The following is a 111,222-nucleotide window of genomic DNA, read 5'->3' as shown; positions in this document are numbered from 1 at the left end:
ACGCGTTCGAAGGGACTCTACCCGCCTCGCCTCCGGATAAAAGCGATGGCGCCCCTCCGCGAGGCATTTCCGCCGGGGGCGCTGCATTCCTGCACCGCGACAGCCTGTCGCGCGCGCATCGTCATCCCGCTCACCACCGCCGCGGTCCACAAGGGGGCCGGGCCCGGGCGGTCAGATCCACTTTGCCAGCGGCGGCAGCGACATCAGCACCGCGTTGGCATCATGGCCGGTTTGCAGCCCGAATTTCGTGCCCCGGTCATAGACCAGGTTGTATTCCGCATAGAGGCCCCGGTGCACCAGCTGCGCCTCCTTGTCGGCCTCGCTCCACACCGTCTCCCGCCGCTTGTCGACCAGCGGCTGATAGGCCGGCAGGAAGGCCTGGCCCACGTCGCGGATGAAGGCGAAATCCGCGTGCCAGTCGCCCGAGCAGTGATCGTCGAGGAAGATCCCGCCGACACCGCGCGCGCGCTTGCGGTGGGGAATATAGAAATACTCGTCCGCCCAGGCCTTGAACCGCGGATAGAAAGCCGGGTCGTGGCGGTCGCAATGTGCCTTCTGCACGGCGTGGAAATGGGCGGTATCCTCGGCATATTCGATGCAGGGGTTCAGGTCGGACCCGCCACCGAACCACCAGCCATGCGGGGTCCAGAACATCCGCGTGTTCATGTGCACCGCCGGCGCATGGGGGTTCTGCATATGCGCCACCAGGGAAATGCCGCTGGCCCAGAAGCGCGGATCATCCTTCATCCCCGGCAGGCCCTTGCGCGCGGCCATGCTGGCCTGCGCGGCCTCGCCCAGCACCCCATGCACGGTCGAGACGTTCACGCCCACCTTCTCGAAGACGCGGCCACCGCGCATCACGCTCATCAGCCCGCCGCCGGCATCGCTGCCGTCCTCGCTGCCGTCCTCGCTGGCGCGCTTCGTCTCTGTCACCTCGAAACGGCCGGGCGCCATGTCGGAGAGGGGCCCCTCGGATTGGGCATCTTCCAGCCCTTCGAAGGCCGCCACGATCCGATCCCGCAACTCCCGGAACCAGGCGCTTGCCTGCGCCTTCTCCGCTTCCATCGTCGTGGCCGTATCCGCCATGGCGGGCTCCTTCATTCATCTTTCCACAAATACGTCCGGGGGAATCGCGCCGCGCGCGATGGGGGCAGCGCCCCCTGCCCGGCCCGCCACGGGCGCCGTCAGAACGCCCTCAGTGCGCAGGTGCCGCAACCGGGTCCAACAGGGTGCGCCCGCCGTCCACCGTCATGATCTGTCCGGTCATGAAGCTCGAGGCCTCGCAGACCAGGTATTGCACCGCCTCGGCCAGCTCGCCCGGAGGGGCAATGCGGTTCAGCGGCGTGTGATCCTCGATGTCCTCGCGGAAATCGCGGTTGTCCTTCAGCGTCGCCTTCAGGCTCGAGGACATCACCGAGCCGAAGGCCACGGCGTTCACCCGGATGCGATAGGGCGCAAGCGCCACCGCCAGGCTGCGGGTCATCTGGTCAAGCGCCGCGGTCGAGACGGAGAAGGCCATCAGGTCCGGGTGGGTCCGCCGGGCGGCGATCGACGACAGGTTCACGATCGCGCCGGCCTGGCCCTCGGTCTCGCCCTCGCTCTGCTTGATCATCCGCTTGGCAATGGTCTGGCTGACCCGCAGCGCGGTGATCAGGTTCTGCTGCAGCATCGCCTCCACCGCGTCGTCGTCGGGGTTCAGCGGATCCGAGACCACCACCTGCCGCGAGGCGTTCACCAGGATATCCACCTGGTCGAAGGCATCGATCGTGGCCGAGAGCAGGTTGGCGATGGTCAGCTTCTCGCGCAGGTCGCCGGAAAAATAGCGGATGTTGCCATCCTCCACCGCATCGCCCAGCTCTTCCTTCAGCCGTTCCTCGTCCATGTCGGCGAACATCACGTTGGCGCCCTTGTCGGCAAACAGCTTGCCAATGGCCAGACCGATGCCATGAGCGGCACCGGTCACGATGGCCGTCTTGCCCGCGATTGAAAAACTCATGCAAATCTCCCTGGCCGTCCCCTGGCCATCAGATGTTTCTAGCGGCCCGGTTTCCGGCCCGTCTGACGCAGCGGTCCCTCGCCGGTCAGCACCTTGAAACTGCCGTTGCCGGCGATCTCGCGCACGTGGCGAAACAGCTCGGTCATCGTCGTTTCGTAGCCCAGATGCCGGTTCGCCACCAGAAAAAGCCGCCCCGAGGGCTTCACTGCGCCGGCCGCCGCCCGGATGAAGGCGCGACCCAGGTCCGGATCGGCACTGCGGGCGGTATGGAACGGCGGGTTCATCACCACTGCGTCCAGGGCCTCGGCCGGGCGCCAGCCGCGGGCATCGGCCCAGGTGAAGGAAGCACGTGCATCGCTCACGTTGCGCCGCGCACAGTCCAGCGCAGCGTGATCGGCCTCGACCAGCTCCAGCGCGCGCACAGCCTCGTGCGCCTTCAGCAGCTCCGCCGAGAGATAGCCCCAGCCGGCGCCAAGATCCGCCACGCGGCCCTTCAGCTTGGCACCCTGCAACGCCTCGACCAGCATGGCCGAAGCCGGATCGATCCCGTCGGCCGAGAAGACCCCCGGCGCGGTGACATAACCGCCGGCAACCTCTCCGGGCCGACCGGCCCAGTCGGCAAAGGCGCAGCCGTCATCATGGGCGCTGAACCAGAAGAGCTTGCCATGCGCCTTGTTCACCGGGCCGGTGACCGTGGCGCGCTTGCGGCATTCCTTCAGCATGCTGTCGATGCCGTCGTCCTTCTGGCCGTCCAGGATCACCGGGCCGTCCGTCAGGGTCACCGCCTGGGCCACCAGGGCACGCGCCTCGGCCTTGGCCCGGGTCATGCAGACGAGCACGGCCGCGAAATCGCCCTCGGGCGTCACGGCGCAATCGTATCCAAGCGTTTTGAAATGATCGAAGTCGGGGCGGAAACCGGTGATCACCTGCACGCGCGGCATGGGCAGCGCCGACAGGTCGGCCCCCTCGCGCGGTGCAAGAACGGCAATCCGGCCCTCTTCGGGCAGGGTCAGGCCGCCCCCGTCGAGGGCGAGCGGCAAACGCGCAGCTGTCATGCGGCGCCTATTCCTTTTCCATGGTGCATTGCAGCGGATGCTGGTGCTTGCGGGCGAAATCCATCACCTGCGCCACCTTGGTCTCCGCAATCTCGTGGCTGAACACGCCAACCACCGCGACGCCCTTCTTGTGAACCGTCAACATGATCTCGAAGGCCTGTGCGTGGTTCATGTGGAAGAATTGTTCCAGAACCATCACCACGAATTCCATCGGAGTGTAATCGTCGTTCAGCAGAAGGACCTTGTAGAGCGGCGGCCGTTTCGTTTTCGGCCGCGTCTCGACGACGATGGATGCATCGCCGTCGTCGTCATCCTTGTTCGTCATGAGTATTGGCCGCAGGTTCGTCATCGCGCTCATCTGCCCATCGGGGCAATCTGGTGTTTCGGGGTCGGAGCGTTCTATATAACGTTCCCAGCTTGCCATGGAAGGCCCCGACGGAAAAGGCTTCGCGGAAATGACGCAAAAAATCACGACAATCGCCTTCGATGCGGATGACACATTGTGGCACAACGAGCGTTTCTTCGAGCTTACCCAGGAGCGATTCGTCGAACTTCTGCGTGATTTTTCCGAACGCGATCACCTCGAGGGGCGCCTGCTGGCGGCCGAGCGGCGCAACCTCGGGCACTACGGATTCGGGGTAAAGGGCTTCACCCTCTCAATGATCGAGACCGCGATCGAGGTCACCGAGGAGCGCGTGCCCGCCGCCGTCATCCGCCAGATTGTCGAAGCCGGCCAGGAGATGCTCTCGCATCCGATCGAGCTGCTGCCCCATGCGCGCGAGGCCGTCGAATCGGTCGCCGGCAGCCACCGCGTGCTGCTGATCACCAAGGGCGACCTGCTCGATCAGGAGCGCAAGCTGGCGCAATCGGGCCTCGGGGATCTCTTCGACGGGGTCGAGATCGTCTCGGACAAGACCACCCCCGTCTACGAACGGATCTTTGCCCGTCACGGCGAGGGCGCCGCGCAGGCGCTGATGGTGGGAAATTCGATGAAGTCCGACGTGCTGCCCGTGATCGGGGCCGGCGGCTGGGGAATCTTCGTGCCCCATGGCCGTGTCTGGGCCCTGGAGCACGCCGACGCCCCCGCCGAGGGCAGCGCCGATGCCCTCCGCTTCCGCGAGATTCCCGATCTTGGGCAGTTTTCCGCCCTGCTGGAGGAGATCGGCGGCTGAGCGGCTCCACCCCTGGCCCGCAAAACAAGGGCATCGCGGCAAGGAAACGACGCGAATTTCGCCGCCAGGCGTTGCGCGCGCGCCACGGCTGCCGCGGAAATTGTACCGGACCATTGGCCGGTCTTGTATGTGGCCGCCCGGACATCACCACATGTGCCAAGCGTTAAGAAGTCCTTACAAAGCCCTGTGATACAAGGGGTTTCAGGGGCTTTGCGGAAAACGCCCCCTGTGCTATCGTGCCGTCAACAAAATTGTCAGTCGGATAACCGGCGGCACAGAGGCAGATCCGTCGAACTCCCTCGGCGGGACGAGGCAAAGGTGAGAGACGTGGTTGAGCGGCAGATTTTCCTGCCCTCGCAGAAGCGCATGCTTCTTCGTGGGCTGATCCCGGCAGTACTGATCCTTGTGTTCATCGCCCTGGCAGCGGTGCCGGGACGCGCGGCCCCCTATGCAGAGCTGGTGATGGATGCCCGGACCGGAGAGATCCTCCGATCCCGCAATGCCGACGCCCGGCTGCACCCGGCCTCACTGACCAAGATGATGACGCTCTACATCGCCTTCGAGGCGGTCGAAAACGGCGAAATCTCCCTGGATTCGATGGTGACGGTCTCGGCCAACGCCGCTTCGGAACCGCCCTCCAAGCTGGGCCTGCGCCAGGGACAGCGCATCAAGCTGCGCTACCTGATCCGTGCCGCCGCGGTGAAATCGGCCAATGACGCCGCCACTGCCATCGGCGAGGCAATCGAGGGCTCCGAGAGCGCCTTTGCCGCCCGTATGAACCGCACCGCAAAGGCCCTGGGCATGACGAAGTCGCATTTCGTCAACGCCAACGGCCTGACTGCGGACGGGCACCTGTCGTCGGCCCGCGACATGGGCACCATGGGCCGTCACCTCTTCTTCGACTACCCGCAGTACTACAACATCTTCTCGCGGCGCTCGACCGATGCCGGCGGCACCACCGTCTACAACACCAACCGCAAGTTCCTGGCCGCCTATCGCGGCGCCGACGGGATCAAGACCGGCTATACCCGCGCCTCCGGGTTCAACCTGGTGGCCTCGGCCGAACGCGGCAACGTGCGGATCATCGGTGTCGTCTTCGGCGGTCAGTCCACGCCCTGGCGGAACAAGCGCATGGCCGAGCTGCTGGACATCGGTTTCCAGCGTGCGCCGGCCAATGCCCGCACCATCAAGCCGCCGAAACCGAACTATGCGCCCTCCGATCCGCTGCTGATGGCCGGCAAGTCCAACAACATGGTGCGTGCGCCGAGAACCTCACTGCGCCCGGCCGCGCGCCCCGGCACCGAGCCCTTCGTGGTGGCCGAGGCCGAGCCCATCCCCGGTATCGCCGAAGGTGACCAGGATGTGCCCCCCAGCCCGCAGGAGCAGGCCGAGGCCGGCTCGCCCATTTCGGACGAGGTGCTGATGGCCGCGCTGCAGACCGCGCCGGCGCCCAAGCCCCCGGTCTCGTCCTATACCCGGATCAAGCCGGTGGCGCGGCCCAGCGACCTGCTGGCGCAATTCCCCAAGGCGGCGCCCGCCAACACCAATGCCGCCCCCGCCGCGGCCACGGCCAGCGCCGCCCCCGCGGTGGCAGAGGCCGCAGCGCCCGCTGATCCCGATCTCGTCACCCGGATGAGCGCCACGACGGACACGCTCTGGGGCGTCAACGTCGGCCGCTACGGTTCCCAGGGCGCGGCAGAGCGCGTGCTGCTCACCACCGCCCTCTCCGAGATCGAGACGCTGGAGGGCGCCGACCGCTCGGTGGTGCGTGGCAAGACCGGCTTCGACGCCAATTTCACCGGCCTCACGCATGATGCCGCCGATCGCACCTGCCAGCGCATGAACGCGCGCAACATGACCTGCTTCATGATCGGCCCCGACACCTGATCGCGGCCGGATATCCCGAACAAGAAAGGGCGCCCTCGACGGGGCGCCCTTTTCCTTTGCATCATCACCACCTTGGCGATCAGTCCGCCTTCGGGTGGTTGTCCCATTGATCCGAGAGGATCCGCTGGCTGTTGCCTTCGGGGTCATCGTACTGGTTCGTGCGAACCGTGATGACGAAGAACACCAGCCCCAGTCCCCCGAGGAACAGCGAGATCGGAATGAGCCAGGCCAGTACTTCCATTTTGCTACCTCAGCCGTAGTGCGTTCAGCGACACCGTGATCGAGCTGGCCGACATGGCCAGGGCCGCGATCAGCGGGGAACAGAGCCCCGCAACCGCCAGCGGCACGGCGATCACGTTGTAGAAGGTCGCTATGCGGAAGTTTTCACGGATGCGCCGGGTCGCGCGAGAGGCCGTCGTCAGGGCCTCGGGAATGGGCGACAGGTCGCCGCCCAGCAATACGATATCGGAGGCAACCCGCGCAGCGTCCAGTGCCGAAGCGGGCGAAATGCTGACGTCGGCGGAAGTCAGCGCAGCCGTGTCGTTCAGCCCGTCGCCCACCATCAGCACCTTTGCCCCGGCCTCCTGCAACGCGCCGATTCGCGCTGCCTTGTCGCCGGGCAGTGCCCCCGCGGTCCAATCCTCGATGCCCAGCCGCGCGGCCAGCGTCCGCACCGCGCCCTCGGTATCGCCCGAGATCAGCACCACCCGGCGGCCGGCCTTCAGCAGGGCGGCAACGGCCTCTTCAGCGCCTGGCCGCAGGCTGTCGGCGAATGTCAGGGCGCGGCCCGGAGCCTCTCCGACCTGCAGCCAGGCCGCGGTGGCCTCTCCCGCAATTCCGCCGGTCCATTCCGCCCGCCCCAGGCGCACCCGCGTTGCGTCCAGCTGCCCCTCGGTGCCGTATCCCGGCACCTCGCGCAGCTCCATCACCGCCGCCGGGGCGATGCCCCGCGCGCGCAGTGCCCGTGTCAGCGCGGCGCTCAGCGGATGTGCCGATCCCTCGGCCAGCGCCAGAGCGAGCGCCAGCGTCGGCGCGTCGAAGTCGTCGAGGTTCACCGGCTCGGGCGTGCCCGCCGTCAGCGTGCCGGTCTTGTCGAAGACGACGGTATCCACCAGCGCCAGCCGCTCCAGAGCCGTCTCGTGCTTGATCAGCATGCCGCGCCGGAACAGCCGGCCAGAGGCCGCGGTGGTCACCGCCGGCACCGCAAGGCCCAGCGCGCACGGGCAGGTTATGATCAGCACCGCAGCGGCGATGTTCAGCGCCACGCGCACGTCACCGGTATAGAGGAACCAGCCGACAAAGCTCAGCCCAGCCAGGATATGCACCCCCGGCGCATAGAGTTTCGCGGCGCGGTCTGCCAGCGAGGTATAGCGCGAGCGCCCGCTCTCGGCGATGGCGACAAGGTCGGCCATCCGCGCCAGCGAGCTGTCGCGCCCCACGGCGCTGGCCCGCACGGTCAGCGGCCCGGTCAGGTTCACTTCGCCCGCGCTCACCCGCTGCCCGGGATGCGCCGCCACCGGCAGCGTCTCGCCGGTCAGCAGGCTGCGATCCAGCTCCGAGGCCCCCTCGATGATCTCGCCGTCCACCGGCATCCGCCCGCCCGGCCGCACCAGGACCAGGTCGCCCACGGCAACTTCCGCGATGGGCAGCTGCACCTCGGCGCCGTCCCGCAGCACGATGGCCCGCGGCACCTCGAGCGCGGCCAGCTCCTCGGCCGCGGATCGCGCCACGGCCCGGGTGCGGTGGTCGAGGTAACGGCCCGCCAGCAGGAAGAAGGTCAGCGTCAGCGCCGCGTCGAAATAGGCCTCCTCGCCCGAGAGGGCGGTTTCCCAGAGCGATGTCACCAGCGCCAGAAGGATCGCGAGCGAGATCGGCACGTCCATGTTCAGGTGCCCCGCCCGCAGCGCCTTCCAGGCATTGCGGAAGAAGGGCTGCGCACAAAAGGCAATGGCCGGCAGGGTGATCGCCGCGCTGATCCAGTGGAACATGTCGCGCGTCGCCGCATCCGCCCCGGACCAGACCGAGACCGACAGCAGCATGACGTTCATCGCGGCGAATCCCGCCACCGCCAGCCGCATCAGCAGGTCGCGGCCCGCCTTGTCGGTCGCGGTGGCGGCAATGGTGCCGGCATCAAGCTCATGCGCCTCGTAGCCCGCCGCCTCGACCGCCTGCACGAGATCGCCGGCCTCGACACCGGGCGCGGCCTTCACCTGTGCGCGTTTCAGCGTCAGGTTGACCCGGGCATCCCTGACGCCGGGCTGCCGTTTCAGGGCACGTTCCACCGTGTCGATGCAGGCCGCGCAATGGATGCCGGGCACCGAGAGCACCAGCGTCGCGTCCTTCAGGTTGCGCGCGGCGATCTCCTCGGCCGAGGGGGCCGCGATACAGGCCGGACAGGCAGCGATCGGTACGGTTTCAGCCATCTGCCTCGCTCCGGTTCAATGTTCCACGTGCAGGTTGATGCGCTGGATGAACTCCGTGCCGTCCTCGGCAATCGCGGTCACCCGCACGATCCACTTGCCCCCCCCCAGGGTCAGCGGCGCCTCGTAATGATCGACGTTCCAGGCAAAGACCGGAGAGGTATCGTCGGCGGCGCGGGTGGTGCGCCCGATGATGGCCGACAGCTCCTTGGCACGCACCGGGTTGCCCTCGGGATCGGTGATCGTCAGGTGCACCATGCTGTCCACGTCATCGGCATAGATCGTCCAGCCCAGGCGCTGCTGATCGGCCAGCCGCCGGTCGAACTCCTGGCTGGCGACATAGGAATTCTTGACCTCCAGACCCGGGAAGGTGGTGATCGCCTTGGTGGCCATGATCACGTTGACCGTGATGATCACCGCGAAGGCGCCCACGAAAATGCCCAGCACATGCCAGCCGTTCAGGCGAAAGCCGCCCCGCCCCGGTGGTGTTTCCTGTGTATCGACCATCAATGGGCCCTCCCGTTGAACACGGTTTCCTTGCTCGCGGTCTCGCCGCTCAGCGTATCCTCCACCGTCAGGAGGAAATCGGTCGCCTCGGCCTCGGCCGGGGCGCTGTCTGCCGGCGCCACCACGTAGACGCGGGCCAGCCATGCGGTATCGGCCGGCACCGGCACCACGTTGTCCGGGCTGCCCTCGACCTCGACGGTCAGCCCTGTCGCCGGGTCCACACTAAGCTGAAATGGCCGTTCTTCGCCATGCTTGTTGCGCAGGCGCACGTCGTAGACGTTGCGGATCGAGCCGTCGGACATGGTGATGTAGGTCGGATTGCGCACCGGCGCGACGGTCATGTCGATGTCGCCGCGGATCAGCAGGGCCACCACCAGGCCCACGCCCACCAGCGACCACATCGTGGTATAGACGAGGGTCCGAGGACGGAAGACGTGACGCCAGATGTTGCGCGGTTCCTTTCCGGCGCGCTCGGCCTGCTCGTCGGTCAGCGCCATGTAGTCGATCAACCCGCGCGGCTTACCGATCTTGGCCATCACGTCGTCGCAGGCATCGATGCAGAGCGCGCAGGTGATGCAGGCAAGTTGCTGACCGTCGCGGATGTCGATTCCCATCGGGCAGACGTTGACGCAGGCGTTGCAGTCGATGCAGTCGCCCAGCGTCTCCTTCTCGGGGATCGCCCCGCCCACGCCCTTGGGCATGCCCGGCATCGGCACGAAGGGCACCTGCGGCGCCTCGACCTTTGGTCCGGCTGCGCGCTGCGTGGCGGTGGCGGCATCGGCCTTTTCCTGCATTTCCTTGCGGCGACGATGCTTGCCCCGCGGCTCGCCACGCCATTCGCGATAGGCCACGGTGATCGTGTCCTCGTCCATCATCGCCGCCTGGATCCGCGGCCAGGGGCAGGCATAGATGCAGATCTGCTCGCGGGCAAAACCGCCAAAGGTAAAGGTGGTCAGCGTCAGCACCAGCACGGTGATATAGGCCACGGCGGCGGCCTGCCCCGTCAGCAGGTCGACCAGCAGCGTCGGCGCATCGGCAAAGTAGAAGACCCAGGCGCCCCCGGTGGCCAGCCCGATCAGGAACCAGGCGGTCCATTTGGTCAGCCGCAGGCGCACCTTGCGCGCATCCCATTTCTTCTGCCGGTGCAGGCGCAGGCGGGCATTGCGGTCGCCCTCGATCCAGCGCTCCACCAGGATGAAGAGATCGGTCCAGACGGTCTGCGGGCAGGTATACCCGCACCAGACCCGCCCCAGGGCCGAGGTGAACAGGAACAGCCCCAGCCCCGCCATCACCAGCAGCCCCGCGATGAAGTAGAATTCATGCGGCCAGATCTCGATCCAGAAGAAGAAGAACCGGCGGTTCGCCAGGTCCACCAGCACCGCCTGATCCGGCAGCTCCGGCCCGCGGTCCCAGCGGATCCAGGGCATCAGGTAGTAGATCCCCAGGGTCACCGCCATGATGACCCATTTCAGGTTGCGGAATTTGCCCGAGACACGGCGCGGAAAGATCGGTTCGCGCGCCTCGTAGAGCGGTTCTGGTTCGGTAACTGACACGGGCTTGACTCGCTTATGCTTGGCTGGGGTCAAAAGTCGTTCTGGCAGCACCACCCTAGCGAAACCTTGACCTGTATCAATTGCGACATTCGTTACCTATCTATTCTGCCGCATATGTTGCCGCAACGCGGCGTCACCCTCCTGAAATGGAATGAAATCCCCTGTTCCCCGGCGGTTAGCCAAACAGGGCCGTCGCGCAACCGCGCATTGTCTCACGCGTCGGTGACTGCGGCACCCTGTCGCCCCTGTCCGCGCACCCAGGCGCGGAAGTCGCGCGCCACCGGGCGCAGGTGCGTCGGGTTCCAGACCAGGTAGTAGCCCTTCTTGCGACTGTCCTCGTAGAGCAGCCGCAGCCGCCCCGCGGCCAGGTCCGCCTCGACGAAGGCCCGCGCGATCACGGCCACCCCGCGGCCATCGCGCGCCGCATCCAGCATCAGGTTGCCCGGCAGCGAGGTCACGCCCTTCGAACGGTCGAGTTCCCGCCCGTGCCATTCCAGGAACTCACTGGCCTCGTTGGTGCCCAGCTCCTGTAGCCAGTGATAGCCGGTCAGGTCACCGGGCGCGATCTCGCCGCAATCGCCCACCAGGTCCGGCGCCGCCACGATGGCAATCGGCGTATCCAGGAGCAATTCCGCCTCGAGCCCCGGCCACTGGCCCGCGCCATAGCGCAGCCCAAAGTCGGCCCCGTTCGGCCCGATCTCCTGCAGCACCGGCGTCGGGTCGAGCATCAGCGACAACCCCGGGTGACGCCGCTGGAAATCCGCCAGCCGCGGCATCAGCCAGGAAGAGGCGAAGGCCGGCGTGGCAGTCACGGTCAGGGGCCTGTCATCGCGCAGCCCGGTCAGCCGTTCAATCACAGCTTCAATGGCCGACATACCGCCCAGCACGGCATCGGCCAGCTGCCGCCCCTCCTCGGTCAGAGAGAGCTGCCGTCCGCCCCGCGCCACAAGGGGCACCCCCAGATGCGCCTCCAGCGCCTTCAATTGCTGGCTTATGGCAGCATGGCTGACGTTCAGGCGCGCGCCTGCTTCGACGGTAGTGCCCGTTTCACCGAGAGCGGCCAGGGCGCGCAATGCGCTCAGCGGGGGGAGGGATGTCCAGTTAACCATGTAAGCCAGGCTAACATGGGTTGAATCTTCCTGAATAGGGGAATTTGCCGCGCTGGCGTAAACCTCTTGTCAATCAGAACGCGATATGCGGCGCCAAACACACCACTGGGTTCAGCGCCTCGCATCGCCCCAAGCCAAGGAGAACGGACATGATCAACATTTTCGCAGAGCTCTTCCGCACCGCCAGCATGACCGACATGGCGCATGGCCCGCGCCGCAACCCGCAGCACGATGCCGAGCCGCGCCCGCGCCTGCAGGCACCCGAGCGGCGCATCGCCAACCCTGCCCCCAGGGACTGATACGATGGACCCGATCCTCTATCGTCCCCGGGACATGCTCCGGGACCGGGCGCAGGATCTGGCACCGACGGATCTGGACGCCCGGGGCCGCCACCCCGATGGCCGCCCCTACAACGACCGGGTGCCAATGCGCCTGCGGGCCGCACGCCCGCGCCGCGCCCCCCGCAGCCTCTGGCAAGACATGGTGGACTGGTTCACCCCGTGACCTGACACCATGAACCCCCGCCCATGGCCCGGGCGGGGGTTTTTGTCGTGTCGGTCCAGTCGTGGCTGCGGCCCATGCCCGGGCCGCGCCCGATCAGCCGTCCGATCAGCTTGTCTGGCAGAGGGCCGCGGCCGGCATCAGCTCGATCATCTCGCCCGAGGCATCGAAACGTGCAGCCACGGTCAGGTGATCCTCGGCGCGGGCATTGCTGCCCAGGCGCGCCGCCATCGACTCTTCGGGATAATCCGGGCTGACATAGAGCGCCACATTGGCGTCCTGGCCAGAGCAGCTCGCGGTCTGCGGCACCAGGCCCGCGGCGGCCATGGTCTCTTCCACTTCGGCCTTGTCGGCCTCGGCGCCCAGAACGTCTCGCACGGCGGCGATCAGCGTCGGATCGCTGTTGTAACGACGCCAGTTCAGCACTTCGCCGCGGGCGGTGAAATCGCTGTCGTCATAGCTGATCTCCACGGCGGCATTGGTGATCTTGTCGTTCTCGGCTTCGAAGACCACGAAGAACTGGGTGCTGTTGCCACCGCTCACGCAGTCCTGGAAGGCGGCCAGGTGGGTCAGCACGCCGTTGTTCTGATGCGGGTTGCCGGCAGCATCGTAATAGGTCTCGAAGGTGGTCGGGCCCATGACCGTCCAATCGGCTCCGAATGCCTCCGTCACCTCCGACAGCGGGCCCCCGACAAAGAAGGCCTTGGCGCTCCGGGTCAGCTCGGCGCGGTCGGAGCCGGAAGCCTGGCAGATCGAGTCGAAACCGGTATCGGCATGGGCGGCACCTGCGGCGCCCATGACCATGAGTGCAATCGCGGAGAGGGAAGGGACTGTGCGTTTCAAGGGGACATCTCCGAAAAGTTAACTGTTGGTTAACATTCAGATGGAGGTTGTGAAGAGTCGTCAACCGGATTGCATACATTTCGGTGCGGAAAAGTTGCACAGCCGGTGTTGCACGCGCCATTTGAGAGTTTTTCCGGGCAGTAAATTGTACGCACAGACACGAAAAGGGTCGCGCCGTCAGACGGTTGGCCCTTGAAAAGATGTACCGAAAATGTGGATTATTGGTGCACCGGCCAGCTCAGGAAACGCGCGAACAGGACGAGCCGGCCGGTGCGAACCCCGCCTGCGGCAACAGGCGGGGATCTCTTTTGACGGGAACTTACTCGCCCCCGCCCAATTGGTGCACATAGGTGGCGACGGCGCGGATCTGGGCCTCGCTCAGGCGCGGCGCCCAGGTCGGCATCACGCCAAAGCGCGCACCGCTGACGGTTTCGTGCAGCGTGTCGAAGTCACCGCCATAGAGCCAGATCGCGTCGGTCAGGTTCGGCGCGCCCTGATCGCGGTCGCCGGTCCCGGCCTCGCCGTGGCAGCTTGCGCAGTTCTCGGAGAAGACCACCGATCCCTCTTCCACCAGGCTCGCATCCTGCGGCTCGCCCGACAGCGACATCACGTAGTTGACCACGGCGTCGATCTGCTCGTCGTCCAGCAGCTCATCGGTGCCGAAGGCGGGCATCTGGCTGTAGCGGGCATCCATGTCATCCTCGTTCCGGATGCCGTGGGTGACGGTATAGTGGATGTCCTCGATCGTGCCGCCCCAGAGCCAGTCGTCGTCCAGCAGGTTGGGATAGCCCACCGCACCGGCCGCGCCGGACCCGTGGCACTGCGCGCACCAGGTCTTGAAGACCGCAGCCCCCGCGGACACCGCGTACTGGTTCAGCTCCGGATCCGAGGCGATCTCGTCCAGCGGCACCGAGGCCAGCTGCTCGTTGATCTGGGCATTGGCCGCGTTTGCCCGGTCGATGTCCTGCTGCACCTCGGCGCGGGTCGAAAAGCCCAGCACCCCCGGCGTCGCCTTGGAGACCAGAGGCCAGGCCGGGTAGAGGATCGTGTAGATGACACCGAAGATGATCGTGGCGTAGAACACCCATAGCCACCACCGCGGCATGGGGGTGTTCAGCTCTTCGATGCCGTCCCAGGAATGGCCCGTCGTGCCATATTTTTCTTTAAGATCTTCACTCATATCCCTTACGCCTCCTTCTCGGAGCGTTTCGCCTCGGCGGGCTTGGTTTCATGGCGGAACGGAATGCTGGCCGTGTCGCGATAGGTCTTGCTCGCGCCCGGGCGGAACACCCAGAGGACCACGCCGGCGAAGAACATGAACATCGCCAGCAGCATCCAGCTGTCTGCAAAGAGCCGTGTCAGCGAGTAGGTATCCATGGCGGGCCTCCCTTACCGGCTGGCGTCGGGAATGAAGGTCGAGAAATCGACCAGCGTCCCGAGCATCTGCAGATAGGCGATCAGGGCGTCCATCTCGGAAATGCCCGGTTCGCCGTCGAAATTGCGGACCTGCGCCTTGGGATAGCGCACCAGCAGCCCGTCGATGTCGCCGTAGGGATCGACCTGGGCGTAGAAGTCGTTCTGCGCCTCGTCCAGCATCTCCTGCGTATAGGGCACGCCGACCACCGCATTGGCCTTCATCACGTCCTCGACGTATTCGCCGTCGATCATCCGGTCCTTCAGGAAGGCATATTTCGGCATCACCGATTCCGGCACCACGCTCTCGGGATCGCTCAGGTGATCCACGTGCCATTCGTCGGAGTAGCGCCCGCCGACCCGGGCCAGATCCGGCCCGGTCCGTTTCGACCCCCACTGGAACGGGTGGTCGTACATCGACTCTGCTGCCAGAGAGTAGTGCCCGTAGCGTTCCACCTCGTCACGCATCGGCCGGATCATCTGGCTGTGGCAGAGATAGCAGCCCTCACGCACGTAGATGTTGCGCCCCGTCAGCTCCAGCGGGGAATAGGGGCGCATGCCCTGAACATCCTCGATGGTGTTTTCCAGGTAGAACAGCGGCGCGATCTCGACGATGCCGCCGATCGTCACCACGAAGAAGGAACCGGCCAGAAGCAGGGTGGCGTTCTTCTCGATGAACTTGTGTTTGTCCAGGATACCCATGATTTCGGTTCCTTATTCTGCCGGGACCAGGCCGTCGGACGTCTCGATGGCCGGCGACCGTTTGACGGTCAGGTAGAGGTTGATGACCATGATGATCCCGCCGACGAGGTACATCGTCCCGCCGAGGCCACGCACGATGTACATCGGGTGGGCGGCAGCAACGCTGTCGGCAAAGGAGTTCACCAGGAAGCCGTTGGCATCGGTTTCACGCCACATCAGGCCCTGCATGATCCCCGACACCCACATGGAGGCGGCGTAGAGAACGATCCCGATGGTGGCGAGCCAGAAGTGCCAGGACACCATCGAGAGGCTGTAGAGCCTTTCCCGCGCCCAGAGCTTGGGCACCAGGAAGTAGAGGGCGCCGAAGGTGATCATGCCGTTCCAGCCGAGGGCACCGGAGTGCACGTGGCCGATGGTCCAGTCGGTGTAGTGCGACAGGGAGTTCACGGCGCGGATCGACATCATCGGGCCTTCGAAGGTCGACATGCCGTAGAAGCCGATGGCGATCACCATCATCCGGATCACCGGGTCGGTGCGCAGCTTGTCCCAGGCCCCAGAGAGGGTCATCAGGCCGTTGATCATGCCGCCCCAGGAGGGCATCCACAGGATGATCGAGAACACCATGCCCAGCGTCGAGGCCCAGTCGGGCAGCGCGGTGTAGTGCAGGTGGTGCGGACCGGCCCAGATGTAGAGGAAGATCAGCGCCCAGAAGTGGATGATCGACAGCTTGTAGGAATAGACCGGGCGGCCGGCCTGCTTGGGCACGAAGTAGTACATCATGCCCAGGAAGCCTGCGGTCAGGAAGAAGCCCACGGCGTTGTGGCCGTACCACCACTGGGTCATGGCGTCCTGCACGCCGGCAAAGGCCGACACCGACTTGCTGCCCCAGATGCTCACCGGCACCGCAAGGTTGTTGACGATATGCAGCATTGCAATCGTGACGATAAAAGCCAGGTAGAACCAGTTCGCCACATAGATGTGCGGCTCCTTGCGCTTGATGATCGTGCCCAAGAACACCGCCAGGTAGGCCACCCAGACGATCGTCAGCCAGATGTCGATGTACCACTCCGGCTCGGCATATTCTTTCGACTGAGAGGCGCCCAGAACATAGCTCAGCGCCGCCATGACGATGAAAAGATTGTACCCCCAGAACACGAACCAGGCGAGATTTCCGCCCCAGAGGCGTGCAGCCGAGGTGCGCTGGACCACATAGAACGAGGTCGCGATCAGCGCGTTTCCGCCGAATGCAAAGATCACCGCCGACGTGTGCAACGGGCGCAGGCGACCAAAGTTCATGTACCCTTCGGCCCAGCCGAAGTTGAGCTCGGGAAAAGCCAGCTGGAAGGCGATGAAAACCCCGGCAAGGAAGCCGACAATGGCCCAGAAGGCGGTGGCGACCACGCCAAAGCGAATCACACCATCCATGTATTCGCCTGAGTAATCAATTGGTTGCACATCATCGTCGGTGCCCCGCAGCACCCAGATGAAAAGACCGGCAGAGATGACCATCACTAGAAAGAAGTTCACCATATAGGCCGTATCGCGTGCATAGTTGACGGCAATGGCCGCCAGCAGCGTAATCAACCCAAGTACGATCAGCTTGGTTGCGTTTATCATTTCGCGTCCCTTTGTCCGTCCCGCCCGGAGGGGTATCCCCCTCTCCGCATCAAGAAATTGTGACAGGCTTGCTTATTGCTGCCACGGGTAGCCAATGCCTTGATCTGTATCAACAGCGGTTCATGCGTTGATTGACCAAGATCAATGTCGTGCCATTACACACACGGTAAAGTCATCTTATCACAAGACAGCGCAGGAGGCTTCCCAATGGCCTACAAATCCATCCTTACGATCCTGACGAACAAAGAGAATGCAAAATCTCTGGTTGAGCAGGCCGCCACCATCGCATCGCTTCACGACGCGCATCTCGACGTCCTCTGCCTCGGCGTCGATCGGACGCAAATCGGCTACTACTATGCGGGGGCGAATGCCGTCGTGCTGCAGGAAGCCATCGACAAGGCCGGCGAAGATGCCAAGGCACTGGAAGCCATCGCCACCCAGGCTCTGACCGGCGCGACGATTCGCTGGGCCACCGACACCGACGTCGCCCAGCTTGGGGATATCGGCCGTCACCTCTCCTGGCGCGCCCGGTTTGCCGACGTGGTCGTGCTGCCCAAGCCCTACGGCGACGACAAGGGGGCCGAGCTGGAGCCCGTGATCGAGGCCGCGCTCTTCGAAGGTCAGGCCCCCGTGGTCGTCCTGCCGATGGACAAGCCCTTCGAGAAGGAGCCGGGCACTGTGCTGATCGCCTGGAATGAAACCCCGGAGGCACTCTCGGCCGTCCGCGCCGCAATGCCCGCGCTGCAGCGCGCCGCCTCGGTTCATATCGTGGTGATCGATCCGCCGGCACACGGCCCCGACCGTTCCGATCCCGGCGGCATGCTGGCCACCTGGCTGGCCCGTCACGGCGTCTCGGCCGAGATCGAGGTCATTGCCAAGTCGATGCCCCGGATCTCCGACCAGATCTGCCGCCATGCCGAGGACGTCCAGGCCGACATCGTGGTGATGGGCGCCTATGGCCACTCGCGCTTCCGCGAAGCCATCCTGGGAGGCGCCACCCGCCACATGCTGGAAGGCAGCAACCTGCCGATCTTCATGGCGCATTGATCCGGTCGGAGCACCGACCGTTCAGCACCGCGTCAGGGGCGGGTCTCTTCGGAGGCCCGCCTTTTTCATGGCCCCGACCTGGCGCTTGCGACCACTGCCCCTCTCCGGCTGCGCCTGTCGCCTGCGGCGGGCGGGTCAGGAGGGGCGCTGCCCCTCCCGGGCCTGCGGCCCTCCCTCCCCGGGATATTTCCGGCCAGATGACAGGAGAGCTCCGCCGCTCCTTCATCTGGCCGGAAATATCCCCGCCGGAGGCATCGGGCCGCGCCCGCGCGGCCCGATTTCGCACCGTCGTGTTACCGACGCGATACCGACGTAATACCGACGTTGGAATCGGGCGTTTTCAATGGGTTCGAAACATTCCCGATCCCGAATGTCTGTAAGTGAAAAGGCCCCTCTCGGGGCCTGGTTTTCCTGCACATCTCCACGTAGAATGGCCGGTCAGGCCAGCATGCCACCGTCGTTGTCGTCCCCGGCCTCTTCCAGCAGGCGACCGAAATCCGGCACGGTGATATGGCGCTTGCCCTGAAGTTCGATCACGCCGTCCTTCTTCAGCGCGCTGATCTGCCGGCTGACGGTTTCAAGCGTCAGCCCCAGGTAATCCGCCATGGCCTCTCGGGTCAGGGGAAGGTCGAAGGTCAAGGGCCCCTCGGGACTGTCCAGGTGCAACGTCGCGTCGCGGCGGGCGATGATGGCCAGAAGCGAGGCAATCTTCTCTCGAGCGGTCTTGCGCCCCAGCACCAGCATCCATTCCCGCGCGGCATCGAGCTCGTCCAGGGTCATCTGCAGCAGTCGCTGGGCGATATGCGGCGTCTTTTCCATCATCTGCTCGAAGGGCTTCTTGCGGAAGCAGCACATCACCAGGTCGGTCGTTGCCACCACGTCATAAGCGGCCCCGTCACGTCCGGGGCGGCCGACGAAATCACTCGGCAGCAAAAGGCCGACCATCTGGGTGCGGCCATCCTCCATTGTCTGGGTCAGCGTGGCGATGCCCGACACGACCGAGCCCACGAAATCCATCCGATCGCCGGACCAGACGACGGACTGCCCCGCCTCGAAGCTTCTGTAATACTTGATTTCTTCCAGTGCGGCCAGTTCATCGGCGTCGCAACGGGCACAGACGGCACGGTGCCGGATCGGGCAACCGCTGCAATCATGCAGATCGATGGTCAGGTCAGAATGCAGCATGTCCACTCGCGCGGTTGATCTGGGTCAATGACGTTTTTCGGAGTTCCGGTAAACACTAATCCCATGGTCATGAAAACGCAACTTGCCCGCCTGGGTCTCTTTGACGCCAAAGTGCCGCGTTATACGAGCTATCCCACGGCCCCTCATTTCTCCGATGCCATCGGCCCGGCCAACCATGCTCAATGGATCTCGGCCATCCCCGAAGGCAGCGAGATTTCCCTTTATGTTCACGTGCCCTTCTGTCGGTCGCTCTGCTGGTTCTGCGCCTGCCGCACCCAGGGCACCAAGAGCGAGGATCCGGTGCGCGCCTACCTGAAGGTGTTGCTGTCGGAACTCGATCTGCTGAAGGCGCAGCTGGCGCCCGGCGTCACCTTGTCGCGGCTGCACTGGGGCGGCGGCACGCCAACCTTGCTGACGCCTGCCATGATGGAGACGCTGGCCGGTGCCATTGCAGAGGTCGCGCCCTTTGCGCCCGATGCGGAATTCTCGGTGGAAATTGACCCGAACGAGGTCGATGACGCGCGGCTCGCCGTGCTCTCGGCCGCAGGGATGAACCGGGCCTCCATCGGCGTGCAGGATTTCGATCCCGCGATCCAGGAGTGTATCGGCCGCCGACAGAGTTATGAGCTGACCCGCGACGTGATCGCGGCGATCCGGGGCCATGGCGTGCACAGCCTGAACGCCGACATCCTCTATGGGCTGCCCTACCAGACCCCTGAAAAGATTACCGAAAGCGTGCAGAAACTGCTCTCGCTCTCGCCGGATCGCGTGGCGCTCTACGGCTATGCGCATGTGCCCTGGATGGCGCGGCGGCAATCGATGCTGCCGTCCGAGGCCCTGCCCACGCCCACCGAGCGGCTGGATCTCTTCGACGCAGCGCGGCGGCTGTTCCTCTGGGACAATTACGCCGAAATCGGGATCGATCACTTTGCCCTGCCGACCGACGGCCTGGCCACCGCCCAGAAGGCCGGCACGCTCAGGCGCAACTTCCAAGGCTATACCGATGATCAGTCCGACGTGCTGATCGGGGTCGGGGCCTCTTCGATCTCGCGGTTCCCGCAGGGATACAGCCAGAACAACGCTGCAACTTCGGCCCATACCGCCGCCATCCGCAAGGGTATGTTCTCCACCGCACGCGGCCATGCCTATTCCGGTGATGATGCCATGCGGGCCCGAATCATCGAGGCGCTGATGTGCGATTTTCAGGTCTCGACGGCCGAAATCACGGAGAACTTCGATATAACGGCTCCAGCTCTGACCACCCTCTTCCGCGAGGTTGCCGGCCAGTTTGAAAACCTTATGCGCGTGACCGAAGCAGGCTTTTACATTCCGGAGGAAGCCCGCCCCCTGACCCGCATGGTCGCCCGTGGGTTCGACACCTACGACGGTGCGCGGGCCAGGCATTCCTCGGCGATCTGAGCCGGAAAGACCTGCGGCGCCGCGCGTTTACACGCCGGCGCCGTTTCTCATGTTCCCTGTCCGTCAGTGATCGAGCGCCGCGGCAAAGAGCTGCTGCGTATAGGCCTCGCCCGGATTGTCAAAGACCTGATCCGCGGGCCCCTCCTCCATCACGTCGCCGTGGCGCATGACCATCACGCGGTGCGACATCGCCCGAACGACCTTCAGGTCGTGGCTGATGAAGAGATAGGCCAGCCCATATTTCTGCTGAAGCCGGCGCAGCAGATCGACGATCTGCACCTGCACCGTCATGTCCAGCGCCGATGTCGGCTCGTCCAGCACCACCAGTTTCGGGCGCAGGATCATCGCCCGCGCGATCGCGATCCGCTGCCGCTGCCCGCCCGAAAACTCATGCGGGTAGCGATGCATGGCCGCGGGATCGAGCCCCACCTCGACCATGACCTCGGCCACCAGCTCCTTGACCGGGCGCATGTCGTCGATCTTGTGGATGCCGAGCCCCTCGGAGATGATCTGTTCACAGGTCATCCGGGGGCTGAGCGACCCGTATGGATCCTGGAAGACGATCTGCATGTCCTTGCGCAGGTGTCGCAGCTGGGCTGTCGACATCTTTCGGATGTCCTGCCCGGCGAAACTGATCCGTCCCTCCGAGCCGATCAACCGCATCAGCGCCAGGGCCAGGGTCGTCTTGCCAGATCCACTCTCGCCGATGATACCCAGGGTCTCGCCCGCATGGACGCTCAACGTGGCATCATTCACGGCCTTCACGTGGCCCACGACCTTTTTCATGAGCCCGGCCTTGATCGGGAACCAGACCCGCAGATGTTCGGCCTCTAGCACCACGGGCGCCTCTCCCTTGACCGGATCCGGCACGCCGGTCGCCGCGGCCGAGAGGAGCTTTCGGGTGTACGCATGTTGCGGATCGGCGAAGATCCGTTCCGTCGGCCCGGTCTCGACGATCTCGCCGTCCTTCATCACATAAACCCGGTCGGCAATGCGGCGCACGATCCCAAGATCATGGGTGATGAAGAGCAGCCCCATGTTCTCGCGCGCCTTCAGATCGGCCAGCAGTTCCAGGATCTGCGCCTGGATCGTCACGTCGAGTGCCGTCGTGGGCTCGTCCGCGATCAGCAGTCCGGGTCGGTTCGCCAGGGCCATGGCGATCATCACCCGCTGCCTCTGACCGCCGGAGAGCTCGTGCGGATAGGCCGTAAGCCGGCTCTCCGCATCGCGGATTCCCACCTGCTCCAGCAACTCGATCGAGCGTTGCCGGGTCTCGCTGGTGATGATCCAGTCGCGCCACTTGCTGGCCAGGAAGACCTTGCCCAGCCAGATAACGAAGGTCAGCGCCGCAGCCAGCAGGATTGCCACGATCACCTGCGGCACCGCCACCTGGAAGAACTCCGGCAGGAAGTCCCAGCTGGGCTCGTTCGGCGCGGTCTCGACATAGGCCGCATAGGCTCCGATGAAGGCAAAGAAGACCGCCACGCCCACGAAGAAGGGCCGCGCGGCAAACCCCATCCAGCTTTCCAGAAAACGCTTGGTCCGCCCACGGCCCTTAAGGCCCTGGTGCAACGCCATGGTTTCGGCCAGCTGCTTCTCGATCGTATGCAGCGGGTTGAGCGAAGTCATCGGCTCTTGGAAAATGAAGCTGATCTCGTTGCCGCGGACCTTGCGCAGGCGCTCCTTGTCCGCACCGACCATCTGCTGGCCGTCATAGGTGACACTGCCCGACACCTCGGCGTTGTCGCCCAGAAGCGATACCGTCGAGAGCGCCGAGACGGATTTGCCCGAGCCGCTCTCCCCCACCAGCGCGACGGTCTCGCCCTTGTCGACATCGAAGCTGACGCCCTTCACCGCTTCATGGCGCTTGCCATCCTGCCGGAAGGCGACACGAAGACCCCTGACCTCGAGAATACTCATTTGAACGTTTTCCTCGGGTCGAAGGCATCGCGAACGCCTTCAAAGATGAAGACCAGCAGCGAGAGCATAACGGCGAAGACGACGAAGGCCGTGAAGCCCAGCCAGGGCGCCTGCAGGTTCTGCTTGGCCTGCAGGGTCAACTCGCCCAGCGACGGCGCCGAGGACGGCAGGCCGTAGCCGAGGAAATCGAGCCCCGCGAGAGTGGAGATTGCGCCGGTGACGATGAAGGGCGCCATGGTCAGCGTGGCAACCATCGCATTGGGCAACATGTGGCGGAACATGATCGTGCGGTTCGACACGCCGAGCGCCTTTGCAGCCCGGACATACTCCAGGTTCCGCGCACGCAGGAATTCCGCACGCACGACCCCCACAAGTGCCATCCAGCCAAAGAGCACGGTCAGGAAGACCAGAAGCCAGAAACTTCGCCCGACGATCGAGAACATGATGATGATCACGTAGAGCGACGGCGTGGCAGACCAGATTTCGATGATCCGCTGGAACAGCAGGTCGACCCAACCGCCGAAATAGCCCTGCACGGCGCCAGCCACGATGCCGATCAGCGAGGAAAGCACCGTCACGATCAGCGTGAAGAGAATGGACAACCGGAACCCGTAGATCACGCGGGCCATGACATCGCGCTTGGTGTCATCGGTGCCCAGCCAGTTCTGGCGGCTGGGTGGTAGCGGCGCTGCCCCGGGACGATCCACCGGACTGTCGTAGGAATAGGGAATGATCGGCCAGATGGTCCAACCCTTCTCGATCTCCTCGCCGTCGACAACACCGTCCTGTGCATCTTCCAAGATGCCCTCGGGATCATCGAAGCAGGCATCAAGCCCGCCGCTCTCGATCAGGCATTCCACTTCCGGATCGCGATAGATCGCCTCGGTCTGGAAATCGCCACCGAACTGCGTCTCGGGATAGAACTTGAAGATCGGCATGTAGTAGTCGCCGCGATAGTTCACCAGGATCGGCTTGTCGTTGGCGATGAACTCGGCAACCAGCGACAATCCGAAGAGCACCGTGAAGATGATCAGCGACCAGAAGGCCCGCCGGTTGCGACGGAAATTGCGCCAGCGCCGCTGGTTCAGCGGCGAGAGTCTGCGGGCGGATTGCGCCAGTTCCTCGGAAACCGCCTCGCTTTCATGACCGGGCTGGATGGGCGCCTGTGGATCCTTCATCGCTCAGCCCTCCCGTTTCTCGAAGTCGATCCGCGGATCGACGAAGACGTACATCAGGTCGGACAGGATACCGACGATCAGGCTGAGCAGCCCGAAGATGAAGAGCGTGCCGAAGATCACCGGGTAGTCGCGCGAAACCGCTGCCTCGAAGCCCAGCCGGCCGAGACCATCGAGCGAGAAGATCGTCTCGATGATCAGCGACCCGGTGAAGAAGATCGAGATGAAGACCCCCGGGAAACCGGCGATCACGATCAGCATCGCGTTGCGGAAGACATGGCCATAGAGCACCTTTTGCTCAGACTGGCCCTTGGCGCGGGCGGTGATCACGTATTGCTTCTTGATCTCGTCGAGGAAGGAATTCTTGGTCAGCAGGGTCAGCGTGGCAAAGGCCGAGATGGTCGAGGCCAGCACCGGCAGCGTGATGTGCCAGAGGTAGTCTCCGATCTTCTGCAGCCAGTTGAGCTGGCTGAAGTTGTCGGAAGTGAGACCGCGCAGCGGGAAGACCTGCCAGTAGGAGCCGCCGGCAAAGAGCACCAGCAGCAGGATCGCAAAGAGGAACCCCGGGATCGAATACCCCACGATGATCACGCCGCTGGTCCAGTTGTCAAAGGAGGAGCCCTCCTTCACCGCCTTGCGGATACCAAGCGGGATCGAGATCAGATAGGCGATCAGCGTCGACCAGAGGCCGAGGGAAATCGACACCGGCAGCTTCTCCATCACCAGGTCGATCACGCTGATAGAACGAAAGTAGCTCTCGCCGAAATCTAGCCGCGAGTAATTGTAGAGCATCAGCATGAAACGCTGGAGCGGCGGCTTGTCGAAACCGAACTCCTTTTCCAGCTTTTCGATGAACTCCGGGGGAAGGCCGCGCGCGCCCGCGTAGGCCTCGTTGCCGGCGCTGCTCTGCATGGCGGCATCGGATCCGGCCCCGGTAAAGCCCGCGGTGACGTCCCCCTCGCCCTGGACCTGGGCGATGATCTGTTCGATCGGGCCGCCGGGCACGAATTGCACCAGCGCAAAGTTGATGACGACGATGCCCAGCAGGGTCGGAATGACCAGCAGCAGGCGGCGAAGAATATAGGCGCCCATAGTGGCCGGTTACCTCAACGCGCCAGCGGCCTTGAGCTCATCCGCACGCTCCTGATTGTACCACCAGAAGTCGAGATAGCCGAGATCGTAGGGCGGGATCTCCTTGTGCTCGAACATGTCGTAATAGGCCACCCAATAGCCCGCCTTGTACCAGGTGGGGACCATAAGGAACTCGTAGCGCAGCGCCCGGTCCAGCGCCATGAGAGAGGCGTCCTGCATCTCCTGGCTCTCGGTATCGAGGGAAGCGAGGATGATCGTATCCACGAGCTCGCTGTTCAGCCCTGCCGGGTTGAATACGGAATAGGCGGACTCGGGCGAGCCGTACATCTGCATCAGACCGGTCCCGGTCCCGAGGAAGGCCGAGTAGCCCCCGTAGAGCATGTCATAGGCGCGATCCCGGCGGCGGTTGGTGTACTGGCTCGGGTCGACCTTCTCGAAGTCGGGACGAATACCCAGCGTCTTGAGGTTAAGCGCAAAATTGTCGAGCACCGGTTCCAGCGCGCTGGAGCTGGCCGAGTTGATCGGAAAGTCGATCGACAGCACTTCGCCCGCGGCATTGCGGCGCATACCATCGTCACCCACGGTCCAGCCTGCCTCGTCCAGCAGCCCCATGGCCTTTCGCAGGTTGCGGCGGTCGTTCAGGCGTTCCGGAGAGCTGACGGGCACCGGTTGCGGCGGCTCGGTCAGCAGTTCCGGCGGGACCACATCGCCCAGGGATTTCAGAAATTCGAGTTCGGCGCCGACCGGCAGATCCTTGGCCTGAAGCGGCGTATCCTGGAAGTAGCTCTCGCGGTGCTTGAACAGGCCATATTGCAGGCTCTCGTTCGTCCATTCAAAGTTGTAGGCCAGTGCAATCGCCTCGCGGACGCGCTTGTCGCGGAACTTGTCCTTGGCGAGGTTGAAGACGAACCCGGAGTTGTTGGGCGGTGTGCCGTCGGGAATTTCCTCGACCTTCACGTAGCCCTTTTGCACGGCCGGAAAATCGTACTGCGTGGCCCACTGTCGCGAGTCGCTCTCGATCCGGAAGGTGTATTCTCCGGCCTTGAAGGCCTCGAAGGCCGCGGATTCATCGGCAAAGTACTCCACCCGGATCGTATCGAAGTTGTGCCTGCCGACGTTGAGCGGCAGGTCATTGCCCCAGTAATCGGGGTTGCGCTTGTAGACGATCCGGCGGTTCACGTCGTAGCTGTCGAGCATGTAGGGCCCGGAACCGGGGGAGGTCTCGAACCGGGATTCATCAAGCCGGGCGCCGGTTTCCTCGTACCACTTCTGCGAAAAGACCGGCGTACTGCCCACCTGATCGATCAGAGAGCGGCGCGAGATGCCCGTAGCAAAGGTGAATTTGACCGTGTAGTCATCCAGCGCCTCGGCGCTCAGCACCCGCTTGCTGACGCCTGCTGAGTAGGACGGAAGTCCCTGCTCGAGAAAGAGATTGTGAGAGAAGACCACATCGTGCGCGGTCAGCGGGGTACCATTGGAGAATGTCACGTCATCCCGCATGTGGAAGATGACCCAGGTCTTGTCCTCGTCGTATTCGAGGCTCTTGCACAACAGGCAGTAGGACCCGTTGTAGTCATCGGCCACCTCTGTGAGCAGGCTCTCGTACATCGAGGAGGACAGCGCGCCGGCGCGCCCCTTGACCGTGTAGGGGTTAAGCGAATCGAAGGTGCCAGATGCCTGAATTGCGATCTCGCCGCCCTTCGGAGCATCGGGATTGACGTAGTCGAGGTTCACGAAATTCTCTGGATACTTCAGGTCACCGAAGTAGGAGTAGCCGTAGCTCTCGATGACATCGTCCTCGCCGGCCGCGGTCTCGGTTTCCTCGACCGGAGCGGAGGTGTCCTCCTGAGCGCGGGCCTGCGGTACGGCAAAGGCCATCAGAGTGGCTGTCATGGCCCCCATGGCCAGGAAAGACCGTCGTGACAGGCCCCTTTGCAGCAGTTCGGTCGCGGCACTCAAGCGGAACGCGGGACGGTGCATGTATAGCTCCTCGACTATCCTTCTGGACATATTGGGCCTTCTGGCACTTGGACACAGTGCCACCCAAGCCTGAACGATAGGCTAATGGTGGCGAAAGGCCATGTTCAAGTTGAGATTACGTGAAGCACGTGTGATCCCGACACACAAGAAAGGGCCGCCTCTTGCGAGACGGCCCGGAAAGCGTGCCGAAAGCCCGGAATGACAGCTGAAAGCCTCCGGGATGATCCCGGACTACTGCCCGAGAGACTCGAGATAGGCGATCACGTTGGCGCGATCATCGACATCCTTCAGACCGGCAAAGGTCATCTTGGTGCCGGGCGCTGCCGATTTCGGGTTCTCGAGGAAAACATTCAAGTTCTCGGGCGTCCAAGTGTCGAAGTGCTCTTCGAGCGCACCGGAATAGCTGAATCCGTCAACCGAATCGACCGCACGGCCCACAACGCCATCCAGGTGGGGACCTGTGGCGTTGGTCCCGTCGACCTTGTGGCAGGCCTTGCACTTGTTGAAGACCCGTTCGCCGGCACCGGCATCCGCGGCGGCATAGATTTCATCGAAAGGCTGTTCGACCTCTTCGGTGGCGCTCGGCGCCTCGTCGTTGGTCTCGATCAGGTAACCCTGCACGGCCTGCTCGCCATGCGATCCTGTGTCGGTTTCATAGATCACCTCGCCTGCCCAGTTTGCCAGCAGAAAGACCAGAAGTGCTCCGCACAAGCCCCCGACGACCTTCGTGATAGTCATTGTGTCAAACATGAAATGCCGCGCCCCTGATGAATCCGTCGACTAGGTGTTTCGGCGGGTATCTATCCGCTTCCACTCTCTCAACGCAAGGTGTAGTTACCGCGACCATCCACCTAATCGTGGAAATTGTTCGCAAAACCACGGAATTGAATGCCATGAGCCGTCGTATCGCCTTTCAGGGAGAGCTGGGAGCCTATTCACATCAAGCTTGCGTGGAAGCCCGTCCGGACTTTGAGCCGCTGCCCTGCAACAGCTTCGAGGATGCCATTGCCGCTGTCCGCGATGGTGAGGCCGAACTGGCGATGCTGCCGGTCGACAACTCTACCTTTGGGCGTGTTGCCGACATCCATTACCTGATGCCGAGCAGTGGGCTGCGCATCATCGGCGAGGCATTCGTGCGGGTCCATATCAACCTTCTGGCTCTGCCGGGTACCAAGTTGGAAGAGGTGAAATCCGCTACCTCGCACCAGATGCTTCTCGGCCAGTGCCGCGAATTCCTGACGGAGCATGGCATCAAGCGCATCACCGGTGCCGATACCGCCGGCTCTGCCATGCTGATCTCCCAACAGGAGGATCGCAGCCGCGCGGCCCTGGCCAGCGAACTGGCCGGCGAAGTCTATGGGCTCGAAGTTCTCGCACGGCATATCGAGGACCAGTCCAACAACACCACCCGCTTCCTGATCATGTCCCGCGAGGCCGACCACAGCCGCCGGGGCGACCAGGGCATGATCACCACGCTGATCTTCCAGGTCCGCAACATCCCGGCCGCGCTCTACAAGGCCATGGGCGGCTTTGCCACCAACGGCGTGAACATGACCAAGCTGGAGAGCTACATGGTGGGTGGCAGCTTTACCGCGACGCAATTCTACGCCGACATCGAGGGGCACCCCGACGACGCCAACGTGCGTCTTGCCCTCGACGAGCTGAAATACTTCTCGTCGCAGATGCAGATCCTCGGGGTCTATCCGGCAGGTTCGCGCCGAAATTGAACAGCTCTGCCGCTCCGGGCCCTGCGCCCGGGCGGCCGCTCAGCGCTTGTTGCGTGTCTTCTTCTGCGGCGGGGCCTTGCCCTCGATCGCAGCACCCAGCTCCGCCAGGCGGTGCTGGATACGCTGCTGGATGTTGCCACGCGCAAGGCGCAACGACTGGATCAGCAGGCGCGCGGACAGGGTCTGAGGCTTCAGCTCGGTCACCAGGCGCAGACGCGTCCGGGTGCGCGACAGCGCCACCAGTTCGACCAGTACCTGCCCCTTCATTCCATCAGAGGACAGATCCAGGCCAATCTTGTCGGGCGCATCAAAGGATTCGACTTCCAGGTGAAGGGCCCGTTTCTTGCCCCGGGTAAAGAAACTGGCATCCCAGGCCATTCCCGTCCCCGGTTCCTCCAGCATGTCGAGGCGCTTGATCTTGGCCCCGCGGCGAATGGCCGAACGCTCGAAACGGCGAAAGTCGGAAACGTTGGCAAAGACCGTCTCGATCGGTGCCTCGATATCCTCTTTCGCAACAATTTTCATATGTACAACCGATTGTTAGCCTGATTCAGTCTGGTCTGCAGAACCATCGCCTCAATCCAGATTGTCCGCAAGCCAATTGCGTAGCAGATACGCTGCAATTGCCCCTTTGCGCGGCGGTCTGATCACCGGATGCACGCCGGCAAAGACATCGGCAACCTCTTCGCGAGGCACCCACATTGCATGCTCGATCTCCACCGGATCGACCGTCAGATCGCGGCTCAGCGCCTCGCCCCGGCAACCGAACATCAGCGAGTTCGGAAAGGGCCAGGGCTGGCAGCAAAGGTACTCGACTGGACCGACGGCAACGGCAGTTTCCTCCGCCACCTCGCGGCGCACCGCGGCCTCGATCGTCTCGCCCGGCTCGACGAACCCCGCCAGCAGGGAATACATCCCCTCCGGCCAGCCCGGCGACCGACCGAGCAGCACGTCGTTGCCCATGGTGATCAGCATGATCACCACGGGATCCGTCCGCGGGAAATGCTGCGTGCCGCAGCTCTCACAACTGCGTTGCCAACCTCCCTGCACCACATGCGACACCTCCCCGCAGCGCGCGCAGAACCGGTGAGATCCGTGCCAGGCGTAGAGCGCCTTTGCCGAGGCCGCCAGCTCCGCCTCGAGCGGCGAGAGCTCGGCCATGACGCGACGCAGGTCGACGAAGCCTTCCAGCCCCGCCAGATCGGGATGCTCAGGCAGAATGTCGGCGGCCCATCCGGCCGGCGGCTCCTGCGTGGTGCCGGCATCCGGCACCCAGCCGGAGATGTCATGCGCGAAGACCGGCGCGCCGTTGTCCCGGCCGAGATAGAGCGGCGTTTCCGACGCGCCCCTCAGGACGGGATGATCCATCGGCAGCCGGGCCAACGTCCCCGGAGCCGCCTTCAACGGGAAGCCACGCCAGAACAGCAAAGTCGTCGCCCCGGGCAGGCGCGCGGCAATTTTCAGCGCCTCCGGTGACCCTCTCAGCCCGGCATCCCGATCCAGCACGCCCCCGGAAAAAGTTACCTGTTCCAGCATCATGTCTGCCATGCGCTCTTGCTCCTGCCTGGTTGCGTGGCGCCAACCTGCCCTCTCGGACCGGCCTGCGCAACGGCCATCGCTTGCGGCACATTTCCCCGACACCGGCGCCGGGAGATCCGGATGAATGCTACAGATCCGGGCCACCCGGGATCTGCCGCAGCGGCATCAGGGAAAATCGCTATGAGATTGTCATCAACATCGGTCAGGATGGGCGCATGAAATACAGGAGGCTCTCATGTCCGGTTCCAAGTCGATCAATATGTCACGCCGCGGGTTTCTCGCCAGCGGCATCGCAGGTGCATCCTTGCTGACCCTGCACCCGTTTTCCGCCAATGCCGCCGGGCAGCAGGCCCATCTGCGCATCATGGAGACCACGGACCTCCACGTGAACGTCTTCCCCTACAACTACTACGCCGATCGGCCCGACGACACCGTCGGCCTAGCGCGCACGGCGGCGCATATCAACGACATCCGCGCCGAGGCGACGAACTCCATGTTGGTGGACAACGGCGACTTCCTCCAGGGCACGCCGATGGGCGACTACATGGCCTATGAAAAGGGCATGTCGCAGGGGGATATCCACCCGGTCATCGCCGCCATGAACACGCTGGGCTACGAAGCCTCGACCCTGGGAAACCACGAGTTCAACTACGGCCTGGACTTCCTCGACGCCTCGCTGGCCGGTGCCAACTTCCCGGTGGTATCCGCCAACGTGGTCAAGGAGATGGGCGCCAACCCGCGGGCCGACAAGACCCTGATCAAGCCCTATGTCATCATCGAGAAGACCATCACCGACGGCGACGGCACCAGCCACCCGATCAAGATCGGCCTGATCGGCTTTGTCCCGCCGCAGATCATGACGTGGGACCGAAAGAACCTGGAGGGCAACGTCCAGGCCCGCGACATCGTCGAGACGGCCAGGGCCTGGGTCCCGCAGATGAAGGAAGAGGGCTGCGACATCATCATCGCGCTCAGCCACTCCGGCATCGGCGGCGCCCAGCACGAGGACGGCATGGAGAATGCATCGGTGCCCCTGGCCGAGGTCGACGGCATCGATGCCCTGCTGACCGGCCACTCGCACCTGGTCTTCCCCTCGCCCACCTTCGACGGCATGGACGCGGTGGACAGCACCAAGGGCACCATCCACGGCAAGCCAGCGGTCATGGGGGGCTTCTGGGGCTCGCACCTGGGCACCATCGACCTGCTGCTGGAACGTGACGGTAGCGACTGGCGCGTGCTGGCCTTCGAAACCGGTACCCGCCCGATCTACCAGCGCAACGAAGACCGTTCCATCACCCCGCTGGTCGAGACCGTCGCCATGGTCGAAGAAGCCGCCCAGACCGAGCATGACGCGACGTTGGAATACGTCCGCCGCCCTGTCGGCAAGACGGCCGCACCGCTGCATTCCTACTTCGCGCTGGTGGCAGACGACCCCTCCGTCCAGATCGTGTCCAACGCCCAGAAGTGGTATCTGACCGACATGCTGAAAGAGACGGAGCATGCGGCTCTGCCGATGCTTTCGGCGGCAGCCCCCTTCAAGGCCGGTGGCCGTGGTGGTGCAGAATACTACACCGAGGTGCCTGTGGGTGACATTGCCATCAAGAACGTGGCCGACCTCTACCTCTACCCCAACACGATCCGCGCAGTGAAGATCGACGGGGCACAGCTGCGTGGCTGGCTCGACCGCTCGGCCGGCATGTTCAATCAGATCGAACCGGGCAGCAAGGATGCCATCCTTCTGAACCCGTCCTTCCCGTCCTACAATTTCGACGTGATCGACGGGGTCACCTACAACATCGACCTGTCGAAACCCTCGCGGTATGACGGCGACGGCAACGAGGTCTCCTCGGAGAGCCGGATCACCGATCTGATGTACGACGGCAAGCCGGTGACAGACGACATGGAATTCGTCGTGGCCACCAACAACTACCGTGCTTCGGGGGGCGGCCATTTCCCCGGTGCCGGCGGCGATACGATCATCTTCGAAGGGCCCGACACCAACCGCGACATCATCGTGCGCTACATTGTCGACAAGGGCACAGTGGATCCCAAGGCCGATGCCAACTGGCACTTTGCCCCGATGGACGGCACCACCGTCCTGTTCGAGACCGGCCCGGGTGCCGCGAAATATGCCGACAGCGTGCAGGGTGTGACGATCGAGGCTGCGGGCGACGGCGAGAACGGTTTCAAGCTCTTCCGTATCGACCTCTGATCGCGTCATTCTTCGGGAACGGGCGCCGCAGGCGTAATCCCCACGTGCATGGCGCGTCCCGAAAGGGGCGCGCCATTTCGCTTTCACGCACGGGTTGCGAATCCGCGCCATGCCCCCTATATCGGCCCTCGAGAGGTTGGCGCGGGCAGGCGCCTCGCCAACCCGGTCAGGTCCGGAAGGAAGCAGCCGTAACGAGCCCCGCTTGGGTCGTTGTCCAGCCTCTCACCTGTTTCAGCCGGGGCCTAGTCAGGCCTCGACCAGCAGAAACGCCTCGATTTGCTCATCAATCGTCGTCGCGCTCGCCATGGACTGGACCAGAAGCACGATCAGCCAGTCGATGATCTCCTTCTTCACCACCGTTGGCAGGAAAGGCACGGCAAGCAGATCACAGAGCATGAGCGTCAGGTTGTCCTGAAGCGCCTCGGCGATCATGGTCTCCAGCTGCAGGTTCCTGTCGTTGAGCGTGTCCAGGATCTCGTCCGGCACACGGTCGGCCATGACGCGGTCGACCGCTTGGACCATCTTCAGCCAGACGGCAAACTCCAGCGTGTCCCTGATGACGGGAATGTTGAATTTCGCGTCGATGGCCCTGGCCAGCGCCTCCTGCTGGCGCACGCGTAAAAAGTAACTTGCGGGCATGATGTACCCCCTTCTGATGAACTCGTGAAAATTGCTTCGACAGTGGTCGCAGTCTTGCGCCTGCCCCGCCCGGGGAACAGTCCGGAAAACCTTACCGAGCACTGCCTCTGGACCCTGCGCCGCGCGGGCATTACCTTGGGCCGGCAAGAAACACCGGGGGCGACATGAGCGAGACGGAAAAGGGCGGCTATCAGGTACTGGCCCGGAAATACCGGCCGGAAACCTTCGCCGATCTCGTCGGCCAGGATGCCATGGTGCGGACGCTGAAAAATGCCTTCGCCGCCGATCGCATCGCCCAAGCCTTCATCATGACCGGCATCCGCGGCACCGGCAAGACGACGACCGCACGGATCATCGCCAAGGGCATGAACTGCATCGGGCCGGACGGCAACGGCGGCCCCACGACAGAGCCTTGTGGACAATGCGAACATTGTCGGGCCATCATGGAGGGCCGCCACGTCGACGTCATGGAAATGGACGCGGCCTCTAACACTTCTGTCAATGATATCAGAGAGATCATCGACAGCGTGAACTATCGCGCGGCCTCCGCCCGCTACAAGATCTACATCATCGACGAGGTTCACATGCTCTCGACCAGCGCCTTCAACGCGCTGCTCAAGACGCTGGAAGAACCGCCCGCCCACGTGAAGTTCATCTTTGCCACCACTGAAATCCGCAAGGTGCCGGTGACGGTGCTGTCGCGGTGTCAGCGTTTCGATCTGCGGCGGATCGAACCCGAGGTCATGATCGCCCTGCTGGAGAAGATCGCCGGCAAGGAAGGCGCCCAGATCACCGAGGATGCACTGGCGCTGATCACCCGCGCGGCCGAAGGCTCGGCCCGGGATGCCACCTCGCTGCTCGACCAGGCCATCAGCCATGGCGCCGGCGAGACCACCGCGGAACAGGTGCGCGCGATGCTTGGCCTGGCCGACCGCGGCCGGGTGATGGATCTCTACGAGATGATCATGCGCGGCGATGCGGCCGGCGCCCTGACCGAGCTTTCGGCGCAATATGCCGATGGGGCGGACCCCATGGCGGTGCTGCGCGACCTGGCCGAGATCACCCACTGGATCTCGGTGGTCAAGATCACGCCCGACGCCGCCGAAGACCCCACGATCAGCCCCGACGAACGCGCCCGCGGCGTCTCCCTGGCCCAGCGGCTGCCGATGCGCGCGATGACGCGGATGTGGCAGATGCTGTTGAAATCTCTGGAAGAAGTCTCGGTTGCGCCGAATGCTATGATGGCCGCCGAAATGGCCGTGATCCGCCTGACACACGTTGCCGAACTGCCCTCGCCGGAGGAACTGGTAAAGCGCCTCAAGGATACCCCCCGTCCGCCCGACGGTGGTGGCGGCGGAGGCATGCCGGCCCGGGGCGCGCCCGCGGGCGGTGGTGGCGTCACGGCCTATGCCTCGGCCCCGTCGGGCGGCGGTGGCGGCGGCGCCCGTGGTCAGACCATGCTGGCCGAAGAGCTGGAACAGGCACTGGCGCGCTATCCCACCTTCGAGCACGTGGTCGAACTGATCCGCACCAACCGTGACGTCAAGCTGTTGGTCGAGGTCGAGACCGGCGTGCGGCTGATCAGCTATCGCCCTGGCCGCATTGAGTTTTCCCCCTCCGAGAGCGCCCCCAAGGACCTGGCGCAGCGCCTCGGCGCGCGGCTTCAGGGCTGGACCGGCAACCGCTGGGCGATCATCCTGGGCAACGAGCAGGGCGAGGAAACCATCGCCGAGAAGCGCGACGCCAAGGACCGCGCCCTGAAGGCCGAGGCCGCCGAACACCCGATGGTCAGGGCGATCCTCGAGGCCTTTCCCAAGGCCGAGATCACCGAGGTGCGCACCCAGGAGGATATTGCCGCCGTGGCCCAGGCCGAAGCCCTGCCCGAGGTCGACGACGAATGGGACCCCTTCGAGGACGAATAGCGCGACGCCCCCGGCCCGGGCCTTCAAAACAAGGGTTTCCCGGCGGATTTCCACCTGCCCCCTTGCGGTTTCGCCCTGCGGCCGCGATATGCAGGACAGAGCGACAGACGCCCGGCGACCGGGCAGGACACAGCCGCGCCGCAAGGCCGCGCCAGACACGGTTAGACAAGGAGAAAGACGATGTTCAAGGGCCTCGGCCAGATGGGCGACATGGCGAAAATGATGAAGGCCGCCAAGGAGATGCAGTCCAGGATGGAGCAACTCCAGGAAGACCTGCACGAGATCACCGTGACCGGCGAGAGCGGCGCGGGCCTGGTCAAGGCTGTCGCCAGCGCCAAGGGCGAGCTGAAGAGCCTCGACATCGATCCCTCGATCTTCAACGGCGACGAGAAGGAAGTGGTCGAGGACCTGATCCTGGCGGCCATCAAGGATGCCCAGACCCGGGCCGCCGAACGCAGCCAGGAAGAGATGGCCAAGATCACCGAAGGCCTTGGTCTGCCTGCAGATTTCAAGATGCCCTTCTGATCGGCATGGCGGCCGGCGGGGATATCGATGCGCTGATCGACATGATGGCGCGGCTGCCGGGGCTGGGGCCCCGGAGCGCCCGCCGTGCCGTGTTGCAGATGATCCGCAAGCGCGAGCTGACGATGATCCCGCTGGCCGACCTGATGCACCACGTCGCGGTCACGGTGCGCGAATGCGAGCGCTGCGGCAACCTCTCCTCGGCCCCCGTCTGCGACATCTGCCAGAATGAAAAACGTGCGAATTCAGAGCTTTGCGTGGTCGAAGACGTCTCCGACCTCTGGGCGATGGAACGCGGCGGCGCCTTCCGCGGCCGCTATCACGTGCTGGGCGGCACCCTGAGCGCCCTCGACCAGGTCGGCCCCGAGGAACTGCGCATCCCGAAACTGGTGCAACGTGTTGAAGACGAAGGCATTTCCGAGGTCATCCTGGCCCTGAACGCCACCGTCGACGGCCAGACCACGGCGCATTACATCGCCGACCAGCTGGAGGGGAAGGTCCGCCTCACCTCGCTGGCCCAGGGGGTGCCCATCGGCGGCGAGCTCGACTATCTCGACGACGGCACGATCACCGCCGCGCTCCGGGCCCGCAAGACCCTCTGATCCCAAGGCTCACCCCCAAAACATAACGGGAACAAACCAGCGTCGGTACCGGCGCGGGGGCAAAAAGTTAAGCCCCTGTTTTTGCACGATTCCAACGTCGGTATTACGTCGGTATTGCGTCGGTAACGCGTCGGTGCCGAAACGCCCGCCCCAATGGCGCCCCAAATGGTTAACAGCGCCGCTTGGCCAGCCCTGGCCGAGGCCTTTCGCAGGCCTGTCTCCGGCCGGAGGCGAGAGGCCTGCACGCGCCCTCCCCCCTCCTTCATCTTTCCCGAAATACGGCCGGGGGTGAATGGCGCGCAGCGCCAGAGGGGGCAGCGCCCCCTTCCCCGCCCGCCGCAGGCGAAAGCGGCCGTCAGGCCGCGTCCACCGCCGGCTCGAAGGCCCAGTCGGGCAGGTCCTCTCCCAGCGCCAGCAGCGCGCCCAGCCGGCCCAGTTCGTCGGAGTTCTTGGCGCCGCGCCCGCAGCCCGCGAAGGCGGTGAAGACGTTTTCCGAGAGCGCCCTGTAGTGGGGAATGTTCTCGGGCGTGAAGGTGGTGACACAGGCCAGCGTCGAGGTGGCCTCGATCTTCAGGTCCGGCATACGGGCGCGCAGCAGCGCCTCAATGGCGCGGCCCACCTCGGGCGAGCCGCCGGATCGGTACCACTCGGTGAAATCCTGCGGCGTGATCAGCGGCACGTCCACCGTGTCGCCGCCCATCTTCAGGTACCACTTGCCGTCGGGATAGCGGATCGGCGGCAGCAGGTAGGGATCCTCGCCATTGGGCAGCAGCGCGATCAGCGTCGGCATCGCGGCCAGCCGCCTGGCCTCAGCCTCGGACACCTCGAAGAGCACCGCCGTGCGGGCATAGGCGCGAAACTCCAGCGCCTCGCCGGTGAGGGTGCGGGAGAAGCCCCCCGTGGCCAGCAGCGCGCGGTCGGCCGAGAGGCGCTCTCCCGAGGCCAGGCGCAGGGTCACGCCGCCGCCGGTGTCGTCCACCCCCTCGACCACGTCGCGGACAAGGCGCGCGCCCCCGGCCCTGGCCAGCACGATCTGGGCGCGGACCATCTCGCGCGGGTCGATGGTGCCGGCGTGGTCACGCTCGTGAAAGCCGATGGTGCCTTCGGGGAAGGTGAAATAGGGAAAGCGCGCCGCAAGCTCCGCGTCGCGGATCACGTCGCAGGGCACGTTGTCGCGCTGGCGGGTGCGCTCCATGCGGTTCATCTGCGCCGTGCCCTCGGGCCCCGCCATGAGCGAGCCGACCTCGTTGAAGAAGGCCACGCCGCTCTCGGACTCGAGGGCCCGATAACGCGCGATCGAGGCGCGCGAGACCCGGCTCCAGAACAGCCAGGGATCCATCTGCCGGGTGATGCGGCCCGAATCGTAATGGCTGGCAAAGGGGCCCGCATGGGTGGCGGCGTCCTGCGGCTCGGCCGGGCCGATCAGGGTCACCTGGTGTCCCATGAGGGTGAGGTGCCGGGCGGCGGCGGCGCCGACCATGCCGGCCCCGATGACGGCGATATGCATGGAGGATCCTTTCCTGTGGCCCGGTTGCGCCCCGGGCGCTGTTGCCTCTGCCCGATTGGTTGCGCGCGGCGCGGCAAATGGCAAGGGGATGCGGGCCCCTATGCGCCGGGGGAGGCGCAAGCCGGGTCATTGTGCCTGCCGGGCGCCTGTTGTTTGATGGCCGCCAAAGGGAGAGCGCGCATGGCGAGCCTTGGCATGAACATGGTGAAACTGTTGCTGCGGGCGGGCGGCAAGCCGATGGCGAAGACCGACCGCTATCTCGACGAGCGCCGCCACCGTGCCCCGCCCACGCCCCCGGCCCCGCCCGCCGCGCTGAAGGCGGAGAGGGTCGAGGTGGGCGGGCATCCCGTCTACCTGGTGCTGCCCGAGGCGGCGGTGCCGCGGCGGCGGATCATCTATTTCCACGGCGGCGCCTATGTGAACCCGATGCGGGCGATCCACTGGACGCTGATCGCCGCGATCGGCCGCGCGGCCCAGGCCGAGATGATCGTGCCGATCTATCCGCTGGCGCCCGAGCATGATCACCGGGCGGGCTTTGCCTTTGCCGAGGCGGTGCTGCAGCGCTATGGCGGCGCGCCCTTCCTGATGGCGGGCGATTCCGCCGGCGGCAACATGGCGCTGGCCATGGCGCTGCGCGGCCGGGCGGGCGCCGTGCCGGTGGCCGAGCGGGTGATCTGCCTCGCGCCCTGGCTGGACCTGAGCTGTGCCAACCCGATCGGGCCGCAGATCGAGCCGCGCGACCCGATGATCGCGTTGCAGACGGTGAAGGAGCTGGGCCGCTGGTGGGCCGGGCCACTCGATCCGGCCGATCCGGCGCTGAGCCCGCTGCATGCGGGTGCCCATGGCCTGCCGCCGGTGGACATCCACCAGGGCACTGCCGATCTCTGCTGGCCCGATGCGGTGGACTATGCCGCGGCCCTGAAGAAGGCCGGCAACCGGGGCCGGTACCACGAGTACCCCGGCGCCTTTCACGTCTTTCCGGCGGTCACCTTCCTGCGCGAATCGCGGCTGGTCCTTTCTCGGATCGCCGAGGCCGTCCAGGAGGGCCAAGACTCGCCCCACGCCGCCCATGCGCCCCATGACGGCAATGTCTACGATCTCTTCGAGTGAGGCGGGCCTCTGCCCTATCCGTCGGGCGGCGTGGCGGGGGGCGTGGCGGGCGGATCGGCGGGCGACGCGGGCGGGGGGGCGCCCTTGCCGCGCGAGGAGCGCCAGCTGCCGAAGGCACTGCCCAGCACGGTGCAGAGCGTGACGATGCCCACGTAGACCTCTCGGTTGCCGTCGATCAGCAGTTCGGCCAGCACGAAGCCCAGGACGATGCCCGCGATCCCCCAGATGCCGATGAGTTTCATCTCAGTCCCCCTCCTCCTCGCCGCCGGGCAGGATCAGGCTGAGCACCAGCGACAGGTTCTGATCGAGCCAGCGCTGCGAGGTGCGGCGCACCAGCTCGACATCCCAGCCATTGCGCCAGAGATCCGGCGTCAGCTCGACATCCTGTTTCCAGTGGCGAAAATCGGTGCCGGCCTGTTCGGCGCTGCTGGTGCGGCTGAGGTCGGCGACCAGCACCACCGCATCGCGGCTGCCCTTGCGCAGCCCGGGGTTCCAGGCCAGCAGGAAGGGCCCGCGCCCGTCGAGGCCGGTCAGGTCGTCGGTCAGGTCACTGGCCTGCCGCGCCTGGGAGAGCGCGATACCGGCGGTGGCGATGTCATAGCGCTCGGCGGCAATGAGGCAGGCCTTGTCGGGGGCGCTGCGACTGAGGCTCTCGGCCCGGTCCACGGCAGCGGCATCGGTGAGCGGCAGGATGGTGACCATCTGCCGGGTCACGTCGATCCCGGCATTCGACAGCTCCTGCACGGTGGGAAAGCCGCCGATATAGGCGCGGCAGAACATGATGAAGCGGGTCCGCTCCGGCCCGGTGGTGGGCAGCCGGGGAAAGACGAGGAGCCCGTAGCCCTGGAAGTTCTCGGGCGGGAAATCGGACGGGGCGGCAAAGGCGCGCGAGGCCATCGGCGCCTGCTGCATCATGGCGGTGTTACCGTTGCCCGTCAGCCCGCCGATGAGGCCGGCGAGGGAATTGCCGCCGCCCGAAATGATGCTGTTGAAGGTGGGCGGGTTGCCCGGCAGGGGGACGGGTTCGGGCAGGGGGACGGGCTCCAGCACCGGCGCGTCCTCGACGGCGAACTGGTCGCCCCCCGGGGGCAGGGTGCAATCGACCGACCCGGCGAGGAGCATGCGGCGGTAGAGCTCGCGCGCGGTGATCTCGCCGTCGGAGAGCTTGCGCCCGAGGTGCTCGTAATAGCGCTGGAGCGCGGCAGAGGAGCCACGGCCCCAGATCCCGTCGACGGCAGAGGTATAGCAGCCCATGCGGGCCAGTTCGGCCTGAACCGAGGCCACGAGCCGCTCGCGCGGCGGATCGAAGGCGCCGGAGGTGACGAGGTCGCGGAAGGTGCCGGGATCCGACAGGCGCAGGGCCTCTCGGCCGGCCGGATCCTGTGGCAAGGGGACCTGCTGGGCCATGGCCGGCGGCGCCGCCAGCAGCTGTGCGGAGAGGACCGCCGCGCCAAAGAGTGCCGTCACTGCCCGTCGCATCTCGCATACCCTCCGAGAACTCACATGACGCAAGGTTAACAAAATCGGAGGATTTCTAAAAGAACGGGTATTCCATACTTGCCCGCACGCAAGGGAAGAGTCCCGTCCGTGCCCTTTTCGGGGCAGAGGCAGCCCGACGCGGGGCGTTCGGATCACCTTGCCCGCGGCGGCGGGGCCGGAACGCAAAAGGCCCGGTCACGGGGACCGGGCCTTTCGAAATCTGCCGTGATGCGCGATCAGGGCTGACGGTCGTCGTCGTCCTCGTCGTCGTCCCCGCCCTTGGGCAGGTTGAAGAAGCTGTCGGCGTCGTAGAGGTTGCTGTTCTTGTCGTCGTCATCATCGTCATCGGAGAGCGAGAAGGTCTCGAGGCCCTCGATGGCGGTGGGCATGCGGGGCTCTGCCTCGCCGGCCAGGCTCTGCTCGGTCGAGAGCAGCTTGCGGCGCTCCTCGTCGGTCATGGCGGCGCCTTCGGCGGCGCGCTTGGCCGCGGCCTTCTGCACGGCGGCATCGAGCTCGGTCTGCTTGCAGAGGCCGAGGGCGACGGGGTCGATCGGCTGCATGTTGGCGATGTTCCAGTGGGTCCGCTCGCGGATCGACTGGATCGTCGGCTTGGTGGTGCCCACCAGCTTGGCAATCTGGCCGTCGGTCAGCTCGGGATGGAACTTCACCAGCCAGAGGATCGAGTTCGGACGGTCCTGACGCTTGGACAGGGGGGTGTAGCGCGGGCCGCGGCGCTTTTCCTCGCCGGCGGCGGCGGGGTTGTGCTTGAGCTTCAGCTTGTAGAACGCGTCGGCCTCGGCCTTGTCGATCTCTTCCTGGGTCAGCTGGTTGTTGGCGATCGGGTCGAAACCCTTGACGCCCGCGGCAACGTCACCGTCGGCGATGCCCTGGACCTCAAGCTCGTGCATGCCGGTGAAATCGGCGATCTGCTTGAAGGTCATGGTGGTGTTGTCGACCAGCCAGACCGCGGTGGCCTTTGCCATAAGTGGTTTGCCAGACATGTCGTCACTCCTGAACGTATCTAGACCCCGACGCATATCTTCTCTGATGCCTGGCGGGACCAGGCGCATCACCGGGGCGATGCAGGTTACCGTTGTCGGGGAACTTGGCCGGTATATAGTCGGGCCGAGCCGAAAATGGAAGAGTTGAATGCGCAAGCGCCTTTTCTGCCTGACCCTGGGCCTTTTCACCGGGGGGCTGCCCCTCGCAGCCCCCTCGGCGGCCGTGGCAGGGGATGTTGCGGGGGAATTCGATTACTACGTGATGTCGCTGAGCTGGTCGCCGACCTTCTGCAGCCTGCAGGGCGAGGCGCAGGGATCGGAGCAATGCGCGGAAGAGGCGGATTTCGGCTGGATCCTGCACGGGCTCTGGCCGCAGTACGAGGTGGGCTATCCGGAATATTGCGACACCGGCGCCCGCGATCCCTCGCGCGCGGAAACCGGCGCCATGGCCGACATCATGGGCACCGGCAGCCTGGCCTGGCACGAATGGAAGAAGCACGGGCGCTGTTCCGGACTGAGTGCGGAGGCCTATTTCGACCTGTCGCGGCAGGCCTACGAGAGCGTCGCCCTGCCCGCCGTGCTGAACGATCTGACACGGGACGTGACCCTGCCGGCGCGCGTCATCGAGGAGGCATTCCTTGAGGAAAATCAGGAGCTTGCAGCCGACGGCGTGACGGTGACCTGCGAGGAAGGGCACATCGACGAGGTGCGGATCTGCCTGACCCGCGACCTGGCACCGCGCGATTGTGCGCCCGACGTGAGGCGCGATTGCAGCCTGGGCGACGCGCTCTTCGAGGCGCGCGACTAGAGGCGGATCAGGGCGCCCCGATGCCCGCGGCCCGCCCGCCTCGCGACAGGATCAGGGCGCCCAGCGCCACCAGCAGCCCCGAGGTTGCGGTGACCGCGCCAAATCCGCCGGCGCCATAGATCCAGCCCATCACCAGGGGCCCGGCAAAGACCGCCGAATAGGTTACCGCGCTGTTCATCCCCATCACCGCACCACGCGCCGAGGCGCCCTGACGGGTGAGGGTGACGACCATGGCGTTCTGCCCGAGCTGGCCGGCAAAGCCCCAGATCACCGCCATCATCACGCCCAGGCGCTGATCGCCGAGGGCGAAGGGCCAGAGCACGTAGACCGCGGCCGTGGCCAGCAGCACGAGCACCACGTAGCGCCGGCCCATCCCAGGCGAGAGAACGCCAAGGGCGATTCCCGCGAGGCCGAAACCCACGCCGTAGAGCAGCACGAAGAGGCCGCTGCCGCTGGCCGTGGTGTTGAAGGCCGCGCGAATACCCTCTCCGTAATAGGCGAAGGTGCCGTAGAAGGCCGTCATGAAGAAGAAGACCACCCCGAGCAGCAGCCCCACGCCGGGGATCCGCAGCACCGCGCGCGGCGAAACGCGCCCCCCCGCCGAGACCGCCCGCGCGGGCAGCACCAGCAGCAGCACCAGCGCCACCAGGGCCGAGAGCGCGGTGAGCAGCGCATAGACCGCGCGCCAGCCGAAATGGGTGCCCAGGAAGGCCGCCGCCGGCACCGCCAGCACCAGCGAGAGCGCCCAGCCGGTGAGCACGATACCGAGGCGCGCGCCCTCGCGGCCCGCGGGCGCGGTGGCCGCCGCCGTGGCATAGGTGCCGGGCAGCAGGATGCCGACGCCGACGCCCGCCAGCGCCTGGGCCCCGCAGAGCCAGAGCCAGCTCTGGGACAGGCCCGAGAGCGCCTGGGCCAGGGCCAGGATGCCGGCGGCCAGCGCCAGCATGCGGCTGGCCGGTACCCGGTCGATCGCCGGGGCGAGGAAGAACGACGACAGCGCCGTGGCCGCCCCGAAGCAGGAGATCGCCCAGGCGATGCGCGTCGGCGCAGCCGAGAGGCCCCGGCCGACCTCGGTCAGGATGGGCGAGAGCACGAAGGCGTTCGAGCCCACCAGCACCACCGCCCCGAAGAGCGCGCAGATCTGCAGGATCGACCGAAGGCGCCCGGCAGGCGCCGCCTCGTCAGGAGAGAGCGGTTGGCTGGTCATGACAGAGATGTTTCAGGAAAAACGCGGGGCTGCAATGGCGCCTGCCGCCGGGCCGGTGCATTGCAACCCCGTGTTGTGCCGGGCCCATGGCCACCGGGGCCGCCGGGGCCCCCGGGACCGGCCACAGGGACCGGCCACGGGGAAGGGCCGCAGCGATGGGCGCCGCCCCGGGGACGGCGCCCGGGCGACGGTACTCAGGGGGCGATGGAATCAACCACGCCGCCATCCACCCGGAGCGCACCGCCCGTGGTGGCAGAACTGAGCGGCGAGGCGATGTAGAGCGCCATGTTGGCCACCTCCTCGACATCCGCGGCACGGCCGATGATCGAGCTGGGGCGTTTCGCCTTGACGAAATCGCGGGCGGCATCGGCATAGCTCTGCCCCTCCTTCGGCGAGAGCCCCTCCTTCATCCCGTCCGAGAGCGTCGGCCCCGGCAGGATCGAGTTGACCGTGACGCCGGTGCCCGCCAGCCGCTTGGCCAACCCGCGTGCCAGCGCCACGTCAGCGGCCTTGGTCACGCCGTAGTGCACCATGTCGGCGGGGATGTTGAACGAGGATTCCGAGCCCAGGAAGATGATCCGCCCCCAGCCCTTCTCGATCATCGAAGGGGCCAGCGCCCGCGACAGGCGCATGCCCGACATCACATTGACATCCCAGTACTTCTGCCAGAGCGCGTCATCGGCCTCGAAGAAATCGGTGCTGCCGAAGATACCGGTGTTGTTGACGAGGATGTCGCAGGATCCGAGCTGTTCGACGAGGCTGTCGCAGCCCTCGGCGGTGGAGAGATCGGCGGCGATTCCGCCGACCTTTGCACCGGGAAATTCCTGCTTCAGCCGGTCGGCGGCCTGTTTCACCCGGGCGATCTCGCGCCCGTTCAGCACCACCTCGGCGCCGGCCTCGGCGAGGCGCTTGGCGATGCCGTATCCGATGCCCCCGGTCGAGCCGGTGACGAGGGCGCGCATGTCCGTGAGATCGATCTGCATGGAGAGATCCTTTCCGTTGGTCTTGGTGACAGACCAACGGAACTACGGGCACGGATGTTCCATGCCCCTGCCGAACACCCGGGTCCGACAGGGCTGCAAAGCTGCGCCCTCAGGAGACCTTCAGGACGATCTTGCCGATATGAGCGCTGCTCTCCATCCGGGCATGAGCGGCGGCGGCCTCTCCGAAGGGAAATTCGCTGTCCATCACCGGGGCGACACGGCCCGCCTCGAGCAGCGGCCAGACATGGGCGCGCAGGTCCTCGGCGATCTCGGCCTTGGCCTGGTCGCCCTGGGCGCGCAGGGTCGAGCCGGTGATCGTCAGCCGTTTCATCATGACCTGGGCAAAGTTCACCTCGGCCTTGGCCCCGCCGAGAAAGGCGATCATGCAGAGCCGCCCGCCGATCTTCAGCGCCTTGATGTTGCGGGGAATGTAATCGCCACCCACCATGTCGAGGATCACGTCGGCGCCGCCGACCTCCTTCATCACCGCGGTGAAATCCTCCTCGCGGTAATTGATGGCGCGCTCGGCGCCCAGCGCCTCGCAGGTGGCGCATTTCTCGGCCGTGCCGGCGGTGGCGAAGACACGCGCGCCAAAGGCCCTGGCCAGCTGGATCGCCGTGGTGCCGATGCCCGAGCTGCCGCCATGGACGAGGAAGACCTCGCCGCCCTTCAGCCCCGAGCGCATGAAGACATTGGTCCAGACGGTAAAGAAGGTCTCGGGCAGGCAGGCGGCCTCCTTCAGGCCCATGCCCGCGGGCACCGGCAGGCAATGGGCCCAGGGCGTCACCACCTCCTCGGCATAGCCGCCGCCGGGCAGCAGGGCACAGACCTGCGCGCCCAGCGCCGCCGGATCGACGCCCTCGCCCAGCGCCACGACCTCGCCCGAGGCCTCCAGCCCCGGCAGGTCGCTGGCCCCCGGCGGCGGGGCATAGTTGCCCGCCCGCTGCAGCGCATCGGGGCGGTTCACCCCGGCATAGGCCACGCGGATCCGCACCTCGCCCGGACCGGGCGCAGGGACCTCGCGCTCGGCCAGCTTCAATACCTCGGGCCCGCCCGGTTTCGAAATCTCGATCACCCGCATCGGGGCACCCCCTTCTTCGTCATTTTCTTGTTGTAAACATCCCCGCCGGAGGCGTCGGTCCGCCTCCGGTCGCACCACGCCTCAGCCGGGGGCGCCAAGGCTCTCGGCCCCGGCTCACCCCACCAGCCTCGGCCCACCGGCCTCAACCGGTCTGGCTCAGCCGGTCTGCCCGGGCAGGTCCTGGCGCGCCGGTGCCTTGATCCGGCCCAGCATGGCGCCGGGCCCCTTGGCCCAGGCCTTGCCGAAGGGGGTGGCGTTCACCTTTGCCTTCATCTTCTCGAAGCGCATCACCTCTTCGATGCGGCGGTCGAGGAAATCCCAGGTCGCCTGGTGTTCAAGGCTGTCATCGCCGAGCCAGTAGAGCACGGTCGAGGAATAGACGCCCGAGAGCGTCGCGCGCTTGGTGTACCAGTTCACATCGTCCGAGGTGTCGCCCAGCGCGGTCCAGACCGCATCGGCCGAGCCCCAGACGGCCTTGGCGCCATCGGCGGAATACTGCGGCAGGGCAAAGAGCGCGGCGCCGCGGCGCACCAGCTCCTTGTCCGCCAGTTCGAGGCGGATGCGGATGGCGCGGGCCACCCGCTCGGAATAGCGCATGCCGCTGTGATCCTCGGCGGCGAAGCGGGCCTTCATCTCGGCATCGCCCTGGCGGTGATAGGCCAGCGCAAGGTCCACGGCACCGCGCGGAAAGAGCGCGCGCACCAGGCCCGGCGGAATGTCGGCATCCTCGGCGGCGGCGCGCAGGGTCGTCTCGCTCCAGCCGTCGAAGGGCACGTGGATCAGCGCCGCCTCGAGCAGGCGATCGGCGGGCGTCGGGCCCCCTGCGGGCCCATCAGACGTTGCCCCGGCGTTTTCGGTTGCGGTCTCGCTGGCGTCGGTCATGATGCTCTCCTGTATCCTGTCCACTCCCCGGCATATCGCGGCGGGGGATACTGGACATTTAGGCCGGTCATTGCTATACGGCCACCTCCTGCAATCATATGCAACTCAAACTTAGGAAGGTGGTGACAACCACATGCAGGTTAGTGTTCGTGACAACAATGTCGATCAGGCGCTCCGTGCCCTGAAGAAAAAGCTGCAGCGCGAAGGCGTTTTCCGCGAAATGAAGCTCAAGCAACATTTCGAGAAGCCGTCCGAGAAGAAAGCGCGCGAGAAAGCTGAAGCTATCCGTCGTGCCCGCAAGCTGGCGCGCAAGAAAGCACAGCGCGAAGGTCTCCTCTGAGATCCCTCGTAGCCCCGTTCCGCTGAATTTTCTTCAGACGAACCATGAGTTTGACGACCCCCGCGGCCCTGCCCCGGGGGTCTCGTTCTTTCTGGCCCCTGCCCTTCCCGCCTTTCCGAAACCGGCCCGCCGACCGCGGGCTGTCCCGCCCGCACCTGCCGGTGCGGCACAGGGTTTCCGCGGCCCGTGCGGTTCGCAGCTCGCGGGGAATTGTAACAGTTGCTTGCAATTTCGTACCGAACGGTTCAGTTTATGCGGCACCCGCGAAACCGGGCCACTCCGGCCCCGGCGCCGCCGCAACGGAAAGACACCGCATGACCACCCAGGACCGAATCGAACGGGGACTGATCGCCCTGTTCCTGCTGACCCATGCCATCGCGATCCCGATGGCCTTCCTTGCCCCCGACTTCTTTGCCCAGCGTTTCGCGATAGAGGATGGCCCGGTGGAATACCTGACCGCCGTGGCGCTCTTCCTGGCCGGCAGCGTTCTGGTGGCGCGGGCGGTTCAGATGGCCCATGCCCCCACGCGGGTGCAGGCAGCACTGCTCCTGCTCTACGCCGCGCTCTACCTCTTCGTGGCCGGCGAGGAGATCAGCTGGGGTCAGCGGATCTTCGGCTGGCAGTCGGGGGCCTATTTCGACGCCCACAACTACCAGGACGAGACCAACCTGCATAACCTGGTGGTCGGCGACACCCAGCTGGCGCAGACGCTCTTCGGCAACTGGCTGACCATTGCGCTGCTGCTCTATCTCATGATCCTGCCGCTGGCCTGGCGCTTCCTGCAGCCGATCAAGGCGCTGTGCCGCGCCATGGCCATACCGGTGCCGCGCCCGCGCCATGCGCTGATGGCGGTGATCGCCAGCCTGACCATGGTGGTGATCATGGGCACCGAACGTCAGTTCGAGCTCTACGAATACGCCTTTGGCCTGATGTCGCTGATGATCTTCCTCAAGCCCTGGAATCCGGGCGACCTGCGCCGCCGCAGCCCAGTGCCGGCCCGCCAGTCCGGCGGCCAGCTGCGCGACGCGACCGTGCACAGGCAGAGCGCGCGGCCCTGAAAGCGGCCACTGCGCTGTCGGGCCAGATTGGATCCCGGACGGGATCCCGGACTGGCCCCTAGACCGGCAGCGCGGTGGTCTTGAAGACGGTGCGGAGCGCGAAGGAGCTCTGCATCCGCTGCACGCCGGGCAGCCGCGCCAGGCTCTGGCGGTGGATGCGGGCAAAATCCTCGGAGCTCTCGGCCACGACCTTGAGCAGATAGTCCGCAGTGCCCGCCATCAGGTGGCATTCCAGCACCTCGGGCACCCGCGCCACGGCGGTCTCGAAGCTCTCCAGCAGCTCGTCGGCCTGCCCCGAGAGGCCGATCTCGACGAAGACCGTGGTGTTCAGCTCCATCTTGCGGGCGTTCAGCAGCGCGACATAGCCGTTGACATAGCCCTCCTCCTCCAGCCGCTGCACCCGCCGGTGGCAGGCCGATTGCGACAGGCCCACCTTGTCGGAGAGGTCGGCATTGGAAATGCGCCCCGTCTTTTGCAGGACACGCAGGATGGACCTGTCCATCTGGTCGAGCGCCATGAAGAACCTCCGCTGGATGGCGTTATCCGGCGGAGGTTATCCCGTGCGGGCCGGGGATTGCGAGAGGATTTCGCGCCCCGGGGCCCCTTACTCCGCTTTCTTCAGCGCGTCGCGGATTTCCAGCAGCACATCGAGCTCGGTCGGCCCGACGGGCTTTTCCTCGGCGGGCGCGGCGGCCTTCTCGTCGCGGATGACCATATCCTTGGCCTTGTTCAGGTAGCGCACCAGCAGGAAGACGACCCAGGCGATGATCAGGAAGTTGATCACCGCCATGAGGAAGGCGCCATAGGCAAAGACCGAGGCACCGGCCTCGCGCGCGGCATCGAGGCTGTCGTAGGGACCCTCGCCCGAGATCACGATGAACAGGTCGGTGAAATCGACACCGCCGATGAACAGGCCGAGGATCGGATCGAGCAGATCGTCGACGATGGAGCGCACGATGGCCGTGAAGGCCGCCCCGATGATGATACCCACGGCCATGTCCATGACATTGCCACGCGCGATGAACGCCCTGAAGTCCTTGATCATACTGTCCCTCTTTTGATCACTCCCGCCCTCTGCGCGATGACTATGCGCGAATGCACACAGGCGGGTCTTTTCATTTTTCGCCGAAACTGCTCTTAGATCACAGGCCCGCCACACCGATGGCAAGCCAGAACAGGAGGGTAGCCATGTTTCCCGACGATTATCTGATCAACAAGAAATGGCCGGCGGCAAACCCGTCGATCCTGCAGCTCTATTCCTTTCCGACGCCGAACGGGGTGAAGGCCTCGATCGCGCTGGAGGAAATGGGCCTGGAGTACGAGGCCCACAGGGTGCCGCTGGGTGATGAATTCGTGCGCAGCCCCGAGTTCCTCTCGCTCTCGCCCAACAACAAGATCCCCGCCATCATCGACCCGAACGGGCCGAACGGCGAAGTGGTGGAACTGTTCGAGAGCGGCGCCATCCTGATCTACCTGGCCGAAAAGACCGGCAAGCTGATGCCCACCGGGGGCGCCGGCAAGTACGAGGTGATCAAGTGGCTGATGTGGCAGATGGGCGGCCTCGGCCCGATGCTGGGCCAGCTCGGCTTCTTCTACAAGTTCGCCGGCAGCCAGATCGAGGATCCGCGTCCGCGCGAGCGCTTCATCAATGAGGGCAAGCGCCTGCTGAACGTGATCAACAGGCAACTCGATGGCAAGGATTGGGTGACAGGAGAATTCTCCATCGCGGATATCGCCATCGCGCCCTGGCTGAACGCCACCGAATTCTACGGGGCGAAGGAGGTTCTGGAGTGGGAGAGCTTCGAGAACCTTCAGCCCTACGTCGACCGTTTCTACGCCCGCCCGTCCGTGGAAAAGGCAAAGAACATCCCCCCGCGCGACTGAAGTCGTTGCGGGAGATGGGGGGTGAAAGGGGTGGCCAGAAGGCCGCCCCTTTCCATTTTCGGGGGGCCGCCACGCGGAGCGGTGCGCCTGCGGTGAGCACGGTGAGTGCATGGCCCCATAAAAGGCTTGAACCTCCAGCCACTGGAGGAATTACCCTGCCCTTCTGCGAAACCGGGCAAGGGCGGAAATCATGGCACTGTCGGTGATGGACTGGGCGGGGTGGCTCGTGGCGCTCGGCTATGTGGCCGGGTTCTTCCTGCTGTCCGGTGGCGTGGGCCGCAGGGGAGAGCGCGTCTGGCTCTTTGATCGCAGCCAGGCACTGGCCGCCTGGGGATTCCGCGCCGGCTTCGTGGCGCTGCTGGCCTGGCCCGTGCTGCCCCATGCGGGCGCCTGGCCCCTGCCGGGGTTGCTGCTGGCCCTTGCGGGGGCGGCGCTGGCGCTTTGGGCGCAGGCGCACATGGGGCGCTCCTGGCGGATCGGGGTGCAGGAGGGGCAGACCGGCACGCTGGTGCAGGACGGCCCCTTTGCCTGGTCGCGCAACCCGGTGTTCGCCGGACAGCTTGCCCTGGCCTGGGGGCTGGCCCTGCTGGCGGGGTTCCTGCCGCTCGCGGGCGCCGTGATGATGACGGTTTCGGCGGTTGTGCAGGTACGGCGGGAAGAGGCCGCGCTCGGGGGCACGCCGGGCTATGCGGCCTATGCCGCCCGGGTGCCCCGCTGGATCGGGTTCAGCCCGGCAGGGCGCCGGTGAGCACGTAGCGCAGGATCTCGACCACCTGGGCGGGCTCCTCGGCCACGGCCAGCGCCGCGGCATCGACTTCCTTCAGCGCATGCTGATGGTCGGGCCCGTGCAGCACGATCAGCGACTTGCCGAGGGCTGCGGCATAGCCGGCATCGAAGGCGGCGTTCCACTGCTTGTACTTCTCGCCGAAACGCACGACGACCACGTCGGCCATCTCGATCCCCATGCGGGTGCGGATGGCGTTGAGCTGGGCGCCCTTGCGGTCGTGCCAGAACTTCTTCTCCTCGGCGCCGAGGATCGCCACGCCGCAGTCATCGGAGGCCGCGTGATCGGTGACCGGGCCGGTGAAGGCGATGTCGAGGCCCGCGGCGCCAGCGGTGATCTGCTCGCGCCAGTCGGTGTGGATCTCTCCGGAGAGGTAGACGGTGAGGGTCATGCCTACCTCTTCTTCACGAATTCGGTACGCAGGACGAGGCCCCGGATCTCGGGGTGGCGACAGTCGATTTCCTCGGGGTTGTCGGTGAGGCGGATGGTCTTGATCACCGTGCCCTGCTTCAGGGTCTGGCCGGCGCCCTTGACCTTGAGATCCTTGATCAGCACCACCGAGTCGCCGTCGGCGAGCGGCGTGCCCTGGGCATCCGTCACGGTGACGGAATTGCGGGCGGCCAGCTCGGAGGCGGGCATCCACTCGCCGGTGGCTTCGTCATAGACGTATTCGTCGTCGCTCATGGCGCGGGTCCTTTTGAATGGGTTGCTGAGGGAGGTACCCGATGGCCGGGCGGCGGGCAACCTGCGAGGGCAGGGCAGCCCGTATTTGGGGAAAGATGAATGGGGGTGCCGGACAGGCGAAGGGCGCGACATCTGCCGCGCCCTGCATGAGTATTTCCGGAAAGATGAAAGGGGCCGGTGGCCCCGGGATGGCGGGCCGGGCGTCCCTCCCGGCGGGGAGAGAGCGCCGCTTGCCGTCGACCGGTAGCGTCAGCCGCGCAGGGTGCCGCCGGTGGCCTTTTGCACCTTTTCCACGATCCTGGCCGAGAGCGCCTCGATTTCCTTTTCCTTCAGCGTCGCGTCCCTGGGCTGGATGCGGACGGTGACGGCAAGGCTCTTCTTGCCCTCGCCGAGCGAGCCGCCGATGAACTCGTCGAAGACGCGCACCTCCTCGATCAGCGCCTTGTCGGCGCCGGCGGCGGCATTGACCAGGGTCAGCGCCTCTACGGAGCTGTCGACGACGAAGGCGAAATCACGCTCGACCGCCTGCAGGTCGTTCAGGATCAGCGCGCCCTTGGAGGCATCGGTGTTGCGCGGCAGCGGAATTTCCTCGGGCCAGATGGTGAAGCCCACGGCCGGGCCCTTGACGCCCATCTGCTTCAGCACCTTGGGGTGGATCTCGCCGAAGACGGCCAGCATCTTCTTGGGGCCGAGGCAGACGCGGCCGTGGCGGCCGGGGTGCCACCAGTCGCTGGCGCCGCGCAGGATCTGCACCTTGGCCGGCGCGCCGATGGCCGAGAGCACGGCCTCGCAATCGGCCTTGGCATCGAAGACGTCGACGGGGCGGGACGCGCCGTGCACGTCCTTGGGGCCGGTCTGGCCGACCAGCAGGCCGGAGACCAGCTGATGCTGCTCGCCCGGTTCGCCGCCATGCCAGGCGGTGCCGGCCTCGAAGAGCGCGAAATCGTTGAAGCCGCGCGCCTGGTTGCGGGCCGCGGCCTGCAGCAGGCCGGGCAGCAGCGCGGGGCGCATGTGCGACATTTCCGAGCTGATCGGGTTGCCCACCATGGTGGCATCATCGCCGCCACCGAAGAGCGTGGCGCTGGCCTTGTCGATGAAGGAATAGGTGACGCATTCGTTGTAGCCGAGCGCGGCGGCGGTGCGCCGCGCGGTCTGCTCGCGCTTCTGCATCGGGGTCAGCACCGGTTTCGGCACGCCGGCGGTGACCCGCGGCAGCGGCTTGCCCACCAGTTTCGTCAGCGAGGCGATGCGGGCCACTTCCTCGACCAGGTCGGCCTCGCCCAGCACGTCGGGGCGCCAGGAGGGCACATGGGCCATGTCGCCCTCCATCACGAAGCCGAGGCGCTCGAGGGTGGCGCGCTGTTCTTCGGCGGGGATGTCCATGCCCACCAGCGAGGAGCAGCGGTCGGTGTCGAGACGGTAGGCGCGCGAGACGTCCGGCACCTCGCCGGCGACCACCTTGTCGGTGGCCTCGCCGCCGCAGAGCTCGATGATCAGGGCCGAGGCACGGTCGAGCGCCTCCATGTTGAAGGCCGGGTCGATGCCGCGCTCGTTGCGATAGCGGGCGTCGGAGTTGATCTTGAGCGCGCGGCCGCCCTTGGCGATCGAGACATGCTCCCAGACGGCGGCCTCTAGGAAGACATCGGTGGTCTCCTCGGTGCAGCCGGAGGCCTCGCCACCCATGATGCCGCCGATGCTCTCGACACCGTTGTCATCGGAGATCACCAGCACGCCCTCGGGGATCGTGTAGGTCTTTTCGTCCAGCGCCAGCAGCTCCTCGCCGCCCTTGGCGCGGTGAATATGCAGGCCGCCCGCAACCTTGGCCGCATCGAAGACGTGCAGCGGGCGGTTCAGGTCGTAGGTGAAGAGGTTGGTGACATCGACCAGCGCCGAGATCGGGCGCAACCCGATGGCGCGCAGCTTCTGCTGCAGCCACTCGGGGCTGGGGCCGTTCTTCACGCCCTTGATTACCCGGCCGGCAAAGACGAAGCAGCCGTCGGTGGCACTCTCGTCGATGGTGACGGAGACGGGGCAGGCGCCGGCGCTCTCGGTCAGCTTGTAGTCCGGCAGCGGCTTCAGCGTGCCGAGGCCGCGCGCGGCCAGGTCACGGGCCACGCCGTGCACGCCGAGCGCATCGGGGCGGTTCGGCGTGATGGCGATCTCGATCACCGGGTCTACGGCCTCGGGGCGGTTCTCGGCCAGCCAGTCGGCGAAATCCTGGCCCACCTCGCCGGTAGGCAGCTCGATGATGCCGTTATGCTCGTCCGAGAGCTCCAGCTCGCGCTCCGAGGCCATCATGCCGAAGCTCTCGACGCCGCGGATCTTGCCGACGGAAATCGTGATGTCGAGGCCGGGGATGTACATGCCCGGTTTCGCCAGCACCACGGTGATGCCGGCGCGCGCATTGGGCGCCCCGCAGACGATCTGGGTTTCGCCCTCGTCGCTCATCACCTTGCAGACGCGCAGCTTGTCGGCATCGGGGTGCTGTTCCGCCTCGAGGATCTTGGCGATCTTGAAGCCGCGCAGCTTGGCGGTGGGATCCTCCACGCCCTCGACCTCGAGGCCGAGGTCGGTGAGGGCCTCGGTGATCTCGTCGAGGGTGGCGGTGGTATCGAGATGTTCTTTCAGCCAGGAGAGTGTGAATTTCATCGTGTCCGTCCTCGCGCCTGCTGCGCGTTGCTATCCATCTGGCGGGAGGTCCCGCCGCGTTCTGTCGCGTGCCTCAGGCGGCACGCCTGTCCTTGGGTTCTGTCCGGGTCCCTGCCCGGGTCCGCGCCCGGCTCAGTCCCCGGAGCTGCCGCCCGTGCCACGGCGCTCTTCCACCCGTTCGGCGAGGGTCTCCTCGCGGCCCATGCGATAGAGCTTGATCTCGCGCGTCAGCTTCAGCGAGGGCTTGAGCGCGAAGAAGACCGAGCCGATGAGAAAGCACCAGGTGCCCGCGTCCATCAGGCTGTCGTAGAAGAAGAAGACCGAGCCGAGCACGAAGAAGAGCGCCGCCGCGAAATCGGTCGCGGTATAGATCAGTTCGAACCAGGCATAGACGGCGCGGGTGTCTTCCGTGCGCTGACGGGCCTCGTGGCGAAACAGCTTGAGCTTCATCGGCGGATCTCCTTCGGGCTTGCGCGGGTCGGGTCACGATGGGCCCAGCCAGCCAGCCCGAGGGCGCGATGTCCATGGTTTTCCGGGAAAGCGACGGGATATGCCGGTTTTCGCAGAGAGCCATGACCCGATGCGCGACCGATCCCGCCCCGCCGCAGCACGGAGCGCCGCCCGCAAGGGCCGCTCCACCGCAGTAGGGGGCGGGCCGGGCCATCACATCACACCCCGCCGCGGATCGTCGGGACCTGCAGCGCGCTGAAGCCGTAGTGGCGCAGCCAGCGCAGGTCTGAATCGAAGAAGGCGCGCAGGTCGGGGATGCCGTATTTCAGCATCGCGATGCGGTCGATCCCCATGCCGAAGGCAAAGCCCTGCCATTCGTCCGGGTCGATGCCGCCGGCGCGCAGCACATTGGGGTGCACCATGCCGGAGCCCAGCACCTCGAGCCAGCCGTCGCCCTCGCCCACCTTGACGGTGCCGTTCTCCCAGGAGCACTGGATGTCGACCTCGGCCGAGGGTTCGGTGAAGGGGAAGTGCGAGGCGCGGAAGCGGGTTTTGACCGTCGTGCCGAAATAGGCCGAGAAGAATTCCTCGAGCACCCATTTCAGGTTCGCCATCGAGATGTTCTTGTCGATGGCGAGGCCCTCGACCTGGTGGAACATCGGCGTGTGGGTCTGGTCGTAATCGGCGCGATAGACGCGGCCGGGGCAGATGATCCGGGTGGGGGCGCCATGGGCCTCCATCGCGCGGATCTGCACCGGCGAGGTATGGGTGCGCAGCACGTGGGGGTCGCGGTCGTCGCCCTCGGCCTGGTGCATGTAGAAGGTATCCATCTCGGCGCGGGCCGGGTGGTGGCCAGGGATGTTCAGCGCATCGAAGTTGTACCAGCCGGTCTCGATCTGCGGCCCTTCGGCCACGGAAAAGCCCATGTCGGCGAAGATCGCGGTGCATTCCTCCCAGACCTGGCTGACCGGGTGGATCGAGCCCTGCCGCTGCGGCCGCACCGGCAGCGTCACGTCGAGCCATTCGGCCCGCAGGCGCGCGTCGAGCGCGGCATCGGCCAGGGCTTCCTTCTTGGCGGCCAGCGCCGAGTTGATCTCGTCCTTCAGGGCGTTCAGCGCGGGGCCGGCGGTCTGGCGTTCCTCGGGCGTCATCTTGCCCAGCTCGCGCATCTTCAGGCTGATCTCGCCCTTCTTGCCCACGGCCTGCAGGCGCAGGTCTTCCAGCGCGCTCTCATCCCCGGCATCGGCGATGGCCGAGAGGTATTTCTGCTTCAGATCGTCCATCCGATCCTCTCCTGTCCCGTTTGCCCCATCTGCTACAAAGCGGGGGCCTGAAACACAAGAAGCCGCGAGACCTCGAGAGGTCCGCGGCTTCCAATGAACTATACCCCGAGGGGGTGTTGTTACGCGAGCGCGGCCTTCGCCTTATCGACGATGGCGCCAAATGCTTCGGGCTCGTTCACGGCCAGGTCGGCCAGGACCTTGCGGTCCACTTCGATGCCGGCCAGGTTCAGGCCGTTGATGAAGCGCGAGTAGGTCAGCGCTTCGTCGTGGGCGCGAACACCTGCGTTGATCCGCTGGATCCACAGGGCGCGGAAGTTCCGCTTGCGGTTCTTGCGGTCGCGGGTTGCGTACTGGTTGGCCTTGTCGACGGCCTGACGGGCAACCTTGTAGGTGCTCTTGCGACGGCCGTAGTAGCCTTTCGCTGCGTCGAGGACCTTCTTGTGACGGGCGTGGGTCGTGGTACCACCTTTAACGCGGGACATTGGCTGACCTCCTTATTTCTTCTTGGCGTAAGGCATCATCGGGCGGATGATCTGCTCATCAGCCTTCGACAGGACAGTCGTGCCGCGTGCGGTACGGATGAACTTGGTGGTCCGCTTGATCATGCCGTGGCGTTTGCCGGCCTGACCGGCAATGATCTTGCCGGTAGCGGAAACCTTGAAGCGTTTCTTGACGCTCGATTTCGTCTTCATCTTGGGCATTTCGGTCTCCTGTTATCTCGAGAATAAACGCGACTCGGCATGCCACTCCGGCCGGCCGCGCAGGTAGAGAGCGCCGTATAGGGGGGTGCCTGCCCTTTGGCAAGACCGGAATCGCCGGCAAAGCACGGGAAAATGCATCCTCCCCGAAACACCCCGGAGCTGCCCGCCCCTAGGTGCCGTTCAGCACGTAGCCGATCACCCGGATGAAGGCATTGGGCATCTCGGCGGGGGCATAGATCTCGGGGTACCGGAACCAGGCCCAGCCGATCATGAGCACCCCGACGCCCATCATGACGAGCGCCGGCACCGAGACGTATTCCGCCACCCAGGAAGCCACCAGCCGCGACAGCCCGAAGAGCAGCAGCAGGAAGCCGATCACGAAGATCCAGTCGCTGGTCATCCGGCCCGTCCCGCCTGCTGTGCCCTGCCCCCGTGAACGGACAGGTTATTCCGGGTCCGCGGCAAAGATCAAACGTTCCTCGCAGGGTGCGACACGCAGGATGTTGGTGGTGCCCGACTGGTTGAAGGGCACGCCGGCGGTCACCACGATCTGATCCTCGGCCGTGGCAAGCCCGGTCACGCGGGCGCCGCGCGCGGCGTTCACCACCGCCTGCTTGAAGCGGTGCAGCTCGCCCGTCATCAGGCAGTTCACGCCCCAGGACAGCGCCAGCCGGCGGGCGGTGCCGCGCAGGTGGGTCAGCGCCAGGATCGGCACCCGCGGCTTTTCGCGCGAGATCAGCAGCGCGGTGGTGCCGTGCTGGGTAAAGCAGCAGATCGCCTTGATATCCGTCGTCTCCGCGATCTCGCGGGCGGCGGCCACGATCCCCTCGGCCACGGAACCGCGCCCGGTGGTGGAGGACCGCTGGGCCTCGATCACCTCGCGATAGAGCGGATCGGTCTCGACCTCGTGGGCGACGTTGTCCATGGTCCGCACCGCCTCCACCGGGAACTGGCCGGCGGCGGATTCGGCCGAGAGCATGACGGCGTCGGTGCCCTCGTAGATGGCGGCGGCCACGTCCGAGACCTCGGCGCGGGTGGGCATCGGGCTCTCGATCATCGATTCCAGCATCTGGGTGGCGACGATCACCGGCTTGGCCGCCACGCGGCATTTCCGGATCAGGCGCTTCTGGATCGGCGGCACCGCGTGCACCGGCAGTTCCACGCCCAGGTCGCCGCGCGCCACCATGATGCCGTCGGACACCGCAAGGATGTCGTCAAAGCTCTTCACCGCCGCGGGCTTCTCGATCTTGGCCAGGATCGCGGCGCGGCCATCGGCCAGCTCGCGCGCTTCCTCGACGTCGGCGGGGCGCTGCACGAAGGACAGCGCCAGCCAGTCGACACCGAGCTGGCAGACGAACTCGAGGTCCTTGCGGTCCTTCTCCGACAGCGCCGCCAGCGGCAGCACCACGTCGGGCACGTTCACGCCCTTCCGGTTGGAGATCGTGCCGCCCACGGTCACTTCGCAATCGGCGAAATCTGCACCGCAGTCCTTGACCTTCAGGCGGATCTTGCCGTCGTTCACCAGCAGCGAGGAGCCCGGCTCCAGCGCGGCGAAAATCTCGGGGTGGGGCAGCTGCACGCGGGTCTTGTCGCCGGGCGCATCGTCCAGGTCGAGGCGGAAGCTGTCGCCCACGGCAAGCTCCTCGGCCTCGCCGGCAAAGGCGCCGACGCGCAGCTTGGGCCCCTGCAGGTCGGCCAGGATGCCGATGGTCGTGTCCATGTCGCGCTCGATCTGGCGGATCACGCGATGACGCTCGCGGATTTCGTCATGGCTGCCGTGGGACATGTTCAGGCGGAACACGTCGGCCCCGGCTTCGTGGAGCGCGCGGATCGTCTCGTAATCCGAAGAGGCGGGCCCCAGCGTGGCGACGATTTTGGTATTGCGCTGACGTTTCATTAAGGTCATCCCCTGTTATCGCGGCCCGGAATCCCGGAATGTTAGCGTTCACATCGCACTTTACGGCTTAAAACCACCATTGCCAATCGAGGTGACAGCCCCATGACGTATGCCCCGTTTCAAAGCTTTGGGAAAGACCGTCCGGCACGATGGCTGGTGACCTGTGACCATGCTGCCAACACCGTACCCGATTTCGTCGGCGGCGGAACCCTGGGCCTGCCGGAGGGCGACATGAACCGGCACATCGCCTATGACGTGGGCGCCGCCGGCCTGGCCACGGCCCTGGCCGAAGTGCTTGATGCGCCTGCGATCCTGTCGAATTTCTCGCGCCTGGTGATCGATCCGAACCGCGGCGAGGACGATCCGACGCTGCTGATGAAGCTCTACGACGGCACCATCATCCCCGGGAACCGCCACGCCGGCCCGGCCGAGCTCGAGGCGCGGCTCGAGCGCTGCTATCGCCCCTACCATACGGCGCTGGAGGCCCTGGCGGCCCGGCGCGCCGACACGGTGCTGCTCTCGATCCACTCCTTTACCCCGCAGCTGCGCGGCCGGCCGAAACGGCCCTGGCACATCGGCGTGCTCTTTGCCTCCGACGAGCGGCTGACCGCGCCGCTGATCGCGCGGCTGCGGCAGGAGGAGGACCTCTGCATCGGGGCCAACGAACCCTATGGCGGCCACCTGCCTGGCGATGCGGTGGAACGCCACGCCATCGACCACGGCCGGCCCAATGCGCTGATCGAGCTGCGCAACGACCTGATCACCTCCGAGGCGGACCAGCGCGCCTGGGCCCTGCGCCTGGCGCCGATCTTGCAGGAGGTCCTGGCCGAAACCGGCCTCTGACACCCCTCCCCTGACGCACCGGAAAGGACCCGAGATGCCCCATATCGTGATGGAATTCGGCGGGCTGGAGCAGCCGCTCACCCCCCTGATGGAGGCCCTGGCCGAAGCCGTGGCCAGCCACCCCGAGGTGCCGCGCACCGCGGTCAAGGTGCGCGCCCACGAATGCACCGGCTTCCTGCTGCTCTCGGGAGAGCCGCGCTTCGTCAACGTGACCCTGCGCCTGATGGACAGCCGCCCCGAGGAACAGCATGTCGCGCTTGCGGACATCGTGATGGCCGAGCTGACCCGCCTGCTGCCCGCCGATTGCGCCATCGGCGTGGATACGGCGCGCATCCCCAGGGTATCCTTCCGCAAACGCTGACAGACAGGAGACAAGCCCATGGACGACCAGACCCGTATCGAGCTCGAGGCCGCGGCCTTTCGCACCCTGCGCGACCACCTGATGGAAAAACGCCCGGACGTGCAGAACATCGACCTGATGACTCTTGCCGGATTTTGCCGCAACTGCCTGTCGCGCTGGTACCAGGAGGCGGCGAATGCGCGCGGGATCGAGATGACCAAGGACGAAGCCCGGGAGATCTTCTACGGTATGCCCTATGATACGTGGAAATCCGCACATCAGACCGAGGCGGATGATGCGAAAAAGGCGGAATTCGATATCGCATTCCGCGAGAATGTCGGCAAAAAGGACACATAAGGGCGCCTTTGCACAATCCAACCTTGTGACGGGGCCCCTGCTTCCCATTTCGGGGAGAATGTCTTGAAAACCGTATGGAGGTATTTATGGGGCTGCGGCGTGAGCTCGACAGATTTTTTTCAAGTGACGCGGCGGGTGGGATCTTTCTGATCGGCGCAACGGTTCTGGCGCTGATCGTGGCCAATTCGGCGCTCGGCCCGGCCTACGAACACTTCCTGCACCTGCATCTTGCGATCGAGATCGAGGGCAAGGGGGTCGACGAATCCCTTCTGCACTGGATCAACGATGGCCTGATGGCCGTCTTCTTCTTCCTGACCGGCCTCGAGCTGAAGCGCGAGCTGATGGAAGGCAAGCTGAAGAACCCGCGCGACGTGATCATGCCCGGCATGGCGGCGGTCGCGGGCATGGCAGCCCCGGCAATCATCTACGTGGCCCTCAACTGGGGCAACACGGAAACCATGGGCGGCTGGGCCATTCCGGCGGCCACCGACATCGCCTTCGCGCTCGGCGTGCTGGCGCTGGTGGGCCCCAGGGTGCCGGCCTCGCTCAAGATCTTCCTGCTGACGCTGGCGATCCTCGACGACATGGGCGCCATCGTGGTGATCGCGCTGTTCTATACCCAGGACATGCAGCCGCAGTACCTCTACATGGCGCTGATCCCGCTGGCGATCATGGTGTTCCTGAACCTGCGCGGCATCCACCGCATCGCCCCGATGATCATCCTTGCCACGATCATGTGGGTCCTGGTGCTGAAATCCGGCGTGCATGCCACGCTGGCCGGCGTCATCGCGGCCTTCTGCATTCCGCTCAAGGACAAGTACGGCAAGTCGCCCCTGCACAAGCTGGAACACGGCCTCGCGCCCTATGTGTTCTTCATGATCGTGCCGCTCTTCGCCTTTGCCAACGCCGGTGTGAACCTGCGTGGCCTGACCGTGCAGGACCTGCTCGATCCGCTGGCGCTCGGCATCATGGGCGGCCTGGTGATCGGCAAGCAGGTCGGTGTCTTCTCGACCGTCTGGCTGATGGTCAAGCTCGGCATCGCGCGCAAACCCTCCGGGGCGAACTGGATGCACATCTACGGCATCGCCTGCCTGGCGGGGATCGGCTTCACCATGTCGCTCTTCATCGGCACGCTCAGCTTCAGCGATGCGGCGCACATGAACTCGGTCCGCCTCGGCGTGCTCTGCGGCTCGCTGATCTCGGCGGTGCTGGGCTTTACCGTGCTCAAGCTCGCCTCGCGCGGCGAACCGGCGCCCAAGGGCGCCCCCGCCGAAGCCTGATCCGACGCGCTCCGAAAATGCGAAAGGGCACCCCGCGGGGTGCCCTTTTTTCGTTGGCCTGGCAGCTCTCCGATGCGCCGGGAAGCTCGGTCCGGGAGTTCAGGGCGGGGCCTCAGCCCCGCACCAGCTCCGAGACTGCCCGCGCCACGGGCACGTCGCCGTCGGTCAGCTCGTAGATCTCGCGGCGGATGCCCGGGGTGGCGATCAGCCGCGACAGCGTCGCCGCCACGTTTCCGCGCGCAACCTTGCCATAGGGCAGCGCCTTGCCCAGGGCGATCTTGCCGTCGCCATCCTCGTGCGTCAGCGTGCCCGGCCGCAGGATCACCCAGTCGAGATCGCTCTGCGCCACGGCCACGTCGGCCTGTTTCTTGATCCGCATGTAGTGCTCGAAGCCCATCTTGGGCTGCGCGCCGCGCCCCGCCTCGGGAAAGGCCGAGACCAGATAGAGCCGCGAGATGCCGTTGGCCTTTGCCGCGGCCAGGCATTTCACCGGCCCCTGGCCATCGATCTCGGAGGTGCGGTCGGCCCCGCTGCCCGCGGCCCCGGCGGAAAACACGATGATGTCGTGGCCACGGGCGGCCCGGGTCATGTCGTCGGCGCTCATCTGCATCAGGTCGCCCTCGACCGGGTTCAGCCCCGCGGCCTGCAGCAGCTCCTCCTGGCCCGGCGTGCGATAGAGGCCGGAGACCTGGTGACCGGAAGCGATCAGCATGGGCGCAAGGCGGTGGCCGACACCGCCGGTGGCGCCGATGAGCAGGATTCGGGACATGAGCGGGGCTCCGTGCTGTAAATCTTGACCCGGCATGTGGCGGGCCCAAGCGAGAGGTAATCGTCCGCGACGGAAAGCAAAAGGCCCGCTGCACTGCAGCGGGCCTTTTCGGCAGAAAGACGGAGGACACGGCGCCGTATTGGCCCCGCCCCCCCCTCGTTCAGGCTGTGATCAGACGGCCATGCTCATGCATTCGGCCAGATAGATCTCGCGCAGGCGCTTGGCGATCGGGCCCGGGGTGCCATCGCCCAGCGCCACGCCGTCGATCGAGACGACGGGCATCACGAAGGCCGAAGCCGAGGTGGTGAAGGCCTCGTCAGCCGCCTTGGCTTCCTCGATGGTGAAGTTGCGTTCCTCGATCTCCATCTGCGCCTCGGCCGCCATCTTCAGCACGGCGGCGCGGGTGATGCCATGCAGGATGTCGGTGCTCAGCGCGCGGGTGATGATCTTGCCGTCCTTGACGATATAGGCGTTGTTCGAGGACCCTTCGGTCACGAAACCGTCCTCGATCAGCCATGCGTCGTCGGCGCCGGCCTTCTTGGCCATCATCTTGGCCATCGACGGATAGAGCAGCTGCACCGTCTTGATGTCGCGGCGGTGCCAGCGGATATCGGGAACCGAGATCACCTTGGTGCCCTTGGCGGCCTTGGGATCATTCGCCAGGCCCGGCTTGTTCTGGGTGAACAGCACCAGGGTCGAGGGCACCTTCTCCGGATCGGGGAAGACGAAGTCGCGGTCGTCGGGGGCGCCGCGGGTCACCTGCAGATAGACCAGCCCCTCGGTGATGCCATTCTTCGCCACCAGCTCGCGGTGGATCTCCAGCAGCTCGTCCATGGTGACGGGCAGTGCCATCTCCAGCTCGCCCAGCGAGCGTTCGAGGCGCTTGGCGTGGCCGCCGAAATCGATCAGCTTGCCGTCCAGAACGGACGTCACTTCATAAACGCCATCGGCCATCAGGAAGCCCCGGTCGAAGATCGAGACCTTGGCCTCTTCCTCGGGCAGGTAATCTCCGTTGAGATAGACAATACGGCTCATCGCGTGGATCTCCTTGGATGCCGGGGCCGGGCCCCGCTGCTGTCAGTGATGCCGCCTCTTGCGCCTTTCGGCCGCAAAAGACCAGTGCTCGCGCCGGAGAGATTTCCGCGCGGAATAGTCAGGACGGGCAGGTCGCAGGAAGGGAATGCCGCGACCTGCCCGGGGGGCCCCGATCGTCCGGGTGCCCTGGGGAAGGGTTGCCTCAGCCCCAGAGGGCCGCGACAGGCGGATGCACGCCGGCCTCGTCGTATTGCAGTGCCGGATCGCGATCCTCGGCCATCAGCAGCGGACCATCCAGATCGGTCACCAGGGCGCCCTGCGCCACCAGCACCGCCGGCGCCATGGCCAGCGAGGAGCCGACCATGCAGCCCACCATCACCTCATAGCCCTCGGCCAGGGCGGCATCGCGCAGCGCCAGCGCCTCGGTCAGCCCGCCGGTCTTGTCGAGCTTGATGTTCACTACGTCGTACTTGCCCTTCAGGTCGGGCAGGCTGGCGCGGTCATGACAGCTCTCGTCGGCACAGACGGGCACCGGCCGGTCCATGCCGATCAGCGCATCATCCAGCCCCGCCGGCAGCGGCTGTTCCACCAGAGCCACGCCCAGGCGCAGCAGGTGGGCCGACAGATCGGCGTAAACCTCCGCCGACCAGCCCTCGTTGGCGTCGATGATGATCTTGGAGTTCGGCGCGCCGCGGCGCACGGCCTCAAGGCGGGGCATGTCGTCGGGCGTGCCCAGCTTGATCTTCAGCAGCGGCCGCCAGGCGTTCTTCTCGGCCTGTGCCTGCATCGCCTTGGGCTCGTCCAGCGACAGCGTATAGGCGGTGATCTCGGGCTTGGGCGCCGGCAGCCCGGCCAGCTCCCAGACCCGCTTGCCGGCCTTCTTGGCCTCCAGGTCCCAGAGCGCGCAATCCACCGCATTGCGGGCGGCGCCCGGGTGCAGCAGCTCCTGCAGGCCCTTGCGGGTGATGTCCGGCGGCAGCGCCGCGATCTCTTCCTCGACCGAGGCGAGCGTCTCGTTGTAGCGCGCATAGGGCACGCATTCGCCCCAGCCGCTGTGTTCGCCGTCGCTCACGCGCACGGTCAGCACCTGCGCCTCGGTACGGGCGCCGCGGCTGATGCGGAACACCTGCGCCAGCGGGAAGCTGTCTCGGGTCACGTCGATCTTCACGTCGTTCCCTTTCATCTTTCCAGAAATATGCCCGCCGAAGGCGTCTCCGGCGGGCTCCGTCTCTTGGCGATCAGGCGATCAGCGCATCCACCAGCTTGGCAGCGCCATAGCGGTAGGGGTCGGTGGCCGGCAGGCCCATCTCCGCCTCGACCTTGGCCAGGTAGGCCTGGGCCTCGTCTTCCGACATGTGCTGGGTGTTCACCGAGATGCCCACCACCTTGCAGTCGGGGTTCACCCAGGTGGCCAGCGTCAGCGCCACGTCCTGCACCTGCTGCAGCGAGGGCAGCTTGTAGTCGGGCAGGCCGCGCATGTGCTCGCGGGTGGGTTCGTGACAGATCACCAGCGCATCGGGCTGGCCGCCATGCACCAGCGCCATGGTCACGCCGGAATAGGACGCGTGGAACAGCGACCCCTGGCCCTCGATCATGTCCCAGTGGTCGTCATCGTTGTCGGGCGTCAGGTATTCGATCGAGCCGGCCATGAAGTCGGCGATCACGGCATCGAGCGGCACGCCGTCGCCGGTGATCAGGATGCCGGTCTGGCCGGTGGCGCGGAAGCTGGATTTCAGCCCGCGTTCCTTCATTTCCTTGTCCATGCAGAGCGCGGTGTACATCTTGCCCACCGAGCAGTCGGTGCCCACGGCCAGGCAACGCTTGCCCTTGCGCTTCACGCCCGAGGCGATCGGGTATTGCACCGAGGGGATGCGCACGTCGTGCAGGGTGCGGCCGCATTCCTTGGCCACGGCGGCCAGGTCGGGCTCGTTGCGCAGCAGGTTGTGCAGGCCCGAGGCGATGTCGAAGCCCTCTTCCAGCGCCTCGATCAGCACCTTCTTCCAGGCCGGCGAAATGATGCCGCCGCGGTTGGCCACGCCGATCACCAGCGTCTTGGCGCCGGCGGCCTTGGCTTCGGCCAGGGTCATGTCGGGCAGTTTCATGTCGGCCTTGCAGCCTTCCATGCGGAACTGGCCGACGCAGTTGCCGGGACGCCAGTCCTTGATGCCCTGCGCGACCTTGGCCGCGAGGCCGTCCGGCGCGTCACCGAGGAAAAGCAGATACGGCGTTTCGATCATTGGATACACTCCCATGTAACTTTTCCCCAGATTGCGACGATTCTTCGTCAAGGTGTTTGCAAATCTGGCGCCGCGGCGACGATCTGAACAAGGATGTCCGGCTTTTGGGGATAACTTTCGAAGATCCTTTCGCTGCTGTACAGAGAGTATGCTGCGGTGCAAAATCAACTTGAGTTTGCACGAGCAATTTAATAACCAATGTGACGATCAAATCGAAACTTCATTACCCAAGGAATGCGCCATGTCCTTTCGTATCCAGCCTCAGCCCCCGGCGCGCCCGAACCGCTGCCAGCTCTTCGGGCCGGGGTCGAACACCAAGCTGTTCGAGAAGATGGCCGCCTCGGCCGCCGACGTGATCAACCTCGACCTCGAGGATGCCGTCTCGCCCGATGACAAGCCGCAGGCGCGCCGCAACATCATCGAGGCCATCGGCGATGTCGACTGGGGCACCAAGACCCTGGCGGTGCGAATCAACGGGCTCGATACGCCCTACTGGTACCGCGACGTGGTCGATCTGCTGGAGAATGCCTCCGAGCGCCTGGATCAGATCATGATTCCCAAAGTGGGCTGTGCCGCCGACATCTATGCCGTCGACGCGCTGGTCACCGGCATCGAAAACGCCATGGGCCGGAAAAAGCGCATCGCCTTCGAGGTCATCATCGAGAGCGCCGCCGGCCTCGCCCATGTCGAGGAGATCGCCGCCGCCAGCCCCCGGCTCGAGGCCATGAGCCTGGGCGCGGCCGATTTCGCGGCCTCCATGGGCATGCAGACGACCGGCATCGGCGGCACCCAGGAAGACTACTACATGTTGCGTGAGGGTCAGAAATACTGGGCAGATCCATGGCATTGGGCGCAGACGGCCATCGTCGCGGCCTGCCGCACCCATGGCCTTCTGCCGGTGGATGGGCCCTTCGGCGACTTCTCTGACGACGACGGCTATCGCGCCCAGGCGCTGCGCTCCGCGACCCTCGGCATGGTCGGCAAATGGGCCATCCACCCCAAGCAGATCGCCCTCGCGAACGAGGTCTTCACCCCCTCCGAGGCCAAGGTCGGCGAGGCGCGCGAGATTCTCGCCGCGATGGAGGAAGCAACCCGAACGGGTGCCGGCGCGACAGTCTACAAAGGAAGACTAGTTGACATTGCATCTATTAAGCAGGCACAAGTGATTGTGAAACAGGCCGAGCTGATCGCCGCATCCCGTTAGGTGACGCAGGCACGTTCGGCGGAGCGCCCGCGTGAGGAGGACTCGCGGGCGCTTCCTTTTCCCGCTCCCCGTGTTTACCTTGCGTCATGCTGTCGCACCCCGGTTCTGCTCCCGTTTCGGCCCCCGTCCGGCGCCGGTGCGCGCGGCGCCATACGCCCCCGTCTCGTCCCGTCCTGCCCCCAGCCCCGCGCCTGCCCCGCGCCCAGCCCGTGCCCACCCCGTGCACTGACGCAACCGTGATGCGGCAGGACCACGCCCCTGCGTCGCGCCCCACGCTATTGCCTTGGCAAACCGGCCTGAAAATATAAGTCTCGGGCCGAGAGACCCGCCACAGCCCTTGCCACGGAAGTGACCCATGCGCCCGATCCGAACTGCCCTGACCCAGACCCTTGCCCTCACCCTCACCTTCGGCCTCACCGCCGGCGCCGCCCTTGCACAGACCTCGACCGAGGTGGTCGAGACCGATGCGGTCAAGGTCTTCAACGGCAAGTGGATGCAGAACAAGGGCGCCGGTCAGAACGGGCTGCTGATGTATCTCACCCAGCCCCGCGCCGAGGCCGGCGACTACTTCTCGATTCGCTGCGACGCCGACGGCCGCTCCGTCCGTCTCGGGTTCGGAGAGAAGCTCGACGGCATCGAGGGCAAGGAGGGCCGCGGCAAGGCCTACAAGGCCCTCGCCCGCTTTACCGTCGATGATTTCTCCGGCGTCTACATGCTCGAATACACGGGCGCCACCGAGGATCCGAACTTCGCCAAGGGCGACGTGCACGGCTACAAGATGCTCTTCGACACCCCGGACGAGCGTGACCAGTTCCTCGACGTGCTGCGCTCCGGCAGCGCCCTGGTGATCGAGCACCAGGCCGAGCCGATCGACCTCACCGGCTCCGGCGATGCCATCGCCGAACAGGCGGCCTACTGCCAGTAGGCACGTCCGGGCAGGCCTTCAGGCGCGCTCGTCCTTGGGAGAGCCCATCACCACGTAGGAGGTGATGGCGTTCACCTGCGGCAGCGTGCCCAGCACATCGGTGTGAAACGCCTTGTAGGCGGCCAGGTCCGCCGCCTCGATCCGCAGCAGGTACTCCCGCTCGCCGGTGATGTTGTGGCACTCCCGCACCTCTGGCACATCGCGCATGGCGCGCTCGAATCCCTCCTGCGCGGCCTTGGTGTGCTCGCTCAGCCCCACCATGATATAGGCGACAAAGGTCACCCCCATCGCCACCGGGTCGGTCACCGCGCGAAAGCCGGTGATCACGCCGCGCCGCTGCAGCTCCTGCACCCGGCGCAGGCAGGCCGAGGGCGACAGCCCCACCTTTTCGGCCAGGTCGAGATTCGAGATCCGGCCGTCACGCTGCAGTTCGCGCAATATCTTTCGGTTGATCTGATCCATCTCGCTCATGGATTGCAGGATAGGCGGATTTCCCTCGCAGAAAACAACTTTCAGGCGCATCTCGCCCAATATGATTGCGGAACACCGCCTAAAAGAGTGCTTCCGATGTTGTTTCAGACCCTGCCCGCCCTTTTCCTCTTCTGCCTCGTCTCCACCATCACGCCAGGGCCCAACAACCTGATGGTCATGGCCTCTGGGGCGAACTTCGGCTATCGCCGTACGCTGCCGCACATGCTGGGCGTGGCCCTGGGGTTCGGCGCCATGACGCTTCTGGTGGGCGTCGGCCTGATGCAGGTCTTTCAGGCCTTTCCCGTCGTCCAGCAGGCGCTCACCGTCGCCTGCGTGCTCTACCTGCTCTGGCTGGCCTGGAAGATCGCCCATGCCGCCGCCCCGGGCCAGGGCGGCGATGCCGCCGGGCGTCCCTTCGGCTTTCTTCAGGCCGCCGGCTTCCAGTGGGTCAACCCAAAGGCCTGGACCATGGCGCTCGGGGCGATCACCCTCTTCGCCCCCGATCGCAGCCTGGCCGCGATCGGGCTGATCGCCCTGCTCTTCGCCGCCGTCTGCGTACCCTGCCTCAGCCTCTGGACCCTGATCGGCCAGCAGGTGCGCCGCCTGCTCGGAAACCCGCGCCGGCTGGCCATCTTCAACTGGTCCATGGCGGCACTGCTGGTGGCCTCGCTCTATCCGGTCTTCTTTCACTGAACGCGCCGTGTCCGGATGGGGCATAGCTCGCCCCTGCACCTGGCTACCCTCGACACCCTGCGCGACCGCGCGGCGCTGGATCAGATCGGCCGAACCGGCTGACGCAGGATCGTCTTCAGATTCTCCGGCGCCACCCGCCGCGCATCCGACAGGTAGATCTCGTGATGCGGCAGGCCAAAGGTCACCCCGGCCTCCGGCATCACCCGCCCATGCAGATCGGCCAGCACCGGCGTCTCGGCGGCATAGGGCCCGATGTGCAGCGTCTGCAGGCTGTCGCCCTCCTCGATGTCGCTCAGCTCGACCGAGGTCAGCACCGCCGCGTCGGCCTTGCCCGCGCTCTTCGCCACCGCCGCCGCGAACACCTCCCCGCTCACCGCATCCGGCACCCGGAGCATCGCCGTCCAGCGCCATTCCTCGCGCCGCCCGGCCAGGAAGGCGCCCGGGTCCTCCGCGTGCCATGTGCCTTCCAGCGGCGGCACCACGAAATCCGCCCCCGCCGCCTTCATGGCGAATTTCACCGCATAGGCCACCGGGTAGAGCGCGCCCAGCGCCGCCTGCCAGGCCTCCCCCGCCGGCGCCCCCTGCCCGGCAATGGTGACAAAGCGCATCTTCGGCACCACGATCCGGTCCCAGCGCCCCACCTTGCCGGCATAGAGCGCCCGCTCGGCCTTGCGGAAATCCAGCTTCTCCATCTCAGTCCCCCTTCCCCCTCAGCGGCCCCTCCTTCAGCGGCAGGTGCAGCTCCGTCAGCAGATCCGCGGGCGCGGTCTCCAGCGGCGTGTTCAGGTAATGCTCGTAGCTGGGCGCATCAGCGGGCGCGCGCCCCGAGGCGGGCAGCCAGGCACCGTAGAGATGCTCATAGGCCCCCGGCAGCCCCGCATAGGGCCCGCGATGGAGCAGCACCGCCTCCTCGCCCGCGGGAATGTGCCATTCCTCCATCCCCTCGGGCAGCGCCATCTCCGCCGCGATCTCGAAGGCGGCAAAGCTGCGCAGCTCCGCCTCCGGCACCACGGTGATGTCATCGGGAAAGACGGCGTACATCCCGCCCATCTGCGGCCACAGCCCCCGCGCCGCGATCATCACGTCGAGCCGCGAGAAGGCCTCGGCAATGCGGAAATAGCTGCCGCGGTGGCCCCGCCCCGCCAGGCGGCGGGCGGGCGCCTGCACCAGTGTCACGTCATGGGTCATGCTCGGGCTCCTCTCCGGGCCTTGGCTCATCGGCCCTGCGCGCCGGAACCGCGCCGGGCTCATGCCATACTGCGCCGCAAAGGCGCGGGCGAAACTGTCGGGGTCGGGATAGCCCACGTCGCGGGCAATCACCGCAATGTCATCCGCCTCCCGCGCGATCCGGCAGGCCGCCACGTGCAGGCGGATCCGCCGCACCATCTGCGCGCTGGTCTCGCCCGTCACCCTGCGCCAGACCCGGTGCCAGTGGAAACGGCTCATCGCCGCCACCTCCGAGAGCGCATCCAGCGACAGATCATCGCCCGGGTGCGCATGGATATGCGCCGCCACCCGCAGCAGCCGCGCCTCGTGATCCGCGGACATCCGCCTTCCCCCTGTCTGCACCCGGTTTGGCATGACACGACCCGGCAAATCTTGCCTTATTGCATCCCGAGCCTCGCACAGTCATATAACGCCCAACCGACGCAGGAGCCCTTGATGACGAATTACCTCGATTTCGAACGTCCGCTGGCCGAGATTGAAGGCAAGGCCGAAGAGCTGCGCGCAATGGCGCGGCAAAACGAGGAAATGGATATCGAGCAGGAAGCCGCCGCGCTCGACAAGAAGGCGGCAGACCTGCTGGTCGACCTCTACGCCAAGCTGACGCCCTGGCGGAAATGCCAGGTGGCGCGGCACCCCGACCGCCCCCATTGCCAGGATTACATCGCCCAGCTCTTCACCGAGTTCACGCCGCTGGCCGGTGACCGCAACTTTGCCGACGACCACGCGGTGATGGGCGGGCTGGCGCGGTTCAACGACCGCCCCGTCATGGTGATCGGCCATGAAAAGGGCAACGACACCAAGAGCCGGATCGAGCGCAACTTCGGCATGGCCCGCCCCGAGGGCTATCGCAAGGCGATCCGCCTGATGGAAATGGCCGACAAGTTCGGCCTGCCGGTGATCACCCTCGTCGACACCGCCGGCGCCTATCCCGGCAAGGGCGCCGAAGAGCGCGGCCAGTCCGAGGCCATCGCCCGCTCCACCGAGAAATGCCTGCAGGTCGGCGTGCCGCTGATCTCCGTCGTCATCGGCGAGGGCGGCTCCGGCGGGGCCGTGGCCATCGCCGCGGCCAACAAGGTCGCCATGCTCGAGCATTCGGTCTACTCGGTGATTTCCCCCGAGGGCTGCGCCTCGATCCTGTGGAAGAACGCCGAGAAGATGCGCGAGGCCGCCGAGGCCATGCGCCTGACGGCGCAGGACCTGCAGTTCCTCGGCGTGATCGACCGCATCATCCCCGAGCCCACCGGCGGCGCCCACCGCGCCCCCGAGGCCGCCATGGCCTCCGTGGGCAAGGCCATCCAGGCGATGCTCGACGAGATGCAGGGCAAGTCGCGCGAGGCGCTGATCCACGACCGCCGCACCAAGTTCCTCGACATGGGCTCCAAGGGCCTCGCCGCCTGACCGGACCCCATGTGATCCTGCGAAAGGCCGCCCCGGAGAGGGCGGCCTTTTTTCGTTGGGGGCATTGTCTGTTGTCGGTGTCGGCCCTATCCGGACATTCGCCAGTTCAAGGATAGCTGCGATGCGGCTTCCCCGAACCGGCCATTCCTGTCATCGCGGAGCAAATTCGTGTACACTGGGGACCATGCCCGGAATTTGAACTGCACTGCCCGTAGCCAGACAGTCATCCACGTCATAGCTTAGATCTAGTCAGTAAGGCTGGATGAACCGTGCGGGGCGCTTATGGGAATTGTCACAACCTATCTTGACACCTCCATGTGGGGGCATCTGGAAGCAGGCAAGGCAGAGGAATTGCGAACGCTTCTGGACGCAACTCAAGTAGTTTACTCGACCGAAAACGTTTACGAGCTGCTAGACTGCACAGACTCGGATCTACAGACGAGGTTGGATCAAATTCTTGATGTTGGAAGCAGCATGTGGGGCGATTTTCAGGAAGCAACAGATATCCTGGCACCGAGATTCCCTCCATTGGTCAAGCTTACTTCCGAGCAACGGCTCGAAAAGTTTCACGCCCATAAGTCTAAAGCTGATGCCACCGCCGTGTTCCAAGATACCCTCCAGAAAATGATCGGTGGATTATCTTCAGAAACGCATGCAAGTATTTTCGAGAAAAGTATGGCAAAGGTCATGGCTGACCTGAAGAAGGCGTGGGAAGATCTAGATGCGGGCGAAGAGAAAGATAGACTTACGCTTCCTGTTTGCCGAGAGCTCCTGAAGTTACAAGCTCGGACGGAGGAACTCACCTCATCTCTGTCCGAATGGGATGATATCCGTTTGCCAGAGCTAAACCCCAGTGTCCTAGGCAATGTTGCCGGCCCCTCTTCAGCCGAGAAGATACTCCGGTTAGCTCAGGAAGGCGATACAGCATACATGATCGGGACGGACATCCCGGACATTCCCATATCCCGTATTGACGCCCGAAAGATTCATCCGCCTCATGACCAAATTAGACGCCTTGCTCGCCTACTCTTCAATCTCCGCTACAAGCGCGAGAAGAAAAATATGAAAGATGGAGACATTGGTCGACGTGCTTTTCGTGGCAGCCATCGCGATATTGATCACCTGGTTCATGCAAGCAATTGCTCGATCTTTATAACCGGCGACAAAGCGCAATCCCTGCTCGCAGCTGCAACTTATGATCACCTCCGTATCGATACCCTTGTCCTCCTCTTCCATCCAAATGATGGTTCGGCGACGGTCGTCCACCAGATGAATGAAAATGATAGAAATGAAGATGCGCTTGTAATCAACCTCTCAATTTAGTTCAGTGTGATTTACATCACGGCCCTCTCCGGACATTTGAGAGCATCGCAATGCTGCGCTGCGGCTCGCCGCCCTTGCTGTCGGCCGCGACTTAACGCCTCGACGACAGACAAAAACATAATATGGGGTTCCCGTTCTCGCATCATAATCCCGTGGCGCTTGGAGACGGAATGTCTGATAAGCTATAGGTTGAGGGCAACCAAAACGGACATCGATCGCCGACCGCCTAAGTTAAACAGAGGTCAACGTCATTTTCAAATTATATGGAGCGTTGACTGAAACCAAGAATGACGCTCAATACGATTTCGGGAAAGGCTCGCACGTTGCTAAGAACTGAAGATATTGCCACTCCGATATTCAAAAAATCAACTGAGGGTGGAGATAGGTTGAGCTCCCCGTTCGCGAGGAACTTTAATAGAGTTCAATGGGCGCGCGCCCTTGTCAGCGCCAAAGATAATGAGCGGGACATCAAACTTTGCTTGTCTGCATTATTCTTCGGGGAGCAGGTTTCGTCACTCAGAAAGGAGCACGTGGGTGACATATTCAACGGCATAAGCAAGCGTAGCGCGCTGGTTCTCGCCGTTGGCTCCGCCAATCGCAATTACCTTGCTCTAAAGGAAGATTTCCGAAGCAGGCAACAGGAGCTTGCTAAGTCCGGAAGCGCTGACCCATTCCATCTTATGGACGTAGGAAAGGCAGGCAGCCGAATCGCACCTCAGGACAATTTATCACCGGATGATTTGACTACAGCAATAGTGGACACGTTACCTCATTGGTTTTTTCAAGCAAAAAGCCTCTCAGTTGAGCGTGAGCCTATCAAGACGAAATTTAACCTCTTGGAGCGCAGAGCAGGTTGGGTGCTTTCGGTAGAAGCAGGCCTGAGAGATCTTTGGATGTCTGCGCTTTGGGAAGCACGAGAACTAAAGCGAGATGGAGAGGATTTGGTTTTTTGTCCTGCAGATCGTGAAAGCGGTTCATACTGGTTTGCTAGCCAAATGCGGGCCGAAGCCGCTTTATGGGGGCCGCTTGCATTATTTCATGATTTGCCGGAAGATCGAGAAGATACGCGACATATAATGGCCGTTTCATTCACGAGATCGAAAAAAGGTCGCATTCAGATGAATGCCTCAAAGCCGTCCGCAAGAAAGCTTCGGAAGCTCAATGAAACGATGGGCACCTTAGAGCGTTCGTATATTAGTGATTTCTTAGATGTGCCGATCAGTGTCGCAAACGCCAAAATCACCATGAGGCTTCTCGTTCAGTCTCTTTGGATTTTGGAGCAGCTTGGTTCCGGTATGAATTCTATAATTCAGTCGAAGACTATCCAAAATTACCGTGATGCCAAAGAGTTTTCGCTACGTATCTCGAAGATCGACTGTTTGAGGGCCTTCAGAAAAGGTTTGAATGTTAGCGAAGTCATTGCAAAATCTATCTTGTCGCAACTTGTTCTGTCACCAGACGATACTGCAAAATGCTTTAGGGACGGTGCGTGGTTTCACCCCCTTGTAGAACTTGACGAAGAGCACGTCATGATCGTTCTGCCGTCGGTCGAAGTCGGATCGAAAATTCGATTTGTAGAAAGAACCTTATCGGAGTTGTTGGGGCCTGATCTGAGTAAAGTGAAGAGTCTTGGCGAAACCTTTGAAAATAGCGTTCGGGAACGAGTTCGAATGGCACTGGTCGGCAATGAGATCATCAATGATTTCGCGTGTTTGCCGCATGCTTTGGATGAATCTAGAGCGGGTGGAGAGGAGATAGATTTACTGATCAGAATAGGCAGGCGAATTGTCGTTGGTGAAGTGAAGTGCTTGGTGGCACCAAATGAACCCATTGACAGATTTAATCACCTTAAAAAACTGGAGGGCGCGGCAAAGCAGGCGAAAAGAAAAGCGGACTGGTTGTCAGATAACCTGCATTTAGTAGAAGGTCCCCTTGGCGTTGATGTTACTAAAGTGGACATCGTTCCAATAGTTGTCTTGAATCAGAAGGTTGGGTCAGGACTCTTGATTGATGGCGTGGCGATAACTGACATATCTCTGCTTGAGTTGTTCTCCAGTGAAGGGTCGTATGTGTCAGGCGCTGCAATAAAAAAAGGCGAAAAAGCAGTGACCTTTACAAAATTTTACAGCAATCAAGAAGAGGCGGAAGCTGCGATCCCGGAGATCTTTTCATGCCCCCCGCCGTTAAAGCCATTTATTGAAGGTGTTGAGTGGATAAACGTCGAGTTTCCGACGGGGTTTGGAAATATGCTCCTCGAACACCCAAGGATGAAAGTTGGCGCACTTGTAACACCTGAACTGGAAGCTGCGGCGAGCGCTTTCTCGCTGCATGATGGCTCTCCGGATAAGTCGCTGACCGCTGATTGATTGCTGGTATCGAATATGCAGCGAACGGCAGCTCTCCGCCCTCTTGCGACCAGGACTGTTCGGCCCACAGCCGACATTCGCCAGGACGGTCATCGCTGCAACGCAGTTCCTCGAACCGGCCTTTCGTGACATCGCGCAGAAAAATTGGATAAGCGAAGGTCAGCAGTAGGTAATCGAGGAAACCCGAAGTCCCGACCCAATTGCAAAGATCTCAGCCATCGGGTGTACTGGTCGGAATTTCCTGAAAAACCCGGGGACAGGTGTGAAACTTTTCGAGCAGAAAATTGAAGGTGTTCCGCAGTTCGTCAGCTACTTCGCGCCGGTCCTTGAGGTCTTGCGCGATCTTGGGGGGCAGGCGCGCCCGAAACAGGTCTTCCAAGAAATCGCGCAGCGACATGAAGTACCGGACGACTTCCTGAACCAGACCAACAAAAACGGGCAGCCGAAGTTCAACAATCGGGTTGCCTGGGCACGGTTCTACCTTGTTAAGGCCGGCTACCTCTATTCCCCGAAGCGCGGCGTGTGGGCCCTGACCGATGCGGGTGGTTCCATCGAAATGACGGATGACCTCGCCGTAGAGATCTTCAGACAGGAGCATGCGGCACTCAAGGCTGATGAAGACGAAGACCAGGCACCGGAGGGCGATATCGTCCCGGAAGGCATCAATTATTGGTTCGTCGGTGCAGCATGGGACGAAGGCGACCAGACCCCACGCTTCCTTGGTGAAGGCATCTGGCAGAATGGCTACGACGACAAGTTCTCAAATCTCGTGAAGCAGATGAAGCAGGGCGACCGGATCGCGATCAAGGCGACCTACACGCGCAAGAACGATGTGCCGTTCGAGAACCGGGGGCGACCGGTCAGCGCCATGCGGATCAAGGCGATTGGCACGATTACTGGCAATCCGGGAGACGGGAAGACTGTCGATGTCGCCTGGGAAGAAGTCGACCCGCCACGCGAGTGGTTCTTCTACACCTACCGCACGACTGTCGCCCGGGCGCGCTTCGAGGACGACGACATGGCGAGGCAATTGGTGGCATTCGCCTTCGACGGAGAAGACCAGGACCTGGCACGGTTCCTGACGCATCCCTATTGGGCCGAAAAGTACGCCGCGGACCTCGAACCCCTCACCCTGATCGAGGAGGAGCAGGCGGATGGCGAGACAGATGCGCCTCCGATCGAGCCCTATGGCATCGACGACATCATTGCCGAGGGCGGGTTCATGTCGCGTGGCGCGCTCGCGAAACTGATTGGCCGCTTGGAGGATAAGAAGAACCTGATCCTTCAGGGCGCGCCAGGCACCGGCAAAACCTGGCTCGCGAAGCGCCTGGCAAAGGCGCTGATCGGGCGGCGCACGCCGAAGCCCGAGCAGCTGCGCTCGGTCCAGTTCCATCCGTCGCTCTCTTACGAGGATTTCGTGCGAGGGTATCGGCCCAGCTCGGCGGGTCTTGTGATCACCGACGGCGTGTTCCTGCAGGTGGTGGAGGCCGCCCGCGCCCAGCCCGACATCGCGCATTTGCTCATCATCGAGGAGATCAACCGCGGCAACCCGGCCCAGGTCTTCGGCGAGATGCTGACACTACTCGAGAACACCAAGCGCAGTCGGGCTGACGCGATTGAGCTCGCCTACCGAAAACAGCCAGGCGAGCGCGTTCATGTCCCGGACAATCTCTACATCATCGGTACGATGAACGTGGCCGACCGCTCGCTGGCGCTCGTGGATCTGGCGCTTCGGCGGCGCTTCGCCTTCGTCTCGCTCGAGCCCATGCTGAACGATTCCTGGGCCGCATGGTGCGCGGATCGCGGGCTCGACCGCGACATGGTGGACCTGATCCGGGCGCGCATGGCGGCGCTGAACGACGAGATATCCGGCGACAGGACTCTAGGTCCGCAGTTCCGCGTCGGCCATTCCTACATCACGCCAACCGAGCGGCTCGCCGATCCGAAGGGCTGGTTCAATGACGTGATCGAAACCGAGATCGGACCGCTGCTCGACGAATACTGGTTCGATGCGCCCGAAAGGGCTGCCGAAGCAATGGCGCGGCTGAGCGACGGGCTCTGATGGCCTCCGAGATTCCGCTTCGCAACATCTGGATCTTGTTTCTCTATGCCGCCGATCTCGTACAACTCCGGGGTCGGTTCGAGCGCGATGTCGAGGAGGCCCAGGACTTGCCGGATCTCATCGGCCGCCTGATGGCCCGCGTGGTCGAAGATCGACTTCACCGCAACCTGAGCCGAGGCTACCAGGCGCGGACAGCAGTTCTGCCGCGTGTACGCGGTCGCATCGACATGCTGGCGACAGAAGCGGGCCAGCTTATGGAGCGCGGTCAGATCGCCTGCCGGTTCGAAGAGCATGTCATGGACACGCCGCGAAACAGGCTGGTCCGCGCTGCGCTTGAACGTCTCTCTGCCCGCGTCTCCGCCCGGGAGACCGGACATCGTTGTCGCAGCCTCGCGGCGGATTTCGCGCGCGCTGGCGTCTCGGCGCGCAGGCCCTCTCGCGCCGAACTGGCGACCGACCAGATAGGCAGGAACGAGAACGCGGACAGGATGATGGTGGCACTTGCCCGGATGATCTTCGATGGGACTATCCCGACCGAAACCCAAGGGGCCTCGCTGCAGCCCGGTGATGAGACGACCGAGCACCTGATCCGCCGCCTCTTCGAACGCGCCATCGGCAATGCGCTCCGCATAGCCCTGAAGCCAGAAGGTTGGTCCATTGCCCAGGGGCGACGCCTCGCTTGGCCTGTGTCCGGCACAACCCCAGGCCTCTCCGCGATCCTCCCCGGCATGCAGACCGACATCGAACTGAACCAACCCGAAACCGGGCGTCACGTGGTCATCGACACCAAATTCACCCGAATTCTGACCAGATCGAACCACAGGGACGAGATCTTGCGAAGCGGGTACCTATACCAGATGTATGCCTATTTGCGGACACAGGAGCACATGGAGCACCCTCCCAGTCTGACCTCGGAAGGAATTCTGCTCCATCCGCAAGTTGGCGGCAGCGTTGACGAAACCATGGTTATCCAAGGACACCCTATTTCGTTTAGAACGATAGATCTGACCGCGCCCTCAACAGAGTTTGCTTCGCAACTGCACAAGACTGCTACTGCGCAAGCGCGGATCGGAATTTGACGGCCCTTTGCTGTCACTCATGGGCGGCCCGGTGCTGCGATGCTGCTTCCCCGAACCGGTCACCCATAACATTATGAAGAATTGCCTGGCGGGCCAATCAGGAAGCTACACTTGGCGTTTCCCAAGCTCCGTCGCACCTTCTTGCTGGTCACGCCATTCCCGCGTCACGTCCGTCCTCCGTTTCGGCGGCCTTCGTTCGAGAACCTCGATGTGAGACATACGCTCCAGGCGGAAATGGCGAAGGGCATCTCGGTCCTCGCACCAGGCAATCAACAGGCAGCGGCTGTCTTCGTAGCCGAGCAGGATCGGTCAGACGTTGCGCTGGCTCACGGCCCCGTCGAGAGCACAGTAGCGAAATGTCACCACGCGCCATCGACGTATGGCATCCCGGATGGACGTAGTATCGAGCATAGCCCCAGGGGCGATCGAAATCGGCTTCATACCCAATGCGGGCTGCTCCAGCACCGTGCGACTGGCCTCCGGCAGGGACAGCCGGATCTTCGACAAGGCGTCCATGGCAAGACGGGCGAGCGCCTGATCAGGGTGACGGCTCACCCATTGCGCGCCCAGGGCCAGCGCTTCGGTCTCGGCCGGCGTGAGAGCCAGCGGGCGCATCTCGTAATCATCGTCCAGCGTGTAGCCGAAACCGGCAGTCCCCTGGATCGGGACCCGGCGGCCAATGAGGTCGGTGATATCCCGGTAGACCGTCCGACGTGACACTTCGAGCTCTTCCGCGATGGCGGCGGCCGTCACGGGCCGCGGCGTGCGGCGCAGGATCTGGATGATCTGGAAAAGACGGTCGGTGCTGCGCATCCGGTTTCCTGTTGCCACAATGGTGTCAGCAGGACCTCTCTAGAAGCGCCGACAACCGGTCAAGTGCCGGAAGGAAAGGAAATGACGATGAAACTTGCTTCTGTCCGCCTCATCGCGCGGGATGTCCGGGGTCTGGTGGCCTTCTATGAAACCGTCACGGGCGCCAAGGCCGACTGGCTGGCCCCTGTCTTCGCTGAGATCGTGACGCCGGGTGCGTCGCTGGCCATCGGTTCGGAAGACACCGTGGCGCTCTTCCAGGAAGGCAGCGCCGAGGCCTCCGCGAACCGGACCTCCATCATCGAGCTTCAGGTGGCGGATATCGACGCCGAGTTCGAGCGCCTGAAAGGGCTGGACGTCGTCCATGAACCGAAGCTCCTGCCCTGGGGCAACCGGACGTTCCAGCTGCGGGACCCGGAGGGCAACCTGGTGAGCCTCTACATGCCGGAAACCGAGGCCGCGAAGGCGCGGTTCGGCTCCAGGTCGTGAGGCAACAGGGACCACTTCCTAGCCAGGCTAGGAGGTGGTTCCACTACGGAATCTGTCGGCCCTATGTATGTACCGGCTGCTGTTCGCAAATGATTTCTGGCATGATCTCGGAAGTCGCTCATATGTATCCGGCCTGTTGATCGACACGCGGGTCGTGGCCTTGTTGGAGTTACGCACGCGCCGTGATCTAATTAGCGGAAAGGTCCACCATGACCGTTAGGGCCGTCAGATTCTGGGGGCGTAATTGTTCCGTTCCATGCTTTCGATCTGTCGCGAACTCCTTTGGGTCACCCCGGCTCAGATGCCGACAGCGACCTCGTCTCTTGGTGCGTCAAACGTGGTTCTGTGTCTCAGTATGCTCCACGCCATGCGTGCCAGCTTGTTTGCCAGCGCCACAGCCAGCTTGTTCCTGTTCATTCTCTCCGATGCCCGGTTCAGCCAATCGCCAAAGCTGAAGTCAGCCCATCGATTGGCCCGCATCAGGATGACCTTGGCAGCCTGAACGAAGAGCATTCTCAGGTATCGACTGCCACGTTTGGAAATGCGGCCGAGCACCGTTCGCCCGCCCGTGCTGTATTGCCTGGGAACCAGACCGACCCATGCGGCGAAGTCCCTTCCACGCCCGAATGCCTCTCCCGTGCCAATCGCGGCAACCATTGCCGTCGAGATCATCGGTCCGATACCGGGAATGGTCATGACGTTGACGCAGTTCTCCTCAGTGCGACTGATCTGCTCGATTTCATTCGAGACCGCGTCGATCCGGTCATCCAGCCAGAGCCAATCGCCATACAAGCCGATCAGGATGGTCCGCATGCGCGGCGATATCTCGTCTTTGCGTTCCTCGAGGATCACCTCGAAGGAGGTCTTCAAAGCCCGAAGCCCTTTGCGCACCGTGATGCCTTGCTCGATCAGGAAGGCGCGGATCTGGTTGATGGTCGCGGTCCGGCGCGACACCAGACGCGAGCGCACCCGGTGAAGGGCCTGCAGGTCGAGCTGGTCCTGGCTCTTCTCCGGCACGATCGGCAGGTTCGGGCGCAACGCTGCCTCCGCGATGGCCTCGGCATCATTGTAGTCGTTCTTCTGCCCCTTGATGAAAGGCTTCACGTAGATCGCCGGGATGATACGCGGCTCGAAACCAAGCTGACGCAGGGTTCGACTGACGAAATGGGCGCTCAGGCAAGCTTCCATGCCGACGATGCAGCGCGGCAGCTTCTCGAAAGTCGAGACGAGCGCCAACCGCTTGATCTGCTTGCGCAACACCAATTGGCCATCCCGGTCAAACCCGACGAGGTGGAACGTATCCTTGCCGATGTCGATCCCGATGGACATCAGCTGATCGAAGGTCTTCTTCTCCATGCTACTTCTCCAACTTGCAGAAATAGGCACAGCCTAACCTGCTGGGTGAAGCAGCCGGTACATCCCATTAGCGGCCATTCCTGCCAAGTGCAGCGGATGGCCGGTCCCAACTCATTGTTGAAAAACTCCCTCGCCCTGCAAATACGTGGCTTGGACCAGAATTCTGTTCTCTCAGCCGTCCGTTTTTTCCCTCTAAGACGACATTACAGCCACAGGCGAGAATGGATGTTCTGAAAAATCTGTCCATCTCGAGCTTCCCCGAGTTTTTCAACAAAATACGCCCCAAGCGGACACTCAGCTGGATGGCCTTGAAAAGTCGCGCAGATCCGATCTGTGTCTCTGCAAACCTCAAGACACTTACTCCTCCACAACCCCCGGCCCCGAGAACCACTCCCGCGAAGTCTCTTGCATGCGCTCATCAATATTGTTTTCTTATTAGCACTCTGCGTCGCCACCAACTTGGGAAGCCCCTAATCATGCTTACTTTCGATGAATTCTGCAGCCGCCTAGCAAGTCCGAAACCAGGTGGAGTAGTTCTGTTCACCGGCGCCGGATTTTCTGTGGGTGCAAAAAATATCTTGACAGAAAGCGTGCCGTTGTCTCGCAACTTCGCCAAGAAAATATGTTCGCTTTTGAATATAGAGGATGATTTGCCGCTAACTCTCGCTGCGGAAATTTACAACGACACCCAGAGTGACGATAGAGCCACTCTGAAGTTAATAAAGGAAAATTTCACAATATCCGAAGCAGGGCCGGAACATAGATCAATTTCTTCGTATCCTTGGCGCCGTCGTTACACAACAAACTATGACGATTTGCTGGAGTTCATTGATCCAAGTCTCATGTCGATGAATCGAAGTCAGCTATCTTTTGAGCTTGAGAAGGAGCCTCAAGTCGTTCATCTTAATGGATCTATAAAAAGTTTATCCGAAAGTTCGACACTGGATGATTTCCAGTTAACGATGTCGCATTATTTTGACAAGGATCTATTTGATACACCTTGGGCATCCACGCTGCGATCCGATCTGGAACTGTGCGATGTCGCGGTTTTTGCTGGATACTCAATGTATGACCCCGACATATCCAAGATTATCTTCAGTGATCCTAGCCTCAAAAATAAGACCGTGATTATTCAACGGGAAGACTTGCCGCCTCACGAAGAGAGATGGCTAGAAAAATTTGGCGCTGTATACAAAGTAGGAAATACTGGGCTTCAGAAAGTTATAGATGAAATCAAAGGCGCTGGCGGTCCATTAGTTAACTCAGTTGAAGTTGAAAACTTCAATGAGTACCTCGTTACTGAAGAAGTTACTGGCGTTCCATCTGGCCCTGAAGAACTGTCCGCCCTTCTCGAAAGGGGGATCTATTCTAGAGCGACCTATCTAGCGTCATCCAAAAGAACGCCGAACGGGTATTTAGCAGAAAGAACGGCAGATGAGGAAATTGTTCAGGCCATAGAGAAGGGTGTAAGAAACGTAATTGTCCATGCCAACATGGGCAACGGAAAGACCATTGCGATCGAGCAAGCAGCCAAGGCGATAAACGGTCGCCTCGGGAAGTCTGTTCTGTTCTTCTCTGGAGAGTCCGGAATGTTGGATTACGATGTGGCTTCATTGCGAAAGAAGGCAGGTGACTACATCCTTGTGTTTGATGGATTCTTTGACAATCAAAAGGAAATCGAAATATTTCGAAGTCAGCTAACAAATGCATTCATAATCGCGAGCGAGAGAACAGCGCCATACGAGTTGAGGACATCTGAGGTAGCGGAGGTATTAGGAAAGGATCACCTCGGAATTGATGTGAACAAGATTTCCCCTAGCGACATGAAAGGCTTGATTGGCCTTCTGGACAGTGGTGCGTATTGGGCGGAATACGGATCTGCGCGCAGCTACACAGCGAAGAAGAAGATCATCGAGAAAGAGTGCTCCTCGGAAATATCCTCACTTCTGCTTGGGGTTATCAAAAGTAGTGTATACAGGTCTGAGATCGCACAAAAACTCAGCGAACTCGGGAGCAGTTCACACACTGGCGAGTTGGATTTGATCTGCGGTGCGCTCATACTTTCCTTCATTGGAATGCCGACACATTTTTGGCTTCTATCTGAGTTGTTAGGCCGGGATATGTTCACAATATCCAGGTCCTTTGGGGACGATGAGCTGAGGAATTTCTTTAGCATATCAGGGCGTGAAGTTTCAGCTCGATCTCCAATGCTGGCGCAGTATGTCCTTAGAGAAGTCATTGAAGATCAGTATATTGTGGAACTTTGCTTAAGAATGCTCTCTCGAAGCTCTGACAGACACAAGAAGTCGAAGACATATCGAACCATTAATTCTAGACTTATTCAGTTTAAGAACATCGACAAGCTGATCAAGAGCACCAGCAATAGGCACGATATGATCAATAGATACTATCAGAGGGTGGGGGATATTGGGTATAAGGAGTTCAGCCCACCGTATTGGTCTCAATTTGCAATTGCAGCGCGATCTTTTAATGACTACAAGCCCGCTGATCGTTACTTCAAGGAAGCACAGAGAATTGGCCTAACTCGAAGTGACTATTACCTTTACAAGGTCCAGAACGCTTATGCTCAGTTCCTTATTGAGAGCAGGGCTCTTTCTAATTTCTGGACCGACTATAAGGATGCTTTCTTGGAGGGGAGCGGTATAGCGCTTTCGCAAACTGCCATGCGGCAAGCCGGAAATTACCCGTACAAGGTTGCAGGGCAATTCTCGAACTTCGCGGAACGCAGAGGTTTGCGACTGAACCGCAAAGAAAAGGCTATTTTGGCAGATGAGTGCATTAAGTGGATCGAGCACTTTGATGATTTAAAGGGGAGAAAGGCAAAGGATCGGTTAGTCCGGGAGGCTCGCGCCTCGGTGTCCTATGCGTACGACGTTTTCATGAGCTGAATGTCGGCTTCTATGTCCCGGCAACGGAGCGTTCACATGCGCAGAGAAGGTCGGCTATCCGCCCATTCCGCCCCTCCCGCACCCCCCGGCCCCCTCAGGCCGTCTCCCGCCGCAGGATCTCGAAGCCCAGGTCGACCACCGGGGGGTGGCCCGTTTCGCCGCGCAGGCGGGCCAGCATGGCCTGTCCCGCGGCCCGGCCAAAGGCCGCCATGTCCACCCGCACCGTGGTGATCGACGGCTCGACATGGGCGGCGAATTCCTGGTCGCCGAAGCCCACCACCGCGATCTGCCCCGGCACGTCGATGCCGCGGTGGCGCGCCTCGATCAGCACGCCATGGGCCAGCAGGTCGGAGGAGCAATAGACCAGACCGCGGTCAAAGCCCCCCTCCACCAGCTGCGCCAGCCCCTCGCGGCCGCAGGCCAGGCTGGCCGCCGCGTCGAAGATCGCCGTGGGCACCTCGCCCGCGCCGCCGCGCCGGCGGTACTGTGCCACGAAGGCCTCCATGCGGCGCCGCGCCCGCTCGTCGCCGGCCGAGACCACGCCCACCCGGGCATGGCCCTCGTCGATGGCGAAATCGGCCACCGCGCGGCCGGTCTCGCCGTGGTTGAAACCGACGCAGAAATCGATCGGGCTGTCGGTGATGTCCCAGACCTCGACCACCGGGATGCCGGCGCCGAGCAGCATCCGCCGGGCCTGGGCCGAATGGTGGATGCCGGTCAGGAACATCGCATCGGGGCGCCGTGACAGGTGCGCCGCGATCAGCTTTTCCTCGTCCTCGGGGGTGAACCCCGTCTCCGACAGCAGGATCTGGTAGCCCTGTTCGCGCATCTCCCCGGAAAAGGCCTTCACCATCGAGGAATAGACGATGTTGGTGATCGAGGGCACCAGCGCCGAGATCAGCATCGACTTGCTGGTGGCCAGCGCTCCGGCCAGCGCATTGGGCACGAAGCCGGTCTGGGCGATGGCCTCGCGGATCTTGGCCAGCGTCGCCGGCGAGACCTTGGAAGGATCCGACAGCGCGCGCGACACCGTCACCTGGCTGACGCCCGCCAGCCGGCCCACGGCCTCCATGGTCACGCCACGGCCCGGCCCCTTCGCCTTGCGCGCCGGCCCTTTGCTGCGGGGGCCTGTGCCCCCCGTCTGATCACTCTCTTCGTCCATCGGGCGCATATTTCAGCCCCCCGGGGATACGTGCAAGTGTCATGCCGCGTTTTCCGAGATCATTTTCTGCTTCCGCGCCAGCACCACCGAGAGCACCACCGAGCCTATGATCAGCACCCAGAGCACCATGGCGATCCAGCTCTTGGTGAAGAAGATCGTGGCATCGCCGAAGCTCTCCAGGCTCTTCATGAAGTAGATCTCGGCCGAGGGCCCCAGGATGAAGCCGATGATGAAGGGCGCCACCTCCAGCCGCAGCTTGGTAAACAGCCAGCCCAGCACGCCGAAGATCAGCAGCGTCCAGACGTCGAACATGATGCCGTAGTTGATCGTGTAGGCGCCGATCACGCACATCATCAGGATGACGGGGAAGAGGATGTGCTTGGGGATCGTCACCACCATGGCGAAATAGCGGATCGCCAGGTACATCAGCGCGAACATCGCCAGGTTGGCCAGCAGCATGGCGATCAGCATGGCGTTCCAGGTCTCGGGGTTGTTGCCGATGAAGAGCGGGCCCACCTGGATGCCCTGCAGCGTGAAGGCCCCGATCAGCAGCGCCGTGGTGCTGTCGCCCGGGATGCCGAGGCTCAGCAGCGGCACCAGCGCCCCGCCGGTCAGCCCGTTGTTGCCGCTCTCGCTGGCGATGATGCCCGAGGGCGCGCCCTTGCCGAACTTCTCCGGCGTCTTAGAAAACGTCTTGGCATTGGTATAGCTGATCAGCGAGGCCGCCGAGCCGCCGACGCCGGGCAGGATGCCCACGAAGGTGCCGATCAGCGAGCTGCGCACCACGTTCACCCCCTCGCCGCGAAAGATCCGGAAGGAGAAGGTCGACTTGCCGCCCACCTTGATCGCCTTGTTCGAGAACCCCTCCGGCACGCCAAGCTCGGCCTGCTCCAGGATCGCCGCCAGGCCGAACAGCCCGATCAGCACCGGCAACAGGGAAAACCCGCTCTCCAGCCAGTATTCCGTGCCCGGCGGCACCAGGCGCAGCTCGCCGTTGCCGCCCTTTGAAATGTCGTAGGTGCCGATCAGGCTGACAAAGATGCCCAGAATGCCGGAAAAGATCCCCAGCAGCATGTCGCTCGACAGCGCGGCCATCACAGTCAGGGCAAAGAGGATGATCAGGAACTTCTCGACATAGGAGAACTTGATCGCGAAATCCGCCAGCGTCGGCGCAAAGAAGGCCAGCACCAGCAGGCTGATCAGCCCGCCCGCCAGGGAGGAGACGATGCCGATGCGCAGGGCCTTCTCGCCCTCGCCCGCATTGGCCATCGGATAGCCGTCGAATGTCGTGGTGATCGAGCTCGGCGTGCCCGGTATCCCCAGCAGGATCGCCGGCACAAGCCCGCCCGATATGCCCCCCACGTAAAGGCCCAGCAGAAGCGCCAGCCCGTTGTTCAGCCCCAGCGAATAGGTCAGTGGCAGGCAGACGGCCACCGCCATGGTCGCGGTCATGCCGGGAATGGCGCCGAATATGATGCCCGCCAGGGTGCCGCCGACGATCAGCGACAGGAAGAGCGGTGTGATGATCTCGAACATTGCGCGTCCTCGGGCCGGAAATCAGGGAAGGGTAAACTTGGGAAGGGAAAATCAGGGAAGGGTCAGGAACAGCGGATAGGTGAACAGCCACCACACGAAGGTGGGCCCCACCAGTGCCACCACCGCCAGCGGCAGGATGCGCCGGGGCCTGCGGTCGTGCATGAACAGCAGCCCCGACAGGAAGACGAAGGGAATCGAGCAGATCAGGAAGCCGAGGCCCGTGTTCGGCCAGAGATAGCCCACCGGCACCATCAGGGAGAAATAGGCCAGCGTCAGCGCCAGCGTGCCCAGGAAGCGCCCCCGGTCCATCTCGGCCCAGGTCTTCTTCCACATGGCGCCCGAGGCCAGGATGCGCGCCCGGTCGCGGATCAGGATCGCCAGCAGCAGGATGCCCAGCAGCGCCGAGATCAGCATTGGAAATATCAGGTGCGACTGATCGAAATTGATCGTCACCCGTGTCAGATCGCCCATGCGTCCGCCCCCCTTTTCAGTGCAGGTCCGGCCGGCCCCGGCCGGACCCGTTCATTCCGTGAGATGCCAGCTGGCAGCTGCCTACTGGTCCGAAATCTGCGCGATCACCTTCTCGTAGGTGTCGCGCTTCTCGCTCAGATGCGCCTGGGCATCGCTCGAGGTCCGGAAATCGGGAATGAAGAAGGAGCCCTTCTGACGCTGCTGGATCGCCCCGTCGGCATAGATCTCGGACAGGGCGGCATCGATCTGCTCGACGAGCGCGGGATCCATGTCCTTGTTGTAGAGAAGGAAGAATTCCTTGTCGAAAGTGAAATCCTTGCTGCCGTCCAGGGTCACGCTGGTTTCCGGCGCGGCATAGCCCAGCATGTCGGCGCGGGTTGTCCCGCCCATGCCGGCCTCGGGCGCCTGTTCCAGGGTCTCGGGGCTGGCGGTCAGCCAGACAAAGCGCATGCCCTTCTGGTCGCCCTCGGGCAGCTGGGTGAACTGCTCGTTGGCCTGGATCGAGCCGTTGATCACATCGGCCAGCCCGTCCCACATGGCCTGGTTCTTGTCGGATTGCGACCCGGTGTTCACCGGCACGATATTGGCTTCCGAACCGGGCGAGCGCACCGCGGCGGCATTCTTCATTGCCGAGAAACCGATCTCGCTCACCCCGCCCGGCTGGATCGCCACCCGCACCTGGGTGCCGTCGGCCGCAGCCTGCAGGATGTCCTCCATGCTCTGATAGGGGCTGTCGGCCGGCACCAGGTAGGCATTGCCCGGGTTGATCGCCACCGTCGGGCCCACGACGTAATTCTCGAAGGGATCCTCATAGCCGTTCACGCCGTAGAGATTGCCCAGATAGGCCTGGTCGTGAAACATCATGATCGTGGTGCCGCGCTTGTCGCGGTTCAGCGCCTTGAAGGCCTCGCTCACGCCCGTGGCATCCACCTTGATGTTGATGCCAAGCTTTTCCGACAGCGCATCGGCCACGATGGCCGAGTTCTGATAGGTGTCGCCGCCGGTCGAGCTCGACCCGATCACCATGCGCACGTTGCGTGGCAATTCCTGGGCCTGCGCCATGATCGGGGCGCTCAGCAGGGCGGCCACGGATGCGGCAGCGACGAAAGTTCTGCGAGTGAATTTCATGTTGTCCTCCCATTGGCCACCGGGGCGGCCTTCCTCGTGATAACAGGCGCGTCCTCCCCGCGCCGAGCGCCATGTAAGCGCATACATCATTCAAGATCACATTCCCCCGCGGCATGTCAACAGAAACATAAACGCCAACTATTGTTGCGCAAAACGGCTTGACCCGCGCAAATGTATACGCATACATCAAAGCCAAGACGCCGACAGGAGGAGGAGAATCATGTCACCCCGTCCCCGCAAGACGCCGGACCAGCTGCGCAGCGGCCGCTGGTTCGCCCCCGACGACCTGCGCAGCTTTGGCCACCGGTCGCGGATGATGCAGCTGGGCTTCTCCGAGGAGGAATACCAGGGGCGCCCGATCATCGGCATTCTCAACACCTGGTCCGAGCTCAACTCCTGCCACGGCCACTTCCCCGAGCGGGTCAAGGACGTGAAGCGCGGCGTGGCCCAGGCCGGCGGCCTGCCGGTGGAAATGCCCTCGCTCTCGGTGGATGAGAGCTTCACCAAGCCCACCTCGATGCTCTACCGCAACATGCTGGCGATGGAGACCGAGGAGATGATCCGCTCGCATCCGCTCGACGGCGTGGTGCTGATGGGTGGCTGCGACAAGACCACCCCGGGCCTCGTCATGGGCGCGATCACCGCCGGCGTGCCGATGATCTACCTGCCCGCCGGGCCGATGCTGCGCGGCCATTACGCGGGCAAGATCCTCGGCTCCGGCTCCGATGCCTGGAAATACTGGGACGAGCGCCGCGCCGGCAATATCACCGACGAGGAATGGCTGGGCGTGCAGGGCGGCATCGCCCGCTCCGTCGGCACCTGCATGACCATGGGCACCGCCTCCACCATGACCGCGATCACCGATGCCATGGGCCTCACCCTGCCCGGCGCCTCCTCGATCCCGGCCGCCGATTCCGGGCACATGCGGATGTCCTCGGAATGCGGCCGCCGCATCGTCGAGATGGTCTGGGAGGATCTGACGCCCGACCGGATCGTCACCCCCGCCTCGGTGCAGAACGCCGCGATCGTGGCCATGGCCACCGGCTGTTCCACCAATGCCGTGGTGCACCTGATCGCCATGGCGCGCCGCGCCGGCGTCGATCTCACCCTCGACGATCTCGATGCCCTCGGCCGCACCACGCCCCTCATCGCCAACGTCCGCCCCTCGGGCAAGGACTACCTGATGGAGGATTTCTTCTATGCCGGCGGGTTGCGCGCCCTGATGAAGCAGATGGAGGAACGCCTCGACACCTCCGCCCTCACCGTCACGGGCCGCACCATGGGCGAGAACCTGGAGGGCGCCGAGGTCTACAACGATGACGTCATCCGCCCGCTGTCGAACCCGGTCTACCACGAGGGCTCCCTCGCCCTGCTGCGCGGCAACCTCTGCCCGGATGGCGCGGTGATCAAGCCCGCCGCCTGCGATCCGAAATTCCACGTGCACGAGGGCCCCGCCCTGGTCTTCGACAGCTACCCCGAGATGAAGAAGGCCGTCGACGACGAGAGCCTCGACATCACCCCCGACCACGTCATGGTGCTGCGAAATGCCGGCCCCCAGGGCGGCCCCGGCTTCCCCGAATGGGGCATGCTGCCGATCCCCAAGGCGCTGATCAAGCAGGGCCACCGCGACATGCTGCGGATCTCCGACGCGCGGATGTCGGGCACCTCCTACGGCGCCTGCGTGCTCCACGTCGCGCCCGAGAGCTTCGTCGGCGGCCCGCTCGCGCTGCTGCAGAATGGCGACATCGTCCGCCTCGACCTGCCCAACCGCCGCCTCGACATGCTGGTCGACGAAGAGGAGATCACCCGCCGCCGCGCCGCCTGGACACCGCCCGAGCCGCGCTTCCAGCGGGGCTGGGGCTGGATGTTCTCCAAACACGTCACCCAGGCCGACAAGGGCTGCGACTTCGACTACCTCGAAAGCGCCTTCGGCCGTGCCGCCGGCGAACCCGACATCTTCTGAGGAGACACGCCATGCTCACCCTCGACCAGGCCCTCACCGGCATCTCGGGCATCCTCGTCACCCCCTATGACGAGGCCGGAGAGATCGCCCCGGCCAGGCTCGCCCCGATCCTCGACCGCGCCCTTGGCGCCGGCATGCACATGCCCGTGGTCAACGGCAACACCGGCGAATTCTACGCCCTCACCACCGATGAGGCCTGCACCATGGCGCGCGAGGTCTGCGCGCTCGTCGCGGGCCGCGCCCCGGTGCTGGCGGGCGTCGGCCGCGGCATCCGCGATGCCTGCACCCTGGCGCGCGCCTCCGCCGATGCCGGCGCCACGGCGCTGATGGTCCATCAGCCGCCCGATCCCTTCGTCTCGCCGCGCGGCACCGTCGATTACGTCCGCGCCATCGCCGAGGCCTCGGGCGGGCTGCCGATGATGCTCTACCTGCGCAACGATGCCATCGGCACCGGCGCCATCGCCGATCTCTGCGCCCTGCCCGGGGTCAAGGGCGTGAAATGGGCCACCCCCAATCCCCAGAAGCTCGCCGCCGCAAAATCCGCCTGCGATCCCGCAATCGTCTGGGTCGGTGGCCTGGCCGAGGTCTGGGCCCCCGCCCTCTATGCCGTCGGCGCCCGCGGCTTCACCTCCGGGCTGATCAACGTCTGGCCGGAACGCTCCATGGCGATCCACGCCGCGCTGGAGGGCGGCAACTACCCGGAGGCCAACCGCCTGATCGCCGAGATGCAGGCCTTCGAGGACATCCGCGCGGAAGAGCTCAACGGCACCAATGTCACCGGGGTCAAGGCCGCGCTGCAGGCCACCGGGCTCGACTGCGGCCCGACGCGCCCGCCCTCGGCCTGGCCCCTGACCGAGGCACAGCAGGGCAGGCTCACCGCCTTCCTGCAGGGCAACGGCCTGATCTGATCCCACCCGACTTTGGCGTCCCGAGGAGGAGACCCGATGAACGAAGCTACCCGTGAAAAACTGATGGGCGTCTCCGTGGCGACCCTGGCCACCGCCCTCTTCAAGCGCGGCCTGCGCCACCAGGTGATCCAGGGCGTGCGCCCGCTCGGCTGGAAGGGGCAGAACATGGTCGGCCCCGCCTTCACCCTGCGCTACATACCCGCCCGGGAGGATCGCAACCCGCTCACCGCCTTCCGCGACCCGAAGCACCCCCAGCGCGTCGCGATCGAGACCTGCCCGCCGGGCCACGTCCTCGTGATGGACAGCCGCAAGCAGGCCGATGCCGCCTCGGCCGGTGACATCCTGATCACCCGGCTGATGATGCGCGGCGGCGCCGGCGTGGTCACCGATGGCGGCTTCCGCGATGCCGCCGTGATCGCCGGGCTCGACATTCCCGCCTATCACACCCGCCCCTCCTCGCCGACGAACCTCACCAACAACGAGGCCATCGCCCTCAACGAGCCCATCGGCTGCGGCGATGCGCCGGTCTTTCCCGGCGACATCATCGTGGGCGATGCCGATTGCGTCATCGTCATTCCCGCCGAAATGGCCGAGGAGGTCGCCGACGAGGCCGTCGAGATGACAGCCTACGAGGATTTCGTGGTAGAGCGGGTCAAGGAAGGCGCCGCCATCATCGGCCTCTATCCCTGCACCCGGGAAGAGCACCAGGCCGCCTTCGCAGACTGGAGAAAGGCAAGAAACCGATGAGCACACCCGAAATCCTCGTCGCCTCTTCCATCCGCCCCGCGCAGATGGAAGTTCTGGAAAAATCGTACGTACTCCATCGGTTCGATCAGGCCGATGACCCCGATGCCCTGCTGGCGCGGGTCGGCCCCGATGTGCGCGGCGTCGTCACCACCGGCGGCGTCGGCGCCTCGCGCGCGCTGCTCGCGGCCCTGCCCGCGGTCGAGATCGTCGCCACCTCCAGCGTCGGCACCGATGCCATCGACCTCGAGTATTGCCGGGCGCGCGGCATCCGCGTCACCAATACGCCCGACGTGCTCACCGATGACGTGGCCGATCTTGCCATGGGCCTGCTGATCGCCAGCCACCGGCGCATGGTCGCCGCCGATGCCTGGGTGCGCAGCGGCGACTGGGCCGAGCGCGGGCCCTTCCCGCTCACCACCGCGCTGCGCGGTCAGCGTCTCGGCGTGCTGGGCCTTGGCCGCATCGGCGCCGCCATCGCCGCCCGGGCCGAACCCTTCGGCCTGCAGATCGGCTATTGCACCCGCAGCCCGCGCGATCTGCCCTACCAGTATTTCGCCAGCGCCCTCGATCTCGCCGAATGGTGCGACGTGCTCATGGTGGCCCTGCCCGGCGGCGCGGCCAATGACGGCATCGTCAGCGCCGAGGTGATCGAGGCGCTCGGCGCCGGGGGCACCCTGATCAACATCGCCCGTGGCAGCGTGGTGGACGAGCCGGCGCTCATCGCCGCGCTCTCGCAGGGCCGGCTGCGCCATGCCGGTCTCGATGTCTTCCGCGGCGAGCCCGCGCCCAGCCCAGCGCTCACCGCCCTGCCCAATGTCACCCTCTCGCCGCATCACGCCAGCGGCACGGTGATGACCCGCGATGCCATGGCCCAGCTCGTGGTCGACAATCTCGCCGCCTGGTTCGCCGGCGCCCCGCTGCTCACGCCGCTCTTCCCCGAGGCCGCCTGAGGCTTCCTCTCCCTCTCCGGCCTCCACGTCTCTGACTTCCACGTCTCTGGCCTCCACGTCTCCGGCCTCTGCATCCGTGCACATCCGTGCGCGGGTGCAGAGTTCGAAGCCGCACAGACGTGATACCGACGCGATACCGACGTAATACCGACGTTGGGATCGGGCCTTTTCAGGCACTTGCAAAAACGCACAACCACAGGCTGCACAAAGGCGATTTATCGCTTAAACTGGGGGTCACAGGGTGCCTTACCGCCGGGGCAGTTGATCCCGAAAGCGGGGGATTCTATCCCCTTCAGGGCGAGCGGATCCCCCTCGGAACAGCCTCCGCGGCCGCCACCCACCAAAGAACAAAAGTCAATTAATTCAAAACTCTAACAGGTCCAAAGGTACTATCATGCGATTGATCCTGGCGATTTTCCTGCCCTTCACCGTCTTCTTCACCATCGGCAAGCCGTTCCAGGGCATCTTCTGCCTGCTGCTGCAGATCACCCTGATCGGCTGGATCCCCGCAGCGATCTGGGCCGTCTATGCGCTCAGCCAGTACAACACCGACAAGAAGATCGCCGCCTCCCGCCTCGAATAAGGCGCGGTTTTCAAACGATAAAAGCGAAGATTCCCAAGACGGCCGGGCCCCTCCCCGGCCGTTTTCCCACGCCGCACCACGCCTGGATGCGGTGCGATCAAAACGGAAAAACTGGTGACCCCGACAGGATTCGAACCTGTAACCTGCCCCTTAGGAGGGTGTTATTCATTGCCCGCTTCTCCTTTTTCTTTCTGTAGGTTATCATTATTCGACGAGTCCGTCTGTACGGACCGTGTACGAAAACGCGCCCGAATGTCGGCCTCATCGCTCTCCGGATGGGCGTAGATGCTCATCGGCAGATTGGCATCGGACCACCGGCCCGCCCGCGCCGCAGTAACAGGGTCCACGCCCTGACGTATGACCAGCTCGGTGAAGAATCCGTGCCGTCCCGCGGCATGAGCCGAGAGGTACGGAATGCCCGCGCGGCGGCAGATCGTCTTCCATCGGTTGTTGTAACCGGTCGAGCTGGCGTACCCGAAGACCCGCGGCTGCAACATCGCCCCAGTCCTGCGGTTGCGGGGACGCTTGGGACGCAACTCCTGCAGCTCCTCCATCATTTCCGACGAGACGGTTATCCAGCTTTCCGGATGTCCCTTCTGAGCTTTGACCCGTACCTGGCATTTCTCCGGGCGCAGGTCGTCCGGGGTCAGAGAAACAGCCTGATCGATCCTAGCGGCCGTTTCGAACATGAAGCGCGCCATGGCAGCATTGTACGGATCGGCCTCCGCACAGAAGGCGTCAATCCAGGCCCGTGTTGCCGGAACCCGCTCAACACGACTGGTCTTGCCGCGGCGCTTGTCCTGGGCGTTGCGCTCGAACTGGTCGTAGCGACGCACGCGCAGCAGTGGCGTCCCCTTCAGCTCGTGCGCATTGTTGATGACCGCCCGCGCTGGCGTCACGATTTCCCGCCACCAAGTATCCGTGGACGCGTTCGGGCGTAGTTTCGGACCGAGGTTCTTCAGCAGGCGCCCGGTAATGGCCGCGAGTGGTAAACTACCGATCTCATCGAGGATCGGTAATAGTTGGCGGGCACTCCTACTGTCAGGCTGGTAGAGTTCGGTTGCATCCGCGAAGCGAAGCGCCCGCTCCTCGCCGACGATGTGCTTGCGGATCTGCAACTCGGTTTCTTCGCTTATCCAGTCCCGCGCGCCAGCTTCCGAAGTCGATCTCGTGCTTTGTCGATATGGGCCGGCGATCGGGCGACTGTTGTATTCGATCCAGCCTTTGACCCAATAGACCTTGCCTCTGAGGTACGGTTCGAGCGGCACTTCCAATCCTCCGTCAGAATTTCATCGATCTGGTCGGGGGTGATGATCATGGCATTGCCGATCCGAAAGCACGCCCCCAAGCGGTTCGCCTTCTCCCGCAACGTTCGCTCAGCGATGTTGATCTGGCGGTACTCCTGCAACCAGGAAACCCAGTCTGCAGGTGACTTGCCTGCGTCCAGAATGGCCGAACCACATCGGGCCTCCTCTGGGCGAATGGCTGGATCGTGTTCTCGATCAAAATCACTTCCCACGGGACCAAGTCCTGATAGCTTGCCCACCTCTGCGAACCTGGGCTCCTTCGACGGATAGGATCGCCTCGACATGCTCTGCTGATAGCAGCATGACACGACCGAGGGCGTAGTAGTGGCCGCAGGAACGAGCCTTCGCCCGCAAAACGCGCGCTGAGACCTCTGCCCCCTGTGAGCGCAGCCGCTCGCACCAAATCTCTGGCGTGACTGCGTTCTCAAATGTATCGTTCATCTGCGCCTCCAAACCGCTTTTCCGCTAAGATCATGGCCCGCGAAAATCGGTCAAGCAAATGAAATTATTACGTTTTCTCAGGAGGCCAAAAAGCGGCAAGATCTGGCAGGTTTTCGATTTGATGAAAGAACGTTCAATGCCATTCCAGTTCAAGCCCGACCCGAACCAGGACAATTTGGTGATTCGTCCAGGCATGTCGGCACAGCAAAAGGGTTGGATCAGGCGAAAGCAGATCGAGCGCTCTCAGAGCGCGCGACACGAAGAGGCGGAAGAGGCTCGAACCTTTGAACGCATCCGCCGGCGAAGCGAAATGAGCGTCAGTCAGGGACTTCGCAAATACCGCGGTCGCCGCGACCTCACCCAAGATCAGATGGCAGAAGAGCTGGGCTGCTCTGTAAGAACCTATCGCGGCTACGAAAGTGGAGAGCGCGACATGCCGAGTTCCCTACTCCTACAGATTTTGGCACGCGGAGACGTCGACATGCATGACCTGCTCAACGTTCGCCGCGATCCTGTTTGGGCTGAAGCTCGCGATAAAGTCATTGATCGCTACAACGAGGCCATGACGCTTCTTTCCGAGCACGATCTCTATTTGCCTGTTGATGCTGAGGCGCCTGCTCGAGAAATCGCAGGTGAGGTCAGCGAACTTGGCGCAGAGGAGACGACATCGATCCCCAAGCGCGTTGCGGAAGAGTGGGACAACCTTGACCGCTGGTATCGAGAGGGCGGCTGGGGATTGGATGCCATCGAAGAACTCTTGCAAGAGCGTCATGAGGAAGAGCGTCGCGCAGAGCGTCGGAGTCGTGACGCAAGGAAAAAAGACCTCGAATAGTCCCGAATGGTGGAGACCGCTCCCTAAACCAACTCGATCTGCAAATCGGCTCCCTAGGCCTTAGGCGCTACATGACGCCAAGGCGCAAACAAGGGCGGAGAGCTGGCGGATGCAGCGGCGCGGTCGCGGTCTCCGCCTGAAGCAGCCATATGAGCAACGCACCGCGAGCGCGAGGCTGAGAAACATCCCGACGATCCCGGCAAGCCCATGGCCTTCGACAATCACTAAGGTGCGGAAACTCAGCTGCGCGATCGCGATCAGCGGCACGAACTGTATCCAGCTCACAGTGCCGACATCTGCCTAGCACAAGGAATGGAGGCCTGCGTAGACGCGTAGGGCACGCAAACGCTATGGAACACTATGACGCCCTCATTGGCGGCGGAATGAAACTGACAGTCAAGTGTCACAGCCTAATCAAAAAACACCCCGCATCCGAAAGGCTGCGGGGTGTTGTGTTAGGCTTTACTTAGGTGCGATCGACGACGTTCGCGCTCGGCGCAATCCGCTTGGCAGTTTCCGCCCCGCGTTCAGCCGACTGCTTGGTCGTATAGACCTCGGAGTGGCACAGGATTTCTCCGTTGCCACCCTTCAGGCGCCAGAAGTAACCGGTAGATGCTTTCAACACCTCGAACATGGTGATTGCCCTCCTCGGGGCTAAGTTGGCGGCCTGACGAAGCTTCAGGCCGTTGACTGTGATCGAGGGGCCAGCTAGAAACATGGTGTTCAAGCATATTTGCTAGCGGGGCTTCGCCCCCCTTTTGGAAACCGGCTGTTACAGCAGCCGGTTTTCCATCCATGCGACCTTCGGGGTCAGATACGGCCCCTGAGGCGGCAGTTCCTCTTCGTCAGCGGCGGGAATCCCCGGGAACCGGGTTCCGTCCTTGATCTCCGCGACCCTTCCTTGGTTCACTCCGAAGAAAGCTGCAATGTCGTGGTGGCGATCGCCACGGCGAACCATTCCGCGAATGAGGGCCGCATCTGATGCGGTGAGTTTGAGCCCGCTGGGCTCAGCGCGTGTTGCCATGTTGTACTCCATAGCTGTTTCAGTTGTGTCCAGATCGGGCTGGACATCATGTATATGGCAGACTCAGATTCGGAATTCAACTCCATTTTTTTTGGCCTACGAAAAAATGTATGAGACTACGGTTTTGCCATAAGCATGAACCGTATTGACCTACGTATCTCCATGTGCGACATCAGCTCTCATGAAAGAGAACATGAAGAAACCGAGGATTGATGCCGCCGCCGTGCGCCTTGGCGATGTTGCAGAGGTGTTTGCGGGAGTGGGTGTTTCTCGCGAGGAGGCTGTGCAGCGTGATGGCGAGCAGTTGCCGATGATTGGCGTCCGAGACCTCGTGGACGATGCCGTAACACCGATAGGCACACTCGACACGGTTGGCTTCGATAAGCCGGAACGCGCAGAAAACTACCGCGTGCGAACCGGCGACACACTTCTGACAGGCCGGGGCACCGCGATGAAGTTTGGCCTGGTCGGAGAAGAAACAGAAGGGGCGGTTGCAAGTAGCAACATTATCGTCGTGCGTCCGCGGGGAAGCATCATTGGGGCCGCTCTCTATGCTCTGCTTTCTAGCGAGGCGTACCGCCCCAAGATCGAACTGCTTCGTCGGGGCTCGACCACGCTGCTGTCCCTGTCAGCCAAGGACTTGAAACGGTTGGAGCTGAACCTTCCGCCTATGGATGAACAACATCGCATCGCGGCGCTGATGCTTGACGCGCGCGACGCCTACAGGAACGCAATACGTGCGGCGGAGCTACGGCGCGACATCGCTCGCCAGCTGCTGAACCAGCGGCTCTTCGGCGGAATGAATTGAGGGAGATAGAAATGGAAAAACTGACGCGCGATGCGCTGAACAATCATCTTTGGCGGGCTGCAGACTACCTCCGTGGGTCGATCGACAGTTCGGACTACAAGGTCTACATCCTTGGCTTTCTGTTCCTCAAGCGCCTGTCGGACCGCTTCGAAGAGGAGGCGCAGGAGCGTATCCGCGACGGCCTGCCGGAAGACATCGCCTACAACGACCCTGACGAGCACGAGTTCTTCGTGCCCGAGCGCGCGCGGTGGGACAACATCAAGAAGACAACCGTCGAAATCGGCCAATCCCTCAACAAGGCCTGCGAAGCACTAGAAGATGCCAATCCTGCCATTGAGGGCGTTCTGGTAAACATCGACTTCAACAGCGAGTCGCGGCTGGGCGATCCCAAGAACAAGGAAGTCGTCCTTGCTGGCCTGATCGACCATTTCTCTCGCATCAACCTCGCCAACCGGTCGTTGTCCGAACCGGACATGCTCGGGCGGGCCTATGAGTATCTGATCGAATATTTCGCGGACGACGCGGGCAAGAAGGGCGGCGAGTTCTATACCCCTCACCAGGTGGTCAATCTGATCGTGCAGTTGCTCGATCCCGAACCGGGCATGCGTATCTGTGACCCGACATGCGGTTCGGGCGGTATGCTGATCCAATGCGCGGAATATGTCGGCTCCAAGCAGGGCAAGCGCTTGGGTGAGCCGATCAACGTCACGCTGCATGGGCAAGAGCGCAATCTGGGGACGTGGGCCATCGCCAAGATGAACCTGCTGCTGCACGGCCTGCGCGATGCCCGGATCGAAAAAGGCGACACGATCCGCAACCCGCGCTTGCTGGATGGCGACGGCAATCTCATTCTCTATGATCGGGTGATCGCCAACCCGCCCTTCTCGCTCGACAAGTGGGGCGCGGAAGAGGCGGGTGGCGAAGGTGAGAAAGCGAGCTTCAACCGTTTCAAGTACGGCATCCCGGCCAAGAACATCGGCGACTATGCATTTGTGCAGCACATGCTCTCAACCCTGAACAAGGACGGCATGTGCGGTGTGGTCATGCCGCATGGCGTGTTGTTTCGCGGGTCAGGCGACGGGCGCATCCGCAAGGCGCTGCTGGAAGAAGACCTGATCGAGGCGATCATCGGCCTGCCTGAGAACCTATTCGCGGGCACCGGTATTCCAGCCATCGTGCTGATCCTCAACCGTAACAAAGCGCCGGAGCATCAAGGGAACATCTTCTTCGTGCATGCCGCGAAAGAAGCCGATGACAGTGGGAAAAAGGCCGTTCTGACCCCCGGGAACATCCAGACGATTGTCGATACATATCGCGGGCGAATTAGAACCGAGCGGTTCAGCCGCATCGTGCCCATGTCCGAGATCGAGGACAACGAATTCAACCTTAACATCTCTCGCTACATCGACACTTTGGAGCCTGAAAAGCCGATCGACGTAAAAGCCGAACTGGGCAAACTCTGGGCTGCCGAGAAAGCCCGCGACAATGCTGAAGCCCGCATGAATGAACTGCTGAAAGAGATGGGCTATGTCGGTTGAGGTCCCGCAAGGTTGGCAGGAAATCAGGCTCCGAGAGGTTTGTCAGGAAATCGAGGCCCCCGTCGGAAACGGTCCTCGATTGCCCCTACTTAGCGTGACCAAAGGTGGGGTGGTTCCGCAGTCGGATACCTATGGAAAAGAGATCGCGAGCGCGGATGTTTCCCGGTACAAGGTCATCCGCCCTGGACAATTCGCAATGGCCCCCATGGCCATGTACTATGGTGCTGTGGGCCGTTTCCATGGCGGCGCACCTGGTATGATTAGTCCCGCTTACAACGTGTTCGTACATGAGCAGAACGTCGATCCCTGTTACCTGGAGACTTTGATAAGGCTTCCTCGAATGGTGGGGCGATACGAAGCGCTCAGCCAAGGTGGCAACCTCGAAGGTAAACGAAAGAACACGTCGTTCTCTGACTTTGGGGCAATCGTTGTGTTCTTGCCTCCATACCCTGAACAGCTGGCCATAGCCGAAGTCCTGCAGTCCGTCGAGGATGCGATTGCGCGCAAGCGGGAGCTGATCGGTACACTTGGCGAGACCAAGAAGGCCGTCATGCGTGAATTGCTGACGACGGGCACGCGCCGGGACAACGCGGCTTTGAAACCGCTGCCGGAACGCTGGGTTCTTGGACGGATCGCAGAAGACGTCGAGCAGATCCCCAAGGACTGGAAGCTTGTCCGACTCACCAGCGTGGCAAAGCTGGAAAGTGGCCACACACCAAATCGGGACAAGCCCGAATACTGGGGTGGAACCACTCCATGGCTGTCTCTGGGTGATACCGATGCGCTCGACCAACTGACCATTGAGAGCACGCTGGAACAGGTGACCGAAAAGGGGATCAAGAATTCGTCTGCCCGCATCCTTCCCGTTGATACGGTGATCTTTTCCCGAACGGCGACTGTTGGCAAAGCGTGTCGACTGGGCGTTGAAATGGCAACCAGTCAGGACTTCGCCAACTGGGTTTGCGGATCAGAGCTTGATCCTCGCTATCTGGTTCAGGTCTTCCGGCATATGAAGCGGGAATGGGATCGCCTTCAGGCGGGAAGCACGCACCAGACCATCTACATGCCCACATTCAAGCGACTGCAAATCCTACTACCGCCCAAGGCAGAGCAAGAAAAGATCGCCGATACCGGTGAGGCCTTTGATCGGCGCATTGAGGCCGAAAAGCAATCTTTGGCAGAGCTGCAAAACACGCACGCCGCGCTTGCGCAGGAGTTGCTTTCTGGCCGTCTGCGCCTGCCTGCCAGCATGGTTGCCCGCTTCGAGAACGTACTGCCAACCGGCAAGACGTCTGAGGCGGTGACGGCATGAGCTCATCCCGCGATCGGTTGGAAATCGAGTTTGTCGAAGACCCGGCTGCAGACCTGCTACGGGTCCTGTTCGACTATGGTGAACTGCTGCCCGCTGACGTATCCAGGCTGAGGGAAAGCACGACCGATGTCTTGCTGACCCGTCGCTTGGAAACGCAGCTGCAGGCGCTCAACCCTTGGATTGACCACGATGGAATCCGCCGCGCCATCGCCGCCATCGCGCGCGTGTCGGCCATCGATCTGATCGACGCCAACGAAAAGGTCCACACGGCGCTAACCTATGGCATTACCTTGCCGCACACCGATGCAAACGGGCGCAGGCAGGACAGGAGCGTCCGCTACTTCGACTTTGAAACCGTCGAGAAGAACAGGTTCGAGTTCGCGCGCCAGGTCACGATCAAAGGCCCGCGACAGGAGATTATCCCCGACATCATCGTCTATGTGAACGGCATCCCGCTCGTCGTCATCGAGTGCAAATCGCCGGGCCTCTCTGACCCGATCGGTGACGCACTTCGCCAGTTCCGTCGCTATGAGGGGCGGGACGAGTTTCAAGGGTTGGGCGCGCCGCGTCTGTTCGAGGTGTCGCAGATTTCACTCGCGCTCGCGCGCGATGTCGCCAAGAGCGGCACAACAATGACGCCGACGCGGTTCTGGGCGGACTGGCGCGATCCTTATCCATTGAGCAGCGATGCACTTGCCTCGCGCCTTGGCCGCACACCGACACCGCAGGATTCCCTCCTGGCTGGCATGCTTGCGCCTGAAAACCTGCTCGATCTGGTGCGCAACTTCATCATCTTCGAGACCATTGACGGCAAACGGATCAAGAAGATCGCCCGCTACCAGCAATATGTGGCGGTGGGCCGGACCATCGAGCGTATCCGGACCGCTTCGCGGCCAGACAAACGTGGTGGCGTCATCCACCATACTCAGGGCTCTGGTAAGTCGCTGACAATGGTCTTTTTGGCGATAAAGCTTCGTCGCTTGCCGGAGGCGGAAAACCCACGACTCGTTATCGTGACGGACCGGACAGAACTGGATGGCCAGATCACCGGTCAATTTCAACGCGCGGGTTTTCCCAATCCCGCCCAGGCTGAAAGCGGTGAACAACTGCGAGAGCTTTTGTCAGGCGGGGCAGGTACGACCGTACTGACGACCGTCCACAAGTTCCAGTCGGCTGTACCGAAGCGGACGGATGTCATTTCGGACAGCCCGAACATCTTCGTCATGGTCGATGAAGCGCACCGTACGCAATATGGTGCGCTCGCGGCTCGGATGCGCGCAGGCCTGCCGAACGCCACCATGATCGCCTTCACCGGAACGCCTATCGACAAGAAAGACCGGGCGACGCGTCGCGTCTTTGGCGACTACATCCATCGCTATCTGATCCACCAAGCTGTCAAAGACGAGGCGACGGTACCTATCTACTATGAAATGCGGGATGCCCGCATGCGCGTCCACGGCGTAGAACTGGAATCCGCAATCCGACTTTCCTTTCCCGAATTGAGCGACGAAGAAATCCAGAAACTGAAGCGCGGAACTCGTTTGCAGGAAAAGTTAGCTGGTGCCGAAGAACGCGTCCGGATGATCTGCCGAGATATACTCGAGCACTACCGCGAAACAATTGAGCCGAATGGGTTTAAAGCGCAGATCGTGACGGTCAGTCGAGACGTAGCGGTCACCTACGTCGAAACGCTTCGTGATCTTGGCGCTCCGGAATGTGCCGTCATAATGTCGACCGCGAACAACGATAGCGCCCGGCTGCAACGACATCATCATTCCAAGAGAGAACGTGAGGACCTGATTGCCCGGTTCAAGCGGAAGAATGACCCTCTGAAAATCCTTGTCGTCTGCGATATGTTGCTGACGGGGTTCGACGCCCCAATCGAGCAGGTTCTTTATCTCGACGCACCGTTGCGAGAGCATACTTTGCTGCAGGCAATCGCACGCGTTAACAGAACTGCCGACGGTAAGAAATATGGCTTGGTTGTAGATTATTGGGGCGACAATCAACGTATCTCTGAAGCACTCGAAATGTTCTCAGAGGATGATGGTGTCCTTTCGGCAATGCGTCCTGCTTCGGAAAAGCACCAACTTCTTGAAAGTCGCCATCGCGCCGCAATGCGCCTGTTCGATAATGTCGATCGCAAAGACGAAGAGGCTTGCGTCCTGTTGCTCGAGCCGGAGGATGTGCGTGCCCGCTTTGAATTAGACTTCCAGCGCTTTGCGGAAGCATTTGATATGGTTCTTCCCGACCCCAAGGCATTGGAAGAACCATATTTGGCTGATCTTAAGTGGCTGTCTCGAATTCGCGCAACAGCTCGCCGAACGTTCAGCGACGAGCGGTTTGACGCTCGCCCCTATGGCGCAAAGGTGGGTGAACTCATTACATCACATCTTCAATCAGAAGGCGTGGAACAACTGCTTCAGCCTACGGACATTCTTGATCCTGCATTCCTTCGGAGTGTGGCCGAGCTTCATTCCGACGAGGCCAAGGCCGCGAGGATCGAGCATGCGATACGCCATGAAATACATGTCCATCGAGATGAAAACCCAACAGCCTACTCTTCACTTTGGGAAGAGCTCGAGGAACTCATTTCACGCCGGCGAACTGATCGTGTCAGCGCTGCTAGCCATCTAGCTCGATTGGAAGAAATGGCTACGCGCTCCGCCGAGCTGCGTAGTGATGCAGGCGGCATGCGCCTGTCGGGCACGTCTGGTGCCATCCTTCCTTTGATAGAGTTCCGGCCTGATTTGGATGCTGACACGCGCCGAGAAATCGCATCTAGCATTGCGACAGACCTAGAAGCCATGACACAAGTGATCGACTGGCACATGAAAGAAGATGTTCAACGCCAGATGCGGCGTAAGATCAAAGAGCATCTGCGCGCCGCGCAATCTGATTTTCAGGCAATGGAAGCATCTACTGCAAAGATTATGGATGTGGCCAGAGCGCGATTTGCCAAATGAGACAAATCGAAAAGCACGATATCAGTTATGGCGGCGAGAATATCAGCTTTCGACTGGAACGGACTGCGCGCCGAAAAACCATCGCTATTTCAGTGGGCTTTGATGGAATTCGAGTTCTTGCGCCAGTTGATATGATTGACCAGGACGTGGCGGCGTATGTCCGAAAAAAGGCACCCTGGGTAATCAAAAAGCTTGCGGATTATCGGGAATTGGCTTCGGAGACGCAGCCAAAGGAGTTCGTTAGCGGTGAAAGCTTCCACTATCTTGGAAGACCTTATCGGCTGCGAGTTGTTGAAGATCCGAACGCTGTCGTGACACGAGTTTCTGCGCGTGGACAAACCCTTGTAGCGCCAGTTCTCCCACATCAGCACTATCTTATCCGCCGCGCGTCAATCCGCTCTGGTTTGCGCCAATGGTATGTCGAGAAGGCAAAGAGGCGGTTTCCGGAAAGGCTCGGTGCAGTAAGTTCGACGCTTGGAATTGACACCCCGCGGATGCTGGTAGTTGAGCAATCAAAGCGATGGGGAAGTTGCGACAAGAATGGAAAAATAAGACTGAACTGGCGGCTAGTAATGGCACCTGCATCACTCATTGACTATGTCATAGCACATGAAGCCTGCCACATTCTTTATCACGACCACTCCCATCGGTTCTGGCGCTCGCTCGAAACGATTATGCCCGACTATGAAAGTCGCATTAGCCGTCTGGACAAAATCGGTCACCGGCTAATCTGGTAGGGCGTCGATCTGCGAGGCGTTGCTCATGCGAAATCAGGTACTTGTTACGCGCGCGGTTGATGAGGAATTGCTCGAAGGTGGCGGCCTGCAGAGTTTGGGCGCTGGCGTCCGCGTTGGCGACCTTCATCCTCCGAAAATGCTGCGCCATGGATGAATGGCCGGTCTGGTGAAGCTGCACCGCGGCGATGGCTCCTTGGCAAATGGCAGCAGTGGGCCAGGAGTGCCGATCGTCGTTTCGGCGGAGTTTCGTAGAGCAGAGGCTTCTAAACACCGGCGGACCTCGGCTCGGCGTCTTTCCAGTGTGAGTTCACTGGAAGACTGCGCGCACGACGGCTGATCGCCTCGAATTGCACCGGACAATAGTCCCAGACATCTACCCCAACGTTCACCGCGTTCCGCGTCCCTGCCCAATTCTCATGAACGTGACCAAAGAGTTGTAGAGCGCCACGCCGGGCGTGCTCCCAGGTGATCATGGGGTAATGGCAGAGAGTTAGAGGCGGCTCCTTTGGCGCGTCCTCCACTTGAGCGAGATGGCCAATACTGTCCCAAGGCAACGCACGTGTCGCAGCGCCATCATGGTTGCCGATGACCAGATGACGCCGCCCACCCGGCAGCTGCTGAAAGATGCCGTTTAGCCAGGCCTCATCGTCAAATCGCTTTCCCCAGGCAAAATCACCCACGATCCATAGATCGTCCTCTGGGCCGACCTTGGACCAAAGGTTCTCTAGCAGCGCGCCGTCCATATGGCTGGCGCTGCGGAACGGACGTTTGCAGAAACCGATGATCGCCTCATGCCCGAAATGCAGGTCCGCCGTGTACCAATGCGCCATCAGAAGCTTCCCCCCGCCGGGCCGCGGGCGAAGATCAGGCAGGCCCGTCGCAACACGTCGTTCTCGGCGCGCAGCCGCTGGTTCTCCAGCTCAAGCTCGGCCTTCGACATCGCAGCGAGGCGCTTCCGGTTGGACAGAAGCACTGGATCAACGGTCTCTAACAGACCACTGTCCTGAACCCATTCCAGCAAGGTCTTCGGCGCACAGCCGACGCGTGGCGCCACCTCAGAGACGGCAGCCCAGAGAGACGGGTGATTATCCTGAATATCCAAGACCTCCTGGACCGCGCTTGCCCTTGTCTCGGCCGGGTATGAAGGTCTTGCCGCTTTCCCCCGCACAGTTTTCGCTGTCATTTATTTTCCACTTTCACTGCTCTGGCTCGGTGCCTGCTGTCAGCGGCGTCTGCGAATGAACCCGGTCCGCTTGCGCTCCTCTAGCTCGGTCCGTTCCGGCGGCCGGCGCCCGGCCTCCAAGGAGCCGTGTAAGGTCGACAACGAGGCGTTCAACTCGCTCCGCAAGTCGGCGAGCGCCTTCTCTTGCTCGAGCTGCCGCTGCATGCACGCGAAGACGCTCTTCTCCAATTCTTCGACGCAGGCGAGCAACTCTTTCTCGAGCGGTGTCAGGGTCATCGGGGATCACTCCATCTTCAGGCAGATGCGGTTCGTTCCAGCGCCGATCGGGCAGCTTGCGGGCGATAGTCCTGGCGGCAGGACGATCATCTGTCCCAGGCCGCCGACGCCACGGATAGTCCGGCTGCCCGTCAATTGCTCCGGGATCAGCTGGATCGGTGGCTTGGGCGGCGGCAATGTCGCCACCTTCGCGCCCAGGAACGCGCTGAAGGCCGCCATCACCCCGGCGAGGGCGATCCCCGACAGGATCAGGGCCACCACCCTCCCCGTCACGATCTTGCCGTGCCTCAGGCGATGCTGCTCCAGCTCCTGCATCAGGCTCTCGATTTCGACCCTTCGCTGCGCCACCTCGTCCCTCAGGTCCCTGGTGCTCTTGCGGGACAGGTCGCGAAGGCTCTCCAAATCGTCCGAGATTGTACGCGCGGCGCTTTGCGCAGTCTTCCGCAACACGTCGTTCGAGCTCTTCAACTGGGATTGCAGCAAGTCGAGCTGAGCCTCCAGCATCTGCTCCATGTTCTGTCGGATGCGGGGGCTGAGCTGCATCTGCGGTCCAGTCGTCATAGAAGTACCTTCCTCTCAAACGCCATTTGTTCTTTGGCTGGTCTGGGTCAGCGACGGTCACGAAATCGTCTCCCGCTCTTGGGATGGCGAAACCGACGCCCTTGAGAGCTTCGAGCAGCGTGTCGCGGTCAAGGATCGCCCCCAGACCGACCTGCTCCTTCACCCACTCGTGGACCGCTTCTCGTGTCTGCGCCCGTTCTGGCGCTTCTGTGATGGTCTTCACGTCGCGTGCCCGCGCCGGGTCCATGGGATCGGCCCAGCCATGCCGGCGGTTATGCAAATCCATGAAAGCCAGGAACGACTGCTCGTGACCCGGCGGCGCGATGTTGAGGGACTTTCCCGTCCGCAGCTCCATCCGCGGCATGAGGAAGTGCAACTCCACGCGACCTGCGTGCAGATGGCGAACCCACAACATCCGATAGCTGTCATGGGCCAGGCCCGGGCAAGCGAAGGCCTCAAACGCCTCCATCATCTGGCGCTGCTGCGCTTCTGTCGGAGCATCCTCGGCGGCAAAGCTCAACACCCCGGACTTGTATCGCCAGCGATGCGGCACAGCATCCACGAGGTCGATCATGCGCTCCGGGTGCCCCTTCAGAACCTCGGGCGAGATCGAGCGGCGCACACGCTTGATCCTGCCAGCCGCGTCGCGCTTGGGCTGGCGGTACTGGTCGTAGTCTACCACCACCTCCTCGATAAGGTACTTCACCGCAGGAGCGGCCTCGCCCTGACCATGGTCGAAGAACTTGACCATCATCGCCAGCTCCAATGCCGGTGCGCCAGCTTGCCCAGCTTCCGATCGATGGCGACCAGCAGGCTCAGGATCGCCAGGCGGTCCAGATAGCTGCCATCTGCCTCGGCCGCCCGCAGAACGCGCGTGACCTCATCCATGTCGGCCTCGATGCGAGCGACGGCCCGCATCAAGTCCGGCGGCGCCATGGGGATGTTGGTGCGGTGGCCGGACGTCACCATCCCCAGGGCCTCTCTCAGCAGCTCCGCTAGAGGCCGGCGGGCCTGACGCGCGATGTCATCCAATGCGTCCTTCTCAAACTGGGACACCCGGAAGGTGATCGATCGGGACAACTGCTCGGCATACTTGGCTCCTGAAACTGCAGGGGGGTTCGAAGGGGGCGCAGCCCCCTCGCCTGTTCCCGCGTCGCAAGACGTGGGTGAACTTGATTTCCGTCCCGTGACCATCACTCGGCCCCCTCTGACATTTCGCGGAACACCTGCACCGTTGCCTCTGGGAGCCGCCGCTGGCGGCTGCGAAGCGGTGGTTCGCCTGCCGTGTGGGAGGCGATCTCACCACCACTCCGCGGCGCATGACCTGAAGCGTCGGGCATGGTGGCGCGGTCGTGCAATTGACGCCGCAAGCCTTGGAGCTCTCCGACCAAACCGTGAAGTGCGGAACCACGCGCAGCGGTGTTGCGCGCCAGGCCCAGGAACGCGCGGCGAAGGTCATCGACCTGATGCACACTGCCGACCCGCTCTGCATTTCGATCTGCGACGAGAAGACAGATGGCCGCCTTCTCCGGACCGAGGCAGTCGACCTGCCGCTGCCAGAGACCAACCGGGATGCCCCGTACCTGCGCCCAATCCTTTGCCGAGGCGGGGATCGTGCGCCAATCCGGCGGCGCACCGGGAGGCGCATACTGCCGAACCGCATCTTCGAAGCCTGTGCTGGCGAGAATGCAGAACTGCGCCGGGGTTAGCCGGGGTTCGGGCTGCCCGCTGCTACTTCTTTTTGAGTTTGTTTTTCTACCTTCCCTGGGTGCGACATCCGCGTCGCACCGGTCGGACATTTCCACTGCCACAGACGCGTCGGCGAACGTCTCGATCAACGCTTCCAGCGCGTCGGCGATCTCTTTCAGCCGAGCATAGCGCCAGATGCGGGAGGGGCGCCGAGATGGCAGGATCATTTCCGCGGCCTCCTCGGCGGAAGCGTCCCCGGAGGTTCGGACCTGCTCCAGAAGCTTGGGGATGTGCAGGCGCAAGCGCTTGGCCTCTTCCTTCTCGAAGCAGGCCTTTCGCGCGGCGATCTCGATCTCGCGGGCCCGATCCACGAGCGGGGCGAGGTTGATGCCGAAGGCATAGCGGATGACGTTTTCCGACCTGACGCCGTAGCGCCGACACCGCGCTGCGCTGGATTTCACGATGAAGCCCAGCTCCGCTAAGCGCGCCTCGGCCCGGGCAATCTGGCGCGGGTCCGCCTCTAGCTGCGATGCCGTTTCCGAAACCGAGGGCCACAGTGCGCAGATCCTGCCTGCCGCATAATCCTGATCCTGTGTCCGGGAAATCGCGAAGCGCAGGTACTTGAGCATCGTATCGGTCAGACCGAAGTGCTTCGCCGCCTTGACCAAGAGGCCGTAGAGGTCCCATCGGTTCATCCCGTCCGGCAGACCGCGATGCGTCAACACATGCGTCATGCGAACCTCCCATCGGGAAGGTCGGCCCACAGGATTTTCGTTGTGACAGGGCGGCTAGATGCGCTATACTTGGGGAAGCAGAATTTCGTGCCTGCTTTTGAATTTGCCTCGGTTTCGGTTGCCGCCGGACCGAGGTTTTTCTTTGCCCATCTCCCAGCTGAATCAGAGCCAGCCCGGTCCGACTGTACGGGTTTTGTACGGGATGCCTTCGATCCAGCACCGAAAACCGCCGGAAAATCCTGCAAGAAGCTGCAGGATGCGCGCTCCAGAAGCGCGCAAGCATCTGATATAAAATTGAAAAGTGGTGACCCCGGCAGGATTCGAACCTGCAACCTGCCCCTTAGGAGGGGGCTGCTCTATCCAGTTGAGCCACGGGGCCGCCGCGTTCCTCTTAACGGCTGAAGCAAGGGTTGTCATCGGTGGAATTCGTCAATTCGCACGGCAGCTTGCAGGCCGGTTCGCCACGGCTACGAATGGTTAAAGTCCTTCACTTAAGCTGTCTTTAAACGATCACTGCCATGACTCCCGCAACAGCGTGTCATGGAGGTCTGCTCCCTGGCACTCCCGACATATGGCCCGACGTGGCCGCGATTTGTTTGCGAGGACACAGGGAATGGCAGCAGATACGAGCGACCAGAAGGCAGGTCGCGGCACGTTTTCGCTCCGCATTTTCAAGAACATGCGGATGGCGACCAAACTACCGTTGATCATCACGCTCAGCAGCCTCGTTGCCTCCGGCGTCCTCGGTGTAAATGCCTATCTCGGCGGGCGGCAGATCCTGCGCGACGAGATTGCCAACAAGTTCACCACGGCTCTGCATGCCCGCGCCACCGCGATCGAGCTTCTGCTCAACACCATCACGGCTGACATCGAATCGCAGTCGCAGAACCCCACCATCGGTTCTGCCCTGAACAGTTTCCGCCTCGCCTGGGCCGGCCTCGGCGACGATCCGACGGGAAGCTTGCAAACCGCGTATATCACTGAAAATCCAAACCCGGTCGGCCAGAAAGACGCGCTGGATCAGGCAGATACCGGCAGCCAATACGATGCGGTGCATCGCAAGTACCACGCCTATTTCCGCGATATGCTGCAACGGCACGGCTACTACGATGTCTTTCTGATCGATGGCGACGGCAACATCGTCTACTCCGTCTTCAAGGAGAGCGATTATGCCACCAACCTGACCACCGGCCCATGGAAGGACACGCCGCTGGCCCGGGCCCACGCGGAGGCCATGCAGCTCGAGCTCGGTCAGACGGCCTTGACCGATTTCGAGGCCTACGCGCCCAGCAACGGCGCCCCGGCCAGCTTTATCGCCACTCCCGTCATGGACCGTGGCGGCGCCCCCATGGGCACGCTCGTCTATCAGATGCCGGCCGATCACCTGAATGAAATCACATCGGCGAGCGAGGGCCTCGGCCGGACCGGACAGGCCTTTATCGTCGGCAAGGATGGCCGCCTGCGCTCCGACATGCGCGGCCCCAATACCCCGAAGACCCTTGAACCGGTCGAGGTCTCCGCCGAATTGCTGAACGTTTTCAATGGGGAGGCGAGCGATTTCCACACCGAGGAACTTTCTGACGGGACGATGATCGAAGCGCTCTCGCAGGAGATCGATTTCCCGGGTGTCGACTGGGCGCTGGTGATGGAGCAGGATCGTGCCGAGGCGCTCGACCCGCTGAACGAACAGCGTGACCAGCTGATGATTCAGTTCGGAGTCCTCGCGGCCGTGATCACCGTGCTCGGCGTGTGGATCGGCCGATCCATGGCGCGCCCCTTCGGTATCATCGGCGCATCGATCCGTGGTGTCGCCGGCGGCGACCTCGAGACGGAAATCCCCATGACCAACCGCCGCGAAGACGTCGGCGAACTGGCCCGCAACCTGGAGAACCTGCGTCAGAAGCTGGCCACGGCCGAGGCACAGACCAAAGTGCAGATGCGACAGGCGACCGATCAGCAGCTGGTGGTCGAACACCTGACCTCGGCGATCTCCAAGCTCTCCGAAGGTGACCTGACAAACGTCATCCGCACCGAATTCGCCGCGGATTACGAAGGCCTGCGCAATGGCTTCAACACGGCTGTGGCGAAACTGAACGAGACGATCTCCGATCTGGTCGGCGCGGCGAACGAGATCGACAGCAATGCGCAAGGGGTCGAGAATGCCTCAAACGACCTGAGCCAGCGGGCCATCGAACAGGCCGCAAACCTTGAAGAAACCGCCGCCGCCATCACCCAGCTCTCGGCCTCGGTCAAGACCACGGCAGATTCCGCCAGCGAGGCCGATGCCGTGATGCACCGCGCCAAGGCGGACGCCTCCAAGAGCCACGAGGTCGTCGCCCGCGCCATGGTCGCCATGGACAAGATCGCCACGTCTTCGAACAAGATCACCCAGGTCACCTCCGTGATCGAGGATCTTGCCTTCCAGACCAATCTGCTGGCCCTGAACGCCGGGGTCGAGGCCGCGCGCGCCGGCGAGGCAGGCCGGGGCTTTGCCGTCGTCGCCTCCGAGGTCCGGGCGCTCGCACAGCGCAGTTCGGAGGCCGCCAAGGAAATCAACGGCCTGATCAAGGAGGCCGCCGAGAACGTTGCCGGCGGGGTCGACCTTGTCGAACGGGCCGGCAAATCCTTCGAGACGCTGATCGGTGAATTCGACAAGGTCTCCGACGCCGTCTCCTCCATTGCCGCCGCCGCCCAGGAGCAATCCGCTGGCCTGCAGGAGATCAATACCGCCGTCGATCAGCTCGATGGCGTGACCCAGAAGAATGCGGCGGTTGCCTCCCAGGTGCATGGCACCGGCAAGGTCATGGTCAACGAGGCTGACAAGCTCATTCGCATCTCCCAGTCCTTCAAATGTGACGGAAATGCCGGATTCCGCCCCTCCTCTGGCACGGGTCAGGCCGTGGCGCAGGCATCCCCGAAGGTGAAAGCTGTCGCAAACGGCGCGCCGCAGCGCGATGCTCCGCACAGCGACGATTGGGCCGAATTCTGATGACAGAATTTCGGCTGCCGACATTGACTGCCGAACCAGAAGGCCGCCAGGCGGACCGGCAATAAAAAAGTCGGTTGGATCCGGCCATTTCAAAAGAGCATCAACACCTTGCGAAGGGACATTCTGCCCATTCGCGTTAACGATGCTTGAAGAGGCTCCATCCCACGGGCTAGCATCGGGCAATAGCAACAGGATGCGCCCGTGACCAAACCTCCCACCCGGCCCTTGACCCTCCGCGATGTATCCGAAGCATCCGGTGTTTCGGAAATGACGGTCAGCAGAGTTTTGCGGAACCGGGGCGATGTATCCGAAGCGACCAGACAAAAGGTTCTGACCGCTGCCAAGCGCATGGGATATGTGCCAAACAAGATCGCCGGCGCCCTGGCCAGCCAGCGCGTCAACCTCGTCGCCGTGATCATCCCTTCCATGTCCAACATGGTATTTCCGGAGGTCATGGGCGGCATCTCCCGCGTCCTGGAAACCTCGCCGCTGCAACCCGTCGTGGGCGTTACGGACTACCTCCCTGAAAAGGAAGAGAAAGTTCTCTACGAGATGCTTTCTTGGCGTCCCTCCGGCGTGATCATAGCCGGGCTGGAACACTCCGATGCGTCCCGTGCCATGCTGCAGGCCTCCGGGATCCCTGTGGTAGAGATCATGGAT

109 protein-coding genes, 1 tRNA gene and 1 other RNA gene (1 of these 111 cut by a window edge) are annotated in these 111,222 nt (G+C 63.5%); 45 read left to right on the top strand and 66 right to left on the bottom strand.

Going from position 1 to position 111,222, the window contains the following annotated elements; all coding sequences use genetic code 11:
- Window positions 1–171: 171 nt before the first annotated feature.
- From hemF to clpS, 4 genes are all read right to left on the bottom strand, one after another.
- Window positions 172–1,101, bottom strand: a complete 930-nt coding sequence (gene hemF / locus AC0WR5_RS01805) for an oxygen-dependent coproporphyrinogen oxidase (RefSeq protein WP_475866399.1) — start codon at window positions 1,099–1,101, stop codon at window positions 172–174.
- A gap of 94 nt (window positions 1,102–1,195) precedes the next feature.
- Window positions 1,196–1,996 (bottom strand): SDR family NAD(P)-dependent oxidoreductase, encoded by an 801-nt coding sequence (locus AC0WR5_RS01800; RefSeq protein ID WP_475866397.1) that lies wholly within the window; start codon window positions 1,994–1,996, stop codon window positions 1,196–1,198.
- Window positions 1,997–2,034: 38 nt separating this feature from the next.
- Window positions 2,035–3,051, bottom strand: a complete 1,017-nt coding sequence (locus AC0WR5_RS01795; protein ID WP_475866395.1) for a class I SAM-dependent methyltransferase — start codon at window positions 3,049–3,051, stop codon at window positions 2,035–2,037.
- 7 nt (window positions 3,052–3,058) lie between these two features.
- Window positions 3,059–3,376, bottom strand: coding sequence for an ATP-dependent Clp protease adapter ClpS (gene clpS, locus AC0WR5_RS01790; RefSeq protein WP_475866393.1), 318 nt, complete (start codon window positions 3,374–3,376; stop codon window positions 3,059–3,061).
- A gap of 130 nt (window positions 3,377–3,506) precedes the next feature.
- On the opposite strand from clpS, the gene AC0WR5_RS01785 reads away from it, so the two are divergent.
- Together AC0WR5_RS01785 and AC0WR5_RS01780 are read left to right on the top strand one after the other, a co-directional pair.
- Window positions 3,507–4,223 (top strand): HAD family hydrolase, encoded by a 717-nt coding sequence (locus AC0WR5_RS01785; protein WP_475866391.1) that lies wholly within the window; start codon window positions 3,507–3,509, stop codon window positions 4,221–4,223.
- Window positions 4,224–4,589: 366 nt separating this feature from the next.
- The gene (locus AC0WR5_RS01780) at window positions 4,590–6,110 is read left to right on the top strand and encodes a D-alanyl-D-alanine carboxypeptidase family protein (RefSeq protein WP_475868860.1); all 1,521 of its coding nucleotides are present in this window, start codon (window positions 4,590–4,592) and stop codon (window positions 6,108–6,110) included.
- A 79-nt stretch (window positions 6,111–6,189) separates the two neighbouring features.
- Here AC0WR5_RS01780 and ccoS read toward each other — a convergent pair whose 3' ends face one another.
- From ccoS to AC0WR5_RS01755, 5 genes are all read right to left on the bottom strand, one after another.
- Complete coding sequence (ccoS, locus tag AC0WR5_RS01775; RefSeq protein ID WP_475866390.1) at window positions 6,190–6,351, bottom strand: cbb3-type cytochrome oxidase assembly protein CcoS; 162 nt, start codon at window positions 6,349–6,351, stop codon at window positions 6,190–6,192.
- Window positions 6,352–6,355: 4 nt separating this feature from the next.
- A complete protein-coding gene (locus tag AC0WR5_RS01770; protein ID WP_475866388.1) occupies window positions 6,356–8,533 on the bottom strand; it encodes a heavy metal translocating P-type ATPase in 2,178 nt (725 codons plus the stop codon).
- Window positions 8,534–8,548: 15 nt separating this feature from the next.
- Window positions 8,549–9,037 (bottom strand): FixH family protein, encoded by a 489-nt coding sequence (locus AC0WR5_RS01765; protein ID WP_475866386.1) that lies wholly within the window; start codon window positions 9,035–9,037, stop codon window positions 8,549–8,551.
- On the bottom strand, window positions 9,037–10,590 hold the full coding sequence (ccoG, locus tag AC0WR5_RS01760; protein ID WP_475866384.1) for a cytochrome c oxidase accessory protein CcoG: 1,554 nt from the start codon (window positions 10,588–10,590) through the stop codon (window positions 9,037–9,039). The genes AC0WR5_RS01765 and ccoG overlap by 1 nt, the downstream gene beginning before the upstream one ends.
- Window positions 10,591–10,802: 212 nt before the next feature.
- The gene (locus tag AC0WR5_RS01755) at window positions 10,803–11,699 is read right to left on the bottom strand and encodes a LysR family transcriptional regulator (protein WP_475866382.1); all 897 of its coding nucleotides are present in this window, start codon (window positions 11,697–11,699) and stop codon (window positions 10,803–10,805) included.
- A gap of 149 nt (window positions 11,700–11,848) precedes the next feature.
- On the opposite strand from AC0WR5_RS01755, the gene AC0WR5_RS01750 reads away from it, so the two are divergent.
- Together AC0WR5_RS01750 and AC0WR5_RS01745 are read left to right on the top strand one after the other, a co-directional pair.
- The gene (locus tag AC0WR5_RS01750; protein ID WP_475866381.1) at window positions 11,849–11,998 is read left to right on the top strand and encodes a hypothetical protein; all 150 of its coding nucleotides are present in this window, start codon (window positions 11,849–11,851) and stop codon (window positions 11,996–11,998) included.
- Between the two features lie 4 nt (window positions 11,999–12,002).
- The gene (locus AC0WR5_RS01745; RefSeq protein WP_475866380.1) at window positions 12,003–12,203 is read left to right on the top strand and encodes a hypothetical protein; all 201 of its coding nucleotides are present in this window, start codon (window positions 12,003–12,005) and stop codon (window positions 12,201–12,203) included.
- A gap of 105 nt (window positions 12,204–12,308) precedes the next feature.
- Here the strand turns inward: AC0WR5_RS01745 and AC0WR5_RS01740 are convergent, their stop codons facing one another.
- The 5 genes from AC0WR5_RS01740 to ccoN form a co-directional block, all read right to left on the bottom strand.
- A complete protein-coding gene (locus tag AC0WR5_RS01740; RefSeq protein ID WP_475866379.1) occupies window positions 12,309–13,043 on the bottom strand; it encodes a hypothetical protein in 735 nt (244 codons plus the stop codon).
- Between the two features lie 319 nt (window positions 13,044–13,362).
- The gene (ccoP, locus tag AC0WR5_RS01735; protein ID WP_475866377.1) at window positions 13,363–14,223 is read right to left on the bottom strand and encodes a cytochrome-c oxidase, cbb3-type subunit III; all 861 of its coding nucleotides are present in this window, start codon (window positions 14,221–14,223) and stop codon (window positions 13,363–13,365) included.
- A gap of 5 nt (window positions 14,224–14,228) precedes the next feature.
- On the bottom strand, window positions 14,229–14,420 hold the full coding sequence (locus tag AC0WR5_RS01730) for a cbb3-type cytochrome c oxidase subunit 3 (RefSeq protein WP_475866375.1): 192 nt from the start codon (window positions 14,418–14,420) through the stop codon (window positions 14,229–14,231).
- 12 nt (window positions 14,421–14,432) lie between these two features.
- A complete protein-coding gene (gene ccoO / locus AC0WR5_RS01725; RefSeq protein WP_475866373.1) occupies window positions 14,433–15,158 on the bottom strand; it encodes a cytochrome-c oxidase, cbb3-type subunit II in 726 nt (241 codons plus the stop codon).
- Window positions 15,159–15,170: 12 nt separating this feature from the next.
- Window positions 15,171–16,775: a cytochrome-c oxidase, cbb3-type subunit I gene (gene ccoN / locus AC0WR5_RS01720; RefSeq protein ID WP_475866371.1), complete on the bottom strand. Its 1,605-nt coding sequence runs from the start codon at window positions 16,773–16,775 to the stop codon at window positions 15,171–15,173.
- A gap of 207 nt (window positions 16,776–16,982) precedes the next feature.
- Between ccoN and AC0WR5_RS01715 the strand changes: the two genes are divergently transcribed.
- Window positions 16,983–17,822 carry a universal stress protein gene (locus tag AC0WR5_RS01715; RefSeq protein WP_475866370.1) on the top strand — a complete coding sequence of 280 codons (840 nt, stop codon included), beginning with the start codon at window positions 16,983–16,985 and terminating at the stop codon, window positions 17,820–17,822.
- Between the two features lie 438 nt (window positions 17,823–18,260).
- Here the strand turns inward: AC0WR5_RS01715 and fnrL are convergent, their stop codons facing one another.
- Entirely contained in the window at window positions 18,261–19,007 is a 747-nt protein-coding gene (gene fnrL, locus AC0WR5_RS01710) for a transcriptional regulator FnrL (protein ID WP_475866368.1), read from the bottom strand.
- Window positions 19,008–19,070: 63 nt separating this feature from the next.
- Between fnrL and hemN the strand changes: the two genes are divergently transcribed.
- Entirely contained in the window at window positions 19,071–20,426 is a 1,356-nt protein-coding gene (gene hemN, locus AC0WR5_RS01705) for an oxygen-independent coproporphyrinogen III oxidase (RefSeq protein ID WP_475866366.1), read from the top strand.
- Window positions 20,427–20,489: 63 nt separating this feature from the next.
- Here the strand turns inward: hemN and AC0WR5_RS01700 are convergent, their stop codons facing one another.
- The 5 genes from AC0WR5_RS01700 to AC0WR5_RS01680 all read right to left on the bottom strand — a co-directional run bounded on the left by AC0WR5_RS01700 (window position 20,490) and on the right by AC0WR5_RS01680 (window position 27,343).
- Window positions 20,490–22,346 carry an ABC transporter ATP-binding protein gene (locus AC0WR5_RS01700; RefSeq protein ID WP_475866364.1) on the bottom strand — a complete coding sequence of 619 codons (1,857 nt, stop codon included), beginning with the start codon at window positions 22,344–22,346 and terminating at the stop codon, window positions 20,490–20,492.
- The gene (locus AC0WR5_RS01695; RefSeq protein ID WP_475866362.1) at window positions 22,343–23,524 is read right to left on the bottom strand and encodes an ABC transporter permease; all 1,182 of its coding nucleotides are present in this window, start codon (window positions 23,522–23,524) and stop codon (window positions 22,343–22,345) included. The genes AC0WR5_RS01700 and AC0WR5_RS01695 overlap by 4 nt, the downstream gene beginning before the upstream one ends.
- Window positions 23,525–23,527: 3 nt before the next feature.
- Window positions 23,528–24,613, bottom strand: coding sequence for a microcin C ABC transporter permease YejB (locus AC0WR5_RS01690; RefSeq protein ID WP_475866361.1), 1,086 nt, complete (start codon window positions 24,611–24,613; stop codon window positions 23,528–23,530).
- Window positions 24,614–24,622: 9 nt separating this feature from the next.
- Entirely contained in the window at window positions 24,623–26,491 is a 1,869-nt protein-coding gene (locus AC0WR5_RS01685) for an extracellular solute-binding protein (RefSeq protein WP_475868858.1), read from the bottom strand.
- A 333-nt stretch (window positions 26,492–26,824) separates the two neighbouring features.
- A complete protein-coding gene (locus AC0WR5_RS01680) occupies window positions 26,825–27,343 on the bottom strand; it encodes a c-type cytochrome (RefSeq protein WP_475866360.1) in 519 nt (172 codons plus the stop codon).
- Between the two features lie 143 nt (window positions 27,344–27,486).
- Here AC0WR5_RS01680 and AC0WR5_RS01675 point away from each other — a divergent pair, with 143 nt between their 5' ends.
- Entirely contained in the window at window positions 27,487–28,320 is an 834-nt protein-coding gene (locus AC0WR5_RS01675; protein WP_475866357.1) for a prephenate dehydratase, read from the top strand.
- 39 nt (window positions 28,321–28,359) lie between these two features.
- On the opposite strand, the gene AC0WR5_RS01670 is transcribed toward AC0WR5_RS01675, so the two are convergent.
- Together AC0WR5_RS01670 and nudC are read right to left on the bottom strand one after the other, a co-directional pair.
- On the bottom strand, window positions 28,360–28,845 hold the full coding sequence (locus tag AC0WR5_RS01670) for an SRPBCC family protein (RefSeq protein WP_475866355.1): 486 nt from the start codon (window positions 28,843–28,845) through the stop codon (window positions 28,360–28,362).
- Between the two features lie 51 nt (window positions 28,846–28,896).
- A complete protein-coding gene (gene nudC, locus AC0WR5_RS01665) occupies window positions 28,897–29,859 on the bottom strand; it encodes an NAD(+) diphosphatase (protein ID WP_475866354.1) in 963 nt (320 codons plus the stop codon).
- Window positions 29,860–30,094: 235 nt separating this feature from the next.
- Between nudC and AC0WR5_RS01660 the strand changes: the two genes are divergently transcribed.
- Both AC0WR5_RS01660 and ffs read left to right on the top strand, forming a co-directional pair.
- The gene (locus AC0WR5_RS01660; protein WP_475866352.1) at window positions 30,095–32,071 is read left to right on the top strand and encodes a bifunctional 2',3'-cyclic-nucleotide 2'-phosphodiesterase/3'-nucleotidase; all 1,977 of its coding nucleotides are present in this window, start codon (window positions 30,095–30,097) and stop codon (window positions 32,069–32,071) included.
- 130 nt (window positions 32,072–32,201) lie between these two features.
- Window positions 32,202–32,298: signal recognition particle sRNA small type (ffs, locus tag AC0WR5_RS01655), an RNA gene on the top strand.
- 19 nt (window positions 32,299–32,317) lie between these two features.
- On the opposite strand, the gene AC0WR5_RS01650 is transcribed toward ffs, so the two are convergent.
- A complete protein-coding gene (locus tag AC0WR5_RS01650) occupies window positions 32,318–32,710 on the bottom strand; it encodes a hypothetical protein (RefSeq protein WP_475866350.1) in 393 nt (130 codons plus the stop codon).
- Window positions 32,711–32,874: 164 nt separating this feature from the next.
- Between AC0WR5_RS01650 and AC0WR5_RS01645 the strand changes: the two genes are divergently transcribed.
- The 3 genes from AC0WR5_RS01645 to recR all read left to right on the top strand — a co-directional run bounded on the left by AC0WR5_RS01645 (window position 32,875) and on the right by recR (window position 35,756).
- The gene (locus tag AC0WR5_RS01645) at window positions 32,875–34,632 is read left to right on the top strand and encodes a DNA polymerase III subunit gamma/tau (protein ID WP_475866349.1); all 1,758 of its coding nucleotides are present in this window, start codon (window positions 32,875–32,877) and stop codon (window positions 34,630–34,632) included.
- Between the two features lie 180 nt (window positions 34,633–34,812).
- The gene (locus AC0WR5_RS01640) at window positions 34,813–35,157 is read left to right on the top strand and encodes a YbaB/EbfC family nucleoid-associated protein (RefSeq protein ID WP_475866347.1); all 345 of its coding nucleotides are present in this window, start codon (window positions 34,813–34,815) and stop codon (window positions 35,155–35,157) included.
- A gap of 5 nt (window positions 35,158–35,162) precedes the next feature.
- Window positions 35,163–35,756: a recombination mediator RecR gene (gene recR, locus AC0WR5_RS01635; protein WP_475866346.1), complete on the top strand. Its 594-nt coding sequence runs from the start codon at window positions 35,163–35,165 to the stop codon at window positions 35,754–35,756.
- A 355-nt stretch (window positions 35,757–36,111) separates the two neighbouring features.
- On the opposite strand, the gene AC0WR5_RS01630 is transcribed toward recR, so the two are convergent.
- Window positions 36,112–37,263 (bottom strand): NAD(P)/FAD-dependent oxidoreductase, encoded by a 1,152-nt coding sequence (locus AC0WR5_RS01630; protein ID WP_475866345.1) that lies wholly within the window; start codon window positions 37,261–37,263, stop codon window positions 36,112–36,114.
- A gap of 180 nt (window positions 37,264–37,443) precedes the next feature.
- Between AC0WR5_RS01630 and AC0WR5_RS01625 the strand changes: the two genes are divergently transcribed.
- The gene (locus tag AC0WR5_RS01625; RefSeq protein WP_475866344.1) at window positions 37,444–38,373 is read left to right on the top strand and encodes an alpha/beta hydrolase; all 930 of its coding nucleotides are present in this window, start codon (window positions 37,444–37,446) and stop codon (window positions 38,371–38,373) included.
- 14 nt (window positions 38,374–38,387) lie between these two features.
- Here AC0WR5_RS01625 and AC0WR5_RS01620 read toward each other — a convergent pair whose 3' ends face one another.
- The 3 genes from AC0WR5_RS01620 to AC0WR5_RS01610 form a co-directional block, all read right to left on the bottom strand.
- Window positions 38,388–38,615, bottom strand: a complete 228-nt coding sequence (locus AC0WR5_RS01620) for a hypothetical protein (RefSeq protein ID WP_475866343.1) — start codon at window positions 38,613–38,615, stop codon at window positions 38,388–38,390.
- 1 nt (window position 38,616) lies between these two features.
- Window positions 38,617–39,852: a hypothetical protein gene (locus AC0WR5_RS01615; protein ID WP_475866341.1), complete on the bottom strand. Its 1,236-nt coding sequence runs from the start codon at window positions 39,850–39,852 to the stop codon at window positions 38,617–38,619.
- A gap of 236 nt (window positions 39,853–40,088) precedes the next feature.
- Window positions 40,089–40,853: a DUF1013 domain-containing protein gene (locus AC0WR5_RS01610; protein WP_475866339.1), complete on the bottom strand. Its 765-nt coding sequence runs from the start codon at window positions 40,851–40,853 to the stop codon at window positions 40,089–40,091.
- Window positions 40,854–41,001: 148 nt separating this feature from the next.
- Between AC0WR5_RS01610 and AC0WR5_RS01605 the strand changes: the two genes are divergently transcribed.
- A complete protein-coding gene (locus tag AC0WR5_RS01605; RefSeq protein ID WP_475866337.1) occupies window positions 41,002–41,661 on the top strand; it encodes a ribonuclease T2 family protein in 660 nt (219 codons plus the stop codon).
- A gap of 7 nt (window positions 41,662–41,668) precedes the next feature.
- Here the strand turns inward: AC0WR5_RS01605 and AC0WR5_RS01600 are convergent, their stop codons facing one another.
- The 4 genes from AC0WR5_RS01600 to AC0WR5_RS01585 form a co-directional block, all read right to left on the bottom strand.
- Entirely contained in the window at window positions 41,669–42,868 is a 1,200-nt protein-coding gene (locus AC0WR5_RS01600; RefSeq protein ID WP_475866335.1) for an MFS transporter, read from the bottom strand.
- 194 nt (window positions 42,869–43,062) lie between these two features.
- A complete protein-coding gene (locus tag AC0WR5_RS01595) occupies window positions 43,063–43,851 on the bottom strand; it encodes an SDR family NAD(P)-dependent oxidoreductase (protein ID WP_475866333.1) in 789 nt (262 codons plus the stop codon).
- A gap of 109 nt (window positions 43,852–43,960) precedes the next feature.
- On the bottom strand, window positions 43,961–44,932 hold the full coding sequence (locus tag AC0WR5_RS01590; RefSeq protein WP_475866332.1) for an NAD(P)H-quinone oxidoreductase: 972 nt from the start codon (window positions 44,930–44,932) through the stop codon (window positions 43,961–43,963).
- 156 nt (window positions 44,933–45,088) lie between these two features.
- The gene (locus AC0WR5_RS01585; protein ID WP_475866330.1) at window positions 45,089–45,814 is read right to left on the bottom strand and encodes a COQ9 family protein; all 726 of its coding nucleotides are present in this window, start codon (window positions 45,812–45,814) and stop codon (window positions 45,089–45,091) included.
- A gap of 133 nt (window positions 45,815–45,947) precedes the next feature.
- Between AC0WR5_RS01585 and rpsU the strand changes: the two genes are divergently transcribed.
- Both rpsU and AC0WR5_RS01575 read left to right on the top strand, forming a co-directional pair.
- Entirely contained in the window at window positions 45,948–46,154 is a 207-nt protein-coding gene (rpsU, locus tag AC0WR5_RS01580; protein ID WP_005614280.1) for a 30S ribosomal protein S21, read from the top strand.
- Window positions 46,155–46,468: 314 nt separating this feature from the next.
- Complete coding sequence (locus AC0WR5_RS01575; protein WP_475866328.1) at window positions 46,469–47,212, top strand: hypothetical protein; 744 nt, start codon at window positions 46,469–46,471, stop codon at window positions 47,210–47,212.
- A 58-nt stretch (window positions 47,213–47,270) separates the two neighbouring features.
- Here the strand turns inward: AC0WR5_RS01575 and AC0WR5_RS01570 are convergent, their stop codons facing one another.
- A complete protein-coding gene (locus tag AC0WR5_RS01570) occupies window positions 47,271–47,729 on the bottom strand; it encodes an Lrp/AsnC family transcriptional regulator (RefSeq protein WP_475866326.1) in 459 nt (152 codons plus the stop codon).
- A gap of 87 nt (window positions 47,730–47,816) precedes the next feature.
- Window positions 47,817–48,257 (bottom strand): large conductance mechanosensitive channel protein MscL, encoded by a 441-nt coding sequence (gene mscL, locus AC0WR5_RS01565; RefSeq protein WP_475866325.1) that lies wholly within the window; start codon window positions 48,255–48,257, stop codon window positions 47,817–47,819.
- Window positions 48,258–48,400: 143 nt separating this feature from the next.
- On the opposite strand from mscL, the gene AC0WR5_RS01560 reads away from it, so the two are divergent.
- Both AC0WR5_RS01560 and AC0WR5_RS01555 read left to right on the top strand, forming a co-directional pair.
- Window positions 48,401–49,096: a glutathione S-transferase family protein gene (locus tag AC0WR5_RS01560; RefSeq protein ID WP_475866323.1), complete on the top strand. Its 696-nt coding sequence runs from the start codon at window positions 48,401–48,403 to the stop codon at window positions 49,094–49,096.
- A gap of 190 nt (window positions 49,097–49,286) precedes the next feature.
- Entirely contained in the window at window positions 49,287–49,844 is a 558-nt protein-coding gene (locus tag AC0WR5_RS01555; RefSeq protein WP_475866321.1) for a methyltransferase family protein, read from the top strand.
- Here the strand turns inward: AC0WR5_RS01555 and AC0WR5_RS01550 are convergent.
- The 9 genes from AC0WR5_RS01550 to pyk all read right to left on the bottom strand — a co-directional run bounded on the left by AC0WR5_RS01550 (window position 49,822) and on the right by pyk (window position 57,544).
- Entirely contained in the window at window positions 49,822–50,271 is a 450-nt protein-coding gene (locus tag AC0WR5_RS01550) for a YtoQ family protein (protein WP_475866319.1), read from the bottom strand. The two genes, AC0WR5_RS01555 and AC0WR5_RS01550, sit on opposite strands and share 23 nt — an antisense overlap.
- Window positions 50,272–50,273: 2 nt before the next feature.
- Window positions 50,274–50,564 (bottom strand): alkylphosphonate utilization protein, encoded by a 291-nt coding sequence (locus AC0WR5_RS01545; RefSeq protein ID WP_475866317.1) that lies wholly within the window; start codon window positions 50,562–50,564, stop codon window positions 50,274–50,276.
- A 249-nt stretch (window positions 50,565–50,813) separates the two neighbouring features.
- Window positions 50,814–53,213 (bottom strand): phenylalanine--tRNA ligase subunit beta, encoded by a 2,400-nt coding sequence (pheT, locus tag AC0WR5_RS01540; RefSeq protein ID WP_475866315.1) that lies wholly within the window; start codon window positions 53,211–53,213, stop codon window positions 50,814–50,816.
- Window positions 53,214–53,345: 132 nt separating this feature from the next.
- Window positions 53,346–53,663, bottom strand: a complete 318-nt coding sequence (locus tag AC0WR5_RS01535; protein ID WP_475866314.1) for a YrhK family protein — start codon at window positions 53,661–53,663, stop codon at window positions 53,346–53,348.
- A 218-nt stretch (window positions 53,664–53,881) separates the two neighbouring features.
- Complete coding sequence (pheS, locus tag AC0WR5_RS01530; protein ID WP_475866312.1) at window positions 53,882–54,946, bottom strand: phenylalanine--tRNA ligase subunit alpha; 1,065 nt, start codon at window positions 54,944–54,946, stop codon at window positions 53,882–53,884.
- Between the two features lie 119 nt (window positions 54,947–55,065).
- On the bottom strand, window positions 55,066–55,428 hold the full coding sequence (rplT, locus tag AC0WR5_RS01525) for a 50S ribosomal protein L20 (RefSeq protein WP_475866310.1): 363 nt from the start codon (window positions 55,426–55,428) through the stop codon (window positions 55,066–55,068).
- 12 nt (window positions 55,429–55,440) lie between these two features.
- Entirely contained in the window at window positions 55,441–55,647 is a 207-nt protein-coding gene (gene rpmI / locus AC0WR5_RS01520; protein ID WP_475866309.1) for a 50S ribosomal protein L35, read from the bottom strand.
- A 169-nt stretch (window positions 55,648–55,816) separates the two neighbouring features.
- Entirely contained in the window at window positions 55,817–56,047 is a 231-nt protein-coding gene (locus AC0WR5_RS01515; protein ID WP_475866308.1) for a hypothetical protein, read from the bottom strand.
- Between the two features lie 45 nt (window positions 56,048–56,092).
- Window positions 56,093–57,544 carry a pyruvate kinase gene (pyk, locus tag AC0WR5_RS01510; RefSeq protein WP_475866307.1) on the bottom strand — a complete coding sequence of 484 codons (1,452 nt, stop codon included), beginning with the start codon at window positions 57,542–57,544 and terminating at the stop codon, window positions 56,093–56,095.
- A gap of 102 nt (window positions 57,545–57,646) precedes the next feature.
- Between pyk and AC0WR5_RS01505 the strand changes: the two genes are divergently transcribed.
- The 4 genes from AC0WR5_RS01505 (at window position 57,647) to nhaA (ending at window position 60,364) form a co-directional block, all read left to right on the top strand.
- Complete coding sequence (locus AC0WR5_RS01505) at window positions 57,647–58,387, top strand: N-formylglutamate amidohydrolase (RefSeq protein ID WP_475866306.1); 741 nt, start codon at window positions 57,647–57,649, stop codon at window positions 58,385–58,387.
- A gap of 34 nt (window positions 58,388–58,421) precedes the next feature.
- Window positions 58,422–58,748: a hypothetical protein gene (locus AC0WR5_RS01500; protein WP_475866304.1), complete on the top strand. Its 327-nt coding sequence runs from the start codon at window positions 58,422–58,424 to the stop codon at window positions 58,746–58,748.
- An 18-nt stretch (window positions 58,749–58,766) separates the two neighbouring features.
- Window positions 58,767–59,084 carry a DUF1244 domain-containing protein gene (locus AC0WR5_RS01495; protein WP_475866302.1) on the top strand — a complete coding sequence of 106 codons (318 nt, stop codon included), beginning with the start codon at window positions 58,767–58,769 and terminating at the stop codon, window positions 59,082–59,084.
- Window positions 59,085–59,170: 86 nt separating this feature from the next.
- Entirely contained in the window at window positions 59,171–60,364 is a 1,194-nt protein-coding gene (gene nhaA, locus AC0WR5_RS01490; protein ID WP_475866300.1) for a Na+/H+ antiporter NhaA, read from the top strand.
- 112 nt (window positions 60,365–60,476) lie between these two features.
- Here the strand turns inward: nhaA and AC0WR5_RS01485 are convergent, their stop codons facing one another.
- From AC0WR5_RS01485 to dgcN, 4 genes are all read right to left on the bottom strand, one after another.
- Entirely contained in the window at window positions 60,477–61,133 is a 657-nt protein-coding gene (locus AC0WR5_RS01485; RefSeq protein ID WP_475866299.1) for an SDR family oxidoreductase, read from the bottom strand.
- Window positions 61,134–61,304: 171 nt separating this feature from the next.
- A complete protein-coding gene (locus AC0WR5_RS01480) occupies window positions 61,305–62,168 on the bottom strand; it encodes a D-amino-acid transaminase (protein ID WP_475866297.1) in 864 nt (287 codons plus the stop codon).
- Between the two features lie 202 nt (window positions 62,169–62,370).
- Entirely contained in the window at window positions 62,371–63,336 is a 966-nt protein-coding gene (gene dgcA, locus AC0WR5_RS01475) for an N-acetyl-D-Glu racemase DgcA (RefSeq protein ID WP_475868856.1), read from the bottom strand.
- Window positions 63,337–63,406: 70 nt separating this feature from the next.
- Window positions 63,407–64,405, bottom strand: a complete 999-nt coding sequence (dgcN, locus tag AC0WR5_RS01470; protein ID WP_475866295.1) for an N-acetyltransferase DgcN — start codon at window positions 64,403–64,405, stop codon at window positions 63,407–63,409.
- Window positions 64,406–64,646: 241 nt separating this feature from the next.
- Between dgcN and AC0WR5_RS01465 the strand changes: the two genes are divergently transcribed.
- Window positions 64,647–65,609, top strand: a complete 963-nt coding sequence (locus AC0WR5_RS01465) for an L-malyl-CoA/beta-methylmalyl-CoA lyase (protein WP_475866293.1) — start codon at window positions 64,647–64,649, stop codon at window positions 65,607–65,609.
- Window positions 65,610–65,964: 355 nt separating this feature from the next.
- Window positions 65,965–66,534, top strand: a complete 570-nt coding sequence (locus AC0WR5_RS01460; RefSeq protein WP_475866291.1) for a hypothetical protein — start codon at window positions 65,965–65,967, stop codon at window positions 66,532–66,534.
- Window positions 66,535–66,552: 18 nt separating this feature from the next.
- On the opposite strand, the gene AC0WR5_RS01455 is transcribed toward AC0WR5_RS01460, so the two are convergent.
- Window positions 66,553–67,005, bottom strand: coding sequence for an Lrp/AsnC family transcriptional regulator (locus tag AC0WR5_RS01455; RefSeq protein WP_475866290.1), 453 nt, complete (start codon window positions 67,003–67,005; stop codon window positions 66,553–66,555).
- A 96-nt stretch (window positions 67,006–67,101) separates the two neighbouring features.
- On the opposite strand from AC0WR5_RS01455, the gene AC0WR5_RS01450 reads away from it, so the two are divergent.
- The gene (locus AC0WR5_RS01450; protein WP_475866288.1) at window positions 67,102–67,698 is read left to right on the top strand and encodes a LysE family translocator; all 597 of its coding nucleotides are present in this window, start codon (window positions 67,102–67,104) and stop codon (window positions 67,696–67,698) included.
- Window positions 67,699–67,778: 80 nt separating this feature from the next.
- Here the strand turns inward: AC0WR5_RS01450 and AC0WR5_RS01445 are convergent, their stop codons facing one another.
- Complete coding sequence (locus AC0WR5_RS01445) at window positions 67,779–68,390, bottom strand: GyrI-like domain-containing protein (protein WP_475866286.1); 612 nt, start codon at window positions 68,388–68,390, stop codon at window positions 67,779–67,781.
- A gap of 1 nt (window position 68,391) precedes the next feature.
- Window positions 68,392–69,246, bottom strand: a complete 855-nt coding sequence (locus tag AC0WR5_RS01440) for an AraC family transcriptional regulator (protein ID WP_475866285.1) — start codon at window positions 69,244–69,246, stop codon at window positions 68,392–68,394.
- Window positions 69,247–69,360: 114 nt separating this feature from the next.
- Between AC0WR5_RS01440 and AC0WR5_RS01435 the strand changes: the two genes are divergently transcribed.
- The 5 genes from AC0WR5_RS01435 to mcrC all read left to right on the top strand — a co-directional run bounded on the left by AC0WR5_RS01435 (window position 69,361) and on the right by mcrC (window position 77,153).
- Entirely contained in the window at window positions 69,361–70,323 is a 963-nt protein-coding gene (locus AC0WR5_RS01435) for an acetyl-CoA carboxylase carboxyltransferase subunit alpha (RefSeq protein WP_475866284.1), read from the top strand.
- Window positions 70,324–70,605: 282 nt separating this feature from the next.
- The gene (locus tag AC0WR5_RS01430) at window positions 70,606–71,646 is read left to right on the top strand and encodes a hypothetical protein (protein WP_475866283.1); all 1,041 of its coding nucleotides are present in this window, start codon (window positions 70,606–70,608) and stop codon (window positions 71,644–71,646) included.
- Between the two features lie 287 nt (window positions 71,647–71,933).
- Window positions 71,934–74,012 (top strand): hypothetical protein, encoded by a 2,079-nt coding sequence (locus AC0WR5_RS01425; RefSeq protein ID WP_475866281.1) that lies wholly within the window; start codon window positions 71,934–71,936, stop codon window positions 74,010–74,012.
- Between the two features lie 262 nt (window positions 74,013–74,274).
- Window positions 74,275–76,074 carry an AAA family ATPase gene (locus AC0WR5_RS01420; protein WP_475866279.1) on the top strand — a complete coding sequence of 600 codons (1,800 nt, stop codon included), beginning with the start codon at window positions 74,275–74,277 and terminating at the stop codon, window positions 76,072–76,074.
- Window positions 76,074–77,153 (top strand): 5-methylcytosine-specific restriction endonuclease system specificity protein McrC, encoded by a 1,080-nt coding sequence (gene mcrC, locus AC0WR5_RS01415; RefSeq protein ID WP_475866277.1) that lies wholly within the window; start codon window positions 76,074–76,076, stop codon window positions 77,151–77,153. The genes AC0WR5_RS01420 and mcrC overlap by 1 nt, the downstream gene beginning before the upstream one ends.
- A 105-nt stretch (window positions 77,154–77,258) precedes the next feature.
- On the opposite strand, the gene AC0WR5_RS01410 is transcribed toward mcrC, so the two are convergent.
- Window positions 77,259–77,456, bottom strand: coding sequence for a WYL domain-containing protein (locus tag AC0WR5_RS01410; protein ID WP_475868854.1), 198 nt, complete (start codon window positions 77,454–77,456; stop codon window positions 77,259–77,261).
- Window positions 77,457–77,462: 6 nt separating this feature from the next.
- Complete coding sequence (locus AC0WR5_RS01405) at window positions 77,463–77,966, bottom strand: helix-turn-helix transcriptional regulator (RefSeq protein WP_475866275.1); 504 nt, start codon at window positions 77,964–77,966, stop codon at window positions 77,463–77,465.
- An 87-nt stretch (window positions 77,967–78,053) separates the two neighbouring features.
- Between AC0WR5_RS01405 and AC0WR5_RS01400 the strand changes: the two genes are divergently transcribed.
- Window positions 78,054–78,452, top strand: a complete 399-nt coding sequence (locus AC0WR5_RS01400; protein WP_475866273.1) for a VOC family protein — start codon at window positions 78,054–78,056, stop codon at window positions 78,450–78,452.
- Between the two features lie 297 nt (window positions 78,453–78,749).
- On the opposite strand, the gene AC0WR5_RS01395 is transcribed toward AC0WR5_RS01400, so the two are convergent.
- A complete protein-coding gene (locus AC0WR5_RS01395) occupies window positions 78,750–79,808 on the bottom strand; it encodes an IS110 family RNA-guided transposase (RefSeq protein ID WP_475866271.1) in 1,059 nt (352 codons plus the stop codon).
- Between the two features lie 476 nt (window positions 79,809–80,284).
- Here AC0WR5_RS01395 and AC0WR5_RS01390 point away from each other — a divergent pair, with 476 nt between their 5' ends.
- Entirely contained in the window at window positions 80,285–82,717 is a 2,433-nt protein-coding gene (locus tag AC0WR5_RS01390) for an SIR2 family protein (protein ID WP_475866269.1), read from the top strand.
- Between the two features lie 94 nt (window positions 82,718–82,811).
- Here AC0WR5_RS01390 and AC0WR5_RS01385 read toward each other — a convergent pair whose 3' ends face one another.
- The 4 genes from AC0WR5_RS01385 to AC0WR5_RS01370 form a co-directional block, all read right to left on the bottom strand.
- Window positions 82,812–83,888, bottom strand: coding sequence for a LacI family DNA-binding transcriptional regulator (locus tag AC0WR5_RS01385; RefSeq protein WP_475866268.1), 1,077 nt, complete (start codon window positions 83,886–83,888; stop codon window positions 82,812–82,814).
- A 30-nt stretch (window positions 83,889–83,918) separates the two neighbouring features.
- Window positions 83,919–85,415 (bottom strand): tripartite tricarboxylate transporter permease, encoded by a 1,497-nt coding sequence (locus AC0WR5_RS01380; RefSeq protein WP_475866266.1) that lies wholly within the window; start codon window positions 85,413–85,415, stop codon window positions 83,919–83,921.
- 51 nt (window positions 85,416–85,466) lie between these two features.
- Window positions 85,467–85,886: a tripartite tricarboxylate transporter TctB family protein gene (locus AC0WR5_RS01375; protein WP_475866264.1), complete on the bottom strand. Its 420-nt coding sequence runs from the start codon at window positions 85,884–85,886 to the stop codon at window positions 85,467–85,469.
- An 81-nt stretch (window positions 85,887–85,967) separates the two neighbouring features.
- The gene (locus AC0WR5_RS01370) at window positions 85,968–87,014 is read right to left on the bottom strand and encodes a hypothetical protein (protein WP_475866262.1); all 1,047 of its coding nucleotides are present in this window, start codon (window positions 87,012–87,014) and stop codon (window positions 85,968–85,970) included.
- A 220-nt stretch (window positions 87,015–87,234) separates the two neighbouring features.
- Here AC0WR5_RS01370 and araD point away from each other — a divergent pair, with 220 nt between their 5' ends.
- From araD to AC0WR5_RS01345, 5 genes are all read left to right on the top strand, one after another.
- Window positions 87,235–88,977, top strand: coding sequence for an L-arabinonate dehydratase (gene araD, locus AC0WR5_RS01365; protein WP_475866261.1), 1,743 nt, complete (start codon window positions 87,235–87,237; stop codon window positions 88,975–88,977).
- An 11-nt stretch (window positions 88,978–88,988) separates the two neighbouring features.
- Window positions 88,989–89,885 (top strand): dihydrodipicolinate synthase family protein, encoded by an 897-nt coding sequence (locus tag AC0WR5_RS01360; protein ID WP_475866260.1) that lies wholly within the window; start codon window positions 88,989–88,991, stop codon window positions 89,883–89,885.
- 36 nt (window positions 89,886–89,921) lie between these two features.
- Window positions 89,922–90,632: a ribonuclease activity regulator RraA gene (locus tag AC0WR5_RS01355; RefSeq protein WP_475866258.1), complete on the top strand. Its 711-nt coding sequence runs from the start codon at window positions 89,922–89,924 to the stop codon at window positions 90,630–90,632.
- Window positions 90,629–91,582, top strand: coding sequence for a 2-hydroxyacid dehydrogenase (locus AC0WR5_RS01350; protein WP_475866256.1), 954 nt, complete (start codon window positions 90,629–90,631; stop codon window positions 91,580–91,582). The genes AC0WR5_RS01355 and AC0WR5_RS01350 overlap by 4 nt, the downstream gene beginning before the upstream one ends.
- A 394-nt stretch (window positions 91,583–91,976) precedes the next feature.
- Window positions 91,977–92,165, top strand: coding sequence for a YqaE/Pmp3 family membrane protein (locus AC0WR5_RS01345; RefSeq protein WP_475866255.1), 189 nt, complete (start codon window positions 91,977–91,979; stop codon window positions 92,163–92,165).
- Window positions 92,166–92,326: 161 nt separating this feature from the next.
- On the opposite strand, the gene AC0WR5_RS01340 is transcribed toward AC0WR5_RS01345, so the two are convergent.
- Complete coding sequence (locus tag AC0WR5_RS01340) at window positions 92,327–93,433, bottom strand: tyrosine-type recombinase/integrase (protein WP_475866254.1); 1,107 nt, start codon at window positions 93,431–93,433, stop codon at window positions 92,327–92,329.
- A gap of 538 nt (window positions 93,434–93,971) precedes the next feature.
- On the opposite strand from AC0WR5_RS01340, the gene AC0WR5_RS01335 reads away from it, so the two are divergent.
- Complete coding sequence (locus tag AC0WR5_RS01335; protein ID WP_475866253.1) at window positions 93,972–94,745, top strand: helix-turn-helix domain-containing protein; 774 nt, start codon at window positions 93,972–93,974, stop codon at window positions 94,743–94,745.
- A gap of 466 nt (window positions 94,746–95,211) precedes the next feature.
- On the opposite strand, the gene AC0WR5_RS01330 is transcribed toward AC0WR5_RS01335, so the two are convergent.
- Both AC0WR5_RS01330 and AC0WR5_RS01325 read right to left on the bottom strand, forming a co-directional pair.
- The gene (locus AC0WR5_RS01330) at window positions 95,212–95,379 is read right to left on the bottom strand and encodes a YegP family protein (RefSeq protein ID WP_475866251.1); all 168 of its coding nucleotides are present in this window, start codon (window positions 95,377–95,379) and stop codon (window positions 95,212–95,214) included.
- 138 nt (window positions 95,380–95,517) lie between these two features.
- The gene (locus AC0WR5_RS01325) at window positions 95,518–95,781 is read right to left on the bottom strand and encodes a hypothetical protein (protein WP_475866250.1); all 264 of its coding nucleotides are present in this window, start codon (window positions 95,779–95,781) and stop codon (window positions 95,518–95,520) included.
- Between the two features lie 169 nt (window positions 95,782–95,950).
- Between AC0WR5_RS01325 and AC0WR5_RS01320 the strand changes: the two genes are divergently transcribed.
- The 5 genes from AC0WR5_RS01320 to AC0WR5_RS01300 are packed head-to-tail and all read left to right on the top strand — an operon-like array spanning window position 95,951 to window position 103,130.
- On the top strand, window positions 95,951–96,577 hold the full coding sequence (locus tag AC0WR5_RS01320; protein ID WP_475866248.1) for a restriction endonuclease subunit S: 627 nt from the start codon (window positions 95,951–95,953) through the stop codon (window positions 96,575–96,577).
- Window positions 96,578–96,588: 11 nt separating this feature from the next.
- Window positions 96,589–98,115, top strand: a complete 1,527-nt coding sequence (locus AC0WR5_RS01315) for a type I restriction-modification system subunit M (protein ID WP_475866246.1) — start codon at window positions 96,589–96,591, stop codon at window positions 98,113–98,115.
- Window positions 98,105–99,427 carry a restriction endonuclease subunit S gene (locus tag AC0WR5_RS01310; RefSeq protein WP_475866244.1) on the top strand — a complete coding sequence of 441 codons (1,323 nt, stop codon included), beginning with the start codon at window positions 98,105–98,107 and terminating at the stop codon, window positions 99,425–99,427. The genes AC0WR5_RS01315 and AC0WR5_RS01310 overlap by 11 nt, the downstream gene beginning before the upstream one ends.
- Window positions 99,424–102,393 carry a type I restriction endonuclease subunit R gene (locus tag AC0WR5_RS01305; RefSeq protein WP_475866242.1) on the top strand — a complete coding sequence of 990 codons (2,970 nt, stop codon included), beginning with the start codon at window positions 99,424–99,426 and terminating at the stop codon, window positions 102,391–102,393. The genes AC0WR5_RS01310 and AC0WR5_RS01305 overlap by 4 nt, the downstream gene beginning before the upstream one ends.
- Complete coding sequence (locus AC0WR5_RS01300) at window positions 102,390–103,130, top strand: M48 family metallopeptidase (RefSeq protein WP_475866241.1); 741 nt, start codon at window positions 102,390–102,392, stop codon at window positions 103,128–103,130. The genes AC0WR5_RS01305 and AC0WR5_RS01300 overlap by 4 nt, the downstream gene beginning before the upstream one ends.
- Window positions 103,131–103,393: 263 nt before the next feature.
- Here AC0WR5_RS01300 and AC0WR5_RS01295 read toward each other — a convergent pair whose 3' ends face one another.
- The 7 genes from AC0WR5_RS01295 to AC0WR5_RS01265 all read right to left on the bottom strand — a co-directional run bounded on the left by AC0WR5_RS01295 (window position 103,394) and on the right by AC0WR5_RS01265 (window position 107,952).
- Window positions 103,394–103,960 (bottom strand): metallophosphoesterase, encoded by a 567-nt coding sequence (locus AC0WR5_RS01295; RefSeq protein WP_475866239.1) that lies wholly within the window; start codon window positions 103,958–103,960, stop codon window positions 103,394–103,396.
- Window positions 103,960–104,313 (bottom strand): transposase, encoded by a 354-nt coding sequence (locus AC0WR5_RS01290; protein ID WP_475866237.1) that lies wholly within the window; start codon window positions 104,311–104,313, stop codon window positions 103,960–103,962. Before AC0WR5_RS01290 ends, AC0WR5_RS01295 begins: the two co-directional genes overlap by 1 nt.
- A 39-nt stretch (window positions 104,314–104,352) precedes the next feature.
- Window positions 104,353–104,589 (bottom strand): hypothetical protein, encoded by a 237-nt coding sequence (locus tag AC0WR5_RS01285; RefSeq protein WP_475866235.1) that lies wholly within the window; start codon window positions 104,587–104,589, stop codon window positions 104,353–104,355.
- A gap of 6 nt (window positions 104,590–104,595) precedes the next feature.
- The gene (locus AC0WR5_RS01280) at window positions 104,596–105,150 is read right to left on the bottom strand and encodes a hypothetical protein (RefSeq protein WP_475866234.1); all 555 of its coding nucleotides are present in this window, start codon (window positions 105,148–105,150) and stop codon (window positions 104,596–104,598) included.
- 750 nt (window positions 105,151–105,900) lie between these two features.
- The gene (locus AC0WR5_RS01275; RefSeq protein ID WP_475866232.1) at window positions 105,901–106,182 is read right to left on the bottom strand and encodes a hypothetical protein; all 282 of its coding nucleotides are present in this window, start codon (window positions 106,180–106,182) and stop codon (window positions 105,901–105,903) included.
- A gap of 161 nt (window positions 106,183–106,343) precedes the next feature.
- On the bottom strand, window positions 106,344–107,573 hold the full coding sequence (locus tag AC0WR5_RS01270) for a helix-turn-helix domain-containing protein (protein WP_475866230.1): 1,230 nt from the start codon (window positions 107,571–107,573) through the stop codon (window positions 106,344–106,346).
- A 302-nt stretch (window positions 107,574–107,875) separates the two neighbouring features.
- A tRNA-Arg gene (locus AC0WR5_RS01265) sits at window positions 107,876–107,952 on the bottom strand.
- Between the two features lie 234 nt (window positions 107,953–108,186).
- On the opposite strand from AC0WR5_RS01265, the gene AC0WR5_RS01260 reads away from it, so the two are divergent.
- Both AC0WR5_RS01260 and AC0WR5_RS01255 read left to right on the top strand, forming a co-directional pair.
- Window positions 108,187–110,562 (top strand): methyl-accepting chemotaxis protein, encoded by a 2,376-nt coding sequence (locus tag AC0WR5_RS01260; protein WP_475866229.1) that lies wholly within the window; start codon window positions 108,187–108,189, stop codon window positions 110,560–110,562.
- Between the two features lie 201 nt (window positions 110,563–110,763).
- A protein-coding gene (locus tag AC0WR5_RS01255) for a LacI family DNA-binding transcriptional regulator (RefSeq protein WP_475866227.1) crosses the window boundary here: on the top strand, window positions 110,764–111,222 show its 5' portion. Its footprint extends 567 nt past the window's final position; only the first 459 of its 1,026 coding nucleotides appear in the window; its start codon is at window positions 110,764–110,766; its stop codon lies off the right edge, out of view.

The organism is Pseudooceanicola sp. DL12 (assembly GCF_056270665.1).
Note: the sequence above shows the minus strand (reverse complement) of the source record. Positions and strands in the feature narration are given on the sequence as shown.

Bases quoted from the DNA above. Each gene is read 5' to 3' on its own strand.
- AC0WR5_RS01315 (WP_475866246.1), top strand. From the start codon at position 96,589: ATGGAAAAACTGACGCGCGATGCGCTGAACAATCATCTTTGGCGGGCT.
- AC0WR5_RS01630 (WP_475866345.1), bottom strand. From the start codon at position 37,263: ATGCATATCGCCGTCATCGGGGCCGGCATGGTCGGCGCCGCCGCCGCC.
- AC0WR5_RS01680 (WP_475866360.1), bottom strand. From the start codon at position 27,343: ATGTTTGACACAATGACTATCACGAAGGTCGTCGGGGGCTTGTGCGGA.
- pyk (WP_475866307.1), bottom strand. From the start codon at position 57,544: ATGAAACGTCAGCGCAATACCAAAATCGTCGCCACGCTGGGGCCCGCC.
- AC0WR5_RS01305 (WP_475866242.1), top strand. From the start codon at position 99,424: ATGAGCTCATCCCGCGATCGGTTGGAAATCGAGTTTGTCGAAGACCCG.
- AC0WR5_RS01325 (WP_475866250.1), bottom strand. From the start codon at position 95,781: ATGGAGTACAACATGGCAACACGCGCTGAGCCCAGCGGGCTCAAACTC.
- AC0WR5_RS01270 (WP_475866230.1), bottom strand. From the start codon at position 107,573: ATGACGCATGTGTTGACGCATCGCGGTCTGCCGGACGGGATGAACCGA.
- AC0WR5_RS01375 (WP_475866264.1), bottom strand. From the start codon at position 85,886: ATGGGCGATCTGACACGGGTGACGATCAATTTCGATCAGTCGCACCTG.
- AC0WR5_RS01535 (WP_475866314.1), bottom strand. From the start codon at position 53,663: ATGAAGCTCAAGCTGTTTCGCCACGAGGCCCGTCAGCGCACGGAAGAC.
- AC0WR5_RS01320 (WP_475866248.1), top strand. From the start codon at position 95,951: ATGAAAGAGAACATGAAGAAACCGAGGATTGATGCCGCCGCCGTGCGC.
- AC0WR5_RS01615 (WP_475866341.1), bottom strand. From the start codon at position 39,852: ATGCGACGGGCAGTGACGGCACTCTTTGGCGCGGCGGTCCTCTCCGCA.
- AC0WR5_RS01505 (WP_475866306.1), top strand. From the start codon at position 57,647: ATGACGTATGCCCCGTTTCAAAGCTTTGGGAAAGACCGTCCGGCACGA.
- AC0WR5_RS01355 (WP_475866258.1), top strand. From the start codon at position 89,922: ATGAACGAAGCTACCCGTGAAAAACTGATGGGCGTCTCCGTGGCGACC.
- AC0WR5_RS01285 (WP_475866235.1), bottom strand. From the start codon at position 104,589: ATGACCCTGACACCGCTCGAGAAAGAGTTGCTCGCCTGCGTCGAAGAA.
- nudC (WP_475866354.1), bottom strand. From the start codon at position 29,859: ATGATGCTGGAACAGGTAACTTTTTCCGGGGGCGTGCTGGATCGGGAT.
- nhaA (WP_475866300.1), top strand. From the start codon at position 59,171: ATGGGGCTGCGGCGTGAGCTCGACAGATTTTTTTCAAGTGACGCGGCG.
- AC0WR5_RS01295 (WP_475866239.1), bottom strand. From the start codon at position 103,960: ATGGCGCATTGGTACACGGCGGACCTGCATTTCGGGCATGAGGCGATC.
- AC0WR5_RS01360 (WP_475866260.1), top strand. From the start codon at position 88,989: ATGCTCACCCTCGACCAGGCCCTCACCGGCATCTCGGGCATCCTCGTC.
- hemF (WP_475866399.1), bottom strand. From the start codon at position 1,101: ATGAAGGAGCCCGCCATGGCGGATACGGCCACGACGATGGAAGCGGAG.
- AC0WR5_RS01370 (WP_475866262.1), bottom strand. From the start codon at position 87,014: ATGAAATTCACTCGCAGAACTTTCGTCGCTGCCGCATCCGTGGCCGCC.
- AC0WR5_RS01755 (WP_475866382.1), bottom strand. From the start codon at position 11,699: ATGGTTAACTGGACATCCCTCCCCCCGCTGAGCGCATTGCGCGCCCTG.
- AC0WR5_RS01445 (WP_475866286.1), bottom strand. From the start codon at position 68,390: ATGGAGAAGCTGGATTTCCGCAAGGCCGAGCGGGCGCTCTATGCCGGC.
- fnrL (WP_475866368.1), bottom strand. From the start codon at position 19,007: ATGCTGCATTCTGACCTGACCATCGATCTGCATGATTGCAGCGGTTGC.
- AC0WR5_RS01605 (WP_475866337.1), top strand. From the start codon at position 41,002: ATGCGCAAGCGCCTTTTCTGCCTGACCCTGGGCCTTTTCACCGGGGGG.
- AC0WR5_RS01495 (WP_475866302.1), top strand. From the start codon at position 58,767: ATGGACGACCAGACCCGTATCGAGCTCGAGGCCGCGGCCTTTCGCACC.
- AC0WR5_RS01695 (WP_475866362.1), bottom strand. From the start codon at position 23,524: ATGAAGGATCCACAGGCGCCCATCCAGCCCGGTCATGAAAGCGAGGCG.
- AC0WR5_RS01455 (WP_475866290.1), bottom strand. From the start codon at position 67,005: ATGAGCGAGATGGATCAGATCAACCGAAAGATATTGCGCGAACTGCAG.
- AC0WR5_RS01450 (WP_475866288.1), top strand. From the start codon at position 67,102: ATGTTGTTTCAGACCCTGCCCGCCCTTTTCCTCTTCTGCCTCGTCTCC.
- AC0WR5_RS01650 (WP_475866350.1), bottom strand. From the start codon at position 32,710: ATGCCCGCAAGTTACTTTTTACGCGTGCGCCAGCAGGAGGCGCTGGCC.
- AC0WR5_RS01685 (WP_475868858.1), bottom strand. From the start codon at position 26,491: ATGGCCTTTGCCGTACCGCAGGCCCGCGCTCAGGAGGACACCTCCGCT.
- AC0WR5_RS01715 (WP_475866370.1), top strand. From the start codon at position 16,983: ATGGCCTACAAATCCATCCTTACGATCCTGACGAACAAAGAGAATGCA.
- rplT (WP_475866310.1), bottom strand. From the start codon at position 55,428: ATGTCCCGCGTTAAAGGTGGTACCACGACCCACGCCCGTCACAAGAAG.
- AC0WR5_RS01585 (WP_475866330.1), bottom strand. From the start codon at position 45,814: ATGACCGACGCCAGCGAGACCGCAACCGAAAACGCCGGGGCAACGTCT.
- rpsU (WP_005614280.1), top strand. From the start codon at position 45,948: ATGCAGGTTAGTGTTCGTGACAACAATGTCGATCAGGCGCTCCGTGCC.
- AC0WR5_RS01290 (WP_475866237.1), bottom strand. From the start codon at position 104,313: ATGACAGCGAAAACTGTGCGGGGGAAAGCGGCAAGACCTTCATACCCG.
- AC0WR5_RS01800 (WP_475866397.1), bottom strand. From the start codon at position 1,996: ATGAGTTTTTCAATCGCGGGCAAGACGGCCATCGTGACCGGTGCCGCT.
- AC0WR5_RS01465 (WP_475866293.1), top strand. From the start codon at position 64,647: ATGTCCTTTCGTATCCAGCCTCAGCCCCCGGCGCGCCCGAACCGCTGC.
- AC0WR5_RS01310 (WP_475866244.1), top strand. From the start codon at position 98,105: ATGTCGGTTGAGGTCCCGCAAGGTTGGCAGGAAATCAGGCTCCGAGAG.
- recR (WP_475866346.1), top strand. From the start codon at position 35,163: ATGGCGGCCGGCGGGGATATCGATGCGCTGATCGACATGATGGCGCGG.
- AC0WR5_RS01350 (WP_475866256.1), top strand. From the start codon at position 90,629: ATGAGCACACCCGAAATCCTCGTCGCCTCTTCCATCCGCCCCGCGCAG.
- AC0WR5_RS01395 (WP_475866271.1), bottom strand. From the start codon at position 79,808: ATGGAGAAGAAGACCTTCGATCAGCTGATGTCCATCGGGATCGACATC.
- AC0WR5_RS01550 (WP_475866319.1), bottom strand. From the start codon at position 50,271: ATGACCCTCACCGTCTACCTCTCCGGAGAGATCCACACCGACTGGCGC.
- AC0WR5_RS01335 (WP_475866253.1), top strand. From the start codon at position 93,972: ATGAAATTATTACGTTTTCTCAGGAGGCCAAAAAGCGGCAAGATCTGG.
- AC0WR5_RS01460 (WP_475866291.1), top strand. From the start codon at position 65,965: ATGCGCCCGATCCGAACTGCCCTGACCCAGACCCTTGCCCTCACCCTC.
- AC0WR5_RS01600 (WP_475866335.1), bottom strand. From the start codon at position 42,868: ATGACCAGCCAACCGCTCTCTCCTGACGAGGCGGCGCCTGCCGGGCGC.
- AC0WR5_RS01700 (WP_475866364.1), bottom strand. From the start codon at position 22,346: ATGAGTATTCTCGAGGTCAGGGGTCTTCGTGTCGCCTTCCGGCAGGAT.
- AC0WR5_RS01690 (WP_475866361.1), bottom strand. From the start codon at position 24,613: ATGGGCGCCTATATTCTTCGCCGCCTGCTGCTGGTCATTCCGACCCTG.
- AC0WR5_RS01645 (WP_475866349.1), top strand. From the start codon at position 32,875: ATGAGCGAGACGGAAAAGGGCGGCTATCAGGTACTGGCCCGGAAATAC.
- AC0WR5_RS01380 (WP_475866266.1), bottom strand. From the start codon at position 85,415: ATGTTCGAGATCATCACACCGCTCTTCCTGTCGCTGATCGTCGGCGGC.
- AC0WR5_RS01430 (WP_475866283.1), top strand. From the start codon at position 70,606: ATGGGAATTGTCACAACCTATCTTGACACCTCCATGTGGGGGCATCTG.
- AC0WR5_RS01590 (WP_475866332.1), bottom strand. From the start codon at position 44,932: ATGCGGGTGATCGAGATTTCGAAACCGGGCGGGCCCGAGGTATTGAAG.
- AC0WR5_RS01610 (WP_475866339.1), bottom strand. From the start codon at position 40,853: ATGTCTGGCAAACCACTTATGGCAAAGGCCACCGCGGTCTGGCTGGTC.
- AC0WR5_RS01770 (WP_475866388.1), bottom strand. From the start codon at position 8,533: ATGGCTGAAACCGTACCGATCGCTGCCTGTCCGGCCTGTATCGCGGCC.
- mscL (WP_475866325.1), bottom strand. From the start codon at position 48,257: ATGATCAAGGACTTCAGGGCGTTCATCGCGCGTGGCAATGTCATGGAC.
- pheT (WP_475866315.1), bottom strand. From the start codon at position 53,213: ATGAAATTCACACTCTCCTGGCTGAAAGAACATCTCGATACCACCGCC.
- AC0WR5_RS01480 (WP_475866297.1), bottom strand. From the start codon at position 62,168: ATGAGCCGTATTGTCTATCTCAACGGAGATTACCTGCCCGAGGAAGAG.
- AC0WR5_RS01765 (WP_475866386.1), bottom strand. From the start codon at position 9,037: ATGGTCGATACACAGGAAACACCACCGGGGCGGGGCGGCTTTCGCCTG.
- AC0WR5_RS01300 (WP_475866241.1), top strand. From the start codon at position 102,390: ATGAGACAAATCGAAAAGCACGATATCAGTTATGGCGGCGAGAATATC.
- AC0WR5_RS01440 (WP_475866285.1), bottom strand. From the start codon at position 69,246: ATGTCCGCGGATCACGAGGCGCGGCTGCTGCGGGTGGCGGCGCATATC.
- ccoN (WP_475866371.1), bottom strand. From the start codon at position 16,775: ATGATAAACGCAACCAAGCTGATCGTACTTGGGTTGATTACGCTGCTG.
- AC0WR5_RS01595 (WP_475866333.1), bottom strand. From the start codon at position 43,851: ATGCAGATCGATCTCACGGACATGCGCGCCCTCGTCACCGGCTCGACC.
- AC0WR5_RS01670 (WP_475866355.1), bottom strand. From the start codon at position 28,845: ATGAAAATTGTTGCGAAAGAGGATATCGAGGCACCGATCGAGACGGTC.
- ccoS (WP_475866390.1), bottom strand. From the start codon at position 6,351: ATGGAAGTACTGGCCTGGCTCATTCCGATCTCGCTGTTCCTCGGGGGA.
- dgcN (WP_475866295.1), bottom strand. From the start codon at position 64,405: ATGATCGAAACGCCGTATCTGCTTTTCCTCGGTGACGCGCCGGACGGC.
- ccoP (WP_475866377.1), bottom strand. From the start codon at position 14,223: ATGAGTGAAGATCTTAAAGAAAAATATGGCACGACGGGCCATTCCTGG.
- AC0WR5_RS01435 (WP_475866284.1), top strand. From the start codon at position 69,361: ATGACGAATTACCTCGATTTCGAACGTCCGCTGGCCGAGATTGAAGGC.
- AC0WR5_RS01795 (WP_475866395.1), bottom strand. From the start codon at position 3,051: ATGACAGCTGCGCGTTTGCCGCTCGCCCTCGACGGGGGCGGCCTGACC.
- AC0WR5_RS01625 (WP_475866344.1), top strand. From the start codon at position 37,444: ATGGCGAGCCTTGGCATGAACATGGTGAAACTGTTGCTGCGGGCGGGC.
- AC0WR5_RS01515 (WP_475866308.1), bottom strand. From the start codon at position 56,047: ATGACCAGCGACTGGATCTTCGTGATCGGCTTCCTGCTGCTGCTCTTC.
- AC0WR5_RS01620 (WP_475866343.1), bottom strand. From the start codon at position 38,615: ATGAAACTCATCGGCATCTGGGGGATCGCGGGCATCGTCCTGGGCTTC.
- AC0WR5_RS01280 (WP_475866234.1), bottom strand. From the start codon at position 105,150: ATGACGACTGGACCGCAGATGCAGCTCAGCCCCCGCATCCGACAGAAC.
- AC0WR5_RS01500 (WP_475866304.1), top strand. From the start codon at position 58,422: ATGCCCCATATCGTGATGGAATTCGGCGGGCTGGAGCAGCCGCTCACC.
- AC0WR5_RS01390 (WP_475866269.1), top strand. From the start codon at position 80,285: ATGCTTACTTTCGATGAATTCTGCAGCCGCCTAGCAAGTCCGAAACCA.
- mcrC (WP_475866277.1), top strand. From the start codon at position 76,074: ATGGCCTCCGAGATTCCGCTTCGCAACATCTGGATCTTGTTTCTCTAT.
- AC0WR5_RS01660 (WP_475866352.1), top strand. From the start codon at position 30,095: ATGTCCGGTTCCAAGTCGATCAATATGTCACGCCGCGGGTTTCTCGCC.
- AC0WR5_RS01260 (WP_475866229.1), top strand. From the start codon at position 108,187: ATGGCAGCAGATACGAGCGACCAGAAGGCAGGTCGCGGCACGTTTTCG.
- AC0WR5_RS01485 (WP_475866299.1), bottom strand. From the start codon at position 61,133: ATGTCCCGAATCCTGCTCATCGGCGCCACCGGCGGTGTCGGCCACCGC.
- AC0WR5_RS01780 (WP_475868860.1), top strand. From the start codon at position 4,590: ATGCTTCTTCGTGGGCTGATCCCGGCAGTACTGATCCTTGTGTTCATC.
- AC0WR5_RS01545 (WP_475866317.1), bottom strand. From the start codon at position 50,564: ATGAGCGACGACGAATACGTCTATGACGAAGCCACCGGCGAGTGGATG.
- hemN (WP_475866366.1), top strand. From the start codon at position 19,071: ATGGTCATGAAAACGCAACTTGCCCGCCTGGGTCTCTTTGACGCCAAA.
- AC0WR5_RS01330 (WP_475866251.1), bottom strand. From the start codon at position 95,379: ATGTTCGAGGTGTTGAAAGCATCTACCGGTTACTTCTGGCGCCTGAAG.
- AC0WR5_RS01405 (WP_475866275.1), bottom strand. From the start codon at position 77,966: ATGCGCAGCACCGACCGTCTTTTCCAGATCATCCAGATCCTGCGCCGC.
- AC0WR5_RS01555 (WP_475866321.1), top strand. From the start codon at position 49,287: ATGGCACTGTCGGTGATGGACTGGGCGGGGTGGCTCGTGGCGCTCGGC.
- AC0WR5_RS01400 (WP_475866273.1), top strand. From the start codon at position 78,054: ATGAAACTTGCTTCTGTCCGCCTCATCGCGCGGGATGTCCGGGGTCTG.
- AC0WR5_RS01425 (WP_475866281.1), top strand. From the start codon at position 71,934: ATGACGCTCAATACGATTTCGGGAAAGGCTCGCACGTTGCTAAGAACT.
- rpmI (WP_475866309.1), bottom strand. From the start codon at position 55,647: ATGCCCAAGATGAAGACGAAATCGAGCGTCAAGAAACGCTTCAAGGTT.
- AC0WR5_RS01730 (WP_475866375.1), bottom strand. From the start codon at position 14,420: ATGGATACCTACTCGCTGACACGGCTCTTTGCAGACAGCTGGATGCTG.
- clpS (WP_475866393.1), bottom strand. From the start codon at position 3,376: ATGACGAACAAGGATGACGACGACGGCGATGCATCCATCGTCGTCGAG.
- AC0WR5_RS01570 (WP_475866326.1), bottom strand. From the start codon at position 47,729: ATGGCGCTCGACCAGATGGACAGGTCCATCCTGCGTGTCCTGCAAAAG.
- AC0WR5_RS01745 (WP_475866380.1), top strand. From the start codon at position 12,003: ATGGACCCGATCCTCTATCGTCCCCGGGACATGCTCCGGGACCGGGCG.
- AC0WR5_RS01560 (WP_475866323.1), top strand. From the start codon at position 48,401: ATGTTTCCCGACGATTATCTGATCAACAAGAAATGGCCGGCGGCAAAC.
- araD (WP_475866261.1), top strand. From the start codon at position 87,235: ATGTCACCCCGTCCCCGCAAGACGCCGGACCAGCTGCGCAGCGGCCGC.
- AC0WR5_RS01640 (WP_475866347.1), top strand. From the start codon at position 34,813: ATGTTCAAGGGCCTCGGCCAGATGGGCGACATGGCGAAAATGATGAAG.
- AC0WR5_RS01785 (WP_475866391.1), top strand. From the start codon at position 3,507: ATGACGCAAAAAATCACGACAATCGCCTTCGATGCGGATGACACATTG.
- AC0WR5_RS01385 (WP_475866268.1), bottom strand. From the start codon at position 83,888: ATGCGCCCGATGGACGAAGAGAGTGATCAGACGGGGGGCACAGGCCCC.
- AC0WR5_RS01675 (WP_475866357.1), top strand. From the start codon at position 27,487: ATGAGCCGTCGTATCGCCTTTCAGGGAGAGCTGGGAGCCTATTCACAT.
- AC0WR5_RS01345 (WP_475866255.1), top strand. From the start codon at position 91,977: ATGCGATTGATCCTGGCGATTTTCCTGCCCTTCACCGTCTTCTTCACC.
- AC0WR5_RS01575 (WP_475866328.1), top strand. From the start codon at position 46,469: ATGACCACCCAGGACCGAATCGAACGGGGACTGATCGCCCTGTTCCTG.
- AC0WR5_RS01750 (WP_475866381.1), top strand. From the start codon at position 11,849: ATGATCAACATTTTCGCAGAGCTCTTCCGCACCGCCAGCATGACCGAC.
- ccoO (WP_475866373.1), bottom strand. From the start codon at position 15,158: ATGGGTATCCTGGACAAACACAAGTTCATCGAGAAGAACGCCACCCTG.
- pheS (WP_475866312.1), bottom strand. From the start codon at position 54,946: ATGGACGATCTGAAGCAGAAATACCTCTCGGCCATCGCCGATGCCGGG.